Raw genomic sequence first — 105202 nt, forward strand, 5'->3', positions numbered from 1 at the left:
GGGCGTTCGGCGCGGCCGAGACGTTCGACGTCACCTCGGGGTCGGTCGCCGAGTTCATGCGCAAGCGCGTCGCGGGCGCCGACACCGCCATCGAGCTCAGCGGCACCCATCAGGGCCTGCAGGAGGCGATCAGGACCGTGCGCAAGGGCGGCCGGGTCGTGGCCGCGGGCTTCTACCAGGGCGACGGCATGGGCCTGCGCCTGGGCGAGGAGTTCCACCACAACCAGGTGCAGCTCGTCTCCTCCCAGATCGGCGGTGTCGCCTCTTGGCTGGCGCACCGGTGGGACGTCGAACGCCTGCAGCGCACGTTCATGGAGCTCGTGCACCGCGGCGAGGTCGAGGCGCGTGACCTCGTCACGCACGTCGTCCCCGCCGAGCGGGCCGCCGAGGCCTACGACCTGCTCGACAAGCACCCGTCAGAGGTGCTCCAGCTCGTCTTCGACTTTGAGGAGGCACAGTGAAGCTCGCCGTACAGGAGCAGCTTCTTCCCGGCCGCACGCTGCAGGAGAAGTACGCGTTCGCGGTCGACGCCGGGTTCGACGCCATCGAGCTGCGCGGCAAGGGCGACTTCCACTTCGCGGGCCGTCTGACCGAGCTCAAGCGGGCGCTGGCCGACGGCGTGGTCATGCCGACCGTGTGCGTGGACATGCCGCACTTCATCGGCGACTTCGACCCGGCCAAGCGCAAGGACGCCATCCAGCAGCTCAGGTCGCAGCTCACGGTGATCGGCGAGCTGGGCGGCATCGGCGTCATGACCCCCGCCTCCTGGGGCCAGTTCTCGCGCAGGCTGCCGCCCTTCGAGCCGCCGCGCAGCGCCGCCGAGGACCGCGAGGTGCTGACCGAGGCGCTCGGCATCCTCGGCGAGCACGCGCAGCGCAACGGCGTGCTGATCATGCTGGAGCCGCTCAACCGCTACGAGAACCACATGGTCAACACTCTGGCCGAGGCGGTCTCCTACTGCTCGATGGACACGATCAGGATCGTCGGCGACACGTACCACATGAACATCGAGGAGGACGACCCCTGCCGCTCGCTGGCCGAGGCCTCCCCCTACATCGCGCACATGCAGATCAGCGAGTCCAACAGGAACCAGCCCGGCACCGGCCACATCGACTGGGGCGCGCAGCTGGCCTCGCTCGACGCCGTCGGCTACGACGGCTATCTCGCGCTCGAATGCCGGCTGCGCGGCGAGCCCGAGATCGTCCTTCCCCAGACCGCGGCCTTCATCAGGAAATACCTGTGATGCGCGCGGCCGTGCGCGTCCTGGTGAGCAACTGGGACGGCAGCTACACGATCCCCTCCCGCCGCCTCTACCCGCACCAGTGGAGCTGGGACTCCGCCTTCGTCGCCATCGGCAACGCCCGCTGGTCGCCGCGCAGGGCCCGCTCGGAGCTGCTGTCGCTGTTCGGCGCGCAGTGGCGTGACGGCAGGGTGCCGCACATCGTGTTCAACCCCGCGGTGCCCGAGGGCGCCTACTTCCCCGGCCCCGAGTTCTGGGGGGCGCGCGCTCCGTCAGGCTCCGCGACCTCCGGCCTCGTCCAGCCGCCGGTCCACGCGCTGGCGGCGTGGAAGGCGCACCTGGCCGAGCCCGACGTGGCGTTCCTGCGCCGGATCTACCCCCGGCTCGTGGCGCAGCAGGAGTTCCTGCGCGCCGCCAGACGGTCGCCCGAGGGCCTGATCTCGATCGTGCATCCCTGGGAGTCGGGCATGGACAACAGCCCGGCCTGGGACCTGCCGCTCCAGGCGGTCGAGCCGGGCACCGCCGGTTTCGTCCGCAGGGACCTCGACGCCGTCAGCGCCGACGAGCGGCCCACCGACCGCGACTACGAGCGGTACGTCGCGCTGGCCCGCGCCTACCGCGACTCCGGCTACCGCGACCCCGGCGCGTTCCGGGTCGAGGATCCGCTGTTCAACGCCGCGTACGGCGTCGCCGAGTCCACCCTCGCCAAGATCGCCGAGGCGTGCGGGCTCGACCCCGCGCCCCACGAGCGCGAGGCGGCCGACGTCACCGCCGCCATGGTCGAGCACCTCTACGACGACGGCCTCTTCCACGCCCGCGACGTGCGGACGGGCTGCCTGATCCGCTCCAGCAGCGCCGCCGGGCTGACCCCGCTCCTGCTGCCCGGGCTGCCGCGCGAGATCGTCAACGCGCTGATCGGCACCGCACTCGACCGGTTCGCGCTGAAGGACGGGGTGCTGCCCAGCTATTCACCGGCCGCGCCCGAGTTCGACGCCGCCCGCTACTGGCGCGGCCCGAGCTGGATCAACCTGGCCTGGCTCGTCTGGCAGGGCCTCAAGGACCGCCGCCCCGACCTGGCGGCGCCGCTCGCCGAAGGGATGATCGGCGCGGTGTCCAGCGCCGGGTTCCGCGAATACTTCGACCCGTTCACGCTGCGCGGCCACGGCTGCAGCGACTTCAGCTGGTCAGCGGCTCTCATCCTCGACGTCGTGGCGGAGCACGGCCTGGAGGGCCTGCCTGCGGCGGGCGGCGAGGTCGGAGAGCAGCCGGGGAGCCTCGGCGAAGCCGGCGACGTCAGTGATCACGTGGTCCTCTAGCAACCTGCCGCGCTCCCTGAGCAGGAGGATCGTCTCGTGCGAGAGGCGTTCCCTGTCCCAGGCGTGCGCCAGGCCGCGCGGCACCCGGCCGATCTGGGCGCAGCGGAGCGACAGCCCGTTGTGGTGGAACTCCTCGCCGAGCCGCACCTCGTGCGCCCCCTGCGTGTAGAAGGCCAGGTCCACCAGCGTGCCCTGCGGGCGCAGCAGCCTGAGCCCCGCAGCCAGCGCCCGGGGCTGGCCGCGGCACTGGAACACCACGTCGGCGCCGCGGTCGTTCCGGCCGTGCCGCCAGCGGCGTTTCAGCACCACCGCCGGGTCGTCGCCGGCGGACAGCACGTTCGCGCCGAGCGCCTCCGCGACCGCCAGCCGCTCCGGGGTCTCGTCCACGACCACGACCTCGGCCGCGCCGGCGGACAGGGCGAAACTCGCGGTCAGCAGCCCGACCACGCCGGCGCCCACCACCGCGATCCGCCGCCCGCGCACGCCGTCGCCGAGCTCCCTGACGGCCGGGCCGTGCAGGTCGTGGGCCGCGTGCAGAAGGCCGTTGGCGCAGATCGGGCCCATGTGGGCGACGTAGATGCCGAGCAGCGGGTCCAGGTCGTCCGGCACCGGCACGAACCTGTCGGTCATCGGGTCGGCCACGTACGCGGTGCGGTGCCCGTAACACATCGCGACCAGCGTCCCCGGGGTCACCGCCCGGGTGCGCGCCTCGACCACGCGTCCGACCTGCATGTATCCGATGCCGCGCACCGGATAGGCCACCGACGGCACGCCCTCCGTGAACAGCCCGAGCGCCGGGTCCCAGCTGGAGTGCAGGTAGGGGTTGGTGCCCTTGACGTAGGTCAGCTCGGTGCCGGCGGACACGCCGCTGTACACGGTCTCCACGATGAACCCGCCCTCAGGCACGTCGGGCAGCTTCTCCTCGACCAGGCGAACCTCGCCCGGCGCCTCGATGCTGACGAGGGTGCTGCTCATGGCGTCACCTCGAGGATGTCGCTCGGTTCGAGGAACACGGGAGCGCGCTCGGCGGCCGAGCGGGCGAGGGCGAGGGCGAGGCGATGCGTGCGCAGGGCCTCGCGGTACGGCACCCGCACATCCGCCTGCCCGCCCCGGACGGCGTTGACGAACTCCCGGTCGACCCGCGTCTTCGCCTGCCCGTCGTCCTCGATGACGCGCCGGCCGTCGACGAGCAGCCGGGTCTCGCTGACCTCCAGGGCGATGCCCTCGGCGCACACCTCCAGCCCGACCCGGTGCTTGTGGGCGAGCAGGCAGGAGGTGGCCAGCAGCCCGGCCGCGCCGCCGGCGAACCGCATCACCGCCGCGGTGGCCCGGTCGACCTCGCCGTCCTCCGCCGCCCCGTCGCTCTCGGAGGGTACGGCGTGCACCATCGTCACCTCGCCCACCAGGAGGCGGGCCAGGTCGAGCACGTGCACGGCCTGCTCGACGATCTGGCCGCCGGACATGCCGGCCTTCAGCCACCAGCCGACCGGGGGGACCTTGTCCAGCCAGTGGCCGAGCGCGAGGCGTACGGGCCGGCCGGCCAGCAGGTCGCGCGCCTGCTCGACGATGTCGAGGTAACGCCAGTGGTGCCCGACGGCTGACGGCAGGGATCGTCTGTCGATTTCTGAGGAGATGTTCTCCGCGGTGCGGAGATCCAAGGAGAGCGGCTTCTCCACAAAAATTGGGATATTGCACGACAAAACATCGAATTCTGGGTTTCCGTGCGCGAAAGGCGGCACGCAGACGTAGACGGCGTCGAGACCGCCGGCGGCGAGCAGGGCCGCATGGCCGCCATACGCGGGGGCGCCGTGCCGCGCGGCCAAGGCCTCGGCCCGGTCGAGATCGGTGTCGGCGATTCCGGCGATCGTCACGTCGGGGAATCCGGACAGCACGTCTGCGTGGCGAGCGGCGACATTTCCTGCGCCTATGAAGCCGATGCGAGTCATGAGGGACACAATCCCGCATATGCCACATCAGGCAGCCATCAAACAAACATGTTCATAAGCGCTTGTGTCGGGCAGATGCCGTGACCTCATGAGATCGGGGCTGACGGCATGGAGACAGATTTGCGCGCCTTGTCCAAGGTCCAGAAATGGTACGGTCCGCACTCGAGCACCGCGGCCGAGTGGCCGGTCGACGCCTTAATCCCGGCCAAGGGAAACACGACGGTGAGCGTCGTCCTGCCCGCTCGCAACGAGGAGAGCACCGTCGGGGACATCGTCACCGCGATCCGCCGCGACCTGGTCGAGCGGGCGCCGCTCGTCGACGAGATCCTCGTCGTCGACTCCCGATCCACCGACGCGACCGCCGAGCGCGCGCGCCGGGCGGGCGCCCGGGTGGTGGCGCAGGACGAGGTGCTGGCCCACCTGCCGCCGCTGACCGGCAAGGGGGAGGCACTGTGGAAGGGGCTGGCCGCCTCCCGCGGCGACCTCGTCGTGTTCGTGGACGCCGACCTGCGCAGTTTCGGCGCGCACTACGTGACGGGCCTGCTCGGGCCGCTGCTGGCCGACCGCGGCATCCAGTTCGTCAAGGCGGCCTACGAGCGGCCGTACACGGGGGAGGACGGGGTCGTGCGGCGTGGCGCCGGCGGCCGCGTGACCGAGCTGGTGGCCAGACCGCTGCTCAACATGTTCTGGCCGGAACTCGCCGGATTCGCCCAGCCGCTCGGCGGCGAGTACGCCGCGCGGCGCCAGGTGCTCGAACGGGTGCCCTTCGTCACCGAGTACGGCGTGGAGTTCGGGCTCCTCGTCGATCTGCTCCAGCTCGTCGGGCTCGACGCGATGGCCCAGGTGGACCTGGGGCACCGTACGCACACCCACCAGCCGATCGACGCGCTCGGCCGCATGGCCGGGCAGATCCTGCAGACCGCCTGGTCCCGCCTGGAACGGCAGGACCGCGTGCTCGCGCCGGAGCCTCCGGCGCGCACGCTGTTGCAGTTCGGGCTCGAAGGGCGGGCCGATCTGGTGGACGTGGCCGTGGCGGAGCGACCTCCGCTCGCCTCCCTTGTCCTGGAGGAAGATGTGGCATGAAAGTCCTCATGAACGCGGGGCCGTGGCTCTCCATCCCGCCCCCTGGATACGGAGGCATCGAGAACGTCGTCGCCACGCTGGTGCCGGCGCTGCGCGAGCGCGGCGTCAGCGTCGTCCTGGCCGCCGCGGGATCGAGCACGCTCGAGGTGGACGAGCTGGTCCGCGTCTACGACGAGGGCCGGTTCCCGGAGTTGCAGAAGCCGTACAACCAGGTCGTGGGCATCGCCCACGCGCACCAGGCCAGGGTGGTGGCCGAGCTGCGCGCCCGCGACGACATCGACCTCGTCCACGACCACCTGGAGGTGGTGGGGCCCGCGGTGCTGTCCGCGTTCGGCGGGCCGCCCGTCCTGCACACCCTCCACTGGGACCTGCGCAAACATCCGGCCTTCTACGGCTCGTTCCCGCCGTCGATCGCGGTCAACGGCGTGTCCGAGTCGCAGCTCGCCCGCGCCCCCGAGGCCCTGCGCGCGGCCTCGCTCGGCGCGATCCACCTGGCAACGCCGCTCGCCGACGGCGACGTGCGGGCCGAACGCGGCGAGCACCTGATCGTCATGGGCCGCATCTGCGGGCTCAAGGGCCAGCACGTGGCGGCCAGAATCTGCCAGAAGCTCGGGCTGCCGCTGGTGCTGGCCGGCCCGGTGTGCGGCCGTGACTCCGCGGCCGAGCTGGACGTGGTGGCCCAGAACCCGGACCACCCGCTGCACCACCACCCGGACGTGCGCTACCACCTCGACCAGGTGTCCCGCTATCTCGACGAGGAGCTGGTCCGGTGGGTCGGGGCGGTGGGCGGCCAGGCCAGGGACCACCTGTACGCCTCCGCCAGGGCCGCCCTCTTCCCCCTCCAGTGGGACGAACCCGGCGGCACGGCCGTCGTCGAGGCGCTGGCGCTCGGGGTGCCGCCGGTGGGCCTGCGCCGCGGCTGCCTGCCGGAGATCATCGACCACGGCCGTACGGGCTTCCTGGCCGACACCGAGGAGGAACTGGCCGAGTGGGTCCTGCGGGTGGACGAGCTGGACCCGGAGGAGTGCCGCCGCGAGGCCGCCCGCCGCTTCTCTCCGTCCGTCATGGCCGAGCGCTACCTGGAGCTGTACGAGCAGGTCACGCGCCCCTAGGAGAAACCGCGGGGGAGCACGGTGACGGGGCAGGGGGCGGCCCGCAGCACCTTCATGGCCAGCTCGCCGAGGAACACCCGGTGCGGCTGCGCGTCCTCGCCGGCCGCGCAGACCAGCAGCTCGCCGGGCAGCCAGGCGACGCCTTCCATCGCGGCGGCCACGTCGTGGCCCTCGGCGACCTCCGACTCGGCCTCGATGCCCGTGGTCTCCCAGGCCAGCCGGACGGCCAGCGCGAGGTCGTCCCTGAGCTTGCCCTGGTCGTCCGTCCGCAGGTCGAGGGTGATCAGGCGGAGCGGCACCCCGAGCCGCAGCGCCGCCTGGGCCACCCGCTCGACGGCCTCGTCACACTGCGGCCGGTGCACGTAGGCCAGCGTGAGCCGGGCTAGCTCGCCGGCGGGCTCGTGCCCGGCGGGCGCCAGCATGACCGCCTCGGGCGACAGGTGGAGCAGGTGGTTGGAGGTCGCGCCGATCGTGATGCGGCCCTGCCGGCCGCCCGACCCCGAGCCGACCACGATCAGGTCACTTCGGATCCTGCTGGCCACCACCGACAGCCCGCGCCCCGTGCCCCGGCTCTCGAACGTGATGTACTCGGCCTGCGCCTCGCCCAGCTCGTCCGCCGCGTGCGCCAGGTTGGCCTGCGCCTCCACCGCCAGCCCGGGGCTGGCCGGCGGGTAGATCGTGGCGACCGTGAGCTCGCCGCCGGTGAGGTGGGTGATCGCGGCGCCGAGCGCGAGCGCGTCGCGCCCGCCCGCGTCGTTCGTGTATCCGACGATCACGTGCTCACCGATCACGACTGCCTCCCTACCCGCTCCCACCAGGGAGTACGCGGCACTCCCCACACCATGATCCGCCGGCTGCCCGTCCGGACGAAGAATCTCGGTCTTTCGACCGAGGCTTTTCCGGATTTTCCACCTCATGATGGAGGCATCTGATGATCTCTGTTCGTAAGGTCGTGTCCATCGCTCATTCACCGATTGGACGCCTGTGTACGACGAGATTGTCGACTTCGCCATGGCCACGCCCGCGTGGCTGCACGTGCTCGCCGAGGTGGGCACGGACGCCGGGTTATTCGTGTTCGTGGCGCTGTTCGGGGTGGCGGCCTGGCGCGCGTGGCGAGGGCCCGCACGTGACCTGGCGCTCGTGATCGCCGGCCCGGCCGGGGTGGTGCTGGCGTACATCGTCAGCGAGATGGTCAAGCTCATCGTGCGGGAGGACCGGCCGTGCAGGGGCGGGGTCGCGACGATCGCCGCCTGCCCGCCCCTGGACGACTGGTCGTTCCCCAGCAACCACTCCGCGATCGCGGCGGGCGCGGCGGCCACGCTCGTGCTGGTCTGGCGCGCGCTGGCCTGGGTGGTGTTCCCGCTGGCGGCCGTCATGGCGTTCTCGCGGGTGTTCGTCGGCGTGCACTATCCGCACGACGTCGCCGCGGGCTTCGTGCTCGGGATGGTGCTCGCGCCGTTGTTCGCGCTGCTGGCGGTGGGCGCCGTCACCCCCGCGGTCAGGCTCGCGCGAAGCCGTCTGTCGCCGCGATGAGCCGGTCCAGGATGCCCGGCTCGGAGTAGGCGTGCCCCGCGTCGGGCACCACGTGGAACTCGGCCTCGGGCCAGGCCTTGTGCAGGTCCCAGGCGGTGGCCATGGGCGTGCAGGCGTCGTAGCGGCCCTGCACGATCACCGCCGGGATGTGCCGGATCTTGCCGACGTCCCTGATGAGCTGCTCGGGCTCGAACCAGCCGCCGTGGTGGAAGTAGTGGTTCTCGATCCTGGCGAAGGCGACGGCCATCTCCTCCTCGCCGAACTCCGCCACCCGCTCGGGATCCGGCAGCAGCGAGACCGTGGCCCCCTCCCACTGCGCCCACGCCCTGGCCGCCGCCAGCCGCACCTGCGCGTCGTCGCCCTCCAGCCGGGCCCGGAACGCCGCGATCAGGTCACCGCGTTCCTCGGCGGGGATCGGCGCGACGTAGCGCTCCCACAGGTCGGGGAACAGCTGGCCGGCGCCCTCCTGGTAGAACCACCTCAGCTCCTGGGGGCGCAGGGTGAAGATCCCGCGCAGCACCAGCCCGGTCGTCCGCTCAGGATGCGTCTGGGCGTACGCCAGCGCCAGCGCGCTGCCCCACGAGCCGCCGAACACCTGCCAGGCGTCGATGCCCAGGTGCTCGCGCAGCCGCTCCATGTCGGCCACCAGGTGCCACGTCGTGTTGGCGGCGAGGCCGGTGGCGGGGTCGGAGGCGTGCGGCCGGCTGCGGCCGCAGTTGCGCTGGTCGAACAGGACGATCCGGTACAGCTCGGGATTCCACTGCCGCCGGTGCTTCGCACTGCACCCGCCGCCGGGGCCACCGTGCAGCATGACGGCGGGTCTGCCCTCCGGGTTGCCGCAGACCTCCCAGTAGATCTGGTTGCCGTCGCCGACGTCGAGCAGACCGGAGTCGTACGGTTCGATGGGCGGGTACAGAGTTCTCATGCCACCCGATCCTGCCATTTCACGCCCAGGTGTGGCGGGTCAGGAACGACCGGTCGCCGGTGGCGTACTCGTGGAACGCCTGCCGCACCTGCGCCAGGTCCGGCACCGTCGTGCTGACGAGCGTGCCCTCTTTGTACTCCAGCTCGTAGCCGGGGGAGACCTGCAGGAAGTGCCGGCCGAAGTTCACCAGGGCGGCGAACGGGTTCTGCGGGGAGAGCGTGCCCAGCACGTCGTGCACCAACGCCAGGTCGGGGTCGTGGACGACCAGGCCGTCGCCCGAGTGCAGCTGCATGCCCTCGTAGACGCCCAGCGGCGCCACGTTGTGCACGAGGTCGCGCTGGGGGTCGTAGCAGACCAGCCCGTGCGCCCGCGCGACCGTGAACACCTTGGCGGACAGCTCGTCCATCGTGTCGAGGTCCATCGTCACCAGCACGTGCCCCGGATAGGGCGTGACCCGCCCCGGCAGCTCGTCGGCCACGGCCGGCACGTCACCGCCGCCGGGCTCGCTCCGCTTGACCGCCAGGTAGGTGGCGCGCGCCTGGTCCCTGCTGATCGGCTCAGGCTCGTCCCAGACCATCAACTCAACGCTCATCCGTCCATCTTGTCGGACCGCCGCCGCGCCCGCGCATCGGGTGGGCGGGGCGCGGCGCACCCTTTTGACCTGGGTGAACGTTCAGCGGAGTAATGAAGAGGCGTTGGGGGGAAGGTACAAGGTCATCACTGGGGTCCGGGCTTGTCCGGGGGAGCAGGGGAACAGAACATGGGGAGAGACCGCAAGGGAGCCTCGATGATCGAGATCTGGCCGGGAGACCCCTATCCACTCGGGGCGACCTATGACGGCGCGGGCACCAACTTCTCGCTCTACACCGAGGTCGCCGACAAGGTCGAACTGTGCCTGTTCGACGAGGACAACACCGAGTCCAGGGTGCCGCTCACCGAGGTGGACGGGTTCATCTGGCACGGCTACCTGCCGGGGATCGGCCCGGGTCAACGCTACGGCTACCGCGTCCACGGCCCTCACGATCCGGCGCACGGGCTGCGGTGCAACCCGGCCAAGCTGCTGCTCGACCCGTACGCGATGGCCATCGAGGGCGGGGTGCGCTGGCACGAGGCGGTGTACGGCTACCGCTTCGGCCAGCCGGACACCAGGAACGACCTCGACTCGGCCCCCTACGTGCCACGGTCCATCGTGATCAACCCGTTCTTCGGGTGGGGGCACGACCGGCCGCCCGCGAGGCCGTACCACGACACCGTGATCTACGAGGCTCATGTGCGGGGGCTGACGATCTGCCACCCGAAGATCCCCAGGCATCTGCGCGGTACGTACGCGGCCCTGCACCACCCGGAGATCCTCGACCATCTGACGAAGCTGGGCGTGACGGCCCTTGAGCTGATGCCGGTGCACCAGTTCGTCACCGACCACATCCTTGAGCAGCGGGGCCTGTCCAACTACTGGGGTTACAACTCGATCGGGTTCTTCGCGCCGCACAACCGCTACTCCAGCCAGGGGCAGCGCGGCGGGCAGGTGCTGGAGTTCAAGGCGATGGTGCGGGGCCTGCACGAGGCGGGCATCGAGGTCATCCTGGACGTCGTCTACAACCACACCGCCGAGGGCAACCACCTCGGGCCGACGCTGGGGTTCAGGGGCATCGACAACCCCGACTACTACCGGCTGGTCGAGAACGACAAGCGCTACTACGTCGACACCACCGGCACGGGCAACAGCCTGCTCATGCGCTCGCCGCACGTCCTTCAAATGATCATGGATTCGCTGCGCTACTGGGTCATCGAGATGCACGTCGACGGGTTCCGCTTCGACCTGGCCTCGACGCTGGCTCGGGAGCTGCACGAGGTCGACCGGCTGAGCTCGTTCTTCGACCTGGTGCAGCAGGACCCGGTGCTGTCGCAGGTCAAGCTGATCGCCGAGCCGTGGGACGTGGGTCCAGGCGGCTATCAGGTGGGCAACTTCCCGTCGCGGTGGACGGAGTGGAACGGGCGCTACCGCGACACGATCCGCGACCTGTGGCGCGGGCAGCCGGCCACGATGCCGGAGTTCGCCTCCCGCTTCACCGGGTCGAGCGACCTCTACCAGGCCGACAGCCGCCGCCCCGCGGCCTCGATCAACTTCGTCACCTGCCACGACGGCTTCACCCTGCAGGACCTCGTCTCGTACGACGGCAAGCACAACGAGGCCAACAAGGAGGGCAACCGCGACGGCACCGACGACAACCGCTCGTGGAACTGCGGCGCGGAGGGGCCGGCGGACGACGCCGTCGAGACGCTGCGCGAGCAGCAGAAGCGGAACTTCCTCACCACGCTCTTCCTCTCCCAGGGCGTGCCGATGCTCTCGCACGGCGACGAGCTGGGCCGCACGCAGCAGGGCAACAACAACGGCTACTGCCAGGACAACGCGCTGACCTGGGTCGACTGGTCGGACATCAGGGAGAACTGGCTGATGCTGGAGTTCACCCAGAGCCTGGCCGAGCTGCGCAAGAGACATCCCGTCTTCCGGCGCAGGAGGTTCTTCTACGGCAAGCCGGTACGCGGGCTGAGTGACATCGCCTGGCTCACCCCCTCGGGGGAGGAGATGACCGACAGCGACTGGAACGTGGGGTACGCGAAGTCGCTGGCGGTCTTCCTCAACGGCGAGGCCATCACCGAGCCCGACCGGCGCGGCCGTCCGATCAGGGACGACTCGTTCCTGCTGCTGTTCAACGCGCACCACGACACGATCCAGTTCACGATCCCCAAGGACTACGGCGAGATGTGGCACACAGAGATCGACACGGCCATGCCCATCGACGTGGGCGCGCGGATGTGCCGGGCGGGCGAGGCGGTCGCGGTGCCGGGCCGCAGCGTGCAGGTGCTGCGCCGTGTCTAGGCCCACGTCGACCTACCGGTTGCAGCTGACGCCCGACTTCGGGTTCGCCCAGGTGGCGGAGATCGCCGGCTACCTGCGCGACCTCGGCGTGAGCCACGTCTACCTGTCGCCGATCCTGCAGTCGACCCCGCAGTCGCGCCACGGCTACGACGTCACCGACCATTCCAGGATCAGGGACGAGTTCGGCGGGGCGAGCGGGTTCAGGGAGATGGCCCAGCACCTGGCCGCGCACGACCTGGGCGTGGTCGTGGACATCGTGCCCAACCACATGAACACGGTGAACGCGCGGTTCTGGTCGGTGCTGAAGGACGGACCCGCCTCGCCGTACGCGCGGTGGTTCGACATCGACTGGGTCGACGGGACGGTGGCGCTGCCCGTCCTGGGGGACGACGTCGAGCCCGTCGTGGACGGCGACGTGCTGCGCTACCACGAGCACGCCTTCCCCCACCCCGGCCACTACCGGCTGGCCGGCTGGCGCGAGGGCCCCGGCTACCGGCGCTTCTTCGACGTGTCGTCATTAATAGGGCTGCGGGTCGAGGACCCGGCGGTGTTGTTCGCCACGCACGAGGTGATCTTCTGGCTGCTCGACGAGGGGCTGGTTGACGGCCTGCGGGTCGATCACCCCGACGGGCTCGCCGACCCGCGCGGCTATCTCGAACGGCTGCGCAGGCGCGCGGGCAGCGCGTGGACGGTCGTGGAGAAGATCCTCATCGGTCCCGAGCAGCTGCCGGACGACTGGGCCTGCGACGGCACCACCGGCTACGACGTGCTCAACCGCGTCAACGGCCTGTTCGTCGACCCGGCGGGCAAGGAGCCGCTCGTCCGGCTCTTCAGCGAGCGGACCGGGCAGCCGGCGGACTACCGCCCGGTGATGGCGCGGGCCAAGCGCGAGGTGCTCGACCTGTTCTTCGGCTCCGAGGTGGACCGGCTGGCCAGGGCCGCCTCCTGCGACCCCGCCGCCGTGCGCGAGCTGCTCGCCGCGATGCCGGTCTACCGCGCGTACATCGTGCCGGGGGAGGAGCCCCCGCCCGAGTCCGTCGAGATCGTCGAGCTGGCCGCCGAGGCGTGCTCTCCTGCCGTGCGCCCCCTCGTCCGCGAGGTCCTGTACGGCTCCGCCGAGGCGATCATCCGCTTCCAGCAGGCGTGCGGCCCGGTCATGGCCAAGGGCGTCGAGGACACGGCGCTCTACCGGTGGTACCCGCTGGCCTGCCTCAACGAGGTGGGCGGCGAGCCCGACGTGTTCGGCGTCCCGGTGGAGGACTTCCACGAGTTCTGCGCGGGGCTGCGGCCGTACACGATGACCACCCTGTCCACGCACGACACGAAACGGTCGGAGGATGTGCGGGCCCGGCTGTCGGTGGTGTCGGAACTGCCGGACGAGTGGGCCGAGGCCGTGTCGGAGTGGTCGTCGGCGCTGAGCTTCGACCCGTGCCTCGACTACCTGGCCTGGCAGAACCTGATGGCGGCGTGGCCGATCTCGGCCGAGCGGTTCTCGGACTACCTGCTGAAGGCCGCTCGCGAGGCGAAAACCGCTATTTCCTGGAAAAATCCGGATCCGTCTTATGAGCGAAAGTTGCGGGACTTCGCCGAGGCGGCCGTGCGGCTGCCGGTGGGGGAGTTCACCGCGCGCATCGAGCCGTACGCGATGTCCAACTCCCTCGGGGCCAAGCTCGTCCAGCTCATGATGCCCGGCGTGCCTGACGTCTACCAGGGCAACGAGATCACCGACTTCTCGCTGGTCGACCCGGACAACCGGCGTCCGGTGTCCTTCCCGCCCAAGCCCGTGACCGCATGGGACACGGCCAAACAGCTGGTGACCACCCAGGCGCTGCGGCTGCGCCGGCGGCTCGGCGGCGCGGGGGCGTACCTGCCGCTGCCGGCGGAAGGGCAGGCGGCGGAGCACGTGATCGCCTTCGCCAGGGGCGGCGAGGGCTCCGGCGAGCGGCCGGGCGCGGTCGCCGTCGCCACCAGGCTCCCCGTACGCCTGGCCGCGACGGGCTGGGGCGCCACGACGCTGACGCTGCCCGCGGGGGCCTGGCGCGACCTGCTCACCGGCGTCCGGCACACCGGGCGCGTCCCGCTCGCACACCTGCTCGGTCAGTATCCGGTCGCACTCCTGGAGAGACATGATCTTTGAGGTCTGGGCGCCCAAGGCCACGGCAGTCGAGGTGGACGTCATGGACGGGCGCCGGGCGATGACCCCCGGTGAGGGAGGATGGTGGTCGGCCGACGTGGCCGAGGCGGGCCACGGCACGACGTACGCCTTCCTGGTGGACAGCGGCGGGCCCTACCCCGACCCGCGCTCCCGCCGCCAGCCCGAGGGCGTCTTCGGGCCGAGCGCCGTCTACGACCACGACCGCTTCCTCTGGTCCGACCACGACTGGAAGGGCCGCGACCTGCGCGGGGCGGTGATCTACGAGCTGCACGTCGGCACGTTCACGCCTGAGGGCACGTTCGCGGCGGCCGTGGAGAAGCTGGAACACCTGGTCGAGCTCGGCGTCGACTTCGTGGAGATCATGCCGGTCGCTCCCGTGCCGGGCGGGCGCAACTGGGGCTACGACGGAGTCGACCTGTACGCGGTCAACGAGACGTACGGAGGGCCCGACGGGCTCAAGACGTTCGTGGACGCGTGCCACCGGGCGGGGATCGCGGTCATCCTCGACGTCGTCTACAACCACCTCGGGCCGTCGGGGAACTTCCTGCGGCCCTTCGGCCCGTACTTTGCCGGATTTGAGGGGAGCTACTGGGGCGAAGCGGTCAACCTGGACGGGCCCGGCTCCGACGAGGTGCGGCGCTACCTCATCGGCAACGCGGTGCAGTGGCTGCGCGACTTCCACATCGACGGGCTGCGCCTGGACGCCGTGCACGCGCTGCACGACAAGCGCGCCGAACACCTGCTGGCCGAGCTGTCGGAGGAGGTGGACGCGCTGGCGTGCTTCGTCGGCAGGCCGCTGACGCTGATCGCCGAGTCCGACCTCAACGACCCCCGCATGGTGCGCCCACCGGAGGCCGGCGGGCTCGGCATGACGGCGCAGTGGGACGACGACGTCCACCACGCCCTGCACTGCGCGGTGAGCGGCGAGTCCCACGGCTACTACCAGGACTTCGCGCGGCTGCCCGCGCTGGCCAAGGCGCTGACGTCGGGGGTGGTGCACGACGGGTCCCATTCCAGCTTCCGCGGGCGCTCCCACGGGCGCTCCTACGCGGGCGTCCCCGGACACCGGCTGGTCGCCTGCCTGCAGAACCACGACCAGATCGGCAACCGGCCGCAGGGAGACCGGCTGCCGATGCCCGCGCTCAAGCTGGGCGCCGGGCTGCTGCTGACCTCGCCGTTCACCCCGATGTTGTTCATGGGCGAGGAGTGGGGGGCGCGCTCGCCGTTCCTGTTCTTCTCCGACCACGTCGAGCCCCGGCTGCGCGAAACCGAGGCGGCGCGGCGCGAGCGGGAGTTCGAGGGGTTCGGGTACGCGTGGAACGCGCCGGACCCCTCCGAGGAGGAGACGTTCCTGCGCTGCAAACTCGACTGGGGCGAGGTCAAGGAGGAGGCGCACTGGTCGCTGCTGTGCTGGTACCGCGACCTGATCGCGCTGCGCAGGGCCCTGCCCGAGCTGTCGGACCCCCGGCTCGACCGGGTGCGCGTGCAGACGGACCCGCACGGCACCTGGCTGATCATGTGGCGGGGCTCGCTGGCCGTGCTGGTGAACTTCGCCACGGACTCGGTGACGCTGCCCCTGACGCCGGGAACGATCGTCCTGGCCTCGGACGAGCCGGTGGCGGCCGATGAAGAGGGGGTGCGCCTGCCGGGCCAGTCACTGCTGATCTGCCGCCCGCCCGCACCCCCGGAGGCATGAAGGTGCCTGACCCCGGATCTCAGCTCGGGCTTCGACGGCGGAGAAAAACGACACGGTCACACGTTGACGTGGCATGGGCGATTCGGGCGGTGGGCCGGGCCGTGCAGCCGGCAACGAGCGCGCCGGAGTGAGAGCAAAGGCAGCGGCCGGGCTGCTCATCGTCCTGGCGGTCCCGGCCGGGCTCGCGGCGGGGCTCGGCGCGCTGTGGGCCGCCGCCGCGGCGAGCGGCAACCGATACATCGCGCTGGCCGTGGCCGCGCCGGTGCTGGCGGGCGTTGTCTGGTGGTCGTGCCGGTCGGCGCTAGGCCGAGTGGCGGGCTCACAGGTACGGCGCTGGGTGCCGATCGCGGTCGCCGGGGCCGAACTGGCGGCCGTGGCGGTGCCCCTCGCGGGCCTGCTCTTCGGCGGGTCGCCGTACCGGCCGATCGTGGCCGGGCCCGGCACACAGTACTGGGACCTGCCGACCGGCTCGCGCATCGCCTACACGCGCACCCCCGCCCAGGGCGAGCACCAGGACACGCCGGTGATCCTCGTGCACGGTGGGCCGGGCGCGCCGGACGCCGAGCCGTCGCCGCTCGCACCCGCGCTCGCCGCCGCGGGCTTCGACGTGTACGCCTACCACCAGGTGGGTGCGGGCCTGTCCAGCCGCCTGTCCGACGTGCGCGGCTACACGATCGCCCGGCACGTGGCCGACCTGGACGCCGTCAGGTCCGCCATCGGCGCCGACCGCGTCGTGCTGGCCGGTGTCTCCTGGGGCGGTCAGCTCGTCGCCTCCTACCTGGCCGCGCATCCCGACCGGGTGGCCCGCGCGGTCGTGGCCTCGCCGGGAACCATGTGGTCTCCCGCCTTCCCGGACAATCGGCAGATGACGGAGGGCGGGCTGCGCGACCAGAACCGGGTGGTGTGGGAGCACCCGCGCTTACTGCTGGCGCACGTGCTCATGGAGGTCGCGGGGCCACGCACCGCCCACGCCCTCCTGCCGGACGACGCGGCGGACGGCGACTTCGAGTCCCTCGTCGGAGGGCTCGACATGCGGGCGGGATGCCCCGGCCGGCCGCTGCGGGTGCCGCAGCCGGGGTTGGGCTTCTGGGCCAACGCCATGACCTCGCGCGACGCCGGCCGGGTCGCCGACCCCCGGCCCGCGCTGCGCCGGATCAACGTCCCCACGCTGGTGCTGCGCGGCTCATGCGACTACCTGGCGCCCGAGGTCGCCCGCGAGTACGCCGACGTGCTGCCGAACGCCGTCTTCCGCGCGATCGACGGATCCGGCCACGACATCGCCCACGACCGGCCCGGCGAGTACGGGGAACTGGTCACCGCCTTCCTGCGCGGCCAGATCACGCGTTGAGCGGGACGAGCACGGCTTGCCTGTTCGCCCTCGCGGACCGCCATGACCACGTAGTTCTGACCGCGCCGGATGACGGACCCCCGGCAAAAAAGGTCTCGCTGTTCTGCGGACATCTGCTCACCCGCTAAGAGGCCCACATCGGCAGTCTGGCGGCGTACAGGCACGCCTGAGACCCCGCGCCGGAAGATGCCTGCTGGGACACCCTGGTCTGTCCCAAACCGAGGGATTTCTGGCCTCGCATTCTGCCGTAGCGGCTCGCGCCCATCGGTAGGGTCTCTGTCACGTGCCGGTCACATCATTTGCCCGGACGGCACGACTTCAGTGCCGGCATGGCTGAGACAGGGTATGCGGAATTTTGCTGCGCGATTTCCGAACGAAACGCATGGGTGATTCCCCGGCCGGGCGCTGGCATGCGTGCACAACGGAAAGGGGTGTTCATAAAGAAGGTCGTTATCGGATCTTTGCCTGCGGCGGTCGCCGTGGTGGGGGTGCCTGGGATTGCGGCGGTGCACGCCGATTCCCGGTCGTCGTCGGCTGCGGGGGTCCTTCTGCCTTTGAAGGCATGACAATTACGGGGGCGGCGCAGTCTGTTTCAAGACAGGTGACGGTGACCTGAGGAACAATCAATGGCATGGCACCAGTCGGTCGGTCGACAACGGTGCGGGTTCGTTGAAGATCCACACCAGATACTACGTTCATTTGGATGAAGCAGGAGCGATAACCAGTCGGACTATATCGCCAGGCCGTACTCCGAGGACACCGACCTGACGAAGAACTCCGGTCAACAATCCTTCGACGACAAGGCCAGTAAGATCCTCTTCCGCAATTACGGATGAGGAATATCGTTTCAGGTGGGATGGATTGCGTAGCGTTCGTGGAATCGGTACGGCGGGCCGTGTCCGGGCGGTGATCGAGGATGGCCGTCTCGAATCGATCGACCTCCACGCGCGGTCGATGCTGCTGGCTCCGGGGAAACTGGCGGAGCACGTGCTGGCCGCCGTCAACACCGCGCTAGAGGACTTCGCCGCTCGGTCCACCGGCCAGACCCCCGTTCCGATGATCGATCCACTGGCCGTGGCCGGGCAGATGCGGGAACTCCGCGACGAGGTCGGGGAGCGGATGTGGGTCCTCACGAACGCGATGCAGGCGAGCGCTGACCAGCTCCGGCGGGAGGCGGACGTCGCCTCCGACATGCCGGTCATGGACTTTCGGCACACGTTCGACGAGGTGATCGACCTCCTGGAGACCATCGGCGGCGTGCCAGACAGCGAGGCGGACGAACTGCTGGGCGAAGGGACGGGCGGCCGGGGCACGGTCCGGGTGATCAGCGGGCCGGGTCCGAGACTCGTGGCCGTGACCATTGACCAACGGGCGATGCGCACGACACCGGAGCTGAGCGGATACCTGGAGCAGGCGGTCAACCAGGCGATGGACGAGGCGGCGGTGAGGTCTCGCGAGCACCGCGGAGCCGTCGGCGCCGACCCCGATCTGATCGAGGCGCGAATCCATGGTCTGCGGGAATCGGGCATGGCCCACATGCGATCGTACGGGGAAGCGCTGGCCGCGTTCATGTCGAGCATCGCTCGCGGGTGATGACGGAGAGAAGACGCTGCATGGAAGCTGAAGTAGACCTCGACCACGCGCAGTTCGGCCGGTCCACCGAGGGCCTCGTCAATGTCGGCCAGCAGGCGTCAGCCCTGGCTCAGGCATTTGTAGAGGATGTGAAGTCCTACGGGCAGCCGTGGGGGATGAACAATGCCCTCGGCCAGACGATCGGCATGTGCTACGAGACCGCACTGGGATTGATTGAGGAATGTACCCGGAGCAATCTGGATGATTACCACGGCTATCCTCAGGGCCTGCAGTTCATGACCGCTCAATACCAGTCGGCCGAAGCGGAGTCCGCCTCCGCCATCGACAGTGTGAGGGTGTAGTGGGTCTTGGACTTCCCGAAGGACAGCTCGCCGCGATCGAGGCATTCCTCGGCTGTGTCTTTCCTGACGGCGACGAGAACGCCTGCATGGAGTTGGGCAAGGCGCACGATCTGCAGGCCGGTCGGCTCCGCGAGTTGCTGGCCGACGGAGACGGCCATGTGAAGGCCCTTGCGGCCAGCAGCCGGGGGGAGGGCGTCACCGCCTTCACGGAAGACTTCTCCCACCCCGAGGGAGCCAGCAACAATCTCACCGACGCAACGACCGGAGTGCGTGCCGCCGCTCTCGGGCTGCACGCCGGCGCGCTGCTCGTGCTCGCGCATAAAGCCTTCACACTGTACTACTACGCGCTGGCCGCAGCTGCGCTCGTGTCCGGCGGGGGTATGGCGGCGCCCGCCGTCCAGCGGACATTCCGGCTCGCCATCGACCGGATGACCAACACCGCCGCCAACGCCGTCTTGGCCTGACCGCGCCGCTGTTGGTTGCCGGAATCGAAAGAGGTGTGATGATCAGCGAAGCTGGCGCGCGGGCACTTCTGGAGCGCTATCTGAACAGCGTGTACATCGACGGGCCGCCAGGCGATGGGATCGTGGTGAACGCCGCCGCAGTGGAACGTGCGTACGGTTGGGTGTTCACCTATACGACGGCGGCGTTCCGCAGGACAGGAGATTATCGTCACGCTTTGGTGGGGGCAGGCCCCGTACTCGTGCTGCGGGACAGCGGACGCATCATAACGTTCCCCTCGTACCTGTCCCGCAGTCAGGCGATCGCGGAGTACGAGGCTGACCCGCAGAAGTTCGCCACGGGTCAGGAATGAGCCGCATCATCTTTCCTCGCCGGGTGATATGGGTTGAGTAGGTTCGAGGTACGGCTGCCACCCGGCCTCTTCCGACCGGTGGGGTTGTTTCTGCGGCCGGGTAGGGGGACGCCAGACGAGAGATACTACGAGACATACTTCATCCACTCGTCGGGCGTGAACACCGGGGTGGCCCGGCGCCCGGTCCAGGGCGTCGACTATCGCCCGCCCGGCGTGGCGTACCTCAAGGACGCACCGCACACGGCGCAGGATCTGGCGCGCCTGGCGAATGCGCATGCCAAACTGAAGCTGCTGATGACCATGTTCCCGAACGGCGTTCCTCAAAAGGCCAGCGACATGCTCCTCCCGTTTATGTACGTCAACCCGCTGAAGGGGACGAATAACTGCGTCGAGGTATCGTTGGCTGTCAGGTCCCTTCTTCTCGGGGATGCCAGGGTCGCAGGGCGCTCTCCAGGGAATACTTTATATACCTTTCCGATAGCGGGTCCCCAGGCGATCGAGAAAGAGCTGCTGGATGCCGGGCACCGTGCCCAGGGGATGGTGCAAGTGCTATCCGGTGGTAGAGGTCACGCCTTCAACGCGATCAACCTCGATAACAAGGTGTGGTGGATCGATGGTCAGTCCTCGGTGATAGGAGACGCCACCAGTTTGGACGCAGAAGAGTGGTGCTTCACTCTGACCGATCGAGGGCTGCACTAGAAACAGCACCTGCTGGTGTCGACCTCAGCTCCCGTCGAGAGCTTGGACGCTGGATGGGTGAGCATCCGGCCATCCGGGACTTTCAGTTCATCGCCTCAGAACCGGTGACCAACGCGCTGGTCCACGGGGGACGCAGGGCTGTCGTGCGCCCGTTGTGGATAACTCGACGTCATCCACAGAACGTCGCTCCACTTGCTCTCGCTCACCCGCCGTCCCAGATCCTGAGCGCCTCACCGCTTCGAAACGTCCGGAGGCCGCCCATGAAGATCACCCTGCCCCTGCCCCGCACGCTGACGTCCCGGTTCGTCGTGGTTATGGAGCACACGCGGTTCGACGTCGACGCGTTCCTGCCCTGGCGCGTCGCCGGCCCTCACAGGAAGGCCGTGATCGTCGCGATGCGCAGCCGGGCCCTGACCGCGACCTACCATCCGACCCCGTGGAAACCGACCGGCGCCAACCTCGGCGACGAGGAGAGGCGTCGCCTTCGGCGGGCGAAACACCATGTCGTGGTGTCCGCCACGGCGCCCCCGCACCTGCTGCCCGCGAGTGCGCAGGCCGCCAGGGCCGCGGCCAGAGCCCTGGCGCGCGAGTGCGACGGACCGCTGATCGACCCCTTGACCGGTGCGGCCATCCTCACCTGCGGGCAGTGCGCCGGCGAGCCCGCGGCGTTCCACCTCAACGACGACTGGCTGGCCTGGGACGTCCGCACGCACGAGGTCGCCGCCTGCGCGCCCTGGGATCCCGGTGACACCTCCTGCCTCCGGGTGACCTCGCGCGGCCTGCGCCGCTTCGCCCTGCCCGAGATCACCCTCGACGGCGCCGCCTGCGCGCACAACCTGTGCGCCACCAACCTCCTGCGCACGGTGGCCAGCCGCCTGGTCGCCGACCACCTGGCCCACCTCACCGCCCACCCGGGGGCAACCGAGCGCCGGATCGACGACTTCCTCCAGATCCAGTCAGGCGACCAGCCCGACGGTGGTTGCCCCTTCGGCGTCCGGCTGACCCCTTACGAGGCCGACGCCGTGGGCCCCGCGGGGGTCCGGCGGTTGAAGGTCGGTCCCGCGCCCGGCACCGGCCAGATCACCTGCCTCAAGGTCGGGCCGCCCCTGGGCTTCACCGGCTCCACCAACGACTGGCTCTGCGCCACCCAGAGCACCGCCCACGCCTCCCTGACGAGCATGCACCCTCCGTCCTCCACCCTCGCCGCGTGACGACCCCTTGCCGGGTGGCCCAGGTGCTCCTCGCGTGACGGACTCTTCTGGGTCGGCCCGGGTGCTCGTCGTGTGACGGGCCCCTTCGCGGCGGGAGCCAGGTTGCCGCCGCCGACGTGGCCGGTCGCCTCGGGTTCTGTGATGGATCAGCGGCTGAGGATCTGTCTCATGACCCCTTCCAGGGTGGCCGCCGGGTCCTCGACGGGGTCGGGCGAGCGCCAGGCCACATAGCCGTCGGGCCGGACGAGCACGGCGCCGCCCCTGTTGACGCCGTACACCTCCTGGAACCGTCCCGTCACGTCCATGAGCTCGGCGTCGAGGAGCAGCCGCGTGAGCTGCACGCCGAGCCGTTCCTTGACCTGGCGGCCGGCGTCCACCCAGGCCTGGCCACCCTCCTTGGCGGCCAGCAGCACGAAGCCGGAGCCGAACAGGTCGATGGTGGAGATGCGCTGCCCCTCCCAGTCGAGCACCACGTGCGGGGCCCGGCTGCCGGGGCGCCCGTGCGGGACACGGGGGTCCTCCAGGATCGAGCCGTCGTCGCCGGGTTCGTTCAGGATCGCCGTGGAGTGGTAGCGGTGTCCGATCAGCCAGGCCGCGGTGTCCTCGAAGGGCTCCGGATAGCCCTCGCGGGCGCCGGGAGGCATGCGGACGCCCAGGTTGGCGAGCTGGGCGTCGGCGGTCATGGAGCCGATGGGGCGGCGTTCGGCGTCGTACGTGTCGAGGAAGTCCTGACCTGCCTGGCCCGTGACGACGAGCCACAGCCGCCAGGCCAGGTCGCAGCCGTCCTGAAGCGCCGTGCTGCCGCCCTGCCCGCCGGTGGGCGGCATGGTGTGGGCAGCGTCGCCGGCGAGGAACACCCGGCCGGCGCGATAGGTGTCGGCGAGCACGTGCCCCAGGTCGAACGTCGTCCTGTCCAGGATGCGCACGTCGAGATCCGGTCGCCCGGTCGCGATCCGCACCAGCTCGGCGCAGCGCTCGCCGGTGAAGTCGGCCGCGCTCTCGCCTTCGGCGTGGTTGACGCCCAGCACGTGCGCCCCCACTCCGGTGCCGGTGAGGATGGCGCCGGTGAAGACGTCGTTCTGCAGATACCAGAGCGTGACCATACGATCCTCGACGAGCCCGGTCAGGTCGGCATCAAACATGATCGAGCACATGGTGCCCAGCACGCCCTTGCCCGAGGTGGGCACGCCGAGCATCCGGCGTACGGGGCTGCGACAGCCGTCGGCGGCCACCACGTAGTCCGCCCGCACGACGCGCTCCCCGTCCTCGCCGCGGATCAGCGCCGTGACGCCGTCCTCGTCCTGGTCGAGCGAGACCAGCTCGGTGGAGAAGCGCAGGTCGGCGCCGAGTGCTTCGGCCCTGCGCCGCAACACCCGCTCGATCTCGGCCTGGGGTGCGCCGACGTTCGCCACGGGGGTGATGTCGGTCAGGAAGGCCAGCTCCTCGACCTCGTCCTCCATGATCATGTGCGGATCCGGGTCGCGGAGGTCCCTGGCGATGGCGATGCGCAGGTTGTCGCCGATGCCTGCCCAGATGTCGCTCAGTTCCTGCTCGATGCCCGGCACGGGGCGGAGCAGCTCGATCGCCCGCGGTCCTACGCCGAAGGCCTTGGGCTGGATGGAGGTGTCCGGGTGCCGTTCGACCAGGATGACCGGCACGCCTCGCCAGGCCAGGAGCGCCGCCGCGCTCAGCCCCGCATACCCGCCGCCGACCACGAGGATCGGCACCCGCTCTCGCTCCATTGCCCGCCACCTCCGTAACACGTACTATCGCGTTGGTGGGCAACACGATATGTCGCGTCCGTTGGATGGTCAAGATATATCTCGAAATGCGCGCCGTTCCGGTCAGCGCTTGGTGTGGTGGACCTCCGTGCCCTTGTCGGTGAAGACGAGCGCGGCGTAGGCGTTGACACGATCGGGCGCGACCCCCACATCGGTGCTGACGGTTCGTCCGGTACGCGCGTCGATGACGAACGCACCCTCTTCGCCCTTGGCATAGGCCAGGTCCTTGAAATCGGCCTCAGCGGTGGCGTTCCAGTCGTCCGGGCCGTCGCCCGCCGACCGGCGCCACAAGACCTTGCCGGCGTCATCCACCGCCAAGGCCCCGTCCTGCTTCGAGGCGCACAGATCGACGGTGCCGCCCTCGCCGCGATCGCATCGCATGCGCTTGGTCAAGCCGCCCTGCTTGGACAGGACGATGTCGCCGGTCGCAAGCTCGATCAGCTGTCCCTTGTCGCCGTCATCGTCGAGCTTGGCCAAGGGGCCGCCGGTCTCCCTGATCGCCCAGGTGGTGTTGGCCGGCACCTCCTTGTGCCACAGGTCGCGGCCGTCTGGGACGGCGATACCGGCCATCACATAGTTGTCGTCCGCATTTCGGTGAAACCCCAGCAATGCGCCGTCGTATCCCCCGATCATCCAGAAGCCCGCACGCTGCCACAGAAGGCGGGGCTCATCCAGGGAGACCGCGAAGGTGCCCGCCGAGTAGCCGTCCTCCGTCCAGGTGACGGCCGCCGCGCCGTCAACGGCCGACACCAGGAGTGCGCCCAGCTTGCCCGTCGGTTCGCCATAGACGTCCACGGGCAGCCGCCAGATCGGCTTGCCGTCGTCCGCCCGTGCCGCGATCACCTCGAACCCTGCCTGGGCTGAGCCCTCGCCCCGCGGAGCGAGCTTGACCGGCACGACGGTGATCATGGCTGGCGCGCCGCCGATCTGGACCGGCTCCGGCGTCGACACACGGCTTCGTATCATCTCGGCCTGCTTCTGGCTCAGTTCGCGGGGCGCAGGCATGTCATACGTGGGCGTGTTCTCGGTGGTGATGTCGGTGACGGCCTTACCCGAAGCCAGGTCGTACACCGTCACGCCAGAGGCGTGCGAGAACCACGCTGCGCGCCCGTGCAGGGCGACGGTGGGGACGCCCTTGGGGCCGGTCGGCAGGACATGGGCGGCTTCGTCGTCGAACGCCAGGGGGGCCGCGGCGTGTGGGTCGCCACTGAGGTCGAGAGCCTTGTGGGCGGGCGAGACCGGCGGCGAGTCGCTGGCCGCAAGGTCGCCGGGTGCCCCGGTCGGGCTCGCGGTGCACGATGCCACCAGAGTCGCTGCGGTCAAGGCGATGACAACGTCACGAACCGGTCTTCGCATCCGTACCTCCGAGTTGCTGACCTGATCTCCAGCGGTGACCAGGCAGGCATTTCTGGCGACGGCACATTGAATCACCCGTGGGCCGGGACCGGTCCGACGTCGAAAGGGGTAACCGGCCCCGGAAGTAGCGGCCGTACGGTCATTTCCCGCCGAGCAGCCGGAGCAGGCTGACGCGGAGCGCCTCGTCCGCCTCCGCGGCGGTCAGGCGTCCGGCAGTGCGTTCTTCGCTCGCGGCGTGGCCCAGCGTGATGGTGGCCGCGACCAGCCAGTCGACCGGTAGGCGATCGTCGAACTCCCCGGTCCGCACGCCGCGCTCGATGACGAGCTTGAGCCGGTCGGCGACCGCCGTGTGCCGCGCCTGGTCCTCTCCCGGAGGAACGGGCAGCGCGGCGAGCTTCTGCATCAGCACGGGATAGCGCCCGGCCGTCCTGGCGCCGGCGTCGATCAGCCGCAGCAGCGCGTCCGCGGCCGGCCCCGTGCCGAGGTCCGCGGCGTCCATCTCGTCCACGGCCTCCTCGGTGAGCCGGTCGAGCACCGCCGCCAGCAGCCGCTGGCGCGAGGGGAAGTGGGCGTAGACGGTCTGGCGGGTCACGCCCGCGGCGGTGGCGATGGCGTCGACGCTGGCGTCGGGCCGGGCGTTGAGCAACCGGATCGCCGCGTCCAGGATGGCCGCCCTGCTGCGTCGGGCGTCGGCGCGGCGAGTGCGGCCCGGGGATGAACTCATTTCTTACATGTTGCCAAAGATAATCAACTATGTATAGCTTACATGCTGTCAAACTTATCGCGGACAGGAGTCCCCATGCGTCCATGCAGCGACAGCGACCCCGCAGAGTTCATCACCAAGTTCTTCACCTCCTTCTCCGAAGAGCTCCTGCGCGACGACGAGGATCCAGCGGAAATCGTGGACCGCTACCACACCACGGACATCATCGAGATAGCAGACGGCCACCGGATGGACCGGGACAAACTCATCGCGCACACCCGCCCGGTGCGCAAGAACCGGCCCAGCAGCCGTATGGAGGTGCACGAGGCGGTGGCGGACGGCGACCGGATCGCCGCGCGCTACACGTTGCATGTACAGCAGCGCAAGAAGGAGTTCGCTATGGAGGTGTACTTCTTCGGGCAGTTCACCGACGACGGGCGGATGCGCAGGTCGCACATGCTCACCCGCACCGTCCAGGCCGGAGGGAAGGGCGACCAGGCGACGGCGCTCGGCAACCAGGACGCGCCGGCGTGACCACGAGCACCTACACCGTGATCGGCATGGCGTGCGGGCACTGTGCGGACGCCGTCACCGAGGAACTCGAACGTGTCCCCGGCGTCACCGCCGTGAGCGTGGACGTCGAGGCGGACCGGGTCTCGGTGACCAGTGACCGGGAGCTGGAGCTCGCGCATGTGCGCGCCGCCGTCGAGGAGGCGGGCTACGAGCTCACCGCCCCCCGTGTCTGAGCCTGCCGGACCTGCCGGCGTCTCCCGAGCCTGGAGGTCTCGATCGTCGGCAGCTCCGACAGAGCCACGACCTCATCTGACAGTGGCCGCCGCCGACGATGCCGCAGCATGATGATGCGGGGTCCGGGGCGACGAGTTTCCCTGGCGATGGCGATGCGCAGTTTCCTGACGGGGTTCCGAGCGTGTCGATCGTCACTCTTCGCCCGAGCGCACGTCCGGGCCCGGGCCGGGGAGAGCGTCGTCGTTCGTGTCCGTGCTCTGTTCGAGGAGGTGGTGCAGGCGCTGCAGGACGCGTAGCTGTGCCGGGTTGTAGAGCTCCGCTGCCGCAAGTGCCATCGCGTTTCCGGCCAGCTCCGCTCCTCGTGGCGAATCCGCCACCGGGTCGTTCGACCACGGGTGCTCTTCCCGCATCTTGCGGACAGCCGGCAGGATGCGCTCGGCAAGCCGGTCGATCGTGGCATCCCCGGCGTCCGGGGGAAGGGCTTCGAACTCCTCGCCGGTGTCGTCGCGCACGGCGACGATCCGGCGGAATTCCTCCAGGCCCTCCTCGCTGAACACCGTTGAATAGACCATGAACAGGGACCGGTTCGTGTCGGAGAGCTCTTGGGAGAGAGGAGCGAATCCGGGCGGCACATGGAGCGGCGCGCGGTGGCGCAGGATGACGGCCAGCTCCGCGCGCACGCGATTGAGCCGTTCGATCGTCGCCGCCAGCTCGGCGTCCAGCGCCCGGATCGCCTCGTCCGGTTCCTGGTCGGCCCGTCCCATAGCCGCGACCTGCGACAGCGGCACCCCAAGGTCACGCAACCGCTTGATCTGCAACAGCCGGATCAGGTGCGCGACCTTGTACTGCTTGTACCCGTTGGCCGCGCGCTCGGGCACCTCCAGCAGCCCGAGCTCGTGGTAATGCCGGATGGCCTTCACCGTCGAGCCGGCAAGATCGGCTAGTTGCCGGGTGCTCCACGCCATTCTCCGCCTCCCTCTCGTGCACGGCCGGCCACCGCGTCTTAGTCCACACCATGCCCCAGGGGCACACTCAAGCTCGGTGACCGGTCGTGTGGCACCCCTTGACCGTGTCCCAAGGGCACGCTGTTAGGTCGGTGTCAAACAGCACGTTCACGACCTTCGCGGTGCCGCGCACTGGACGTGAGCCTGCTCGGGCATCCGGCCCCATCCCCTGTGGACCGGCACCTTCGACGATGGAGAACGTCCATGTCATATCGCAAGCCACCAGCCGTCGTCATGAGCGTCGCGGCGCTGACGCTGCTGCTCGGCGCCTGCGCAGACCAGGCGGGCGGCCAGGTGGGCGGCAGGTTCGGCCCCTCCGGCACCGGTCAGGCCGGCCGGCAGCCCGCCCTCTCCGCCACCGGCCTGGACCGCTTCTACGCGCAGAAGCCGACGTTCCAGCCGTGCGACGCGCCGAAACCGACGCCGGACGCGCCGGCCGTCAAAGCCGAGTGCGCGCGGCTCAAGGTGCCACTCGACTACCGGAACCCGAAGGGCAAGCAGGCGGAGCTGGCGCTGCTGCGCGTCCCCGCGCGCGGCAAGGACCCGATCGGGTCGCTCCTGGTGAACCCCGGCGGCCCCGGCTTCCCCAGCACGGAGCACGCGGCCCTTACCGCCGCCGCGTGGGCGACATCGCCGATCACCGAGCGCTTCCATATTGTCGGGTTCGACCCGCGCGGCGTCGGCGCCTCGAAGCCGGCGCTCGACTGCTTCACGAATGCCGAGCGCGAGCGCGACGTGAAGCTCTCCTCGATCCCCGCCGGCGTGGACGACTGGACCAGGCAGGAGACCCGCCGGCTCGTTCGGCAGTGCGCCAAGCGCTCCGGCGGCAAGCGGGTGCTCGCGCACGTCGGCACCCGCGACGCCGCGCGGGACATGGACGTGCTGCGCCAGGCCCTGGGCGACGAGAAGCTCTCCTTCGCGGGCTCCAGCTACGGCACCCGGCTCGGCGCCGTGTACGCGGAGATGTTCCCGAAGAAGGTACGCGCGCTGGTGCTCGACGGGGCGATGGATCCGCTGAAGGACACCTACGAGCGACGCGTCCAGCAGGCCACCGGAATGCAGCGCTCCTTCGAGCGCATGGCCGCGTCGTGCGCCACCAAGCCGGACTGCCCGCTCGGCACCGACCCCGGCCGCGCAACCAAGGTCTTCCAGAAGCTCGTCCGGCCGCTGATCGACAAGCCGGCGCGGACGTCCGGCGGGCGCGGGCTGACGTACGGACAGGCGGTCGAGGGAGTGATCTTCGCGATGTACGGCGAGGCGCTCTGGCCCGCCGCGATCGCGGGCATGGCCGAACTGGAGGCCGGCAAGGGCGACACCCTGCTGAAGCTGCGCGACACCTACCACGGGCGGACTGCCGGCGGCGCCTACTCCGACTCGCTCGAAGCCACGATGGCGATCAACTGCCTGGACGAGGATCGCCACACGCCGGAAGAGGAGACCGCGCTGAACCGGGCGTGGTTCAAGGCGGCGCCGTTCTCCGACCCCGGCCGCCCGATCAAGGAGGCACGCGACGGCTGTGAGTACTGGCCGGTCAAGCCGACGCTCGGCTACCCGTACGCCACCGGCATCAAGGGCCTGCCCGACACGCTGACGGTCTCCGTCACGGGCGACGCCGCGACGCCGCACGAGGGCGGCATCAACCTGGCCAGGACGCTCGGCGGCAGCCTGCTCACCGTCGAGGGCGAGCAGCACGGTGCCCTCCTGGCCGGCAACGCCTGTGTCAACAAGACGGTGGCCGCCTACCTCATCGACCTCGAGTCCCCGGCCGAAGGGGCCCGGTGCAAGCTCTGAGCCGCTGACGTCGTCCTTCGGCCGTGATCATTATCGTCCAGACGGCCGGAGCGCCCTCCAGACCGATCCGGCCGCGACGGTGGGCTCAGGAGAGGTGGTGTTCCAGGGACTCCAGTTTCGACGTCATGCCGTCCGTGACACCCTCTCTGAGGTCGGCCTTCAGCACCAGGCTCACGCGGGGTGCGACCTCCGCCACCGCGTCCACCGCGCGCTTGACGACGTCCATCACCTCGTCCCACTCGCCCTCGATCGTGGTGAACATGGCGTCGGTGCGGTTGGGCAGCCCGCTGGAGCGGACCACCTGGACGGCACGGGCGACGGGCTCGGCGACCCCTTCGCCGACGCCGAGCGGGGTGATGGAGAATGCGACGATCACTATGTGCCTCCTGCGGTGAACCCGGGGACCTGGTCAGGAGCCGCTCCTGCTCCTTCACGCTCGGCCTGCCGGGGCCGGCTGAGCCGGCGAGATCCCGATCGTAGCGGCAGCTTCGCGAAGAGCCACGACGCCGTCGAACGCCGTGGCCGCCGCTGACCGTGCCGCCGGACGTCACCCGTGGTCGTGCTCTTCTTCCTCTTCCTCGCTCGGCCCCTCGGACGGCTCCACGCCGAGCACGGCCTCGCGCGGCTCGATCTCGGTGATGTGGTCGACGAGCTGCAGCACGTGGTCGGGCTCGATCAGCCACTGCAGCGCGGAGGCGCCGGAGTCGTCGGAGGAGACGAGCTCGGCCTGCTCGGTGCGCTCCTCCTCGGTGAGATCGGCGTCGGGGTGCCGGACCTCGGCCAGCGCCGCCGCCTGCAACGCGTCCACATCGAGCACCTCGACGGTCAGCTCGACCGTGAGACGCAGGAATTTCGGTTCATCACTCATGGCGATGATGTTAGGGGAGCTTCCACTCCACAGGTGCCGCACCTTGCTGAACCAGCGACTCGTTGGCGCGGCTGAACGGCCGCGAGCCGAAGAAACCGCTGCGGGCCGACAGAGGCGAGGGATGGGCGGACTCGACGCGCGGCGCGTCGCCGAGCATCGGCGCCAGGTTGCGCGCGTCGCGGCCCCACAGGATGGCGACCATCGGCTTGTCGCGCGCGACCAGGGCGCGGATGGCCTGCTCGGTGACCTGCTCCCAGCCCTTGCCCCGGTGGGAGGCGGGCTTGCCGGGCATCACGGTCAGCACCCTGTTGAGCAGCAGCACGCCCTGCTCCGCCCACGGCGTGAGGTCGCCGTTGGCCGGCCGGGGCAGGCCGAGGTCGCTCTCCATCTCCTTGTAGATGTTGACCAGGCTGCCCGGCAGCGGCCGGACGTCGGGGGCGACGGAGAACGACAGCCCGACGGGGTGGCCGGGCGTGGGGTAGGGGTCCTGGCCGACGATCAGCACCTTGACGTCGTCGAAAGGCTGGCTGAAAGCACGTAGCACGTGCGCGCCGGCCGGGAGATACTGCCGGCCCTCCGCGATCTCCTTGCGCAGGAACTCGCCCATCTGGGCGATCTGCGCGGCGACGGGCTCAAGCGCCCGCGCCCATCCGGCATCGACGATTTCATGAAGGGGACGACCAGCCATGGGCGTGAAGCTTAGCCATGTCTGGTACGGCTTGCGGGCAAAACACGGTCGCCCGCCGTACCGGAATGATCACATCGGTACGGCGGGCGCCCGCGAGGTCACTTGACCGAGCCGGCCATCATGCCCTGGACGAAGTACCGCTGGAACGCGAAGAACAGCACCAGCGGGATGATCAGCGACAGGAACGCGCCGGACGAGAGGATGTCGACGTTCGACCCGAACTGCCGCATCTGCGACTGCAGATATTTGGTCATCGGCTGGTTCCCGGTGTCGGCGAAGACCAGCGCGATGAGCATGTCGTTCCACACCCACAGGAACTGGAAGATGCCCAGCGAGGCGATGGCGGGCTTGCCCAGCGGGAAGACCACCGACGCGAAGATCTTCCACTCCGACGCGCCGTCCATCCGCGCCGCCTCCAGCAGCGAGCTGGGGATGCCGACGAAGAAGTTGCGGAGCAGGAAGATCGCGAACGGCAGCCCGAACGCCACGTGGAACAGCACCACGCCGGCGATCGAGCCGAACATGTCGGCGGCGCCGTAGAGGGACGCGACGGGGATCAGCGCGATCTGGATCGGTACGATCAGCAGCCCGACGACGACGAGGAACGCGGTGTCACGGCCGCGGAAGTCCATCCACGCGAACGCGTACGCCGCCATCGCCGCGATGCCGATCACCAGGACCGTGGTCGGCACCGTGATCAGCACGGTGTTCCAGAAGGACGCCGTGAAGCCGCTGCCCAGCAGGTTGGCGTAGTTGTCGACGGTCAGCTCGGCCGGCTTGGTGAAGATCGTCCACCAGCCCTCGGCGTTGTTGACCTCCGAGGTCCGCATGGAGACGACGAGCAGGCCCAGCGTCGGCACCAGCCAGAAGAGCCCGAGCAGCACCATCACGACCTGGACCGCCCCGCCGCCGAGACGGTCCGCGAGCCTGCCGGCGAGGCTCCTGCGCGGCGCTCCCGCGTACGTCTCGGCCGGCGCCGTGACCGTCGCCGTGGTCATGTGCCCCTCCCCGTCGGATCCCGAGGCGTCCGGCGTGCCGGGCCTGTCGATGGGCTCGCTCATGTGTCCTCCCTCCTGAACCTGCGGATGTTCATGATCATGAAGGGGAGGACCAGGATGAGCAGGAAGATGGCCAGCGCGCTGCCCAGGCCCTGGTTGTTGCCGCCGCCGAACGACACGCGCCACATCTCCAGCGCGACCACGTTCGCCTGTGGCTGGACCGAGGCCGGCGCGATGATGAAGACCAGGTCGAACACCTTCAGCGTATTGATGATCATTGTCACGAAGACGACGAGCAGCACCGGCGAGAGCAGCGGCACCGTGATCTTGCGGAACACCTGCCACTCGCTCGCTCCGTCGATGCGGGCCGCCTCCAGCGCGTCGCGCGGGATCGCCGCCAGCCCGGCCGCGATCAGCACCATGGCGAAGCCGGCCCACACCCAGACGAACGCGCCGATGATCGCCGGGGTGATGAGCGTCGGGCCGAGCCAGCTCAGCCCGCCGTAGGCGGCCTCGAAGTTCGACGCGGGCAGCCGTACGACGTAGGAGCCGGCGGGCAGCCCCTCGAAGCGGAAGGAGCCGTCGCCGGCCGTGGTCGCGGTCGCGGCGACCTGGCCGTCGCGCACCGCCTCGACGGTCATGCCGGGCAGGCCCTTCTCGGCGGCGTCGACCGCGTTGTTCGTGCCTCCGCCCCCGGGGGTGAAGTCGAACCACACGGTGCCCGAGAGCCCGTCGCCGGCCGCGGGGGCCCTGGCGGGCTGGGCGTCGCCCGGCACCAGTTCCGGCTTGACGCCGACGATCGGCACCAGCACGGGCTGGCCCGCCTGCGCGGGCTGCTTGGTGACGACCGCGCCGTCCTGCTCGGCGACCGGGGACTCGTCGCCCCCGCGCGGGCGGGCCTCCGGGTAGCCCTGCGAGGAGGAGAACGTGTCGTGCACCGTGGTGAGCACGGCGTTGGCCAGGCCCTTGTCGGGGCTCTCCTCGTAGACGAGCCGGAAGATCACGCCGGCCGCCATCAGCGAGACGGCCATCGGCATGAACACGATCAGCTTGAACGCCGTCGCCCACCTGATCCGCTCGGTCAGCACCGCGAAGATCAGGCCGATCGTGGTGACCACGATGGGCGCGACCACCACCCAGATCAGGTTGTTGCGGATGGTGGTGAGGGTGCCGGCGTCGGTGAAGATCGTGGTGTAGTTGCCCAGCCCCACGAATCCGGTGCCCGTCGAGTCGAACAGGCTCCTGAAGATGGAGTAGGCGATCGGATAGATCACCCAGATGCCCAGCAGCAGCGCCGCCGGGAGGAGGAAGGCGATGGCGACCGCCGGGGAGGGGCCGAGGCGTCGCTTGCGTTGGGGGGTTTCAGCCGGTCCGGTGGAGGGCCCGCCCGCGGCGTTCGCGGGCGGGTCCTGCGGGCCGTCCAACCGTTCGGTCACGGCCTTACCTCTTTACTTCCAGGCCTTCTTGGCCTCGGCTTCGAGCGCCTCCTGGGCGCCCTTGACGTCGGACGGGTCGCGCAGGAAGTCCTGCAGCACCTTCCACTCGCCCTTGCCGTCGGTGCCGCCGAACGCGCTCGGCGCCAGGTCGGACATGTCGTAGCGGACGGTGTCGCCGGCCGAGACGATGGTCTGGCCGAGCTGCTTGGTCAGCTCGTCGGGGTAGTTGTCGGGGGAGACGTTCTTGTTGGGCGACAGGTAGCCGGGCAGCTTGGCCCAGACCTCGCCGCCCTCCTTGGAGGCCAGGAACTGCAGCAGGGCCATGGCGCCGGGGGAGTCCTTCATGGCCACCGCGACGTCGCCGCCGAGCACGACCGGGGCGGTGTCACCGACCTTGGGGAACGGGAAGTATTTCGCCTCCTCGCCGACCTTGGCGCCCGACTGGTCGGCCTCGACGGCCACGAAGTCGGCCTCGATGACCATGGCGGCCTTCTTGGTGCCGTAGACCTTGCTCACGCAGGTGGGGAAGTCGGTCTGCATGGTGCCGGAGACGCCGTCGACCAGGAACTCCTGCTTGCTCACGATCTGCTGGATCTTCTCCAGCGCGGTGGCCACGGTGGGGTCGGTCCACGGGATCTCGTGCTTGGAGAGCTTGTCGTAGTTATCCGGGCCCGCGGTGGAGAGGTAGACGTTCTCGAACAGGTCGGTCAGCGTCCAGCCGGAGGCGCCGCAGAAGGAGAACGGCGGCGTGCCGGAGTCGGCGACGGTCTGCGCGGCCTTGACCAGCTCGTCCCAGTTGGTCGGCGCCTGTACGCCCGCGTCGTCGAACGCCTGCGACCGATACCAGACCAGCGACTTGTGCGCCGCCTTGATCAGCACGCCGTAGACCTTGTCGTCGGCGGAGCCGAGCTCCTTCCAGTAGGGGGTGTAGTTGGTGTCGATCTCCTTGATGACGGCGTCGTTCAGCGGCTTGAGCGCGTCCTGTTCGGCGTACTGCTGGACCAGGCCGGGCTGCGGCAGGATCGCCACGTCGGGCGGGTTGCCGCCCTGGATGCGGGGGCCGAGGTAGGCGCCGGTGTCCTCGCCGGTGGAGGCGTAGGTGACCTTGGCCCCCGTCTTGTCGGTGAAGGCCTTGAGCACCTGCTCGAAGTTCTTCTGCTCGGCCCCGGTCCACTTGGCCGCGACCTCGAGCGTCACGCCTTCGAGCGTCTTGTCGCCGCCGGTGGCCGGTGCCGACCCCGAGGCGGTGGGCTCCGTCGTCGTCGGCGCGTTGCCGCAGGCGGCGACCGCTACCGCGAGCCCGGCCAGGATCGCTGCTGCTCTGCTTCTTCGCATGGCTGCCTCACTGGGTTCTGATGATCTCTTCGAGTTCGGACTTCATGGAGGCCGCGACGTCGTCGGCGGACTCGGTGGCAGGGTTGGTGAGGGCCTTGGCGACCGAACTGGCGATCACCAGGCTCAGCTGGTTGTAGTTGGCGCTGACCGGCCGTGGCTTGGCGGCGAGGATGCTCTCCTTGAGCACCGGCAGGTAGGGGAAGCGCTTGATCAGGGCAGGGTCGTCGTAGAGCTCGGTCCACACGGGCGGGAACGAGCCCTCGGTGAGCACCCGGCGTTCGTTCTCCAGGCTCGTGAAATAGCGGATGAACTCCTGCGCGGTGTGCTGGTGCTTGGAGAAGGCGCTGACGGCCAGGTTGGCGCCGCCCAGCGCGCTCGACCCCGGCCCGTCGAGCCCGGGCAGCCTGGTCACCGCGACCTTGTCGCCCAGCTCGGCCTTCGCGGGGCCGTACGCGTGGGGCCAGTTGCGGGCGAAGGCCAGCCTGCCCTCCTGGAAGGCCAGGCGCGACTCCTCCTCCTTGTAGCTCAGCGACTCTTCGGGGATCCAGCCCTCGCGCAGCCCCTGGAGCAGGAAGCCCAGGGCGGTCCCGCCCTGGGCGGGGTCGAGGGTCACCTCTTTGCCGTCGCGGCTGACGATCTGGCCGCCGGCTGATTGCACGGCCTCGCTGAAGTTGACCGTGAGCCCTTCGTACGCCAGGAACTGCCCCGCATACCCATCTATGTCATGCTTTTTCGTGATCTTTCGTGCTTGATCGCGAAGCTCGGCCCACGTCCTCGGCGGCTTGTCGACCAGGTCGGTCCGGTAGTAGAGCAGCCCCGCGTTGCTCGTGTAGGGGACCGCCCAGAGCTTGCCCTTGTAGACAGCCGTCTCCACGACCGGCGGCAGGAACCTGTCGAGCGGGAACAACCCGCGCTCCAGGGGGATGATCCAGCCGTTCTCCGCGAATTCGGCGGTCCACACCACGTCGAGCCCGAGCACGTCGTATCGGCTGCTCTGGGCCTGGAGGTTGGCCACCATCTGGGCGCGCTGCTCGTCGGCGGCCTCGGGCAGCTCCAGCAGCGTCACCTTCTCGGCCGGATGGGCCTGGTTCCAGCGGTCCAGCAGGGGCTGCAGGTATGTCGTGGTGTCGCGTCCGGTGGCGAACGTGATGGGCCCGGTGCCGCCCGTCCCCGTCGCGCCGCCGCCCTCGTCGCCCGCCGCCGCGCATCCGGCCGCGAGAGCCACGGCCAGCAGGAGCACGAGCGGGCGGAGCACTGTTTCCTCCGGGTGTTCAGAGGGTTTACATACGTGTTAGGTAGATGCATTCATGTTATGCACAGCGGTAATCTGTAGGTCAACGGATATCTTCGTAACGCATGCGTAACACAGCGGGGAGGTGGGGCGGTGCGGCTTCACCTGCTGGCGCTCCTGGCCAAAGAGCCGGCTCACGGCTACGAGCTCAAACAAGCTCTCGAGCAGACCTTCGGCGGCGCCTACCCCTCCCCCAACATCGGCCAGATATACGTGACGCTCGGCAGGCTGGAGAAGGACGGCCTGGTCAGGGCGGTGGATGTCGAGCAGTCCAACCGGCCCAACAAGAAGGTCTACTACCTGACGGCCAAGGGCCGCGAGCACCTCACCACCTGGGTCGACGAGCCCACCGAGGGTCCGAGGGTGCGCGACGAGTTCTTCATGAAGCTCGTCCTCGCCCCGCTGACGGGCATCGCCGACCGCATGGCGCTGATCAACAGGCAGCGCCGCCACTACCTGTCGCTGATGCGTGACCTCAACGACCTCCTCGACCGCACGTCCCCGTCCGACCGGGTGGCGATGCTGCTCATCGAGGGCGCCATGCTCCACCTCCAGGCGGATCTTGACTGGCTCGAACGTTGCCAGGAGGATCTGGCATGAGCGCCGTGCTGAAAACGGTCAATCTGGTCAAAATCTACCAGGATGGTGCCATCCCCGTGCCCGCCGTGCGCGGGGTGGATCTGCAGGTCGAGCCGGGCGAGTTCGTCGCGATCATGGGTCCGTCCGGCTCGGGCAAGTCCACGCTCGTCCACATGCTGGGCGGGCTCGACGCCAGGACCAGCGGCGAGATCTGGCTCGACGGCAAGCGCGTCGACACCCTCTCCGAGAGCGCGTGGGCGCTGTTGCGGCGCAAGAAGGTCGGTTTCGTCTTCCAGTTCTTCAACCTCGTCGCCAACATGACCGTCGGCGACAACGTCGAGCTGCCCGCCCTGCTGGCCGGCGTCTCACCCAAGGTGGCCCGCGAGCGCAGGGAGAGCCTGCTCGGCGCGCTCGATCTGACCGACAGGGCCGACGCCGCGCCGGCCCAGCTCTCCGGCGGCGAGCAGCAGCGGGTGGCGCTGGCCAGGGCGCTGGCCAACCAGCCCACCCTGCTGCTGGCCGACGAGCCCACGGGCAACCTCGACAGCCGCAACACGCGTGACGTGCTCCGCCTGCTCGGCAAGGTGCACAAGGAGGGCCAGAGCATCGTCATGGTCACCCACGACGCCCGCGTGGCCGCCCTGGCCGACCGGGTGGTCTCGCTGTTCGACGGGGAGATCGTCGACGACGGCCGCATCGCCCGCAGGCGCACGGGCACCGCCGGCGAAGTGATCGACCTCCGGTGAGCGACGGGTGAGCGACCGATGAGCACGGAGGAGCGGTGAGCGACCGATGAGCACCGCGCTGGCGGGCAGCCGGTGGATCAAGGCCGACCTGCGGGCCAGGAAGGGCCAGGCGGTGCTGACGGTGCTGGCCGTGGCGGGCATCGTGGCCGCGCTGATCACCGCGGTGGCCCTGCTGGAGGACGGCACCAACCCGTGGCGGAGCCTGTCGGCCCAGACCGACGGCGCCCATGTGTGGTTCTACACCGGTGACAGCCCAGAGGTCGCTCTTGGGGGCATCGACGGCGTGACGCAGATCGCGGGCCCGTACCGCTCGGCGCCCGTGACCGTGGGCCAGGACGGCAGGCGGGAGCCCGCGGCGCTGCGCGCGATGCCGGCCCGGCCGGCGGGGGTGGCGCACCCGCTGGTGGCGGAGGGCGACTGGCTGGACCCCGCCCAGCCGGACGGCGTGGTCGTCGAGCGGTCCTTCGCGTCGTCGCTGCGGCTGGAGGCCGGCGCGCCCTTCACGATCATCGCGCTCAGCGGCGAGCGCCACACCCTGTACGTACGCGGCATCGCCGACACCGCCGAGCACGGCTTCTACCCCGAGTGGACGCCGGGCCTGGCCTACGTGCTGCCCGGGACGCTCGACCGGATCGAGCCCATGATGGGCCGTAGCGAGTGGGTGACCGGGCTGCGCCTGGCCGATCCCGACGCCGCGCAGGTCGTCTCCCAGCGCGTGGTCGTCATGCTGGAGGACCAGCTCCAGCGCGTCTACACCTGGCGCGAGGTCAGGGGCGCCATGGAGCTGGACAACCGGCTGCTCGGCACGCTGCTGGCGTTGTTCGGGGTGGTCGGGCTGGTGGCGGCCGCGCTCGCGCTGGCCAACGCGGCCGGCGGCCGGGTGCTCGGCCAGTTGCGTGACCTGGCCACGCTCAAGTCGATGGGTTTCACCAGAGGCCAGATCACGCTGCTGCTGGTGGCCGAGCACGGCGCGCTCGGCCTGCTCGGGGTCGCGCTCGGCGCGCTGGCGGGCTGGGGGGTGATGGCGGCGGTGCTCGGCCCGACCTCCGTGGCGCCGGTGCCGGTGCTGGCCATCGTCGCGGGCACTGCGCTGGTGGTGCTGGCCGCGGTGGGGTTGCCCGCGTGGCGCGGCGGCCGCACTCCGCCGATCCCCGCGGCGCCCGCCTCGCCGCCGCGCGGCCACCTGTCCAGGCTGGCCAGGCTCGCCCTCCTCGTACGCCTCCCGCCCGCCCTCGTCCTCGGCACCAGGGACGCCTTCACGAGGCGGGTGCCGGCGTTCCTGACGGCGTTCGGGCTGGCCGTGCCGATGATGATGATCACGATCGGCCTCGGCGTGTGGGCCACGCTCGACAACTTCCTCAGCCATCCCGAGCAGGTCGGCCAGCACGCCGGCCTGTACGTCAGGCCGGGCAAGCTGGAGGCGTCGGAGGCGGGGCGCATCGCCGGGCGCGACAAGGACGTGGCCGCGGTCTATCCGGGCACCGACGTGAACGCCCTGGCGCCGGGGGAGGCCCGCTCGGTGCGGGTGCGGGCCGTCGGCAGTTCCACGGACCCCTACCCGTACCCCGTGGTCGAGGGCCGCGGATATGCCCGTCAGGGCGAGGCCGTCGCCGGGCAGGGTCTGCTCGACCTGCTCGGGATCAAGATCGGCGACCGGGTGCGGCTGACGGTGGGCGGCTCGCCGCTGATCGTCAGGATCGTCGGCAGGACCGTCGAGCCCGACCAGGACGGCGTGGTGCTCTCGGTGGGGCTGGACAGCCTGGCCGCGAAAGACTCCGTGCCGCCGGAATACTACGCGCTCGCGCTCAGGCCGGGCGCCGACCGGGCGGAGGTGCGCGGCCGGCTGCTGGCCGAGTCGGCCGAGGGCCTGGACGTGCAGGCCGCGGTCAACCCCGCGGACCGCCTGTCGATCATCAGGGTCGTGATCGTGGCGCTGATCGCCGTGCTGGCCCTGATCGGCCTGGCCAACCTGCTCACCGCGAGCGCGCTCGGCCTGCGTGACCACGCCTTCGACCTGGCCGTGCTGAAGGCCATGGGCCTGACGCCCCGGCAGGTCATGGCCACGCTCGTGACCGGCACCGGGCTGCTGGTCGTGCTCGGCGTCGGCGCGGGCGCAGCCGCCGGCGCCTCCGTCGTCACGGGACTGATCGACCTGCAGGGTCACACCAGTGGCGTGGGCGCCGGCATCGGCCGGCCGCCCTCGCCGCTGACGCTGGCCGTCGCCGTGGTGATCGCCGTGGGCACGGCCCTCGCGGTCGCGCTGATCCCGGCCCGCCGCGCGGCCCGCGCCCAGGTGCCCGTCACCGCGCGCTGACGGGTCCGCTCACCGCGCCCGGCCGCGCGGTCTCCTCCCGCTTCAGCGCGAACCAGTAGAACCCGTGCCCCGGCAGCGTCAGCAGGTAGGGCAGCTCGCCGATCGGCGGGAACCGCACCCCGCCGCGCGCCTCGACGGGGACCATGCCCTCGAAACGGCGCAGGTCGAGCTCGACCGGCTGCGGGAACTTCGACAGGTTGTTGACGCACAACATCGCGTCGTCGCGGTCCTCGCGCACGTAGGTGAGCACCGAGGGGTTCGACGACCACATCTCGGTGTACGCCCCGACGCCGAACACCGGGTGCCTGCGCCGGATCTCCAGCATCTTGCGGGTGAAGTGCAGCAGTGAGCCCTCATGGCGCTGCTGGGCCTCCACGTTGACCGCCTGGAAGCCGTAGATCGGGTCCATGACCGCGGGCAGGTAGAGGCGTCCGGGGTCGGCGTTGGAGAACCCGGCGTTGCGGTCGGGGCTCCACTGCATCGGTGTGCGGACCGAGTCGCGGTCCTCCAGCCAGATGTTGTCGCCCATGCCGATCTCGTCACCGTAGTAGATGACCGGCGAGCCCGGCAGGCTCAGCAGCAGCGCCGTGAACAGCTCGATCCGGTCCCTGTCGTTGTCGAGCAGCGGGGCGAGCCGGCGCCGGATGCCGAGGTAGGCCCGCATGCGCGGGTCCTTGGCATATTCGCTGTGCATGTAGTCGCGTTCTTCCTCGGTCACCGTCTCGAGCGTGAGCTCGTCGTGGTTGCGCAGGAAGATGCCCCACTGGGCCGAATCGGGGAGCTTCGGGGTGCGCGACATGATCTCGGAGATCGGCTCGCGGGTCTCCTTCTTCACCGCCATGTAGATGCGCGGCATCAGCGGGAAGTGGAAGGCCATGTGGCACTCGTCGCCGCCCGTGGTGGGGTCGCCGAAGTATTCCACGACGTCCTCGGGCCAGCCGTTGGCCTCGGCCAGCAGCACCCGGTCGGGGTAGAGCCGGTCGACCTCGGCGCGGATCTTCTTCAGGTAGGCGTGCGTCTCCGGCAGCCCGGCGCAGGCCGTGCCCTCGCGCTCGAACAGGTAGGGGACCGCGTCCAGACGGAACCCGTCGATGCCCAGGTCGAGCCAGAAGCGCAGCACCTCCAGCATCGCCTCCTGCACGGCAGGATTGTCATAGTTCAGGTCCGGCTGGTGGTGGAAGAACCTGTGCCAGTAGTACTGCTTGCGCACCGGGTCGTAGGTCCAGTTGGACTCCTCGGCGCCGATGAAGATGATCGGCGCGTCCGGATAGGCGCCGGGGTGGTCGGACCACACGTAGAAGTCGCCGTACGGCCCTTCGGGGTCGTGCCGGGACGCCTGGAACCAGGGGTGCCGATCGCTGGTGTGGTTCATCACGAGGTCGGTGATGATGCGCAGGCCGCGCTCGTGCGCCCGCTCGATCAGCTGGACGAAATCGCCCAGATCCCCAAAGTCCGGCAGGATCTTCATATAGTCCGAAATATCGTAACCGCCGTCGCGCAGCGGCGACTCGTACAGCGGCAGCAGCCACAGGCAGTCCACACCGAGCCACTCGAGATAGCCCAGCTTCTCGATGAGACCGCGCAGGTCGCCGGTGCCGTCGCCGTTGGAGTCCTTGAACCCCCGGACGAGGATCTCGTAGAACACCGCCCGCTTGTACCAGGCTGGATCTTCCGAGACGAACGCCTCGGAGATCGGCTCCGGTGTTGGGGATGCGTTGATCATATGTCGCTCACAGGAAGAGATGTGGGCAGGACGAAGTCACCGGTTACCCCGGCGTTCTTATCTGGTGACCGCGCCGCCTGGAGTCGTCATCCCTGCGAACCCCATGCCCATGAACGAGACCGGATTTGTGATCTGGTGCCCGTTTGTGCGGCGCTTACGGGCCGAACACTACCAGCCCGTTGGCTTTCCGGAACCCGCTTCTGCTGTGCCGGGTTGATACCCGAGAGATCGGTATGTAATCACCCTGTTACCCAGAGTTCACTAAAAAGGTGGAGCGACGTCCGAGAGGTCGTTCTCGAAGTCGCTCAGCCAGAGCCCGAACAGCACCAAACCGCGCACCCAGAAACGATCGTTCCACCCGTTGAACCTGGTCAGCGCGTCAGGGCCGCCCGCGATCACCTCGTGCAGCTCATCCGACAGCAGGCTCGGGACCCGGCTCACGAGGGTCTCCAGCATCCGGTGCGAATAATTTCGGGCAGGAACGGCCGTCGACCGCAGCGGCACCCGCCGCAGCGGCTGCTTGACGACGTTGGTCGACGGCAGCGCGGCGACCCGCGGGTTGGCGGCGTGCAGCACCTCGCGGTAGAAGCGCCCCTTGTCCTTACGGGCCACGCCGACCGACAGCGCCGCGTCGAAGAAGCCCGGATGGATGAACGGCGCCGCGAACGACGCCTCGGGGCCCACCAGGTTGACCACCGAGCGCGCGATGCCCCGCACGGTCCTGGTGTGCAGCACCGACAGCGGCAGCTCGGCCCGGTGCCCGTGGAGCATGGACGTGGCCGCCAGGAACTGCTCGCGGACGGTCTCCTCCATCCACTCCGCCGCCGCCTTGGACAGGAACGGCTGCGACGGCGCGCCCAGCGACAGCGACCGCAGCACGGCGGCCGAGCGCTCGGCCTGGGTCCTGGCCTCCAGGGCCGCCCCGCTGACCATGAAGTTCTTCAGCAGCGGCCCGCCCGCCAGCCCGTCGATCAGCATGCGGCCGGAGCCGTGCACCTCCTTGGCGAAGGGGGCGTACCAGGCATGGTGGGGCGTCAGGTATTCGAGCCTGCGGGCCACGTCGACCGCGTCGGCGGGATAGTCGGCGGCGTCCTGGATGATCACACGGTGCGGGATGCCCAGCTCCCTGGTGATCGACTGGGCGAACGCGATGTCGGTGTCGGTGCCGTCGTCGGGGCTGGTGGTCCACGACTCGACGTCGGCACCGCGAGCCTTGGCCACGCTCGCCAGCAGGCGCGAGTCGTAGCCGCCGCTGACCGGCACGAGCAGCTTGCGCCCTTCGTAGCCGGCGTACACGTCGTGCAGCAGCTCCACGATCTCGTGCGGGCTGATCCACGCCTCGTAGGGCTCGGTACGCAGCCAGCGCGGCAGCCTGCGCTCGGTCATCGGCCTGTCGTGCTCGAACACCAGCGCGCTCGACCCCGGCAGGCGCTTGACCTCGGTGTACGGGGTCGCCTCGCCCATCGGGAACGTCGCCTGGATGATCGAGGCCCACGCCGCCCAGTCGATCTCGATCGGCACCAGGCTGAGCAGCGGCTGGATCAGCGACGAGAAGTAGACCGCGTCGCCGTGGCGCACGTAGTAGACGTCGACCAGCCCCAGCGCCCCCGTATGGAGGGTCACCCGGCGGCCGTCGCCGATCAGGCCGGGGGTCTCGTACGTCTCCGCGACCGCCATCCAGTCGTCCGGCCCGGCGGGCTTGCGCTCGCCCCAGGAGAACGCGAACCCCCCGCCCGCGCGATGGTAGGGCGGCAGCGGCGTGGAGCTGAACAGTGCGGCCTCGGGCGTCTGGAGCGCCGGCCGGACCTTCGGGCCCGCGGCGGTCAGCTTGCCGAGCATGGCGGTGTCGATCCGGCCGAGAGCGCCGCATACGTAGGGCCGCACGTTGAACTGCACCGGATCTCATCCCTTCGAGACGCTTGCTGCAAAAGAGTATCCTTTGCCGGGCCGAGAGAGCGGAGGGCCGGTTGTCTACTGAGCTGGAAAGCACGCGGAGGGCGTTGCGTGATGCCGTGGCGCAGGCCGAGCGCGCCGCCGAGCTGGCGAGGCTGCTGGACGCCGCCCAGGCCAAGCTGGCGGCGGCGGAGCAGAGCGCCGAGGAGGCCAGGGCGCTGGCCGAGCAGCTGGGCGAGGCCGAGGAACGGCTGGAGATCGAGCGGGCGGCGGCCGACAAGCTCCGCAAGGAGCTGGCCGAGCAGCGCTTCCAGGCCGAGGTGGCCAACTGGAAACTCTCCTCGATCAAGGTCGCGCGATGGAACCGGCTCGGCGACGCCATCAAGAGCGGCAGGAACAACCCCATGCGGCTGGCCAAAGGGCTGAGGGGCGCCGCCAAGCCGGTCAAGCGGCCGTCCGCGCCCAAGCGCAAGCCCGTCGCCGGCGCGGGCAAGGCCAAGGACGAGCGCCCTGGAGCGGCGTTCCAGGCCACCAGCACCACCAGGACGCTCGGCGGCGCCTCGTTCAAGCTCAAGCCGTTCCGGGTGCCGACCGGCCCCAACACGCGACCCCACCTCACGGCGGCGGTGATCGCCGACCCGCACGCCGAGGCGCTGCTGCGCTACGAGTGGCGGCAGACGACCGGCTTCACGCCGCGCGACTTCGCCAGGGTGCTCCCGCTGGAGGTGCCCCACCTGCTCGTGGTCGAGTCCGTCACGCAGGGCCCGTGGGCCGAGGAGATCACCGGCGAGCCCGGAGAGGGCCTCAAGGCGCTGCTGGCCTGGTGCGCCGAGCGCGGCATCCGCACGGTCTTCTGGCACACCGGGGGAGACGTGGCCGCCTACGCCGCGGCGGCCGAGCTGTTCGAGCACCGCTTCACGACCGACCTGACCGTGGCGTGGCCGCGGCTGCAGTTCGGGGTGCAGCCCCGGGTGCACAACCCGCTGCCGCTGGCGGGCGGGCGCATCGACCGGGTGCTCACGCTCGACCAGCTCCTGCCCGGCCACCTGGCCTACCCCGACGTGCTGACCTCCTACCGCTGGCCGGCCGCGGCCGACTGCCCGTCGGGCACGCCCCAGTGGCGGCTGGCCGAGATCGCCGCCTGCGGCACGGCCATCGGCACCGAACCCGACGCGCGGCGGGCGCACGTGGCGCTGCGCAGGGCGTACCAGATGGGCACGATGACCGAGCGGATCGACGAGATGCTCGACGCGATCGGCCTGCCCAGCGCCCGCGCCACGCTCAACACCTCCGTCCTTCTGCCCATCCTCGACCCCTTCCTGATGGAGCACGCGCTGGCGCAGGTCGCCAAGCAGTCGGGCGTCGACCAGCTCATCGTCATCGGCCCGCCGGAGGCCGAGCTGCGGGCCCGCGACGTGCTGCCCGACGTGGACGTGATCTACCGCAGGCCGCAGCCGTCGATGACCGGGGGCGCGATGCTCAACGCCGGCATCGACCTGTGCGAGGCCGACCTGGTGGCGGTCATGGACCCGCGCGACGTCTACGGCGCCCACTACCTGTCCGACCTGCGGCGGGCGTTCCTGTTCAGCACCGCCGACATCGTCGGCAAGGCCGCCTACTACGCCCACCTGCGCAAGCCGCAGGCCACGCTGCTCAAGCAGCCGGACGCCGAATACTCCTACCTTCCCGAGATCGCCGGCGCGACCCTGCTCGCGCGCAGGAACACGCTGCGCGAGCTGCGTTTCGCCGACCTCACCGACGGGTGGGACGAGGTGCTGATGCGGCAGTGCCGCACCGACGGGATCAAGGTGTTCTCGGCCGACCGGTTCGGTTACGTGCGCGTGCGCGACGAGGACCGCTGGCTGCTGGGCGCCGCCCTCCTGGTCGAGTACGGCTCCGCCGAGCCGCACGCCCTCATCTGAGGCCGTCGCCATGACGCCCGGCGAGCTGGCCGAGGTGCTGGGGGAGCCGCCGGCGCCCGAGGGGACGTGGGAGCGGGAGGCCGCGTACGTCTCGGCGGCCGCGCTGCGGCGGCGCGTACCGCCCGCGGCGCTCGCCGCCCGGGTGCGCGAGGTCGGCGGGGTGTCCCGCGTGGACGTGCGCGAGGACGGGTTCCTGCGGATCGTCGTGAGCGTGCCGGGCGAGCTGGTCGAGGCTGTGGAGCCGCTGGACATCCCCGATCCCGGGTGGCCCGACTTCCCGCGCACCTGGGACAACCCCGGTTTCGTGGTGCGCTACGGCCACGCGCGGACCTGCGCCGTCCGGCGGTGGGCCCGCGAGCTGGGGGTGCCGTCCGGCGCCTACCCCGCCGGGCTGCCGGCCGACCCGTACGATCGGAGGGTGCTGCGGGTGCTGGCCGAGCTGCCGGGGCGGCTGGCGAGCAGGGATCCGCGGTGGGAGGCGTACCTCGTGCGGCTGGCGCTGGCCTATCACGACGCGCACGAGCGCGCGCCCGCCGTGCCGGTGGGGGACGCCCCGGCGGAGCCGGTGCACACGGCGCGGGTGCGGCTGGCGGAGGCGGTCGGCAGGGTGCTCGTCGGGCCCGATCGGTTGTGATGGCTCACAAAATATCCGGCCAAACGGCGAAATGGCGTAAAAATATCCCTTCTAGGGCGTGATCGCGTCTCGATCCGTGGTCACGAGTCCTGGGAGGGGTGGCGGTTCCGATAGCCTCGATCGGGTGAGTCGATACGCCCATCCCGCCGGGGACCGCCACGCCGAGATGATGCCCCACGAGCGCCCGCCGCTGGCGCCCGCCGACATCAACCGCATCAATCCCGCGATCTGGTCCCGAACGTCGACGCGCGCCGAGCAGGGCGCGCTCACCGTCGGCGGCGTGGACGTCCGCGACCTGGCCCGCGATCACGGCACCCCGCTGTACGTCCTCGACGAGGACGACGTGCGCTCGCGCATGCGCGACTACGCCACGGCGTTCGCCGACTCCGACGTCCACTACGCCGGCAAGGCGTTCCTGTGCAAGGAGATCGTGCGCTGGCTGCGCGACGAGGGTCTCGGGCTCGACGTCGCCAGCGGCGGCGAGCTGGCCGTCGCGCTGAGCGTCGGGTTCCCCCCGGAGCGCATCACGATGCACGGCAACAACAAGTCCGCCGCCGAGCTGACCAGGGCGCTGGAGGCCGGGGTCGGGCACATCGTGGTCGACTCGTTCGAGGAGATCGCCCGCCTCGGCTACCACGCCGAGCGGCTCGGCAAGCGGCCCAAGGTGATGGTCAGGGTGACCACCGGGGTCGAGGCGCACACCCACGAGTTCATCGCGACGGCCCACGACGACCAGAAGTTCGGGCTGTCGCTCAACTCCGGCGCCGCCGCGGAGGCCGTACGCCGCATCCTCGCGCTGCCGCAGCTCCAGCTCGTCGGGCTGCACTCGCACATCGGCTCCCAGATCGTCGACACCGCCGGTTTCGAGGTGGCCGCGCGCCGGCTGACCACCCTCCTCGTGCAGATCAAGGACGAGCACGGCGTGGTGCTGCCCGAGCTCGACCTGGGCGGCGGCTACGGCATCGCCTACGTCGACGGCGACGAGGCGCCCGACATCAAGGAGCTGGCCGACGGCCTGCGCGAGATCGTCACCAAGGTCTGCGTCGACGCGGGCCTGCCCGTGCCCCGCCTCACGGTCGAGCCCGGCCGCACGATCGTCGGCCCGGGCGGCATCACCCTCTACGAGGTCGGCACCGTCAAGGACGTCGAGGGCCTGCGCACCTACGTGAGCATCGACGGCGGCATGAGCGACAACGTGCGCACGGCACTCTACGGCGCCGAATACACCGCCGTGCTGGCCAGCCGGGAGAGCCAGGCCCAGCCCGTGCTCAGCCGCCTGGTCGGCAAGCACTGCGAGAGCGGCGACATCATCGTGCGCGACTGCCACCTGCCCGCCGACCTCGCCCCCGGCGACCTGATCGCGGTGGCCGCGACCGGCGCCTACTGCCGCTCGCTGGCCAGCAACTACAACTACCTGCCCCGACCCGCCGTGGTGGCGGTGTCGCGCGGCGAGTCCCGTGTGATCGTGCAGGGTGAGACCGAGGACGACCTGTTGAGGGGGCAGCTGTGAAACCGCTGAAAGTGGCGCTGCTGGGCTGCGGCGTCGTCGGCACCCAGGTCATCCGGCTCATGCACGAGCAGGCCGACGACCTGGCCGCCCGCATCGGCGCCCCGCTCGAGCTGGCCGGCGTCGCCGTGCGGCGGCTGGGCCGCAAGCGCGACGTCGAGATCGGCCCCGAGCTGTTCACCACCGACGCCGAGGCGCTGGTGACCCGCGACGACGTCGACATCGTGATCGAGGTCATCGGCGGCATCGAGCCGGCCCGCTCGCTGATCGTCGCCGCCCTGTCGGGCGGCAAGTCGGTGGTGACCGCCAACAAGGCGCTGCTGGCCGAGGACGGCGCGAGCCTGTACGAAGCCGCCCGCCAGGGCAACGGCGACCTCTACTTCGAGGCCAGCGTGGCCGGCGCCATCCCGCTGCTGCGCCCCCTGCGCGAGTCGCTGGCGGGCGACCACGTCAAGCGGGTGCTGGGCATCGTCAACGGCACCACCAACTACATCCTCGACAAGATGGACACCACGGGCGCGTCCTTCACCGACGCCCTGGAGGAGGCGCAGACCCTCGGCTACGCCGAGGCCGACCCGACGGCCGACGTCGAGGGCTTCGACGCCGCCGCCAAGGCCGCCATCCTGGCCGGGCTCGCCTACCACAGCCGCGTCACGGCCGCCGAGGTGCACCGCGAGGGAATCACCGAGATCACCGCCACCGACGTCGCCTCCGCCAAGGACATGGGCTACGTCATCAAGCTGCTGGCCATCTGCGCCCGCTCCGACGACGGCCGCTCCTTCGGGGTGCGGGTGCACCCGGCGATGATCCCGAGGTCGCATCCGCTGGCCGGGGTGCGCGAGGCGTACAACGCGGTCTTCGTAGAAGCCGAGTCGGCGGGGCAGCTCATGTTCTACGGCAAGGGCGCCGGTGGCGCGCCGACGGCCTCCGCCGTGCTCGGCGACCTCGTGGCCGTGGCCCGCAACCGCCTGGCCGGCACCCGCGGGCCCGACGAGTCCACCTACGCCGACCTGGCGGTGCACCCGATGGGGGAGACCGTCACGCGCTGCCACGTGGCGCTCGACGTGGCCGACAAGCCCGGCGTGCTGGCGCGGGTGGCGGAGCTGTTCGCCAAGCACGACGTGTCCATCCAGACGGTGCGCCAGGAGGGCCACGGCGACGACGCCCAGCTCGTCATCGTCACCCATCGCGCCACCGACGCCGCGCTGTCGGCGACCATGGAGGGGCTGCGCGATCTCGACATCGTCCGCGCGGTGGCCAGCGTCATGCGGGTGGAAGGCGACGACTAGCGCACTTCTGTGCCGGATTGTGGCTGGCGGTCAGCGCATCGGGCGTAGGGTAGGCGCCGACCGAGTCCCGAGCGTTCGAGGAGCGCCCTTCATGTCCGCCGCCCCGGCCTCCACCGGGTCATCCATTGGGTCATCCATTGGGTCATCCACCGGGTCATCCATCGGGCCCGCCACCCCCAGCGGCTTCGTGCGCACGCCGGAGCAAGGGCTGGGCCGCCTTCACTGGGCCGACGGGAGCTGGGCGGTCGACGGGCAGCCGCCCGACGTTCCCGCGCTACGCCCGCTGCGCGGCCTGGAGGTCGAGTGGCCCGCCGCCGAGGTGCCGCTCGACGGCCTGCTGAGCCTGGCCGCCGCCGGCGTCCCGCTGACGGCCGGACGCGCGGAGCCATGGGTGCCGGCCGGCCTCGCCGAGCTGCTCACCGACCGCGACTGGCTCGGCCACGCCGCCGACGGCGGCGCGCGCTCCCTGGCCGACCTCCGGCGCGAGGAGCACAGCGTACGCCTGCGCCGGCTGGCGCACCCGCTCGCGATCCATCCGAAGATCAGCATCGTCATGGCGAGCAAACGGGCAGGCCTGATCGGCGCGGCGCTGGCGCAGATGGAACGCCAGCGTGAGGTCGAGGCCGAGGTGCTGCTCGGGTTGCACGGGGTGGGGTTCGACCAGGTGCGCGAGGCGGCCGAGTCCTGCTCGCTGCCGGTGAGGTGGATCGAGGCGGAGGCGTCGGTGCCGTTCGGCGAGGTGCTCAACCGCACGGCCGCGCTGGCGAGCGGCGACCACCTGGCCAAGTGGGACGACGACGACTGGTACGGACCCCGCCACCTGGCCGACCTGTTCATGGCGATGTCGTACACCGGCGCCGACGTGGTGGGCACGACCGCGGAGTTCTTCTACCTGGAGCCGCTCAAGGCGACGATCAGGCGTACGACGTTCGCGAGCGGGGCGCGTTATCCGAGCGAGGTGTGGTCCGATCACGTGGCCGGAGGAACCATCATGGTTTCTCGTTCAAAATTTGAGGAAATAGGGGGATTTCCTGCTGTGCCGCGGGCTGTCGATCTCGAATTTCTGAAAGCCGCGCAAAAGGCCGGCGCGCGAATCTACCGCACCCACGGGCTGGGCTACGTCCTGCGCAGAGGGCTCAGCGCCGACCACACCTGGCAACTGCCTCTCGCCCACTTCCTCAAGGTCGCCGCCAACCAGTGGCGCGGCTTCCGGCCGAGCCTGCTGCTGGAAGCCGCATGACGCCACCCGGGGGCGCCGCCGGCGCGTCCGCCCAGCCCACGCCCCAGCCCACGCCCCGGCACACGGCTGCCGGTCACGTCAGGGTCCGCGGCAACGACTACCGGGTTCTCGGCCCTCCTGAGCACGTCACCCCGGAGCTCACGGTCAGCGTCGTCATCCCCGCCTACGGCGGCCAGGACAAGCTCGACCTGGTGCTGCAGGGCCTGTCGCGGCAGACGTACCCGGCCGCGCTGACGGAGATCATCGTCGTCGACAACGGCACCTCGCCCCCGCTGCGCCTGCCCGGGGGCACGGCCGCCCGGCTGGTCGTCTGCGACAAGCCCGGCCGGGCCACCGCCCGCAACGCCGGGCTCGCCGAGGCCACCGGCGACGTGATCTTCTGGCTCGACTCCGACGTGGTGCTCACGCGGGGAGCGATCGAGGCCCACATGCGCTGGCATCACGCGGCCCCCTACGCCGTCGTGACCGGCTACATCAGGTTCACCGAGGCCCCGCTGCCCGAGGTGCTGCCCGACGACCTGGAGGCGGCGTTCGAGCCGGCCGAGCCGCACGCCTGGATCGTCGACCTGGTCGAGCGCACCGACGGGCTCACCGCCAACCCGCAGCGCCCGTTCAGCCTGCACGTCGGTGGCGCGACCTCCGTCAACGCCCGCCTGATCGCGGCGGCGGGCCCGATGGACGACGACCTGATCCTCGGCCAGGACACCGAGCTGGGCTACCGCCTCGCCCAGGCCGGAGCCGTGTTCGTCCCCGAGCCGCGGGCCCGCGCCTACCACCTCGGGCCCACCATGCGGATGCGCGACAAGCAGCCGATCGACCGGGTGAGTCACGCCTTCGTGGCCGACCGCATCCCGGCCTACCGCTGGTTGCGCGGCCATCCGGCGCGGGGGTGGAAGATCCCGTACGTGACCGTGGTGATGGACGGCACCGTGGGTTACGACACCGTGCGGCCGGCGGTGGACGCCCTGCTCGCCGGCACCGTCCCCGACCTCTCCGTGCTCCTCACCGGCCCCTGGGAGCGGCTCGGCGGCGAGCGCCGCGCGCCGCTGAAGGACCCCGACCTCGAACTCGTGCTGGTCCACGGCCACTACGAGCACGAACACCGGGTGCGCCTGGCGTCCGCGGAAGAGATCGACCCGGCCGTGCCCTTCGTGCTGCGCCTGCCGCCCGGCTGGGCGCCCGGCGAGGACACCCTCGCCCGCCTGCTCGATCTGGCCCGCGACGAGGGCCTCGGCCTGGTGAACGTGCTGCTGCGAGAGTCGGCGGACGGCGTCGTCGCGGCCCGGCTGGAACGCGCGTCGGCCTTCGCCAGGGCCCGCATCGTGGCGGCACCGGACGAGGAGCTCGACGACGCGGTGGACGCGGTGTCGGGGGTCGCCTGGGTCGACGGCGAGACCTACGGGTTCACCGCCGAGCCCGAGCCGCCGGCCGGGCGGCGGGCGGCGTACAAGGCCCGCGTCGAGGCGCAGACGGAGGCGGCCAGGCGGGCCGGCGAGAACGAGCGGCTGCGGGCACAGGTGGCGAAGTGGAAAGAGGAGGCGGGGCGCTGGCGCAAGAGCACTGTCGAGCTGCGCCGCGAGGTCGGCACCCTGCGCCGCCAGATCGCCGCGGCCAACCGCGCCCAGCAGAGCCTGCGCGCGATGGTGTCCACCACTATGAGACGCGCCCTCCGCAAACGCCTGCGTGGTTGACCGCCCCGCGCGGCCGGAGCCGAGCCTGCGCGAACGGTCACCGCTGTGCCGGCGCCCAGCGCGCGGTCAGCTGGGGCGCAGGGCCGACTTCAGGCGTCTGAGCAGGGTCTTCTCGGACGGCTCCGCGGGCGCCGGCACCTGGGCGGGAATGGTGACCGGCTCCGGCGCGGGCGCGGGCGGCGCGGGCCAGTAGCGGTCCGAGGGCTCGTGGCGTACCCCATGGGTGGTGTCGATCACGTCGTCCAGGTCCGCGCCCGCCCAGCCCGTCGAAGGCGACAGGAGCACGGCGCGGCCGAGCGCCGAGGTGCGTTCGAGCCGGGCGGAGCGCCCGTCGGGCAGGTCCACGATCAGGATGCCCGCCAGGTCCTTCTGCACCGATTCGATCATGCGCTCCAGCGTCGCCCGGTGCAGCGGCACGTCCGCCGGCCCTCGATAGCGGAACGGCGCCGGCGTGGGCGTCGGGGCGGCCTCGTCGATGAGGCGCACGCGTTCGTCGTGCGCGAACAGATCACGCATCAGCCGCAGCTCGAAACACGGGTCGGACAGCGTCACGCGCCGCTCGTCGTCCAGCCGCGACCACGGCCCGACCAGCGTCACCACGACGTCCTGCAGCTTGCCGTCCAGCGCCGCCGCCACCGCCCGCCGCACCACGGACTCGGACGTGTCGGTCACGTCGAGCACGATCTCGACGTACGGCACCAGCCACCGCCGCCCGCGGTCCTTCCGCAGATCCCTGCGGAGCGGGATCCGGTGCGCCAGGTACGGCTCGACCGCCCGCACGGCGCGCTCCCTGTCACGGTGTTGCGAGGGCAGCCCCAGGTGCACGGCCTGCGCCTCCATCTCGGGCACGAACACCACGCCGTGCATCGCCAGCCGGTAGGAGAACTCGGTGTCCTCGCCCCGCACCACGTTCGGGTCGAGACCGCCCACGGCGTGGAAGATCTCCCTGGGCAGGGCGAAGGTCGGGCCCGTACACACGTGGTAGGGGTTGCGGCTCTTGCGCAGCCCGTCGGTCTTGGCGATCGTCGCCTCGGTGGAGCTCGGCACGGCCTCGGCCAGGTCGAACACCTCGTCCAGGCGCTGCGCCGCGAAGACCTGGCGTGGCGTGACGGGCGGCGTGTCGACGAACTTCTTCATGCCGATGCTGACCAGATAGTCGGTCACGTGGTGCCAGCGGGCCATGGCCTCGATGTGCTCTCGGCAGGCCACCATGTCGGCGTCGAGGCGCTGGATGATCTCGCCGTCGGCGGCCTTGACGCCCGTGTTGACGGCGTTGGAGATGCCCCAGCCGTCGCGCACGCGGACGACGCGGGTGTTGACCGGCCTGATCTCGGGCAGCCGGATCGGCGGATCGCTGCCGTCGTCGACGACCAGGACTTCCATGAGATGATCCGGGTACGTCTGCGCGGCCAGAGCGGCCAGCGTCAGATCGAGCCCCTGCCCGCCGTGAGCCGGTATCACCACGCTCACGGACAGATCCGGTGACCAGGCGCCTAGCTGCGGAACCGCTACTGGTGAATAGTCGTTCTGCCTCAAAGCAGGACGCGCGTTCATGGTGGTGACCCCCTGGCCGAGACCTTATCGGGAGATGCTGAGAATTTCCTGAATAGTGCCCCTGTCCAACGACTGTCCGGGGCAGGGGTACATGGCCTGCGTCCGTCCTCGTGCCCGTTCCCGTGTCCGGCCCGTGGACGCGGCTCCGCGACGGTCGTCCGCACCCCGTACACTCTGTGCCGAACACCGCAGGTAGGGAGTCCATCATGAGCAGGTCGTGGCGTGGCCTCATCGAGGAATACCGAGAGCGTCTTCCCGTGACCACGAAGACGCCCGTCGTCACGCTGCTCGAAGGCGGCACGCCGCTGGTGCCCGCGCACCGCGTCTCCGCCCTGACGGGGTGCGACGTCTACCTCAAGGTCGAGGGCGCCAACCCGACCGGCAGCTTCAAGGACCGTGGCATGACCATGGCCATCAGCAAGGCGGTCGAAGAGGGCGCCAAGGCGGTCATCTGCGCCTCCACCGGCAACACCTCGGCCTCGGCCGCGGCCTACGCCGTCCGCGCCGGGCTGACCTGCGCCGTGCTGGTGCCACGGGGGAAGATCGCCATGGGCAAGCTGGCCCAGGCGCTCGTGCACGGCGCCACGCTGCTGCAGGTCGAGGGGTCGTTCGACGACTGTCTCGAGATGACCCGCAAGTTGTCGTCCAACTACCCGATCGCGCTGGTCAACTCGGTCAACCCGTACCGGCTGCAGGGGCAGAAGACGGCGGCGTTCGAGATCGTCGACACGCTGGGCGACGCGCCCGACATCCACTGCATCCCGGTGGGCAACGCCGGCAACATCTCGGCCTACTGGATGGGTTATCGCGAATACGCCGACGACGGGGTGGCGACGAAGCGGCCGCGCATGCTCGGCTTCCAGGCCAGCGGGGCCGCGCCCATCGTGGCGGGAGCGCCCGTCGCCCACCCGCACACGATCGCCACCGCGATCCGCATCGGCAACCCGGCCTCCTGGTCGCTGGCCACCTCGGCCCGTGACGAGTCGGGCGGGGCCATCCAGGCGGTGACCGACCGGCAGATCGCGGCGGCGTACAAACTGCTGGCGCAGGAAGAGGGCGTGTTCGTCGAGCTCGCGTCGGCGGCCAGCGTGGCGGGCCTGCTGCAGGCTCACGCGCAGGGCATGGTCGAGCCAGGGCGGCGTGTCGTCTGCACGGTCACGGGCAACGGCCTGAAAGACCCCGACTGGGCCATCTCGGGCGCGCCGGCGCCCGTGGTGATCCCCATCGACGTCCACGCCGCGGCGGCGGCGCTCAACCTCGCCTGACGCCACACCAGGGCGCGGGGGCCACGGGGGAAGTGAGGAATCATGAGGCAAACGTGAGCACTGTTCAGATCCGCGTGCCCGCCACATCGGCCAACCTGGGGCCGGGCTACGACACGCTCGGGTTGGCACTGAGCCTGCACGACGAGGTCGAGGCCGCGCTCACCGGAGAGCCGGGGGCCGCCGTCACCGTCGAGGGAGAGGGCGCGGGTGAGGTCGATCTCGGCGAGGGCCATCTGATCGTCAAAGCCATGCGCACGACGTTCGCCCGCATGGGCGTGCCCCAACCGGCCGGGATCCGCCTGCGGTGCCGTAACAGGATTCCGCACGCCCGCGGGCTCGGGTCGTCGTCGGCGGCCGTGTGCGCGGGCATCCTCGCCGCGCGGGCGCTGGCCGGCCTGACAAATTTCTCCGACGACCAGGTTTTCGCGCTGGCCGCCGAGATGGAGGGCCATCCGGACAACGTCGCCCCCTGCCTGGCCGGCGGGCTGACCGTGGCCTGGTGCGACCACACGGGGGTGCCGCGTATGGTGAAACTGGCTCCCGACGAGCGCATCCGTCCGGTGGTCGTGGTCCCGTCGACCCGGCTGTCCACGGAGGCCGCAAGGGGGTTGCTGCCGAAGGACGTGCCCCACAAGGACGCCTCCTTCAACGCCGGCAGGGCCGCGTTGCTGATCGCCGCGCTGACCCGACGGCCCGAGCGAGAGGTTCTGCTCGCCGCGACAGAAGATCGGCTCCACCAGCCTTACCGCGCGCCTGCGATGCCGGAGAGCGCGGATCTGGTAGAACGTCTGCGTGCGGTGGGTGTGCCCGCGGTCGTTTCGGGAGCGGGTCCCGCGGTTCTTGCGTTCCTTACATCGGATTCGCAGGATTTGATCGCGCCAGAAGTGGGTAATGACTGGCACATCCAGCAAATGGACGTCGACCCGGTTGGTGCGAACGTTCAGTTCCCCGAGACACGCTGATGCCTCTTTAGACCTTCAGGGAATAGCCGTGTGCGCTGGTGATGTTAGGCTGATAGCCGCACCAGATGCCCCCTTGGTGGGTGCGTGCTTGTCAGCCACACATCGCTGCATCATGCTTCACGTCGCGAGGCGTGAGCAGCGCGGCTGTCTCCCCGGAATCCGTTGCCTCCGGTTGGCCCACACCCGGTTGGCTCAACGCGAGGTGGCGACGACGGGGATCTGCGCGTTCGAATCATCTCGACATCTGGTTGGCGACAGCAATCTGGGGGGTGTCAGCCACGCGCCACGGTCCTGTGGCGGCCTGGACGAGCCCCTCCCCAAGAGTGGCGGCCGTCTCCAGCGACAGCCGAAGATCGCAGAGTGCACCCCGACCCGGTCTGTCCCGCCGGATCGCAAGCACCTCCGGGACGCCCGGCAGAACAAAACCGGCGCCCGACCCCTGGGAAGGACCTTTTAGTTGAGCGACACCACCGAACTCCTCTCCGACGCATCAGGCGCTGAGCCCGCGTCCGGCGACACCCCCACCCGCGCCCCGGCCAAGCCGCGTGCGCGTCGCTCCGGCACCGGCCTGTCCGCCAAGGTGCTGCCCGAGCTGCAGAAGATGGCGGCCGAGCTGGGCATCAGCGGGACCGGGCGCATGCGGAAGAGCCAGCTCATCGCGGCCATCCAGGAGAAGCAGGGTGGCGGTTCCGGCGAAGGCGCTTCGGCTCCCGCAGCCGCGTCCGAGGCGTCCGCTTCGGCCCCGGCGGAGGCGACGCCCGCCGCGGAGCGGCCCACCCGGACGCGCAGAGAGCGGTCGCGCAAGACCGCGGAGGAGCCCGCACCGCAGGCCGCCCAGCAGCCCGCCGCCGCCGAGCCCGTGGCCGCGAACTCCGCGAGCCCCGTGACCTCCGCCGCGCCCGAGCCTGTCGCCGCCCCGGCCGAGCCGGTCGTCGAGCAGCAGCAGGCGCAGCCCGCGGAGAATGGCCAGAACGACACCCGCCCCGAGCGTTCCGAGCGCGGCGAGAGCCGCCGCGAGCGCCGCAGCCGCGGCGAGCGGCGCGACAGGGGAGACCGCGGCGACCGGGGAGACCGCTCCGGCGGCGACCGGTCGGAGAGCAGCCGTGACGGCGGTCGTGACGGTCGTGACGGTGGTCGTGACGGCCGCGACGGCCGTGACGGCGGCCGGGGCGACCAGCGCGGCACCGACTCGGGCAACCGCGGCGACCAGCGCAACGACCAGCGCGGCGGCGATGACGACGAGCGTGGCGGGCGCGGGCGCAGGGGCCGCTTCAGGGAGCGCAACCGTGGCCGTGGCCGCGACCGCTTCGACAGCGGCGAGCCGGTCATCGGCGACGACGACGTGCTCATCCCGATCGCCGGCATCCTCGACATCCTCGACAACTACGCGTTCGTCAGGACCAGCGGCTACCTGCCCGGCAGCAACGACGTCTACGTCTCGCTCGCCCAGATCCGCCGCAACGGCCTGCGCAAGGGCGACGTCATCACCGGCGCCGTGCGCCAGCCCCGCGAGGGTGAGCGGCGCGAGAAGTTCAACGCTCTGGTCCGCCTCGACACCGTCAACGGCATGGACCCCGAGCAGGCCCGCAACCGGCCCGACTTCAACAAGCTGACGCCGCTCTACCCGCAGGAGCGCCTGCGCCTCGAGACCGAGCACAACATCCTGACCACGCGGATCATCGACCTCGTGTCGCCGATCGGCAAGGGCCAGCGCGGTCTCATCGTCTCGCCGCCGAAGGCCGGCAAGACGATGGTGCTGCAGTCCATCGCCAACGCGATCACCCGCAACAACCCCGAGTGCCACCTGATGGTCGTGCTCGTGGACGAGCGGCCAGAAGAGGTCACCGACATGCAGCGGTCGGTCAAGGGCGAGGTCATCCACTCGACCTTCGACCGGCCCGCGGAAGACCACACCACGGTCGCCGAGCTCGCCATCGAGCGGGCCAAGCGCCTGGTGGAGCTGGGCCACGACGTGGTCGTCCTGCTCGACTCGATCACCCGCCTCGGCCGCGCCTACAACCTGGCGGCCCCGGCGTCCGGTCGCATCCTGTCGGGCGGTGTCGACTCCACCGCCCTTTACCCGCCCAAGCGCTTCTTCGGCGCCGCCCGCAACATCGAGAACGGCGGCTCGCTGACGATCCTCGCCACGGCCCTGGTCGAGACCGGGTCCAAGATGGACGAGGTCATCTTCGAGGAGTTCAAGGGCACCGGCAACATGGAGCTCAAGCTCAACCGCTCCCTGGCCGACAAGCGCATCTTCCCCGCGGTCGACGTCGACGCGTCCGGCACGCGCAAGGAAGAGATCCTCATGGCCAAGGAAGAGCTCCAGATCGTCTGGAAGCTGCGCAGGGTGCTCCACGCGCTCGACATGCAGCAGGCGCTCGAGCTGCTCCTGGAGAAGATGAAGGAGACCAAGTCCAACGCGGAGTTCCTCCTGCAGGTCCAGAAGACCACGGTGAGCAACGACCGCGACTGACGGCCTTCTGCCGGCGGTGCGTCACGCGAGAGGCGGACGGGGTGTCCCCGCCGCCTCTCGCGGCGTTCACGAGGAGGGCCGTACGAGCGAGGGCCCGGCCTGACGGTCACCGGCCGCGCCCGCCGAGCTTGATCGGGAATCCCTGATGGCCTGGGATGGTTGCACGATCTGGCACACTGGTAGCTGACCATTTTGCGGTTCCGGTTCACGCCCTGCGATCAGGGCGACCCGGCGGCCGCAGCCCGAAAGGACAGCGATGAAGCGCGACATCCACCCCGAATACCACGTGACGCAGGTGACCTGCTCCTGCGGCAACACGTTCACCACGCGGAGCACCGCGAAGAACGGCGTGATCCACGCCGACGTGTGCTCGGCCTGCCACCCGTTCTACACGGGCAAGCAGAAGATCCTCGACACCGGCGGCCGAGTGGCTCGCTTCGAGAAGCGCTTCGGCAAGAAGCCCGCGGGCAAATAGCTCCACCGACGCCGGCCCGGACGCACCCCGGTGCGCCGGGTCGGCGTTGTCGGTTGCGACGCCCCAACCCACGACGAAGGACGCACGGTGAATCTCGACGAGTTGCTCAAGGAGTATTCCGAGCTGGAGCTGCAGCTCGGAGATCCCGCCGTGCACGCCGACCAGCACAAGGCCCGCACCCTCGGCAGGCGCTACGCCCAGCTCACGCCGATCATCGGCACCTACCGCGAGCTCGAGTCGGTCCGCGAAGACCTGGCCGCCGCCAAAGAGCTGGCCGGTGAGGACGAGACGTTCGCCTCCGAAGCGGCCGAGCTCGAGGAGCGCGTCCCCCAGCTGGAGGAGCGGCTCAGGCACCTGCTCATCCCGCGCGATCCCAACGATGACAAGGACATCATCATGGAGATCAAGGCGGGCGAGGGCGGCGAGGAGTCCGCGCTGTTCGCGGGCGACCTGCTGCGCATGTATCTGCGCTACGCCGAGCGGCTCGGCTGGAAGACCGAGATCATCGACAACCAGCCCTCCGACCTCGGGGGCTACAAAGACGTGACCGTCGGCATCAGGGCCAAGGGCGACGAGGGGGTGTGGTCGAGGCTCAAATACGAGGGCGGCGTGCACCGCGTGCAGCGGGTGCCCGTCACCGAGTCCCAGGGCCGCATCCACACCAGCGCCGCGGGCGTGCTCGTCTACCCCGAGGCGGAGGAGGTCGACGTCCAGATCGACGCCAACGACCTGCGCGTCGACGTCTATCGCTCCAGCGGCCCGGGCGGCCAGAGCGTCAACACCACCGACTCCGCGGTCCGCATCACCCACCTGCCCACCGGCGTCGTCGTCTCGTGCCAGAACGAGAAGAGCCAGCTCCAGAACAAGGAGTCGGCCCTGCGCATCCTGCGCGCGCGGCTGCTGGCCATCGCGCAGGAGGAGGCCGACGCCGCCGCTCAGGCCGAGCGCAAGTCGCAGGTCCGCACCGTCGACCGCTCCGAGCGCGTACGCACCTACAACTTCCCGGAAAACCGCATCTCCGACCACCGGGTCGGCTTCAAGGCGTATAACCTCGACCAGGTTCTCGACGGCGAGCTCACCGCCGTCACCCAAGCCCTTATTGACGCCGAAATGGCGGAGAAGCTCGCACAACACTCATGACATTTCTGCTGGACGAGATCGCCCTGGCCACTGCCCGGCTGGCCGAGGCAGGTGTCCCCTCACCGCGCACCGACGCTGAGGAGATCGCGGCGTTCGTCCACGGCGTGCGCAGAAGCGAGCTCCACACGGTCAGGGACGCTGACTTCGACGCGCTGTTCTGGGAGGGCGTGGCGAGGCGCGAGGCCCGCGAGCCGCTGCAGCACATCACCGGCCACGCCTACTTCCGCTACCTCGAGCTGGCGGTCGGGCCCGGCGTGTTCGTGCCGCGGCCGGAGACCGAGGTGATGGCCGGCTGGGCCATCGAGACGCTGCGCGCGATGGACGTCACCGCCCCCCTGGTGGTCGACCTCGGCACCGGCTCGGGCGCGATCGCGCTCTCCATCGCCCAGGAGGTGGCGCTGGCCGAGGTCCACGCCGTGGAGGTCGACCCCGGCGCGTACACCTGGGCCAAGCGCAACATCTCCGAGCACGGCCAGGGCCGCACCCACCTGCACCCGGAAGACCTCGCGGAGGCGCTGCCCGAGCTCAACGGCAAGGTCGACCTGGTCATCTCCAACCCTCCCTACATCCCGCCCGGCGCGATCCCGCGCGACCCCGAGGTGCGCGACTACGACCCCACCCGGGCTCTCTTCGGCTCCGGCGACGACGGGCTGGGAGAGGTGCGCGCGGTGGAGCGCACGGCCCGCCGCCTGTTGCGCCCAGGCGGCTGGGTGGCCGTCGAGCACGCCGACGAGCAGGGCAGGGCCGTCTACCTGACGTTCCCCGAGGACAACGGCTGGCGTGACGTACGCCTGCGCCAGGATCTCACCAGACGGGACCGCTTCGTCACGGCCCGCCTGGGCCAGGACTAAGATGCACGCCAGCGGCCCGGCCTTCTCCCGCGCGACGAGAGAGAGCGAAGCCACCGAACGAGTTGAGGGGAGGAGGCCTCGAGAGCGCCGCTCGTAGCCGAGCGGAGCGAGGCAACGAAACCGTGGGAAGACGCTTTGACTGCTCCGACCTCGAGCAGCGGACCGAAGGCCTGACGGAGGCGGCGGCCGCCGTACGCCGTGGCGAGCTCGTGGTGCTGCCGACCGACACCGTCTACGGCCTCGGCGCCGACGCATTCACCCCGGCGGCGGTCACCGCACTGCTCGACGCCAAGGGCCGGGGCCGTGACATGCCGCCGCCGGTGCTGGTGGGCACCGTCAGGGCCGCCACAGCGCTCATAGACGACCTGGGGCCCTATGGGCAGGACCTGATAGACGCGTTCTGGCCGGGGCCGCTCACGCTCGTCTGCAAGGCCAACAGGGCCCTTTCCTGGGACCTGGGCGACACCAAGGGCACGGTGGCCGTCCGCATGCCGCTCCACCCCGTCGCGCTCGACCTGCTCAAGGAGACCGGGCCGATGGCCGTCTCCAGCGCCAACCGCTCCGGCGCGCCCGCCGCCACCACGGCAGAGGAGGCGGAGGAGCAGCTCGGAGAGTCGGTCGCCGTCTATCTCGACGCAGGCAAGACCACCGACCAGACGCCCTCCACCATCCTCGACCTCACCACGGCCGTGCCCAGGATGTTGCGGCGAGGGGCGATCCCGGTGGAGAAACTGCGCGGCATCATCGGCTACGTCGCCACCGACGACTGACGTATACCGGCTGCTTATTCCGGCTGCGGTCGCGCTCGCGCCAAATTACGGTGAGGCGCGGAGCGGCTGCCATCGAGAAACCTGCTCGCCCGACTGCCGCCCCGCTGTCGTCCCCGGCCACCGCCGTCGCGGCAGTCCACGTGGCGGGTTTCTCATCGGACGTCGGGAGTGGCCCATGGGCAAGTTCGACGGCATGGATCCCAAGCTGGTCCGTGACCTGCTGGCCGAGGCGAAACACGCGGCCGCGGAGATGCGCAAGGTCGAGGACCAGGTCCGGCTCACCATGAACCGGGCCGGGCTCTCCACCCAGACCACCCACCGTCCCGCCCAGATCGCCGACGCGGTCGACACCATGATCAAAGACGTCAACGTCCGGCTCGGGGTGCTGGAGAAGCGCGCCGATCCGCCCGGGACGGGGGCGGGGGCCGCCGACGAATCCAAGGGTGTCCGCGGGGATCGGGAGCGGTACGAGAATCCGCGCGCCGGTGACAAGACCGACGAGACCCCTCCGAAGAGGGCCGACGATCCGCCGAAGACCGGTGATGCTCCTCCGAAGTCCGCCGACGATCCGCCCAGGAGCGGTGATACTCCGCCGAAGACGGGTGATGCTCCTCCGAAGTCCGACGATCCGCCAAGGAGCGGTGACGCTCCTCCTGAGACGGGTGACGCCCCGAAGACCGACCAGGACAGGGGGGTCGGTAAGGGCGACACCGACGTTCCGAAGGGCGGGGATGCCCCGAAGAGCGACGACGTTCCCAAGGGTGATGACGGAAAGACCTGCGAGGAGCCCCGCACAGGCGACCAGCCCGGGACAGGCGGCAGCGCGAGAGCCGGTGACGAACCCGGGACGGGTGACCAGCCGGGGACCGGTGATGACTCCCGGACGGATGACCAGCCCAGAGGGGACGGCCGGTCCGGGTCCGACCCCGGCGGGAACGGCTGCGACGACGACAAAGGCACGGGCACAGGTCAGGACACCGGCGCAGGGCAGGACACCGGCACGGATCGGGACGCCGGGACCGATCAGGACGCCCGGAGCGGTGATCAGCCTGTCGGCATGCCCAAGGACGACGAGCTGGACAGCAGACGTGACCGCGGTGCCGAGGCCGAGACCGGCACGAGGGACGACCCGTCCGACACTCCGGCCCAGAACGGGCAGGGCGTGAATCAACCGCAGGTCGTGGTGGTCGACGGGGTCAAGGTGTTGCAGGTGCCGCTCGACCCGCCCACCGCCGAGCAACTCGAAGACCTGCTGGAGAACACCGACAAGGTGGTCCCTGCCGAGATGCCCCGGGTGCCGGCCGACAACACCACCGCCGCCTCCGACGTCAGCGCCTGGGCGAACGACGGCGGCGACGTGGTCTCCGCCGGCACGACCCCGCCCGGCCAGGACGCGCTCAACACCGTGGTCGAGCGGCACCGCGACATCCGGCCGCTGGACATGCCGCGGGTCGAGGTTCCGGCGGGCGAATACGGCAAGGGTGAGTGGGCCGAACGCGACATCCGCCCTGACGGCCCCGCAGGCTCCGTCGACCCCGGCCGTCCGAGCACCGGCGACGCGACCCCCCCGCCGTCGGGTGACTCCGCAGGGGGCAAGGACGGCACCTGCGCCCCCGGCACCGGCGAGCAGCCGGATGGCACGGGCAGGACACCAGGCGCCGCGGCTCCTGGCGACGGTGGGACGACGCCCAGCAGACCAGCGGGGGACGAACCAGGCCAAGGCACGCGTGACGGTCAGGACACGGGTGGTCGTGAGGCCGGAAACCAGGGCGACCGTGGAGCCGGCGACCCCGGTGAGCGTGAGGGTGGCGACCGAGGAACCGGTGACCAGGAGACGGGAGGCCAGGGAACCGGCAGGGGTGAGCAGGGCGAACCCGTCAGGATCCCGCCGACGAACCCCTCGGCCGACCCGCCCACCGGCACCCCGGCCGTCGCCGACTCCGACCCCGGCCGCGCAACGGGACGGGGTGACGGGGCGGCGACCGGGTACGCCGCGGAACCACGTCAAGCGGGTGCTACGGGCCCGGCCTACACGGTGCAGATCGCCTACGGCACCGAGCCCGCCTGGAGCGACCCCGCCGACGGGTCCGGACGGCGGGACGGCGGCGACGGCGGCGCTGTGGTCTCCGTGAACGTCACCCCGCCCGACCTGGACGCGCTCAGGACGGTCATCGAGCACCACAGGGACATCCAGCCAGCCGACATGCCCTCCGTCGCGGTCCCGCCGGGTGAGTACGGCGAGGGCCGGTGGGCGCCCGAGGACATCAGGCCGGACGGCCCGAGCGGGTCGGTCGATCCCGGGACTCCGGAGAGGAGCGCGTGATGTACGTGGACCCGCCCGCCCCCAAGGCCAGGCAGCGCGACGAGACCCCGCCCATCAGCTCCACGGGCCCCCTGGACAACCCGCAGCGGGCCTGGGAGTTCAATCCCGACTACCAGCGCCTGGTCGTCGCATGGAACACCGTCCTGCCCCAGCTGGAGGCGCTCAGAACGGTTCTGGACAAGGCGTACGCCCTGGCCAAGAGCCCGCAGACGTGGGACGCCCCGGTGGGCGAGCGCTACGTCAAGGACATCCGTGAGTGGCGCACCAGGCTGTCGGTCTACCGGCATGCCGTGCTGACGGCGATCAGCGACGAGGCCGCCGACACGCCGAGGTGGATCCAGACGACGGCCAGCGCCCCGCACGCGTTCCAGTGACGGGGTGCGCGTCCGGTCGTTCGTCTGCCGCGGCACGCGGCCGGCGCGGACGAGCGGGCGCGCAGGACGGCTCGCTGCCCGGATCGGAGGGGCCCTCCACGCGTGGCGGGCGCATCCCTGAAAGAACGGATTCCGGGCATCACCTCTCTATGGGAGAGACGGACACCAGGTCGTACAGTGGGGAAATGGGTGCGGAACCCTACTACGGTCCCGACTTCGGGCTGCTGCGCCGGCAGGATCCCGAGCTCGCGCAGGTTCTGCTCGACGAGCTCGAACGTGTGCGCGGCGGGATCCAGCTGATCGCGAGCGAGAACTTCACCTCGCCCGCCGTCCTGGCCGCGCTGGGCTCCACGCTGACGAACAAGTACGCCGAGGGCTACCCGGGCAGGCGCTATTACGGCGGTTGCGAGGTCGTCGACCGGGCCGAGCGGCTGGCGATCGAGCGGGCGTGCCGGTTGTTCGGGGCGGAGCACGCCAATGTCCAGCCCCACTCGGGCGCCTCGGCGAACCTGGCCGCCTACGCGGCGCTCCTCCAGCCGGGTGACACCATGCTGGCCATGGCCCTGCCGCACGGCGGCCATCTCACGCATGGTTCCAAGGTGAACTTCTCGGGAAAATGGTTCGACGTCGTGTCGTACGGGGTGCGTCGTGACAGCGAACTCATCGACTACGACGAGGTGCGGGATCTGGCGCTGCGGCACCAACCGAAGCTCATCGTGTGCGGCGCGACGGCGTACCCGAGGTTGATCGACTTCGCGGCGTTCCGCGGTATCGCTGACGAGGTGGGGGCGTGGTTGCTGGCGGACGTGGCGCATCCGATCGGGTTGATGGCGGGCGGTGCGATCCCGTCGGCGGTGCCGTACGCGGACGTCGTGACCTTCACCACGCACAAGGCGCTGCGCGGGCCGCGTGGCGGCGCCATCCTGTGCACGGGGGAGCTGGCCGCCAGGATCGACCGGGCGGTGTTCCCGTTCGTCCAGGGCGGGCCGCTCATGCACGTGGTGGCGGCCAAGGCGGTGGCGTTCGGTGAGGCGATGCGGCCGGAGTTCGCCGGCTACGCCAGAAAGGTGATCGCGAACGCGCGGGCGCTGGCGGCGTCGCTGGACGCGGAGGGCATGCGGGCCGTGTCCGGAGGCACCGACACGCACCTGGCGCTGATCGACCTGCGCGGGGCGGGGGTGTCGGGTGTCGAGGCGGAGCGGAGGTGCGCGGCCGCGGGCATCACACTTAACCGCAACGTGATCCCGTACGATCCCGAGCCGGCGGCCGTGACCTCGGGGATCCGCGTCGGTACGCCGTGCGTGACGACGCAGGGCATGGAGCCGGAAGATCTGAAGGAGCTGGGGTCCCTGGTCGCCAGGGCAGTGCGCGATCCGGGCGGCGCGGAGGAGGTCAGGGCAAGGGTGACGGCCCTTCTCGCCATCCATCAGCCATATCTCAGCGAATTTTGAGCCGGTCTGTGTCGTTTTCCGGTCACAGCGGGCCGGAGCATCCGGGAAACTAGGTTCGTGCGCGAATACCTCTTCATGGCGCTCATCTCGGCAGCGGTGACCTACCTGCTGGTGCCTCTGGTGCGCCGCTTCGCCATCGCCATCGGCGCCATGCCCGAGGTTCGCGAGCGCGACGTGCACACCACGCCCACGCCCAGGCTTGGCGGCCTGGCGATGTACGGCGGCTTGGTCGTGGGGCTGCTGGTGGCCAGCAGGCTCACCCACACGGGCGCGGCCCTGGCGGAGTCCGACGGCGACGCCGTCATCGCGCTGATCGTCGCGGGCGGGCTCATCACGGTCACGGGCTTCCTCGACGACTGGTGGGGCATGGACGCCTTCGTCAAGCTCGCCGGGCAGATCGCGGCGGCCGGTGTGCTGGTCTTCTTCGACCTGCGGCTCCTCTACATCCCGCTGCCGCAGGACTGGGGCGGCTCCACCAGCCTCGACTACACGCTCAGCACCGTCATCACGATCATGGTCGTGGTCGTGACGATCAACGCGGTCAACTTCGTCGACGGGCTCGACGGCCTGGCGGCGGGGGTCGTGTGCATCGCGGGCATGGCCACCTGGGCCTACTCGATCTTCCTGGCCGAGGAGATCAGCGGGGGGCGCATCACGACGACGGCCGCCATCGCCGCCGTGCTCATCGGCGCGTGCCTGGGCTTCCTGCCGCACAACTTCCATCCGGCGAAGATCTTCATGGGCGACACAGGGGCCATGCTCATCGGCCTCGTGCTCGCCTCGTCGATCGTCACCGTGACGCCGCTCGACCCGGCGATCATCGAGGGCATGAACAAGGTGCCGGTGCTGCTGCCGCTGCTCCTGCCGGCCGCGGTGCTGGTGCTGCCGCTGGTCGACCTGATCACCGCGGTGGTGCGGCGCACCTCGCGCGGCCTGTCGCCGTTCGCGCCCGACCGCGGCCACCTGCACCACCGGCTGATGGACATCGGCCACTCGCACCGCAGGTCCGTGCTGATCATGTACGCGTGGGCGTTCCTGTTCGCCTTCGGCATCGTGGGCATGTCCACGATCGGCGTGCCGGTCCTGCTGTTCCCCGTGGTCATCGTGCTGGCGCTGGCCGTGCTGGTGCTGATGGCCCTGCCGCGCTGGCGGGGCAGGGGCGGGGCGCACTCGGTGTCGCGCGACGACCCCGACGACGACGGTCCGCCCACGGGGCCGATGCCGCCGATCCCGCCGGAGCCCGAGGTCAGGCGGCGGATGCCGCCGCCGGGAGGCGGCTCGCCGCAGGGCCGCTCGACGGCCGAGGGCAATCCGGTCATTCCTGCCCATCCAGGGCGTTCGTGATCGCGAACTAGAAACGGCAGGTAAAAGCGGTCTTCCGTGAGCTTGTGATATCTTTCACGAGCAGGGACTCCAGACGCACCGGTTCTGGAGGTAGCAAACGCTCGCTTGACAACAGGCTGATGGAGCACCGATGCAGGCCAATGACGTGCGCGTCCTCAAAAGCGCCGCGATTCCGACCTTCGTGGTTGGGGTGGTCGCCGTGCTGGTCGCCTTCCTGGCGGCGGGCGGCAAGGGCGCGCTCGGCGCGGCCATGGGCGCCCTGCTCGTCGGGATCTTCTTCAGCGTCAGCGTCGTCGTGGTGTCCTACGCCGCCCGGGTCTCCCCGCAGATGATGGCGATCGCCGCGATGGTGAGCTATCTCGTCAAGGTCCTGGCCATCATGGCCGTGCTGTCGGCCTTCCGCGACACCACGGCGTGGAACACCCAGGCATTCGCGTGGTCCGTGGTGGTCTGCACCCTCGTGTGGACGGGCTTCGAGGTCCGCGCCTTCATGAAGACCAAGATGCTTTACGTCGACCCCGAGGCTGGAGTTCCGGGAAAGGGCGACGCATGACGCTCTTGCCTGGACGGGGTCCGATATGACTAGTCCGCTGTTCGCCTGCTATCGTCGGGCCCGCGATGAGCGCACAGGAACGCCGACCCGAAGAAGACGGTCGCGACTTCGCCGACGCCATGTGGTCAGTCCCCAGTTCTCTACTCGCCGGGATGGCCATCTACGGTGGCCTCGGATGGTTGCTGGACCGGTGGTTGGACATGTCCGCGTTCTTCCCCATAGGCGTTGTCCTGGGGGTTGTGCTCGGCGGCTACCTGGTCTACCGGAAGTTCGGTCGCTAGCCCGGAGCAGCAACCGCTTCGCTGAGGAAACTCTTGTGATCCACTACGACGTTGAAGGGAACGCCGCGTGAATGCGCTGACGGTCCTCGCTCCCGCTGGCGATCAATTCGGGGCGCCGACGCCAGACGAGTTGTTCAACCTGCCTCCCATCATCCCCGGGGTCTACTGGTTCACCAAGCCGGTGCTGCTGGCCGCCATCAGCGCCATCCTCGTGGTCGGCGTGTGCTGGGCGGCCTTCGCCAAGCCCAAGCTCGTGCCGAGGGGCGTCCAGAACGCTGTCGAGCTCGGCTACATGTTCGTCCGCGACCAGGTCGCCCGGCCCTTCCTGGGCAAGGACGCAGACCGGTGGATGGGCCTGCTGGTCAGCGTGTTCTTCCTGGTGCTGGTCTGGAACCTCATGGGCGTCGTCCCGGTGCTCCAGTTCCCCGTCGCCTCGCACATCGCGTTCCCGGCCGTGCTGGCCCTCCTGATCTACGGCCTCAAGGTCTACCTGGGCATCAAGCACCAGGGCGGCATCGGTTACTTCAAGAACATGATGTTCCCGCCCGGCCTGCCGAAGCCGATCTACTTCCTGCTGGCCCCGATCGAGTTCCTGTCGAACATGATCATCGCGCCCTTCACGCACGCGGTGCGACTGTTCGCGAACATGTTCGCGGGCCACATGCTGCTGGCCTTCTTCAGCATGGTGGGCTTCTGGTTCCTGTTCGAGAATCTGACCCCGCTCGGCGCGCCCGTCGGCGTCGTGGGTGTGGTGATGACCATCCTGCTCACGGGCCTGGAGATCTTCATCCAGTATCTGCAGGCGTTCCTCTTCGCGATGCTGGCCGCGATGTACATCGGCGGCTCCCTGCACCCCGATCACTGAGAACCACAGACCGGATTTGTCCAGACCGGTGAGACTCCGCTTCACCGGCCGTCCAGTAAAGGAAAACAGCAATGAGCGTTCTCGCTGAGGTCTCCGGCAACGTCACCGCCATCGGTTACGGTCTCGCCGCCATCGGCCCCGGCATCGGCGTCGGCATCATCTTCGGTCAGGGCGTGCAGGCCATCGCGCGCCAGCCCGAGGCCTACGGCCTGATCCGCCAGAACATGCTCCTCGGCTTCGTCCTCACCGAGGCCCTCGCCCTGATCGGCCTGGTCGCACCGTTCATCTTCCAGGCCATCTGACGGTCCCCACCTGACGAAAGGCTGCATCCATGACTATGGCAGCTACGCTCCTCGCGCAGGAGGAGGGCGCCAACCCCCTCATCCCGCACACGTACGAGCTCGTCGTCGGCATCTTCTCCTTCCTCGTCGTCCTCTTCGTCGTCGGCCGGATCCTCGTCCCGCGCATCCAGAAGACGCTGGCCGAGCGCACGGACGCGATCGAGGGCGGCATCAAGAGGGCGGAAGAAGCGCAGGCCCAGGCGCAGGTCCTGCAGCAGGAATACCGCGACCAGCTGGCCGAGGCCAGGCAGGAGGCGGCCAGGCTGCGCGAGGAGGCTCGCGAGCAGGCCGCGCAGATCAAGGCGGAGCTCCGCGAGGAGGCCCAGGCCGAGGCCCGGCGTCTCGTCGAGGCCGCGCACGCGCAGATCGAGGCGGACCGCCAGGCGGCCTTCGCCCAGCTCCGCGCTGAGATCGGCCGCCTGTCGACCGACCTGGCCGGCCGCATCGTCGGCGAGTCCCTCGAGGACGAAGCCCGGCAGAGCCGCATCGTCGACCGGTTCCTCGACGAGCTGGAAAGCTCCAACGCGCAGGCGGTGCGTTAATGAGGGGCCTGAGCAGGGCGTCGCTGGCCGAGGTCGAGGAGCGGTTCAACGCGGTCGCCGGCAGTGCCGACCTCGGCACGCTCTCCGACGAGTTGTTCGCGGTCGCGGATCTGCTCGACCGCGAGCACGGCCTGCGGCGTGCCCTGTCCGACCCGTCCAGGCCGGGCGAGCAGAAGGCGGCCACGATCCGCTCGCTGCTCGACGGCAAGATCAGCGAGGCGGCGCTCGCCACCGCCGAGACCGCGGTCTCGGCACGGTGGTCGCGCGCCGGCGACCTGGCCGACGTGCTCGAACGGCTCGGCGTCGCCGCCGCGGCCGCGGAGGCGGAGGGCCAGTCACGGCTCGACGAGGTGGAGGACGAGCTCTTCCGCTTCGGCCGCATCGTCGCCGCCAACCCGGAGCTGCGCCGGGCACTCACCGACGCGGGAGCGCCGGAGGCCGGCAAGCAGGAGCTGCTGAGCCGGCTGCTCGACGGCAAGGTCGCCCCCACGAGCCTGCGCCTGATCAGCCAGCTGGTGCTGCACCCGCGTGGGCGTAGCCTGGAGTCGGGCCTGGAAGAGGTCGGTCACCTCGTGGCTGAGCAGCGCCGGCGCCTCGTGGCGGTGGTGCGCACGGCGGTCGAGCTGACCGACGCGCAGCGCGAGCGCCTCATGGCGTGGCTGCGCACCTCCTACGGCCGTGACGTGCACCTGAACGTCGAGGTGGACAAGCGAGTGCTCGGTGGGTTCTCGGTCCGCATCGGCGACGAGATCATCGACACCACCATTGTGGGACGAATCGAAGAAGTCCGCCGCCGGTTGGCCGGCTAAGGCGAATAGGGAGACAGAGTAGAGATGGCGGAGCTTACGATCCGGCCGGACGAGATCCGGGACGCGCTTGAGCGCTTCGTCCAGGCGTACGAACCGGAAGGCGCCGCGCGCGAGGAGATCGGGACCGTCGTCGACGCCGGCGACGGCATTGCCCATGTCTCCGGCCTTCCCTCGGCGATGGCGAACGAGCTGCTCGAGTTCGAGGGTGGCACGCGCGGTCTGGCACTTAACCTCGACACCCGCGAGATCGGTGCCGTTATTCTGGGCGACTTCAGCGGCATCGAGGAGGGCCAGACAGTCCGCAGGACGGGCGAGGTCCTGTCCGTGCCCGTCGGCGACGACTTCCTCGGCCGCGTGGTCGACCCCCTGGGCAACCCGCTCGACGGCAAGGGCGCCATCCAGGCCGAGGGCACCCGTGCCCTCGAGCTGCAGGCCCCCTCGGTCGTCCAGCGGCAGCCGGTGAAGCAGCCGCTGCAGACCGGCATCAAGGCGATCGACGCCATGACGCCGATCGGCCGCGGCCAGCGCCAGCTGATCATCGGTGACCGCGGCACCGGCAAGACGGCGATCGCGGTCGACACGATCCTCAACCAGCGCGAGGCCTGGGCGTCCGGCGACCCTGAGAAGCAGGTGCGCTGCGTCTACGTCGCGGTCGGCCAGAAGGGCTCGACGATCGCGCAGGTCAAGGCCCGCCTGGAGGAGGCCGGCGCGCTCGAGTACACCACGATCGTGGCCGCCCCCGCCTCCGACCCGGCCGGCTACAAATACCTTGCCCCGTACACCGGCTCGGCCATCGGCCAGCACTGGATGTACCAGGGCAAGCACGTTCTGATCGTCTTCGACGACCTGACCAAGCAGGCCGACGCCTACCGCGCCGTGTCCCTGCTGCTGCGTCGTCCCCCGGGCCGCGAGGCCTTCCCCGGCGACGTCTTCTACCTGCACTCCAGGCTCCTGGAGCGCTGCGCCAAGCTCTCCGACGACATGGGCGGCGGCTCGATGACGGGTCTGCCGGTCATCGAGACCAAGGGCAACGACGTGTCGGCGTTCATCCCGACCAACGTCATCTCCATCACCGACGGCCAGTGCTTCCTCGAGACGGACCTGTTCAACGCGGGTGTGCGCCCGGCCATCAACGTCGGCATCTCGGTGTCCCGAGTCGGTGGTTCCGCGCAGGTCAAGGCCATGCGCAAGGTCGCGGGCACGCTGAAGCTGTCGCTGTCGCAGTATCGCGACCTGGAGGCCTTCGCGGCGTTCGCGTCCGACCTCGACGCGGCCTCCAAGGCCCAGCTCGAACGCGGCCAGCGCCTGGTGGAGCTGCTCAAGCAGCCCCAGTACGAACCGTTCCCCGTCGAGCGGCAGGTCGTGTCGGTGTGGGCCGGCACCACGGGCGAGCTCGACGAGGTGCCGGTCGACGACGTGCGGCGTTTCGAGACGGAGTTCCTCGACTTCCTGCAGTCCTCGCACAAGGGCATCCTCGACACCATCCGCGAGACCAACGAGCTCACCGACGACACGGTGACCTCGCTCAAGGACGCCATCACGGAGTTCAAGAAGGGCTTCACCACCTCCTCGGGCGAGCTGCTGGTCAAGGACGAGCCGGTGGCGCCGCTGGAGGCCGAAGAGGTCGGCCAGGAGAAGATCAAGAAGGTCGTCCGTCGGGCGGAGAAGTAGGTCATGGGTGCCCAGCTAAGGCTGCTGCGGCGGCGGATCAACTCGGTCAAGTCGACCGCGAAGATCACGCGTGCCCAGGAGCTCATCGCCTCTTCACGGATCGTGAGGGCGCAGCAGCGGATGCAGGCGGCGCTGCCGTACGAGCGTGAGATCACTCGCGCCGTCACCGGCGTCGTCAGCAACGCGGCCAGCGTCGACCATCCGCTGACCGTGGCGAAGGACAACCCCGAGAGGGCGGGTGTCCTCATCGTCACCAGCGACAGCGGGTTCTGCGGCGGCTTCAACGCCAACGTCCTGCGCGAGGCCGAGGCCCTGCGCGGGTTGCTGGAGGGCCGCGGCCTCGACGTCGTGCCGTTCGTCACCGGGCGCAAGGGTGTCACCTGGCACACCTTCCGCCAGCGCGAGATGGGCGGCCAGTGGGTCGGCTTCTCCAGGAAGCCGGCCTACGCCGACGCCAAGGAGATCGCGCAGACGCTGATCGACTCGTTCAAGGACGACAACGGGATCGACGAGATCCACATCGTCTCGACCGAGTTCGTCTCCATGCTGACCCAGAACGTCGTGGTCAAGCGGATCCTGCCGCTCGAGGTCGAGGAGACCGAGGCGACCGAGTCCACCGCGATCCCGCCCTACTTCGAGTTCGAGCCGACCGCGGGTGACGTTCTCGAGACGCTGCTGCCGCGTTACGTCGAGTCCCGGATCTTCACGGCGCTGCTGCAGTCGGCGGCCTCCGAGGAGGCAGCGCGGCGGCGCGCGATGAAGTCCGCGACCGACAACGCCAACGAGCTGATGCGGCTGCTCACCCAGGAGATGAACCAGGCTCGCCAGGCGGAGATCACCCAGGAAATCAGCGAGATCGTCGGTGGCGCCAACGCGCTCGCTGACGCCGCAGCGGGGAAAGAGTGAAATGACTGCAGAGGCTGTTGAAACTGTGGAAGCCGCGGCGGCCGGCACAGGCCGCGTGGCACGTGTCACCGGCGCGGTCGTCGACGTGGAGTTCCCCGTCGACGCGATGCCCGAGATCTACAACGCGCTCAAGGTCGAGGTGACCCTCGGCGGCGAGACCAGGACCCTGACCCTCGAGGTGGCCCAGCACCTGGGCGACAACCTCGTGCGCGCCATCTCCATGCAGCCCACCGACGGCATGGTCCGCGGCCAGGCGGTGCAGGACACCGGCGGCCCGATCTCGGTGCCGGTCGGCGACGTCGTCAAGGGCCACGTGTGGAACGCGCTGGGCGAGACGCTCGACGTGCCCACCGCGTCGCTCAAGGTCGAGGAGCGGTGGGGCATCCACCGTCCCTCCCCGGCGTTCGACCAGCTCGAGTCCCGCACCGAGCTGCTCGTCACCGGCATCAAGGTCATCGACCTGCTCACCCCCTACGTGCAGGGTGGGAAGATCGGCCTGTTCGGCGGCGCCGGCGTGGGCAAGACGGTGCTCATCCAGGAGATGATCCGCCGCGTCGCCCGTAACTTCGGCGGCACCTCGTGCTTCGCCGGTGTCGGCGAGCGCACCCGTGAGGGCAACGACCTCTGGCTGGAGATGGAGGAGGCGGACGTCCTCAAGGACACCGCGCTCGTCTTCGGCCAGATGGACGAGCCGCCGGGCACCCGTCTGCGCGTGGCTCTGTCGGCGCTGACCATGGCCGAATACTTCCGTGACGTGCAGAAGCAGGACGTGTTGCTCTTCATCGACAACATCTTCCGCTTCACGCAGGCCGGTTCGGAGGTCTCGACCCTGCTCGGCCGTATGCCGTCCGCCGTGGGTTACCAGCCCACGCTGGCCGACGAGATGGGTGTGCTCCAGGAGCGCATCACCTCGACGCGCGGTCACTCGATCACCTCCATGCAGGCGATCTACGTGCCCGCCGACGACATCACCGACCCTGCCCCGCACAACGCGTTCGCGCACCTCGACGCGCAGACCGTGCTCTCCCGGCCGATCTCGGAGAAGGGCATCTACCCCGCGGTGGACCCGCTCGACTCCTCCTCCCGGATCCTCGACCCGCAGATCCTGGGCGAGGAGCACTACCGGGTCGCCCAGGAGACCAAGCGGATCCTGCAGAAGTACCGCGAGCTCCAGGACATCATCGCGATCCTCGGTATCGACGAGCTGTCCGAGGAGGACAAGGTCACCGTGCAGCGGGCCCGCCGCATCGAGCGGTTCCTGTCGCACCCGATGTACGCCGCCGAGGCGTTCACCGGCCAGCCGGGCGAGACCGTCCCGCTGGACGAGACCATCGCCTCCTTCAAGGGCCTGTGCGCGGGTGAGTACGACCACCTCCCCGAGCAGGCGTTCTTCATGGTCGGTGGCATCGAGCAGGCCGTGGCCAAGGCCAAGGAACTCGAGCGCCGCTAAATCGCCCCAGTCGAAGGGCTTCGAGCCCGGACCTACCTAAAGGGCGAGTTCTGCGAGCCCGGACCTACGGTGGTGGTACGGCCGCCCGCCGTGCCACCACCTGATCGGAAAGGAACCTACACAAGTGGCGAAGCTACGCGTAGGGGTTGTCTCACCCGAGCGTGAGATCTGGTCGGGCGAGGCCGACATGGTGATTGCCAAGACCGTGGACGGCGAGATCGGTATTATGCCGCAACACGCACCTGTGCTCGGCGTCCTCGTCGAGGGCGGCGTGCTGCGCATCAAACGGGAAGGCGAGGGCGATCTCGCGGCGGCCGTGCACGGAGGCTTCATCTCCGTGGCCGACGACGAGGTGTCCGTGCTCGCCGAGGTGGCCGAGCTCGGTTCCGAGGTCGACGTCGCGGCTGCCCGTGACGCTCTCGACCGGGCCCAGGCCTCGATCGAGGCCAACCAGGAAGACGCCGACGCGGCGATCGAGGCCAAGCGCGCCAGGGCTCGGCTCCGCGCGGCGGGCGAAGAGGTTTAATATTCCCAACGGGGCGCAGGGGGCGGCATGATGGCGACGGTTGTGATTGTCCTGGTGCTGTTCGCCGCCCTCGTGGTCCTGCGCTGGGTCATGCTGACCCGCTCGCGCGGGAGCGTGCCCTGTCGTCTGCGGGTGGGGGAGCGGGCCTGGCAGAGCGGCGTAGCCCGCTACGCCGACGGGGAGCTCCACTGGATCCCGCTTCTGGGTGTGCGACTGAGGCCGCGCCACGCTATCGCGAGGCGCGGCCTCGTCGTTTCTCCCCGCCGCGAGATCGAGGGCGGGATGTTCGCGGTGGATCTCAGCGGGAGCACGCGCGGCGTGTCCATCGCGATGAGCGCCGACGCGCTGACGGGCTTCCTCGCCTGGCTGGAGTCGGCGCCGCCGAGCGCCTACCTCGACGTCGCCTGACCTCGGCTCGGCGCCCCAGCGCCTCTTCAACGCCGCGGCGGCCGACGGTCGCGTTCAGCGGGTGCCGCCGGGTTTCCAGAGGATCTCGTTGCCGGCGTGGGCGACCCGGCAGGCGATGAAGAGCAGGTCGGACAGCCGGTTGAGGTATTTCGCCGTCAGCACGTTCATGTCGTCGTGCGCCTGGAGCGCGGCCCAGGCCGTGCGCTCGGCTCTGCGCACCGTGACCCTGGCGACGTGCAGGGCCGCCGTGGCGGGATCGCCGCCGGGCAGGATGAAGCTGCGCAGCGGCTTGAGTCCGGCGTTGAAGCGGTCGCACTGCGTCTCCAGCCAGTCGATGTACGACTGCTCCACCCGCAGCGGCGGGAAGTCGGGTTTCGCCACGACCGGCGTGGCCAGGTCGGCCCCCAGGTCGAAGAGTTCGTTCTGGACGCGTACGAGCACCTCCACCAGGTCGGCGGTCAGGGTGCCGTGCGAGAGCGCGACCCCGAGGTGGGCGTTGGCCTCCTCCACGTCGGCGTAGGCCGCGAGCCGCAGGTCGGTCTTAGGGGCGGGGCTCATGTCGCTCAGCGTGGTGGTGCCGTCGTCGCCCGTGCGGGTGTAGATGCGGGAGAGGACGACCGGCTTGTCCTTGTCGGCGCGCGTCATGCCCCCAGCGTACTCGTGACAAATGTCATCGGAATGGGCCGCGAAGTCCATATGGCGCCTGTGATTTCGGCGACTGGCTCGATGAAACGGGTGAAAGCCATGATTGACCCATGATGAAGGAGATGACCTGATGCTCGAGATCAACGAGCTGCGCAAACGTTTCGCGGGCGGCCCCGGCTCCCCAGCGACCAAGATCGCCTTGGACGGGATCAGCTTCACCGTACGGCCGGGCGAGATGTTCGGGTTCGTCGGTGCGAACGGCGCGGGCAAGACCACGACGATGCGCATCGTGATGGGCGTGCTCCAGGCGGACTCCGGCTCGGTGGCCCTGAGGGGCGCGCCGCTCTCGCCAGACGACCGCCGGCGCTTCGGCTACATGCCGGAGGAGCGCGGTCTGTACCAGAAGATGCGGGTCGCCGAACAGATCGAGTACTTCGGCCGCCTGCACGGGATGAGCACGACGGTCGCCACGAAGGCCACCGACGACCTGCTGGAGCAGCTCGGGCTGACCGAGCGCAGGAACGACGCGGTGCAGGCCCTGTCATTGGGCAACCAGCAGCGGGTGCAACTCGCCGTGGCCCTGGTGCACGACCCCGAGCTGCTCATCCTGGACGAGCCGTTCTCCGGGCTCGACCCGATCGCGGTCGACGCGCTGGCCACGGTGCTGCAGGAGCGGTGCAGGGGAGGCGTGCCGGTGATCTTCTCCAGCCACCAGCTGGAGCTGGTGGAGCGGCTGTGCGACTCCGTGGGCATCGTCTCGGCCGGGCGGATGGTCGCCGCGGGCGCCGTGGCCGACCTGCGGGCGGCGGAGCGGAACGAGCTGCGCGTGGTCGTCAGGAACCCCGCGCCGGGCTGGGCGGACGGCCTGCCGGGCACGGTCACCGTCGACGGCGACCGGCACACCCTGCGCACCTCCGGCGGCGACGACCAGGAGATCCTGCGTCGCGCCGTGAAGGCGGGGCGGGTCGAACACTTCGGGGCCGAGCAGCCGAGCCTCACCGAGATCTTCAAGGAGGCCGTGGCGTGAACGGACTGATGCTGGTCGCCCGCAGGGAGGTCGCGACGCAGGTGCGGACGAAGGGGTTCATCATCGGCCTGCTCATCACGGCGGTGCTGGTGGCGGCGGCCTCGTTCGCTCCCAAGGTGCTGGGCGGTGAGGACTCCTACACGCTGGGCACTGTCAACTCCCAGCAGCTCCCGCTGCAGGCCGCCGCGCCCGACACGAAGTTCGAGTGGCGGGCGTTCCCCGACGAGGGCGCGGCGAGGCAGGCGGTGCTCGACGGCGATGTGGACGCGGTGCTGGTCAACGGGTCGAAGGTGCTGACGGACGGGGAGATCGACGGGCAGCTCGGCGTGCTGCTGCAGAGCGTGAACCGCGAGGTCAAGCTCGGCGCCGCAGGCGTGTCCATCCCGCCGCTGCAGATGCAGTCGGTGGGCGCCGACACGCGCTACGAAGGCGCGCGCACCGGCATCGCCGTGGTGCTCGTCCTCGTGCTCTTCACCCTCGTCATAGGCCAGGTCATGATGGTCGCCATGGGCGTGGTGGAGGAGAAGGGCAGCAGGATCGTGGAGATCCTGCTCTCCGCCGTACGGCCGTGGCAGCTGCTCGGCGGCAAGATCGTGGGGCTGGGCGTGCTCGGCCTGATCAACCTGGTCACCATCCTGGTCGTCGGGCTCGGCGCGGCGATGGCCTCGGGCATCGCCACCGACTTCCCGCCCGGCATCCCCGGCCTGGTGGCCGGCGTGCTGGTCTGGTTCGTGCTCGGCTACGCCTTCTTCGCGGCGCTGGCGGCGGCCTTCGGGTCGCTGGTCTCGCGGCAGGAGGAGGTGGGCTCGGTCCTGACGCCGCTGACCATGCTCATCATGATCACGTACTTCGTCGCCTTCTACGCCACCAACGACGCGACGGGCACGCTGGCCACGGTCGTGTCGTACATCCCGCCGTTCTCGTCCATGGTCATGCCGGTGCGGATGGCCGCGACCGAGGTGCCGCTGTGGCAGGTGGGCGCGTCCACGGCGGCGATGATCCTGGCCGTGCTCGCGGTGCTGGCCTTCGGGGCCAAGATCTACGAGCGCGCGGTGCTCCGGACGGGTGCCCGGCTCAAACTCGGCGACGTGCTGCGCACGAAGTAGATGGATCCGATCAGGCGGGCGCGGCGCCTCACCTGGGTGATGATCACCTCGGGCCTGCTGACGATGTGGGTCCTCGTCGTCGCCTCGTCCGTGGCCGCGCACGTGGAGGGTACGTTCTCGTGGTGGCGGGCCGTTCCGGCGCTGATCGCCGCCGGCGGCCTCACCTGGCTCTACCCGCGCATGGCCGACGCGATCCTGGACCGCCGCTACCCCACCAGGCAGGTGGTGGTGGCGGCGGTTCTCGCGTTGGTCGCGGCGGGAGCGGGCGGGGCGGACCCGGCCGGATGGGGCTTCGTACTCGTGGCCTGGCTGGGGATCGCCATGCTCGGCGTCTCCATCCGCACGCTCGTCCTGCAGATGCTCGGGACCTGGGCCGCAGGCGTCACGCTGGGTCTTGCGCCGGGAGCCATGGCCCTCGACGTGCCCACCGATCGGGAATTCTTCTATTGCGCCCTGCTCTACGGCCTCTGGTGCGTCGTCCTGCCGCCGTCCGGCCGGGTCTGGCTGCTGATCTGGAGGCTGGCCGTGGAGGCCCACGAGGGCCGTGACGCGCACACGCGGCTGGTTGTGGCCGAGGAGCGCCTGCGCTTCTCCAGGGACCTGCACGACCTCGTGGGGCACCAGCTGTCCGCCATCGCGGTCAAGACCGAACTGGCCGTACGGCTCTCGGACAAGGACGCCGGCGCAGCGAAGGCCGAGATGGCGGAGGTCAACACGCTGACCAGGAAGGCGCTCAAGGAGCTGCGCCAGGCGGTGCGCGGCTACCGCGAGCTCGATCTGGCCGCCGAGCTGAACAGCGTCGAAGGCGTGCTCGAAGCGGCGGGGGTCCGCTCCGAGACGCGCCTGCCCTACCGCGAGCTGCCGGAAGGGGTGGCGCCGGTGTTCGCCTACGCGGTCCGCGAGGCGGTGACCAACGTGCTCAAGCACAGCGCCGCGACATTCTGCCGCATCACGATCCGCTTCACCGATGAGGAGGCGGAGCTGGAGGTGCGCAACGACGGGGCGGTCGAGCGCCAGAGCGAGGACCTGGGGAGCGGCCTGGCGGGCCTGAGGGAGCGGCTGGCCGCCGCAGGTGGGAAGGTGAGCGCCCAGCCGACAGGTGATGGCGAGTTCGTGCTGAACGCAGTCGTGTCACTTCCGATACGTGGGTAGGAGAGTTTTGCGGGGAGTTTCATCCGGCGAGGTTCGCGATGGCCGGTGACCTGCCTGCAGGCGTGACTGAGGAGGTGACATGCGCGTCCGGGGGAATCCGAGAGCCCAGGTGGTGCGGATAGGGACCCGGCTTGACGCCGGGACGTCGGCCGGGGTGCGCGAGCGCCTGCACAAAGCTCTCGACACCGGCGAAGGCGACCTGATCCTCGATCTCTCCAAGCTGGAGATGATCGACGCGACCGGTCTCGGGGTGCTCGTGGGAGCGCATCGGCGCGCGTTGAGCGTGCAACGTCGCCTCGTTCTTCGGGGGGTGCCCCCGCGGATCATGCGGATACTCGCGGTGACCCGGCTGAATCGGGTGCTGCACGTGGAGGTTCCCGCCGCCGCGGTGGCCTGAGGTGACATATCGGAGCGGGCGACGATCAGCCGTCGCCCGCTCTTTCTTGGCTTAGACAAAAAGCCGATTACGGCTGTCCGTGATACCGCTCCGAATCCTCGTTGAAAAGCGATGGTTATGCGGAGTCAGCCGGAGCCGAGGCTGCGGTAGAAGATGTGCACGGCGACGGCGACGAGTTCGTCGATCTCCGGTTGATCCTCGGAGAGCAGCCATTCGATGAGCAACTCTTGGAGCGCGCCAATGACACCCAGCGCCACCAAGCGCCGATTGGACGGGGCGGCCTGCGGGAAATCGGCGGACGCCTCCTCCACGAGCCGGGCGAACGACTCGATCGCGCGCTGGCGCGACATGGCCAGCACATCCCCTGACCTGCGCACCTCGACGTGCATGATGCGGGCCCGGCGCCAGTCGGCGGTGGCGAACTCGACATACGCGCGGATCCCCGCCTCCACCCGGCCAGCCAGCGTGCCGGGCGCCTCCTGTAACGCCTTGGCCACGATGGCCAGAGTTTCCTCCACGCAGCGTTCGTGCAACGCCTGAAGGAGCTCTTCGCGGCCGCCGAAACATTCGTAGAAGGCCCGGTTGGAGATCCTCGCCTCCGAGCACAACCTTTCGATGGTCGTGGCCGCGAAACCCGGTTTCGCGTATAGCGTGTACGCGGCCGTCATCAGCCGCTCTCGTCTGTCCGCCAGCCTTTGCTCAGCCGACATTCCCCGGTAAGACCGGTTCACATTCCACCCGTCCAACATGATCGTGGCCCCCAGAGCACACAATTATGGACGGATGATCGGTTCTGGGAAAGAGCGCGGCGATTATCTCTTACGTCGCCCGTGCAAGAACGTGACAAGCCTGATCAGCCGCTCAAGTTCCGCGGGCCCCCGGGAGAACGACGTCAGGTTCATCCCGGGCATCGCGAAGCGCTGCCGGGAGATCGCCTTGGGCCTGGCGAACTCGCGCAGGCCGTCGGCTCCGTGGATCCGGCCGAACCCCGAATCGCCCATCCCGCCGAACGGCAGCGCCGGAACCCCGGCGAACGAGATCACCGAGTTGATGGCGGTCATCCCTGTGCGCATCCTCCTGGCCAGGTCCGTCGCCCGCCGCGCGTTCCTGGAGAACACCGTGCCGCCCAGCCCGTAGGCCGAGGCGTTGGCCAGTTCCAGCGCCTCGTGCGCGTCACGGGTGCGCCGCACGGTGATGGTCGGCCCGAACGTCTCCTCCCGCACCGCGGGGGAGTCCTCCGGCACGTCCTCCACGATCACCGGATCGACGTACGGCGCCCGCACCGAGCCGGTGCCGCCGGCCACCACGCGCCCCGCCTTGGCGGCGTCGTCGATGTGCCGCTTGATGATGTCCACCTGACCGGGCATCGTGATCGGGCCGTAGTGCTCGCCCGCCCGCACCCCGGCCACCCGCTCGGACAACTCGCGCATGAAGCCGTCATAAACGGCGTCGACGACGTAGACACGTTCGACGCCCACGCACGTCTGGCCCGCGTTGGACATCGCGCCCCACAGGCAGGCGTCCGCCGCCGCCCGCAGGTCGGCGTCGGCGTCCACGATGAACGCGTCCTTGCCGCCGCACTCGGCCACGATCGGCGTGAGGTTCTCGGCGCAGGCCGCCATGACGCGCTTCGCCGTGGCGGTCGAGCCGGTGAACGCCACCTTCTTCACCCTCGGGTCAGCGGCCAGCGCCGCCCCCGTCTCGCCCAGCCCCGTCACGGTCTGCAGCACCGGGTGCTCAGGAACGGACTCCTCGAACAGCTCCGCCAGCCGCACGCCGATGCCGGGAGTGAGCTCGCTCGGCTTGAACACGACCGCGTTGCCGGCGGCGAGCGCGTAGGCGATGGAACCCATCGGGGTGAAGACCGGGTAGTTCCACGGGCCGATCACGCCGACCACGCCCAGCGGCAGGTATTCGAGGGTGGCGGTCAGGTTGAGGCCGATCATGCCGGTGGCGACCCGGCGGCGGCCCAGCACCTTCGCCGCGTTGCGGGCGGCCCAGTCGAGGTGCGTGACGGCGAGGACGAGCTCCAGCGTGGCATCGCCGACCGGCTTGCCCGTCTCCTCGTGGACCAGCTTGGCGAGAGCCCTGAGCTCCCGGGTCACGACCGCCTTGTAGTCGAGCAGCCGCCGCCTCCGCTCGGCCGCCCCGATCGCGGCCCACCACCGCGCGGCCTCCTCCGCCCGCCCCACCGCCTGGTGCACGGCCTCGGGGGCCTGGTTGGGGTGACTGCCGACGATCTCGCCGGTCGCCGGATTGAGTGAGTCGAACGTCAGCGTCGCCATGGCGTCACCATAAACCGCCCACCCTCCGCCTACCACAGCCCTCACCCACGCCGGAATGCTCTTGAGGGGAATGCCGGTGAGAAGATCACCACTTACCGGGCCCACAGGGCGCGCCGTAGCGGCGGGCCACCACTGAAGGGTCAGAAGCCGTTCCCCTGGAAGGGCGTCAGCCGGAGTGTGGCGGGTGGCTGGCCTCCGCGGAGCCGTAAAGGATCAAAAAAGGGTCGGATTCTCGGGTTGGATGCCGCGCAGGGCGTCGTAGTCGAGGGTGACGCAGGCGATGCCGCGGTCGGAGGCGAGGACGCGGGCCTGGGGTTTGATCTCCTGGGCGGCGAAGACCCCGCGCACGGGCGACAGCAGCGGGTCGCGGTTGAGCAGCTCGAGGTAGCGGGTGAGCTGCTCGACGCCGTCGATCTCCCCCCGGCGCTTGATCTCGACGGCCACCGTCGCTCCGTGCCCGTCGCGGCACAGGATGTCGACGGGGCCGATCGCCGTCATGTATTCGCGCCGGATCAGCGAATAGCCGTCGCCCAGCGTGGTGATGTGCTCGGCGAGCAGCTCCTGCAGGTGGGCCTCAACGCCGTCTTTGATCAGCCCGGGGTCGACGCCCAGCTCGTGGCTGGAGTCGTGGAGGATCTCCGCCATGGTGAGGACGAGCTTCTCGCCGGTCTTGCCGTGCGTGACCGTCCAGGTCTCGCCGTCCTCTTTGAGTTTGCACGGCGGGTTCATCCAGTTGAGCGGCTTGAACGCGCGGTCGTCGGCGTGAATGCTCACGCTGCCGTCCGCTTTGATCAGCACAAGTCTCGGCGCCATCGGCAGGTGCGCCGTGAGCCGTCCGACATAATCCACGCTGCACCGCGCGATGACCAACCGCATGACGCCCCACCTTAGCGGCTCTGGAAAACTGGTCGCATGGCGTTCGAACGGGTGGGAGCGGCGCGGATGGCGGATGTGGGTGTGATGGGTCTCCGGAGCCGATGAGCCCGCGTCGCGCCCGCCGCAGGGAGTCCTCCCGCCCCTTCGGCTTCCCGACCGGCCTGGACAAGGTGGAGGAGTGGCCTGACGGCTCGTGGAAAGTACGCATGCTGACCGGCTCGTCGTCCACGAAGAACTACCGGTGCCCGGGTTGCGACCAGGAGATCCGCGTCGGGCTGCCGCACATCGTGGCCTGGCCCGCCTGGCCGGGCGGCGACGAGGAGCGCCGTCACTGGCACCAGGCCTGCTGGCGTAAGAGACTCGACCGCGGCCCAGGCCGCAGCCGTTACTGAGAGGACCCATGGTGGAGATTCGCGCGGCCACGGTGCTGCCCGCCCGGCGAGAGCCCATCGAGCTGCACACCGGCGACGGCCTGACCCTGGTCGGCGAGCTGGCCCTGCCCTTAGACCGGCCTCCCGTGGCCACGCTGGTCACGCTGCACCCGCTGCCCACCCATGGCGGCTTCATGGACAGCCACGTCTACAAGAAGGCCGCCAACCGCCTGCCCGCCCTCGCCGACCTGGCCGTGCTGCGCTTCAACACGCGCGGCACCTCGTCGGAGCGCGGCACCTCGGAGGGCACGTTCGACGGTGGCCAGGGTGAGCGGTTCGACGTGGCCGCGGCCCTCGAGTACGCCGACTTCCACGATCTGCCGCACGTGTGGGTGGTCGGCTGGTCGTTCGGCACCGAGCTGACGCTGAAATGGGCGCACGATCCGCTCGTGGAGGGCGCGATCCTGCTCTCGCCCCCGCTCCACCGGGCCACCGACGACGACCTGGACGCCTGGGCGCGGTTCGGGCGGCCGCTGGTCGCGCTGGTGCCCGAGTTCGACGACTATCTGCGGCCCGAGGAGGCCCGCGAGCGGTTCGCCCGGGTGCCGCAGGCCGAGGTCGTCGGGGTCGACGGCGCCAAGCACCTGTGGGTGGGGGAGCCGTACGTGCGCGTCGCGCTGGACGAGATCGTCAAGCGGGTGAATCCGGAGGCGTGGCCTCTCCCTACGGAGGTCTGAGCCCGCCTTGGCGAATAGTTCCATGTGCCCAAGATCACTGAAAGTTTTTTTGAGCAGAATGAGCAGAACTCTGGACCAAGTGAATTAACCGGGGTGAGAATCCGATCGTCAAGCGAAGATCGTGGAGACGCCGGGTGCTTGAGCCCCGCGCGTAACCCCTGCTCAGCGTGGGCGAGGAACGTATGCGGGCGATGCGTGGAGTGGCTGCGGCGGCGTTATCGGCGACGATCCTAGTGGTTCCGCAGCCGGTGTCCGCACAGGAACGATCGCAGCGGGTGGCCGGGCCGCCCGCGCACGTCCCGGCGGAGACCGAAGGGGCGGCGCTGGCGATGGCCCGGCGCGCGGGCAGGCCGGTCGAGGTCGGGTCGATGCGCAGCGAGACCCGCCAGGTGTTCGCCCAGCCCGACGGCAGGCTCACCATGGAGATGCACGTGCGGCCCGTACGCGTGCGCAAGGGGGATCGCTGGGTCCCCGTCGACACCACGCTCCGCCTGCGCCCCGACGGCGCGGTCGAGCCGGTCGCCACCGCGGTCGGCCTGACGTTCTCCGGCGGCGGCAACGGTCCGCTGGCCGCCATGTCGCGCGGGGGCAAGTCGATGCGGCTGGGGTGGACGGGCGCCTTGCCCAGGCCGGAGCTGAAGGGCGACACCGCCACCTACCCCGAGGTCATGCCGGGCGTGGACCTCCAGGTCACCGCGGACGTGGACGGCTTCTCGCACCTCCTGGTGGTCAAGTCGCGGGCCGCCGCGGCCGGGCTGACCGAGCTGGCGTTCCCGCTGTCCGTCTCCGGCCTGTCGGTGAAGGCGGACGGCGCGGGCAACCTGGAGGCCGTCGACGACAACGACGGCACGATCTTCGTCGCGCCCACCCCGAAGATGTGGGACTCCGAGGGCATGACGAGCCCGCAGGCGCTCAAGGAGGGCCGCTCGCCGGAGGCCAGGGAGACCACCATGGGCGTGCGGCTGGCGGACGGCCGGCTGCGGCTCAGGCCCGACAGGAAGATGCTGACGGACCCGGGGACCCGCTTCCCCGTCTACCTCGACCCGTACTTCTCGGCCGCCCGCAACGCCTGGACCGCCGTCTGGAGCAACTGGCCCAACTCGAACTACCTCAACTCCAGCGACGTCGCCAGGGTGGGCCACGTCAACTCGCAGAAGAACCGCTCGTTCTTCCAGATGAACACCGGCTCGGCCATCCACGGCAAGCAGATCGTCAAGGCCACGCTGCGCACGTACGAGACGTGGTCGTACTCGTGCGGCGCCCGCAAGGTGGAGGCCTGGGCGACCAACACCATCAGCAAGAGCACCACCTGGAACAAGCAGCCCGCATGGGTCACCAAGCTGGACACGAAGAACGTCGCCAAGGGCTGGGGACCGAGCTGCCTGCCCGGCGGGGTCGAGTTCGACGTCACCCCGCAGGTGGTCAACGCCGCCGCCAACCAGTGGTCCAACGTCACCATCGGCCTCCGCGCGACCAGCGAGACCGACCAGTACGCCTGGAAGAAGTTCAGGAACAACCCGAGCCTGGTCATCGAGTACAACTCGGTGCCCGCCGACCCCGTGGCCGCGGACCTGTGGTCGGACCCGGGCGGCGCCTGCGTCTCCGGCGACGGCAGGCCGGTCATCGGCACCGACACGCCCAAGCTGTGGGCCAAGCTGGCGGACGCCGACAACTCGGTCAGGGGCCGGTTCGAGTGGTACGACGCCGGCGGGGTCAAGTCGGGCGAGTACGTCACCCCGCTGGGTTCGTCGGGCGGCGCGTTCTCCGCGACCATCCCGAACAGCCTGTTCGCCGACGGCGCGATGATCCGCTGGCGGGTGCGCGCCGAGGACGGCACGGCCACCGGCGCGTGGAGCCCGTGGTGCGAGGCCACCGTGGACGCGACGGCCCCGGGCAGGGAACCGCAGGTCTCCTCGCCCGACTACACGGAGAACGGCTGGAGCGACGGCGTCGGCCTGCCCGGCACGTTCGCGTTCGCCCCCAACGGCGTCCCTGACGTCGCCGCCTACCTCTGGGGCCTCGACACGACACCCAAGGCGGAGGCCGTGCCCGGCGCGGACGGCACGGCCTCCATCGTGCTCACCCCGCGCCACAGCGGCCCCAACGTGCTGGCGGTGCGCAGCAGGGACCGCGCCGGCCACCTCGGTCCGATCCGCACCTACGTCTTCAACGTCAACACCGGCAAGCCGCCGAGCGGGCACTGGACGATGGACGACGGCGAGGGGAGCGTGGCGGCCGACGCCACCGGCGCTCACCCGGCGACGCTGCACGGGGCCACCTGGACGGCCGGCAGGACCGGGTCCGCGCTGGGGCTGGCCGGCGCGTACGCCCAGACGTCCGGCCCTGTCGTCGACACCAGCCGTGCCTTCACCGTCAGCGCCTGGGTCCGCCTGACCGGCACGGCCGCCTCCGCGACGGCCGTCACCCAGGAGGGCGGCAGGACGGGCGCGTTCGCGCTGCAGTACGCCAAGGCCGACGACCGCTGGGCGCTGAGCCTGCCGGGCGCGGACGCGGACGGCGCGCCGGTGGCCCGGGCCCTGTCGCAGGCGGCGCCCAGGATCGGCGAATGGACCCACCTGACCGGCGTCTACGACTCGGCGGCCGGCCAGATCTCGCTCTACGTGAACGGCCGGCTGGAGTCCACGGTCGCCGTCACACCACCATGGAACGCCACAGGCCCCCTGACGATCGGCCGCGGAAGGGTCGGCGGGGCGGCTTCGGACCACTGGCAAGGGGACGTCGACGAGGTGCGGGTGTACGCCCGCGCCATGTTCGCCGACGAGGTCGCCGATCTGGTCAACAGCGCTGCCACGCTGGTCGGCCACTGGAGGCTGGACGAGGAGTCCGGCTCGTCGGCTGCCGATTCCTCGGGCCGCGCGACCGCCGCGTCGTTGTCCGGAGCCGCCTCGTGGACGGGCGGGTGGCTGGACGGCGCGCTCGCGCTGGACGGCGTCGACGGGCACGCGCAGACGAGCGCGCCGGCCGTCAACACGAGGACGGGTTTCACCGTCGCCGCCTGGACCCAGCTCGACTACCTCCCCACCGGCGCCACCGCGGCCGTGGCCCAGACCGGCAGCCGCGCCGCCGGTTTCCAGCTCGGCTTCGACCAGGGGCGGTGGGCTCTCGGCATGGCCGCCGCCGACACCGACGCCGCCGCCCTCGTCAGCACCCGCTCCGACGCCGTTCCCGTCCCCCTGGAGTGGACGCACGTGGCCGGCGTCTACGACCCCCTGGCCGGAGAGCTGCGCATCTACGTCAACGGCCGCCTGTCCACGACCACCGTGACCGACCACATCAGCGCCTGGAACGCCACCGGCCCGTTGCACCTGGGCCGGACCAGGACCGCAGGCGTCCTCACCGGCTACTGGCCGGGTGCCCTCGACGACGTCCGCACGTACGACGGTGTGCTCAGCGCCGAGCAGATCGCTCAGTTGGCTGCCCAATAGTCCCCGACCCAGTAAGTCCCCCTAGCAGCACCTCACTGGGAGAGATCCATGGACCCGCAGAGCGAGTTAGACCTGCCCGAATCCCGCTGGAATCGTTTTCAGCCATCCCGGGAACCGGGCCACCCAGACATCGCAGACCCCTCCTGGAACAGGCTCGTCGAGCCCAAGCCGGAGCCCCGCTGGCCACGCCGGCTGGCCACAGTCCTCTCGATCGTGCTCGTCGTGCCCATGGCGTACGCCATGCCCGCCCACGCCGCGCCCCGCCAGGCCCCGTCCGTGCAGAAGGAGACGCCGGTCAAGGGCGAGAAGGTCCCGGTGATCCCGCCGATGGCGGACCCGGCGGACAAGCAGGCGTGGCAGGCGCCACCGGGCGTCTCCTGGCCCGAGCCGCGGACGGCCGAGCTCGGAGGCGCCGGAGCGAAGACCCGGGCGGCCGGATTCCCGGTACGGCTGGCCGCGCGGAAAGGCGTGACCGCGGCGGCCCCGGTGAAGGTCGAGATCCTCGAAGCCGAGGCCACCGGCAGGCTGGGCCTCGCACTGCGCGTCTCCCCCGGCGGAGGGGCCACGGCGAAGGCGGCCGAGGGCAAGACCCGCCTGGAGATCGACTACTCCGGCTTCCGCCACGCGTACGGCGGCGACTACGGCGCCCGGCTGCGGGTCGTCGAGCTGGCGGAGTGCGCCCTCGACGTCAAGGCCACCGGCTGTGCCCAGCCGCAGCCCGTCAAGAGCGTGAACGACGCCGAGGCGGGCACGCTGACCGCCGAGGTGGCGACGACCGGCCTGTACGCCGTGACCGCCGCCCCGTCGGGCCAGTCGGGCGACCACTCCGCCACCGGCCTGGCCCCCTCTGCCGACTGGAGCGTCGGCACCCAGTCGGGCGACTTCAGCTGGACGTACGAGCTGCGCACGCCTCCGGCGCTGGGCGGCGAGGAGCCGGAGGTGTCGCTCGTCTACTCCTCCCAGAGCGTGGACGGCCGCACCGCCTCCACCAACAACCAGCCGTCCTGGGCCGGTGAGGGCTTCGAGCTGAACCCCGCCGGCTACGTCGAGCGCCGTTTCAAGTCCTGCATGGTCGACGGCAAGAAGACCGGTGACCTGTGCTGGGACCAGGACAACGCCACCCTGTCGCTCGGCAACTCCTCCATGGAACTGGTCAAGGACGCCACGACGAAGCAGTGGCGGCCCAAGCGCGACGACGGCACCAGGATCGAGCAGCTCACGGGCGCGACCAACGGCGACAACGACGGCGAGTACTGGCGCGTCACCACCGCCGACGGCACGCAGTACACGTTCGGGCTGAACCGCCTGCCCGGCTGGGCCTCAGGCAAGCCGGAGACGAAGTCGGTGCAGACGGTGCCGGTGTTCGGCAACAACAAGGGTGAGCCCTGCTACTCCAGCACCCCGGCCAACGCCTGGTGCCGGCAGGCGTACCGGTGGAACCTGGACTCGGCGGTGGACCCCCACGGCAACGCCACCACCTACTGGTACGCCCAGGAGAGCAACTACTACGGCCGCAACATGAAGCCCGAACAGGGCACCCAGTACGTGCGCGGCGCCTACCTGACCCGCATCGACTACGGCTACCTGAAGGGCGAGCTGTTCACCAGGGCGCCCGCCGCCCGCGTGGTCTTCGACGTGGCCGAGCGCTGCCTGCCCGGCGGCACCGTCACCTGTGCCCCCGACCAGCTCAAGAAGGACACCGCCAAGCACTGGCCGGACGTGCCGTTCGACCAGATCTGCGACTCGGGGCAGAAGTGCACCGACCGCCTGGCGCCGACGTTCTTCAGCCGCAAGCGGTTGGCCAAGGTCACCACGCAGGTCCTCGACGGCGAAGGACAGTACGCGGCGGTGGACTCCTGGGCGCTGGACCACCAGTTCCCCGCCACCGGCGACGGCATGAGCCCGTCGTTGTGGCTGGCCTCGATCCAGCAGACCGGCCACGTGGGCGGCACGATCACCCTGCCGAAGACGACGTTCACCGGCGTTCAGCTGCCCAACCGGGTCGACGCGGACGAGGGCCGCGCCCCGCTGGTCAAGTGGCGCGTGCAGGCCGTCGACAACGAGTCCGGCGGCGAGCTGCGCGTCCACTACTCGGCCGCCGAGTGCGAGCCAGGCAAGCTGCCCGCCGCCGACAAGAACGACAAACGCTGCTACCCGCAGCGCTGGGCCCCGCCGGACGAGGCCCAGGTCACCGACTGGTTCCACAAGTACGTGGTGACGCAGACGGTCGAGGTGGACCGCGTCGCGGGCTCGCCGAGCGTGGTCACCGACTACGAGTATCTCGGCGGCGCCGGCTGGCGCTACGCCGACAACATCCTCGTCAAGCCCGAGCACCGCACGTGGGCGGACTACCGGGGGTTCGGCCGGGTGCGCGTGCGCCAGGGCGACGGCCAGGACACCGAGCGCACGCTCACGGAGTTCCGCTACTTCCGCGGGCTGCACGGTGACAAGCAGGCCGACGGCTCCAAGCGCAGCGCGCAGGTCGAGGACACCGAGGGCGTCAAGCTCGACGACCTCGACCAGCTGGCCGGTTTCGAGCGGGAGGAGATCCTGTACGACGGCGACGGCGGGCCCATCGTGACCTCGACCGTCGAGAAGCCGTGGTCGCTCAAGACCGCGGAGTCCACGCACGACGGCGTCACCAAGGCCGCGTACGTGGTCGAGCCGGAGTCCATGGTCACCCGCACCGCCCTGGGCGGCGGCACGTGGCGGCGGACCGGCGAGGAGCGCACGTACGACGCCAAGGGCCTGCTCACGCAGGTGGAGGAGAAGGGCGACCTGGCCGCCGCGGACGACGACCAGTGCACCCGCTACACCTACGCCCGCAACGACGCGGCCTGGATGCTCGACTACACCAGCAGGATCCAGAAGGTCGCGGCGAGCTGCGACACCGCCGTGTCCACGCTCTCCGCCGGAGAGGTGATCTCCGACGAGCGGGTGCAGTACGACGGCAAGGCCTTCGGCCAGGCCCCGAGCAAGGGCGACGTGACCCAGGTCCAGCAGCTCGTGTCCGGGGACGGCGCGACGATCACCGACCGCGTCCACACCTACGACGCCTACGGCCGCGAGACCAGCGAGACCGACGCGGCCGGCACCAGGTCCGTCACCACCTACGTCCCGGCCGCGGGCGCCCCGGCGACCGAGGTCAGGCAGGCCAACCAGCTCGGCCACGTCGAGCGCACCCTGCTCGAACCGGCGTGGGGCGAGCCCGTCGCCGAGATCGACGCCAACAACCGCCGCGTCGACATGGAGCACGACGCGCTCGGCCGCCTGGTCAAGGTCTGGCAGCCCGACCGCAGCAAGGCCGCCGGGCAGTCGCCCAGCACGGAGTACTCCTACCTGATGCGCAACGACGGCCCCAGCGTCGTCACCACGAAGACGTTGCGCGCCGACGGCGGCTACACCGCCAGCCACGAGCTGTACGACGGCCTGCTGCGCGAGCGGCAGACGCAGGAGCCCGCCCCCCGCGACGACCAGACGGACGACCCCGCGCTGCGCGAGGGGCGCACGATCACCGACACCTTCCACAACTCGCTCGGCGAGCAGTACAAGTCGAACACCGGCTACTTCGCCACCGGGACGCCCTCCACGGAGCTGCTGGCGGTGGCGGACGCCGACGTGCCGGCGCAGATCGTGTCGTCCTTCGACGGCTCGGGCGACGTGACCGCCCAGGTGCTGAAGGCGAAGGGCGTGGAGAAGCAGCGGGTGAGCGCCGAGCAGGAGGGCGACAGAATCCACGTGACCCCGCCGCCGGGCGGCACGGCGACCACCCGCATCGGCGACGCCGAGGACCGCCTGATCGAGCTGCGCCAGTACAAGGGCGCGACCCCGAAGGGCGACTACGAGTCCACCAGGTACACCTACGACCACGCGGGCCGGCTGGCCACGGTGACCGATCCCGCGGGCAACGTGTGGCGTCACCACTACGACATGCGCGGACGGGAGATCAGGACCGAGGACCCCGACAAGGGCGTCACCACGATGACGTACAACGACGCCGACGAGGTCGTCAGCACCACCGACGCCCGCGGCAGGACGCTCTGGTACGTCTACGACGAGCTGGGCCGCAAGAAGGAACTGCGCGACGGCTCGGCGACCGGCCCGCTGCTGGCCGAGTGGAAGTACGACGGCCTGGCCAAGGGCCACATGAACGCCACCATCCGCTACGCGGGCGGGCAGGCGTACAAGGCGGAGATCAACGCCATCGACGCCGACTACCGCACGCTGCGCCAGACGGTCACCATCCCCGAACGCGAGGGCAAGCTGGCCGGCGCGTACGTGCTCAACACCCGCTACACGCTCGACGACCAGGTGCAGTCGATCAGCTTCCCGTCCGCCGGCGGCCTGGCGGAGGAGTCGGTCGTCTACAGCTACGACGAGCTCGGACAGCCGGTCAGGCTCGCCGGCGCGTCGACGTACGTGAACACGACCCGCTACTCCAAGCTGGGCGAGACCCTGCAGTACGAGCTGGGCTCGGGAAGCAAGAAGACCTGGCTCACCTACACCCACGACGAGTCCACCCGCAGGCTGACGAGCATGCGGCTGGACCGGGAGGGCACTGCCGACACCGATCTCGACCTGCACTACTCCTACGACGCCGTCGGCAACATCACCAAGATCGCCGAGCGGGCGGGCGGCCAGGACACGCAGTGCTTCACCTACGACCACCTGCGCCGCATGACGTCGGCGTGGACGGCCACCGACGACTGCGCCTCCGGCTCCCCGCGGTCCGGCACGATCGGCGGCGCGGCCCCGTACGCGGTCAGTTACGCCTACGACGTCACCGGCAACCGCGTCAAGGAGACCAGGCACGCCTGGGGCGGCGCGCCCGAGACCGTGCGCACCTCCACCTACCCGAAGCCGGGCGAGCAGCGGCCGCACGCGCTGCTGAGCGCCGGATCCGACCTCTTCGAGTACGACGCGACAGGCAACACCACCAGGCGCAAGGTCGGAGCCTCCGACCAGACCCTCGTCTGGGACGCCGAGGGCAACCTGGAGTCGGTGACGGAGGCCGGCAGGACGACGTCGTTCGTCTACGACGCGGACGGCGAGCGGCTGATCCGCAGGACGCCGGCCGACGCCACGCTCTACGTCGACGACATGGAGCTGCGCTTCGACTTCGCCAAGGACGCCGTCGAGCAGACCCGCTACTACACCGTCAACGACCAGCCCATCGCGGTGCGCACGCCGGACGACCAGGTCTATTTCCTGGCCAACGACCATCAGGGCACCGCGCAGGCGGCCGTGAACGCCGGCAACGGCGAGCTGGCGATCCGCAGGCAGACGCCGTTCGGCGAGGACCGGGGCTCGCCACCGCCATGGTGGCCGGGCCAGCGCGCCTTCGTCGGCGGCACCAAGGATCCGACGACCGGGCTCATCCACCTCGGAGCCCGCGAGTACGACGCGCGCAACGGCCGCTTCCTGTCGGTCGACCCGGTCATCGACGATCTCGACCCGCAGCAGCTCAACGCCTACGCCTACGCCAACAACAGCCCGGTCACCATGAGCGACCCCGACGGCCAGCTGTTCTGGTTCGCGGCCGGCATCGCGGCCCGGATCGCGATCCGGTGGGCGGCCAGGCGGGCCGCCCAGGCGGCGGCCAGGCGGGCGGCGCTGGCCGCGGCCAGGCGGGCGGCGGCCAGGCGCGCGGCGATCGCGGCGGCCCGGCGCCGTGCCGCGGCGCTCGCCAGGAAGAAGGCCGCCGAGGCGGCCAGGAGGAGAGCGGCAGCCGCGGCGCGCAAGCGGGCGCTGGCGGCGGCCAGGAAACGAGCGGCCGCCAAGGCCAGGAAGGCACGGGAGGCGGCGGCGCGGCGCAGGGCCGCGGCTGCGGCACGGAGGAAGGCGAGGAAGGAGGCTCGCGAGGCGGCGGCCAGGCGGCGCGCCGCGGCGGCGGCCAGGGCGCGCAACCGGCGGGCAGGCAGGGTGCCGCGCGGCATCCAGCGGGCGCGGTCGCGCCCGGCGAGCCGGCCGACCAGCCACAGGTCGACGCAGCGGCAGTCGCCGCCGAAGGTGAACCGGCAGCCGGCCCAGCCACGGCCGAGCCACATCTGGCGCAACGACGGCACGAGGCAGCCGACCCAGTCCTACACCATCTACGGCAACGGCCGCATGTACCCCCAGGGCCGGCCGCCGTCGAACCTGGGCCGGGGCAGCGGCAGCGGCCAGGGTGAGAAGCAGCTGTTCAAGCCGGAGCGGATCGAGCCGGAGAGCACGCGGGCCGGCACCATCGCCGAGACCGGCGGACGGTTCACCCGCTGGATCGACAAGGGCGGCCTGGGAGACGCCCTGGACATCCTCTTCGGCGGCTTCTGACGGGTGGTCCGGTGCGAGGGCGCGTCCCCTGCTCAGGGGGCGGGCCCTCGCTTCTGCCGCGGTGCGGGTCGACCCGCGCGCTGCCTGACCGCGACGCGCGGGGCCTCCGGCCGCGACCTGCAGCCGGGAGGAGTTCAGGACATGGAGTGATTGTCGCCGTGAACCGGGTTACCGTGGGGCCTGTGCAGCTCTATAAGAGATCGGCCGGGACGGGGATCCCGGTTGTGCTGCTCCACGCGTTCCCCCTGTCGTCGGCCATGTGGCTGGCGCAGCGGGAGGGGCTGGCCACAGCCTGCCGGGTCATCACACCTGACCTGCGGGGCTTCGGCGGTTCGCGGCTGGGCGACGACGAGCCGTCACTCGACCTGATGGCCGACGACGTCGCCAGGCTGCTCGACGATGAGGGCATCGACAGGGCGGTGGTCGGCGGGTTGTCCATGGGCGGCTACGTGACCATGGCCTTCTGCCGCCGGCATCCCGACCGGGTGCTCGGCGTGATCCTGGCCGACACGAAGGCGGGCGAGGACCCGCCCGCGGCCAGGGACAACAGGGAGCGCATCGCCAGGGCCGTCCTGTCGGAAGGCAGCGAGGTGCTGGTCAGCGAGGTGCTTCCGGCGCTCATCGGGCCGACCACGAAGGAGCGGCGGGCCATGGTGTTCGGACGGGTCAAGGGGCTGGTGCAGTCGGCTCCGCCGGGCGCCGTCGCCTGGGCGCAGCGGGCGATGGCCGCGCGGGCCGGCTCGTTCGAGACGCTGCGGGCGCTGAAGGTGCCGCTGCTCGTCGTGGTGGGGGAGGAGGACGAGCTGTCACCGCCCGCCGACGCCGAGGAGATGGTACGCGCCGTGCCCGAAGGGCGGCTGGAGGTCATCCCGAAGGCCGGCCACCTGAGCGCGGTCGAGCAGCCTGAGGCGTTCAACGCCGCGGTGACCGAGTTCCTCAGGTCGGAGCTCGGCGGGGTGGGAGCCCGGGGCTCAGGCCCTGGCCTGGCGGGGTAGCACGACCTCACGGATGATCAGCGAGATCGCCGCCGCGACCGGGATGGCCAGCAGCGCGCCGACGATGCCGAGCAGCGCGCCCCCGAACAGCGCGGCGATCACCGTCACGGCCGGCGTCACGTCCACCGAGCGTTTCATCACCTTGGGATAGATGAAGTAGTTCTCGACCTGCTGGTAGAGCACGAAGAAGATCGCGCAGGCGATCCCCGCGGGCAGCGACTGCAGCAGCGCGACAAGGCTCACGAACACCGCGCCGATCGTGGCGCCCACCAGCGGCACGAGGTCCAGCAACGCCACGACCAGAGCGAGCGCGAGCGCGTAGCGCACGTCCACGATCGACAGGAAGATCCAGGCCACCACGCCCGCGATGACCGAGATCAGCACGTTGCCCGCCACGTAACCGCCGATGCCGGTGAGGATCTCCTCGCTGATCGCGCTCGTGCGCTCCCTGCGCGAGGCGGGCACCAGCTTGAGCAGGTAGTCCTTGATCGTGTGCAGCGAGCCGAGGAAGTAGAGCATGAGCACCAGCAGCGTCACCGTGGTGAACACGCCGTTCAGCACCACCAGGCCCGCCCCCATGATCCCGGTGGCCAGCGACGGCCCCAGCGTGCTCGTCACGAACGTGCGCAGCTGCGGCAGGACCTGATAGTCGGCGTCGATCTGGCGCAGCGTCGGATGGTTGCTCAGCTCCGTGATGTAGCCCGGCACCGCCTCGATGAACTCCGACAGCTGCTTGCTCACCGGCGGCACCACGGCCAGGCCGAACAGCACGAACGCCACGATCACCCCGGTGAAGACGATCGAGATCGCCGCGCGCCTGGCCAGCCCCCAGCGCTGCAGGGCCTCCACGGCCGGGTTGAGCCCGACGGCCAGGAACATCGCCACCACGACCAGGATGATCGTGCTCAGCGAGTTGACGACCATCTGGGCGATCGCGATCGCCGTCAGCACCCCCAGCCCGCCGACCAGCCCGAACAGGAACGGCCCCCGGGCCAGCGGCTTGCCGGGCAGCCCGTACGGCTGGGCGCCCGCCTCGCCGCCCCCACCCGCGGCCCGCTCCCCGGTCGCGGCCTCTAGTCCGCCGTTCTCAGGTCGTTCTCCGGCCGGGGCCACGGTGCTGCCGCCCTCAGGCCGTTCCTCGGGTGCGGCCACGAGCCCGGCGGCGGGCTCGGCGTTGGCGGGCTCGGCATCTGTGGACATGGGAACTCCATGGGGGATCGTCGACGTGCCACGCCGAGCCCGCACGGGAGCATGTCGGCCCGGCAACAAAGAGAGAGCCTAGCGACGATCAGGTCGCCAGGCTCTCTCAGCCGTCACTCAGCCCCCGTGCGAACTTCGGCTATTCCTGCCACCACTCCGCGTCGTCCTCCGCCTTGGCCTGAGCCTTGGCGGCGGGCGCCGGCTCCGCGGGCGAGGCCTCGACCACGGGCGCGGCGATCGCCGGCTTGGCCGGGGCGGCCGCGACCGCGACCTCCGGCGACTCCTGACCCGGCAGAGCGGCGCCGCCGAGCAGCTGGCGCAGCTGGGCCAGGTGGCTGGTGATGCTGTCACGCTGGCGGGTCAGCTCGTCGACCTGGCGCTGCATCGCCGTGCGGGTGCGCTCGGCTTCGTTCTTCGCCTCGGTGACGATCGTCTCGGCGCTCGACTTGGCGTCGGAAACGATGGTCTCGGCGCTCTTGCGGGCGTTGGCGACGAGCTGCTTGGCGTGCAGGTCGGCCTCGCGGCGGGTCTGGTCGGCCTGCTGGGTCGCCTTCGTGGCCCTCGACTCGGCCGTGGCGGCGCGCTGTTCGGCCTCGGCGACCAGCTTCTGCGTGGCGGCCTGGGCGGAGGCGTGGCGCTCGGCCTCCTGGCGCTCGGCGTCCTCGCGGCGGGCGGCGAGCTGGATCTCGAACTCGGCCTCGTCCTGGGCGCGCTTGGCCTCCGACTCCTCCAGCACCCGCTGGGCCTGCGCGCGCATCTCGTCGGCCTGCCGCTTGGCGGTGGTCAGCACCTCGTCGCGCTCGCGCTTGGTCGAGGCCCGCAGCTGGGCGACCTCGCGCTCGGTGGTGGTGCGGAGCTTGGCGATCTCGCGCTCGGCGTCGGCCCGCTTCTCCGCCACCTCGTGGTCGGCCGTGGCACGCAGCTTGGCGGCCTCGCGCTCGGTGGTGTTGGTCAGCTCGTCGGCCTCGCGGCGCGCCGTCGAGCGGATCTCCTCGGCATCCCGCTCAGCGGAGGTGCGCATCTCGTCGGACTCGCGCGTGGCCTGGGCCCGCTTCTCGGCCGCCTCGGCCTCCGCGGCGGCCCGCAGGTCGGCGGCCTCGACCTTGGCGGCGGCCTTGATCTCGTTGGCCTCGGACCTGGCGGCCTGCACGAGCTCGGTGGCCTGCTCCTCGGCCAGGCGGAGCAACTGCTCGATGCGGGCGCCGAGTCCGGAGTAGGTGGGGCGCTCCTGCTCCTGCAGCTGGCGCTGGGAGTCGGACAGATCGCGCTGCAGGCCGGCGACCTGCTCACGCGCCTGGCGTAGCTCTCCGTCGAGCTGCTTCAAGTGATCATGGACCTGATGCCGGTCGTAACCACGGAGCACCACGTCGAACTCGCGCGCTGGGGCGTCCTCGAAAAAGTTGTTGAGCTGGGCGTCGATGTCGGACTGCATGGAGGCTCGATCCTGGGTTGTCGAGACGGCTACACGGGCCGGACGGGGGGTTCGGGGCATCCGATCCAAGGAGCCTGTGCCTCGCGGCAGGCTCCATGTCCGGTGGAAGGTCAAGCGTACTCCGCTGGTGCCACCTGCGAAGCCCCGTCCAACTTTCTGCGTGACTAGTTACATATGCGCGTTATATGGCTTTTTCTAGCGTCTGGCCGCCTGGACCAACTCGGTCAGCATTCCCCCCACGTCTTTGGGATGCAGGAACGCGATCTGTGAGTCCATCGACCCGTGTCTGGGACGCTCGTCCAGGAGCCTCACTCCTCTCTCGTTGATCTTACCCATGGCGTCCGCCACATCTCGTACGCCGAATGCCACGTGATGGACGCCCTCGCCACGCTTGGTGAGGAATTTTCCCACAGGGGAGTCCTCGGAGAGAGGCTCCAGGAGCTGAATGTAGGAGCCCCCGCCTTCGCCGTCGGAGATGTGCAACATGGCCTCCTTGACACCTTGCTCCTCGTTGACCTCCCGGGCAACTACTGTCAGGTCGAACGTGTCAGAAAAGAGACGAATCTTCTCTTCGAGGTCCCGGCACGCGATACCGATGTGGTCGATCCGCAGGAACATATGTGGCCCACCTCCATAGCGAACGGTCACCTACTCGTGGGTATGGTGTCAAAGAACCAGATGGCGAGCACAGGAGGCCCGTGTCCATGTCCAGTTCCGTCATCGTCGCCGGAGCTCGCACCCCGATCGGCAAGCTGCTCGGCGCCCTGTCCGGACTGACCGCCGTCGACCTGGGAGGCATCGCCATCAAGGCGGCCCTCGAGCGGGCCGGCGTGGCGCCCGAATCCGTCGAGTACGTCATCATGGGCCAGGTCCTCCAGGCCGGCGCGGGCCAGATCCCCTCCCGCCAGGCCGCCGTCAAGGCAGGCATCCCGATGACCGTCCCCTCGGTCACCGTCAACAAGGTCTGCCTGTCGGGCCTCGACGCCATCGCCCTGGCCGACCAGCTCATCCGGGCAGGCGAGTTCGACATCGTGGTGGCCGGCGGCATGGAGTCGATGACCAACGCCCCCCACCTGCTGCCCGGCCTGCGCAAGGGCGTCAAGTACGGCGGGGCCGACGTGGTCGACTCGATGGCCCACGACGGCCTGTTCTGCGCGTTCGACCAGTGCGCGATGGGCGAGTCCACCGAGCGCCACAACACCAGGCTGGGCATCGGCCGCGAGGAGCAGGACGCCCTGTCGGCCCGCTCCCACCAGCTGGCCGCCGCCGCCATCAAGAACGGCGTCTTCGAGGACGAGATCGTCCCGGTGCCGATCCCGCAGCGGCGCGGCGAGCCGGTCGTCGTCAAGGAGGACGAGGGCGTACGCGGCGACACGACGGTGGAGACGCTGGCCAAGCTGCGCCCGTCCTTCGCCGCCGACGGCACCATCACCGCCGGCTCCGCCTCCCAGATCTCCGACGGCGCCTGCGCCGTGGTGGTCATGTCGAAGTCCAAAGCCGAGGAGCTGGGCCTGCCGTGGCTGGCCGAGATCGGCAGGCACGGCAACGTGGCGGGCCCCGACGCCTCGCTCCAGTCCCAGCCCGCCAACGCCATCAAGCACGCCATGGCCAAGCAGGGCGTGTCGGCGGGCGACCTGGACCTGGTGGAGATCAACGAGGCCTTCGCCAGCGTGGTGCTCCAGTCGGCGCAGGAGCTGGGCGTCCCGCTGGACAAGGTGAACGTCAACGGCGGCGGCATCGCCCTGGGCCATCCGATCGGGGCGTCGGGCGCCCGGATCGTGCTCACGCTGGCGTACGAGCTGAAGCGGCGGGGCGGCGGCCTGGGAGCGGCGGGCCTGTGCGGCGGTGGCGGCCAGGGCGACGCGCTGCTCATCCGCGTCCCCTGAGCCCGCGTCACGCCGGACCCGCGGACGCCGGGCGTAGCCTCGAACCATGTCGAAGGTGCTGATCACCGGGATGTCGGGCACGGGCAAGTCGTCCGCGCTGCAGGCGCTGGCATCGCGCGGGCACCGGACCGTCGACACCGATACGGACGAGTGGAGCCGGTGGGTGAGGCTGCCCGACGGCTCGCGCGACTGGGTGTGGCGCGAGGATGCCATCGGCCACCTGCTCGCGGGTCATGGCGAGGGCGCTCTGTTCGTGGCCGGCTGCCGCAGCAACCAGGGCCGGTTCTACCCGCGCCCCGATCTCGGCGCCGATCGGGGCCGGTTCGACCAGGTCGTGCTGCTGAGCGCTCCCGCCGAGGTGATGCTCGCCCGGATCCGGGCGCGGACCGGCAATCCCTACGGCAAGCGCCCGGAGGAGTGGGCCGCGATCATGAACGACCTGGAGACCGTCGAGCCGCTGCTCAGGGCGACCGCGACCGCCGAGATCGACGCCACCGCACCGCTCGGCCAGGTCGTACGGCGGCTGGAGGAGCTCCTCACACCCCCGTAGGAGGCCGGCGCGCCAGCCCGGGTCAGCACGCACCCGCCGGGCGTCAAATGACGTGGACGGGACAGCGGACCCCCGCGGCGACGGCCAATCGGCGGTCTCCCGTGACAAGCACGCACTCCGCGGCCTCCGCCACGGCGACGAACGCGGCGTCGTAAGCCGTAAGATTGGCGCGCAGCTGCCACATCCGTGGCAGGTGCGGACGCACATCGACCAGGTCGAGCTCGGCGTCACCCAGCGCGGACAACGCCTTTTCCGCGCGTTCCTGGCTGATCTTGCCACCAAGAAGCAGACCGCGAATGCCGGAGACGACTTCCGTGACCATGTGGTGAGGCGCGGCCCAATGAGGGTCGTTCATCATGAGCTTACGTGCGGCGCGTCCCTTGTCGTCGTCGCGTGTCAGCGCATCGATAACGACGGAAGCGTCGAGGACGATCATTGCGCGCTGCTGCCGTCGGAGAGGCGGACTTCGCGCTCGGCGCGCATTTCGCGGACCATGTCCGCGGTGTCCTCGTCGCCGCTGTAGCCATCCGCGCGGTTCTCGAACGCATTGATCAGATCAACGTTCCTGGTGCGACGAGCATCCTCCTCGACCAGCTTGAGGAGGTAAGACTGGAGACTCTTGCCCTGGGCGCGTGCCCGCGCAGCCAGGGCATCCCGCACCGGCTCGGGGACGTCACGGATCTGGAGTGCGACACTCATGCATGCATTATACATGCATTGCTGTCCGGCCGGCCCCGGACAGCGCGATGCCCCGGTCCGACCAGGAATTGGACCGGGGCCCCGTAACGCACTGCTCAGGCCCTCACCAGGAATTCAGGGCCCGAGCGCCCCTCAAGGGGGCTGTTCAGCCCGGCCGCGAGGGAGGTTGCGGCCGGGCTGCTTGTGGGCGGTCATGAGGCCAGGAACCTGGCGACGAGCGAGCGGTGGCGGCTCTCACCGCGCGAGCCCCTGCGCGCCTCCATGACCCGCCGCTGCTCGGCGGCGGCGCGGCGCAGCTCCGACGCGCGGTGCTGCATCACGGTGTATTCGAGTTCGGCGTTCATCCGAGTGCTCCTCTGCTCTGTTGCCTGCACTCTCAAGACTCGTCCTAAGGCCCTCCCCGCCACATCGGGCGGATGCCTTATCTCTGGACGCGGGCAGGTACTTAAGCGGGGGCACGGGCGGCTAAGGCCGCTGAGGCGCGGCTAGGGCTCGCCGGTGAACTCGACCGTCACCTTCGTGAACCCGAGCGACTTGAGCATGCCCGACAACATCGCCCTGGTGTTGGCGTCGGCCCTGGCGCGCAGGTCACTGGCCACCGCCGCTTCCGTGATCTTCTTCTCGGCCAGCAGGTACAGCTCCCGCTGGTCACCCGGCGAGCCCGACAGGAAGTCCTGCACCCGGTCGAACAGCCCCCGCTGGTGCGCGAACACGTAAGAGCGGCTGTTGTCCAGGTTGGGCTTCTCGAGCTGGGCGTGCGGCAGGCGGATGGTCGCCTCCGTGCGGTCCGGCGAGACGGTGACCGCGTTGGTGCCCATGGCGGAGAAGTCGACGTACGCGTCCACGCCGCCCGCCCCGACGAACAACGTCCGCGTGCCCTTGACGGCGTCGGGCAGGAAGTTGGCGTCCTTCTCCAGGTCGACGACCACCTGGAAGGTGCCGGTCGCCGCCTCGAAGCGGCTCATGTCCTTGATCGACTGCAGCAGCGCCGGCTGGCTGCGGTCGATGGTCCGCCCGCCGAACGGGTCGAGCCAGGACCAGGCCAGGCGGCCGCCCACCACGAGCAGGACCGCCAGGACCAGGAACGCCGCGAGATATCGCCACCTGCGGCGCCGCCCTGGCGTCACCTCGGGCGGCGTCGTACGGGAAGTCGTCATGGGAGCATGACTACCCTCCTGGCGATCATCATCGCCAGCCGAGCGGTGACATCTCCGGTCCCTTCGCGGCAGCGGACCTGTCCGCGGCCGCGACCGCCGGCGCCGCCGTGCCCCCGCCGACCGGCGAGGACGTCCCCGGCCCACGTCCGAACGGCGGCGAGCTCGTACCGGGGGCCGAGGTCGACGCCGGGGTGCCGCCGGTGTCGGGGTAGACGGGATAGACGTGGCTCGACGAGGGCGTGGGGCGTACGGGTGAGGGCGCCACCTGGGCGTGGGCGGGCCCGCCGCCGAAGTGGGTGCCGGCCAGCCGGCAGCTCTGGAAGTCGCTGTAGAACATCCGCAACCACTCCCTGCGCTGGTGCTCGCTCAGCCCCGAGAACCACGACGCGGCGTACTGGTGCTCGGGCAGCGGCCCTCCGGGCAGCGGCTCGCCGCGCAGCCAGGCCATCACGATCTCCCGGTAGCCGTCGGCGACCGTGCCGGGGCAGCGGGCGGCCAGCGACTCGATGTACTCGTACGCCGCCTCCTCCGCGAACCCGGCGGAAAGGTCGGGCACGTGGATCGGCGCGAGCCCGTTCGACGGTTTCAGCTCGTCGTCGAGCGGCCGCTGCTCCACCCGCGTGAACGCGGCCGGCGTGCCCGCCAGCCTGGAGGCGATCTGCGTGAACGACGCCCCCAGCTCGGTCAGCCCCGCCTGCATGCCCGGATGCACGCACACCGTGATCGGCCACTCCTGGCAGCTGTAGGCGATCTCCTCGGCGGCGGCCGGCTTGGAGTGGGTCAGGACGCGGGACACGCCCATGCCCGCGGCCAGCACGGCCAGCAGCGCGCACGCCAGCACCAGCGCCTGCCTGGTCACCAGCGCCGCCCAGCCGAGCAGCAGCGCCGCCGTCAGGCCGAGCAGCCAGATCGTCTGGTCGAAGAACGCCGCCCCGCTCAGCCCCTGGAACAGGTCGTACGGCTCACCGGTGCCCGGCGCCAGCTTGTCGGCCCACCCGCGGTCGTCGGCCAGCCATGAGAACACCCCGTAGCAGGCCAGCCCGGCGACCGGCGGCGTGAACGGGTGCGGCAGCACCCAGCCGGCCACCCACCCGATCACCGAGTAGAGGGCCAGGCCCGCCATGCCCATGCCCAGGCCCGCCAGGCTCAGCCGGCCCGCCTGGTCGGTCAGCACCGTCTTGACTGCCAGGACCAGCACCGTCGCCCCGAACGACCCCAGCACCACCACCACGATCGCCAGCGGGGCCTTGAGCGCCCGCCACGTCGTGAGCGAGCGCCCGCGCAGCGCCTTGCGCTTGCGCAGCGCCACCCACGCGGCGAAGGCCGCGGCGACCGGCCCGGTCAACCGCAGCGAGCCGATGACCGCTGCCACGATGTTCTCCCAGGCGTCGACGCCGGGTATCAGGACGTTCCACGCCGCGACCAGGCCGACAGCGAGCAGCACGGCCACAGTGACGGCCGCGCTCTGCTTCAGCTCCTCCCGTGAAACGCCCCCGTGCTCACGCACCCGTTTTCCCGTTGAAGTTCATCAAGCACCCCCCGTGCCCCTCGGCAAGGCGGAAGCGATCAGTCCGGCCGGTCCCCACAGGCTGATGGACTTGGCTTCCGCGTCACCATTCGTAGGAGAACCATAACTGAGCGTGATGATTGATGTCCGGACTCTTGGCCAAGCGGAGAGGCCTGTCGCTGTGAGTAGCCAGACGAACCGGGACGACCAGCGCGCTACCGTATCGCTGTGACGCAGCCGAAGCCGCTCAACCTGCCGTTCGACCCGATCGACCGCGCCGCGGAGAGCTGGCGCGCGCACTTCGGCCCGTCCGCGGCCATGGCCGCGGTGACGTCGATCATGCGAGCGCACCAGATCCTGCTGTCGCAGCTCGACGCGCTGCTCAAGCCCTACGGCCTGACCTTCGCGCGGTATGAGGCGCTGGTGTTGCTGACGTTCAGCAGGGCGGGAGCGCTGCCCTTGTCAAAGATCGGGGAAAGGTTGATGGTCCACCCCACCAGCGTCACGAACACGGTGGACAGGCTGGAGAAGTCCGGGTTCGTCCGGCGGTTGCCCAATCCACGCGACGGGCGCGGCGTGCTCGCCGAGATCACCGAGTCCGGGCGCGACGTCGTACGCCGTGCCACGGGTGACCTGATGGCCGCCGAGTTCGGCCTGTCGATGTACGCCGAGGACGAACTCCAGGAGATGTTCGACCAGTTGCGCACCCTCCGGGTGGCGGCTGGTGACTTCGCGGGGTCGTCGATGCGGCAAGATGAAGAGCATGGCGGACTTCTCTAAACCCGGGTCGCTCTACGGAGCTGTGGACCTGGGCGCGCGCAAGCAGGCACTGGAGGCGCAGGCCCGGCGGGAGGCCGCAGGTCCCCAGGCGGCCACTGCCTCGGTCGTCGACGTGACCGAGGAGACGTTCACGAGCGACGTCATCGACAAGTCCATGACGGTGCCCGTCGTGCTCGACCTCTGGTCGCCGAGGGCGCCGGGCAGCGCCCAGCTCAGCCCGGTGCTGGAGAAGGTGGTCGGCGACCTCGGCGGCAAGGCCGTGCTGGCCAAGGTCAACGTCGACGCCAGCCCGCAGATCGCGCAGGCGCTGCGGGTCCAGGCCGTGCCGACCGTGCTGGCGATCTTCCAGGGCCAGGCGGTGACCGGTTTCCAGCAGGTGCTGCCCGAGCAGGAGGTGCGCCGCTGGCTCGACGAGTTGATGGGCGCGGTCGAGCAGTTCTACCAGGCCAACCCCGGTGCCAGGCCCCCGGAGGCCGGCGAGGCCGGCCAGCCCGGTGAGCAGGAGGCGCCGTCGGGGCCGCCCGCCGATCCCGACATGATGGCGGCCGAGCAGGCGATCGACCGTGGTGACTTCGACGCGGCCATGCAGGCCTACCAGCGGCTGCTGGCCCGCGAGCCGGGCAACGAGGACGCGAAGATGGGGCTGGCCGGGGTGGGCCTGCTCAAGCGCACGTCCGAGGCCGACCCCGCCGACGTCCAGCGCCGCGCGCAGGACCCCGCCGACCTGGACGCGCAGCTGCTCGCGGCCGACCTCGAGATGATGTCGGGCGCGGTCGACCAGGCGTTCGAGCGCATCATCGCCGTGGTCAAGCGCACCTCGGGCGACGAGCGCGACAAGGCCAGGCGGCACCTGCTCGGGTTGTTCGAGGCTTTGCCCGCCGAAGACCCATCCTTGGCCAAGGCCCGTAGAGCGTTGGCGAGCGCCCTGTTTTAACCTGAATTCATGCGGGTCGTCACCATATCGGCGACATACGGCACGGCCGGCAGCCAGATCGGCCCGGCCGTGGCCGAGCGCCTCGGCGTGCCCTTCGTCGACCGCGCGATCCCCAGTGCCGTCGCCGAGGAGCTGGGCTGCACGCTGGAGGAGGCGCTGGCCCACGACGACCGGGCCGAGCACGGCATCGGCCGGCTCTTCTCCGGGGCGATGCGGCTGCCCACGGTGACGTTCGGCGGCGTCGACATGTACGTCCCCGGCGCGATGCCGCTCGCGCCCGAGGAGTTCGTCAACCGCACCGAGCGCATGCTGAAAGACACCGCGCGCCTCCAGGGCGGCGTGTTCCTCGGCAGGGCGGGGGCGCTGGTGCTGGCCGACCATCCCGGCGCGCTGCACGTCCGGCTCGACGCCCCCGTCGCCCGGCGGGTGCGGCAGACCGCCACGCTGGGGCAGCTGGGCGAGCGCGAGGCCCGGCAGATCATCGAGGACAACGACCGGGCGCGCAGCGCCTACGTGCGCCACTTCTACCGCACCGACCCGGCCGACGCCTGCCTCTATCACCTGGTGATCGACAGCACCACGATCCCCGTGCCCACCTGTGCCGACCTGATCGTCATGGCCGCCGAGGCGCGGGATTGACCGAATGACCTCTAACATGGATGCATTCTTGGTCAGTCCCGAAGGAGCGATTGACGTGGCGACCGTCCCCAGTGTGTCGTACTCCATCACCGTGCGCCTCGAGGTGCCCGCAGGCGGCAAGGCCGTGAGCCTGCTCACGCACGCCGTAGAGTCGGCAGGGGGTGTCGTGACCGCCCTCGACGTCACCAACGCGGGGCACGAGAAGCTGCGCATCGACGTGACCTGCGCCGCCAGGGACACCGACCACGCCCAGGCCATCGTCGACCAGCTCGAGGCGGTCGAGGGCGTCGTCATCCACAAGGT

The 105202-nt window shown here is 70.3% G+C and carries 95 protein-coding genes and 1 pseudogene (1 of these 96 running past the window's edge); 65 read left to right on the top strand and 31 right to left on the bottom strand.

Features of this window, described 5'->3' with window-relative positions; all coding sequences use genetic code 11:
- The 3 genes and pseudogenes from ACZ6SA_RS32315 to ACZ6SA_RS32325 all read left to right on the top strand — a co-directional run.
- Positions 1–461: the final stretch of a zinc-dependent alcohol dehydrogenase gene (locus ACZ6SA_RS32315; protein WP_465832464.1), read on the top strand. 496 nt of this gene lie to the left of the window's left edge; 461 of the gene's 957 nt are visible here — the last part of the coding sequence; its start codon lies beyond the left edge, outside the window; it ends in the stop codon at positions 459–461.
- Positions 458–1243, top strand: a complete 786-nt coding sequence (locus ACZ6SA_RS32320; RefSeq protein WP_347643744.1) for a sugar phosphate isomerase/epimerase family protein — start codon at positions 458–460, stop codon at positions 1241–1243. The genes ACZ6SA_RS32315 and ACZ6SA_RS32320 overlap by 4 nt, the downstream gene beginning before the upstream one ends.
- Positions 1243–2415, top strand: a pseudogene (locus ACZ6SA_RS32325) (MGH1-like glycoside hydrolase domain-containing protein); the annotation flags it as partial. The gene ACZ6SA_RS32320 and the pseudogene ACZ6SA_RS32325, both read left to right, overlap by 1 nt.
- Positions 2416–2424: 9 nt before the next feature.
- Here the strand turns inward: ACZ6SA_RS32325 and ACZ6SA_RS32330 are convergent.
- Both ACZ6SA_RS32330 and ACZ6SA_RS32335 read right to left on the bottom strand, forming a co-directional pair.
- The gene (locus ACZ6SA_RS32330) at positions 2425–3531 is read right to left on the bottom strand and encodes a zinc-dependent alcohol dehydrogenase (RefSeq protein ID WP_465832466.1); all 1107 of its coding nucleotides are present in this window, start codon (positions 3529–3531) and stop codon (positions 2425–2427) included.
- Complete coding sequence (locus tag ACZ6SA_RS32335) at positions 3528–4502, bottom strand: Gfo/Idh/MocA family protein (protein ID WP_465832468.1); 975 nt, start codon at positions 4500–4502, stop codon at positions 3528–3530. Before ACZ6SA_RS32335 ends, ACZ6SA_RS32330 begins: the two co-directional genes overlap by 4 nt.
- A gap of 108 nt (positions 4503–4610) precedes the next feature.
- On the opposite strand from ACZ6SA_RS32335, the gene ACZ6SA_RS32340 reads away from it, so the two are divergent.
- Both ACZ6SA_RS32340 and ACZ6SA_RS32345 read left to right on the top strand, forming a co-directional pair.
- Positions 4611–5585 (top strand): glucosyl-3-phosphoglycerate synthase, encoded by a 975-nt coding sequence (locus ACZ6SA_RS32340; RefSeq protein ID WP_347643747.1) that lies wholly within the window; start codon positions 4611–4613, stop codon positions 5583–5585.
- A complete protein-coding gene (locus tag ACZ6SA_RS32345) occupies positions 5582–6697 on the top strand; it encodes a glycosyltransferase (protein WP_347643748.1) in 1116 nt (371 codons plus the stop codon). The genes ACZ6SA_RS32340 and ACZ6SA_RS32345 overlap by 4 nt, the downstream gene beginning before the upstream one ends.
- Here the strand turns inward: ACZ6SA_RS32345 and ACZ6SA_RS32350 are convergent.
- On the bottom strand, positions 6694–7488 hold the full coding sequence (locus tag ACZ6SA_RS32350) for a universal stress protein (RefSeq protein WP_347643749.1): 795 nt from the start codon (positions 7486–7488) through the stop codon (positions 6694–6696). The two genes, ACZ6SA_RS32345 and ACZ6SA_RS32350, sit on opposite strands and share 4 nt — an antisense overlap.
- Before the next feature lie 193 nt (positions 7489–7681).
- On the opposite strand from ACZ6SA_RS32350, the gene ACZ6SA_RS32355 reads away from it, so the two are divergent.
- Positions 7682–8230, top strand: coding sequence for a phosphatase PAP2 family protein (locus ACZ6SA_RS32355; RefSeq protein ID WP_347643750.1), 549 nt, complete (start codon positions 7682–7684; stop codon positions 8228–8230).
- On the opposite strand, the gene pip is transcribed toward ACZ6SA_RS32355, so the two are convergent.
- Both pip and ACZ6SA_RS32365 read right to left on the bottom strand, forming a co-directional pair.
- Positions 8196–9155: a prolyl aminopeptidase gene (gene pip, locus ACZ6SA_RS32360; protein WP_465832472.1), complete on the bottom strand. Its 960-nt coding sequence runs from the start codon at positions 9153–9155 to the stop codon at positions 8196–8198. The genes ACZ6SA_RS32355 and pip overlap by 35 nt on opposite strands.
- A gap of 19 nt (positions 9156–9174) precedes the next feature.
- Positions 9175–9747: a hypothetical protein gene (locus ACZ6SA_RS32365; protein WP_443153776.1), complete on the bottom strand. Its 573-nt coding sequence runs from the start codon at positions 9745–9747 to the stop codon at positions 9175–9177.
- A 195-nt stretch (positions 9748–9942) separates the two neighbouring features.
- Here ACZ6SA_RS32365 and glgX point away from each other — a divergent pair, with 195 nt between their 5' ends.
- From glgX to ACZ6SA_RS32415, 10 genes are all read left to right on the top strand, one after another.
- Positions 9943–12036 carry a glycogen debranching protein GlgX gene (glgX, locus tag ACZ6SA_RS32370; protein WP_347643753.1) on the top strand — a complete coding sequence of 698 codons (2094 nt, stop codon included), beginning with the start codon at positions 9943–9945 and terminating at the stop codon, positions 12034–12036.
- Complete coding sequence (treY, locus tag ACZ6SA_RS32375; protein ID WP_465832474.1) at positions 12029–14173, top strand: malto-oligosyltrehalose synthase; 2145 nt, start codon at positions 12029–12031, stop codon at positions 14171–14173. Before glgX ends, treY begins: the two co-directional genes overlap by 8 nt.
- Positions 14163–15887 carry a malto-oligosyltrehalose trehalohydrolase gene (treZ, locus tag ACZ6SA_RS32380; RefSeq protein ID WP_465832476.1) on the top strand — a complete coding sequence of 575 codons (1725 nt, stop codon included), beginning with the start codon at positions 14163–14165 and terminating at the stop codon, positions 15885–15887. Before treY ends, treZ begins: the two co-directional genes overlap by 11 nt.
- Before the next feature lie 127 nt (positions 15888–16014).
- Complete coding sequence (locus ACZ6SA_RS32385; protein WP_465832478.1) at positions 16015–17235, top strand: alpha/beta fold hydrolase; 1221 nt, start codon at positions 16015–16017, stop codon at positions 17233–17235.
- Between the two features lie 906 nt (positions 17236–18141).
- The gene (locus ACZ6SA_RS32390; protein WP_465832480.1) at positions 18142–18828 is read left to right on the top strand and encodes a hypothetical protein; all 687 of its coding nucleotides are present in this window, start codon (positions 18142–18144) and stop codon (positions 18826–18828) included.
- Between the two features lie 20 nt (positions 18829–18848).
- Positions 18849–19169, top strand: a complete 321-nt coding sequence (locus ACZ6SA_RS32395) for a hypothetical protein (protein ID WP_465832482.1) — start codon at positions 18849–18851, stop codon at positions 19167–19169.
- A complete protein-coding gene (locus tag ACZ6SA_RS32400) occupies positions 19169–19633 on the top strand; it encodes a hypothetical protein (RefSeq protein WP_465832484.1) in 465 nt (154 codons plus the stop codon). The genes ACZ6SA_RS32395 and ACZ6SA_RS32400 overlap by 1 nt, the downstream gene beginning before the upstream one ends.
- A gap of 38 nt (positions 19634–19671) precedes the next feature.
- Positions 19672–19983 (top strand): YrhB domain-containing protein, encoded by a 312-nt coding sequence (locus ACZ6SA_RS32405; protein ID WP_347643760.1) that lies wholly within the window; start codon positions 19672–19674, stop codon positions 19981–19983.
- 156 nt (positions 19984–20139) lie between these two features.
- On the top strand, positions 20140–20682 hold the full coding sequence (locus tag ACZ6SA_RS32410) for a toxin glutamine deamidase domain-containing protein (protein WP_465832486.1): 543 nt from the start codon (positions 20140–20142) through the stop codon (positions 20680–20682).
- Positions 20683–20942: 260 nt separating this feature from the next.
- Positions 20943–21893, top strand: a complete 951-nt coding sequence (locus tag ACZ6SA_RS32415) for a hypothetical protein (RefSeq protein ID WP_465832488.1) — start codon at positions 20943–20945, stop codon at positions 21891–21893.
- 146 nt (positions 21894–22039) lie between these two features.
- On the opposite strand, the gene ACZ6SA_RS32420 is transcribed toward ACZ6SA_RS32415, so the two are convergent.
- The 3 genes from ACZ6SA_RS32420 to ACZ6SA_RS32430 form a co-directional block, all read right to left on the bottom strand.
- Positions 22040–23635: an FAD-dependent monooxygenase gene (locus tag ACZ6SA_RS32420; RefSeq protein WP_465832490.1), complete on the bottom strand. Its 1596-nt coding sequence runs from the start codon at positions 23633–23635 to the stop codon at positions 22040–22042.
- A gap of 102 nt (positions 23636–23737) precedes the next feature.
- Entirely contained in the window at positions 23738–25030 is a 1293-nt protein-coding gene (locus ACZ6SA_RS32425) for a hypothetical protein (RefSeq protein ID WP_465832492.1), read from the bottom strand.
- Between the two features lie 139 nt (positions 25031–25169).
- Complete coding sequence (locus tag ACZ6SA_RS32430; RefSeq protein ID WP_465832494.1) at positions 25170–25754, bottom strand: TetR/AcrR family transcriptional regulator; 585 nt, start codon at positions 25752–25754, stop codon at positions 25170–25172.
- Positions 25755–25829: 75 nt separating this feature from the next.
- On the opposite strand from ACZ6SA_RS32430, the gene ACZ6SA_RS32435 reads away from it, so the two are divergent.
- Positions 25830–26267 carry a nuclear transport factor 2 family protein gene (locus ACZ6SA_RS32435; protein ID WP_465832496.1) on the top strand — a complete coding sequence of 146 codons (438 nt, stop codon included), beginning with the start codon at positions 25830–25832 and terminating at the stop codon, positions 26265–26267.
- Positions 26264–26479: a heavy-metal-associated domain-containing protein gene (locus ACZ6SA_RS32440; protein WP_347643767.1), complete on the top strand. Its 216-nt coding sequence runs from the start codon at positions 26264–26266 to the stop codon at positions 26477–26479. Before ACZ6SA_RS32435 ends, ACZ6SA_RS32440 begins: the two co-directional genes overlap by 4 nt.
- Positions 26480–26671: 192 nt before the next feature.
- Here ACZ6SA_RS32440 and ACZ6SA_RS32445 read toward each other — a convergent pair whose 3' ends face one another.
- Complete coding sequence (locus ACZ6SA_RS32445) at positions 26672–27445, bottom strand: helix-turn-helix domain-containing protein (protein WP_347643768.1); 774 nt, start codon at positions 27443–27445, stop codon at positions 26672–26674.
- A 243-nt stretch (positions 27446–27688) separates the two neighbouring features.
- Here ACZ6SA_RS32445 and ACZ6SA_RS32450 point away from each other — a divergent pair, with 243 nt between their 5' ends.
- The gene (locus tag ACZ6SA_RS32450; RefSeq protein ID WP_465832499.1) at positions 27689–29275 is read left to right on the top strand and encodes an alpha/beta hydrolase; all 1587 of its coding nucleotides are present in this window, start codon (positions 27689–27691) and stop codon (positions 29273–29275) included.
- Positions 29276–29360: 85 nt separating this feature from the next.
- Here ACZ6SA_RS32450 and ACZ6SA_RS32455 read toward each other — a convergent pair whose 3' ends face one another.
- The 7 genes from ACZ6SA_RS32455 to ACZ6SA_RS32485 form a co-directional block, all read right to left on the bottom strand.
- Positions 29361–29651: an MTH1187 family thiamine-binding protein gene (locus ACZ6SA_RS32455; RefSeq protein ID WP_347643770.1), complete on the bottom strand. Its 291-nt coding sequence runs from the start codon at positions 29649–29651 to the stop codon at positions 29361–29363.
- 171 nt (positions 29652–29822) lie between these two features.
- On the bottom strand, positions 29823–30143 hold the full coding sequence (locus ACZ6SA_RS32460) for a hypothetical protein (RefSeq protein WP_347621743.1): 321 nt from the start codon (positions 30141–30143) through the stop codon (positions 29823–29825).
- Between the two features lie 10 nt (positions 30144–30153).
- Positions 30154–30831 (bottom strand): uracil-DNA glycosylase, encoded by a 678-nt coding sequence (locus tag ACZ6SA_RS32465; RefSeq protein WP_465832502.1) that lies wholly within the window; start codon positions 30829–30831, stop codon positions 30154–30156.
- Between the two features lie 98 nt (positions 30832–30929).
- Positions 30930–31829: a carbohydrate ABC transporter permease gene (locus ACZ6SA_RS32470; RefSeq protein ID WP_443153949.1), complete on the bottom strand. Its 900-nt coding sequence runs from the start codon at positions 31827–31829 to the stop codon at positions 30930–30932.
- A gap of 59 nt (positions 31830–31888) precedes the next feature.
- Positions 31889–33265, bottom strand: coding sequence for an ABC transporter permease subunit (locus tag ACZ6SA_RS32475; RefSeq protein WP_347643772.1), 1377 nt, complete (start codon positions 33263–33265; stop codon positions 31889–31891).
- A gap of 12 nt (positions 33266–33277) precedes the next feature.
- Complete coding sequence (locus tag ACZ6SA_RS32480) at positions 33278–34600, bottom strand: ABC transporter substrate-binding protein (protein WP_465832504.1); 1323 nt, start codon at positions 34598–34600, stop codon at positions 33278–33280.
- Between the two features lie 7 nt (positions 34601–34607).
- On the bottom strand, positions 34608–35855 hold the full coding sequence (locus ACZ6SA_RS32485) for an ABC transporter substrate-binding protein (protein ID WP_347643774.1): 1248 nt from the start codon (positions 35853–35855) through the stop codon (positions 34608–34610).
- Between the two features lie 129 nt (positions 35856–35984).
- On the opposite strand from ACZ6SA_RS32485, the gene ACZ6SA_RS32490 reads away from it, so the two are divergent.
- The 3 genes from ACZ6SA_RS32490 to ACZ6SA_RS32500 are packed head-to-tail and all read left to right on the top strand — an operon-like array spanning position 35985 to position 39530.
- Positions 35985–36491 carry a PadR family transcriptional regulator gene (locus ACZ6SA_RS32490; protein ID WP_347643775.1) on the top strand — a complete coding sequence of 169 codons (507 nt, stop codon included), beginning with the start codon at positions 35985–35987 and terminating at the stop codon, positions 36489–36491.
- Positions 36488–37216, top strand: coding sequence for an ABC transporter ATP-binding protein (locus ACZ6SA_RS32495; protein WP_347643776.1), 729 nt, complete (start codon positions 36488–36490; stop codon positions 37214–37216). Before ACZ6SA_RS32490 ends, ACZ6SA_RS32495 begins: the two co-directional genes overlap by 4 nt.
- Positions 37217–37262: 46 nt before the next feature.
- Positions 37263–39530, top strand: a complete 2268-nt coding sequence (locus ACZ6SA_RS32500) for an ABC transporter permease (protein ID WP_465832507.1) — start codon at positions 37263–37265, stop codon at positions 39528–39530.
- Here ACZ6SA_RS32500 and treS read toward each other — a convergent pair.
- Together treS and ACZ6SA_RS32510 are read right to left on the bottom strand one after the other, a co-directional pair.
- A complete protein-coding gene (treS, locus tag ACZ6SA_RS32505) occupies positions 39517–41253 on the bottom strand; it encodes a maltose alpha-D-glucosyltransferase (RefSeq protein WP_347643778.1) in 1737 nt (578 codons plus the stop codon). The genes ACZ6SA_RS32500 and treS overlap by 14 nt on opposite strands.
- A 261-nt stretch (positions 41254–41514) precedes the next feature.
- Positions 41515–43149 (bottom strand): asparagine synthetase B family protein, encoded by a 1635-nt coding sequence (locus tag ACZ6SA_RS32510; RefSeq protein ID WP_347643779.1) that lies wholly within the window; start codon positions 43147–43149, stop codon positions 41515–41517.
- A gap of 104 nt (positions 43150–43253) precedes the next feature.
- Here ACZ6SA_RS32510 and ACZ6SA_RS32515 point away from each other — a divergent pair, with 104 nt between their 5' ends.
- The 6 genes from ACZ6SA_RS32515 to ACZ6SA_RS32540 all read left to right on the top strand — a co-directional run bounded on the left by ACZ6SA_RS32515 (position 43254) and on the right by ACZ6SA_RS32540 (position 51429).
- Complete coding sequence (locus tag ACZ6SA_RS32515; protein WP_347643780.1) at positions 43254–45068, top strand: hypothetical protein; 1815 nt, start codon at positions 43254–43256, stop codon at positions 45066–45068.
- Between the two features lie 10 nt (positions 45069–45078).
- On the top strand, positions 45079–45702 hold the full coding sequence (locus ACZ6SA_RS32520; RefSeq protein ID WP_465832510.1) for an anticodon-binding protein: 624 nt from the start codon (positions 45079–45081) through the stop codon (positions 45700–45702).
- Between the two features lie 124 nt (positions 45703–45826).
- Positions 45827–47212, top strand: coding sequence for a diaminopimelate decarboxylase (gene lysA / locus ACZ6SA_RS32525; protein WP_347643782.1), 1386 nt, complete (start codon positions 45827–45829; stop codon positions 47210–47212).
- On the top strand, positions 47209–48498 hold the full coding sequence (locus tag ACZ6SA_RS32530; protein WP_347643783.1) for a homoserine dehydrogenase: 1290 nt from the start codon (positions 47209–47211) through the stop codon (positions 48496–48498). The genes lysA and ACZ6SA_RS32530 overlap by 4 nt, the downstream gene beginning before the upstream one ends.
- A gap of 187 nt (positions 48499–48685) precedes the next feature.
- Positions 48686–49738 carry a glycosyltransferase family 2 protein gene (locus tag ACZ6SA_RS32535; RefSeq protein WP_465832513.1) on the top strand — a complete coding sequence of 351 codons (1053 nt, stop codon included), beginning with the start codon at positions 48686–48688 and terminating at the stop codon, positions 49736–49738.
- Positions 49735–51429 (top strand): glycosyltransferase family 2 protein, encoded by a 1695-nt coding sequence (locus ACZ6SA_RS32540; protein ID WP_465832515.1) that lies wholly within the window; start codon positions 49735–49737, stop codon positions 51427–51429. Before ACZ6SA_RS32535 ends, ACZ6SA_RS32540 begins: the two co-directional genes overlap by 4 nt.
- Before the next feature lie 66 nt (positions 51430–51495).
- On the opposite strand, the gene ACZ6SA_RS32545 is transcribed toward ACZ6SA_RS32540, so the two are convergent.
- On the bottom strand, positions 51496–52899 hold the full coding sequence (locus ACZ6SA_RS32545; protein WP_465832517.1) for a glycosyltransferase family 2 protein: 1404 nt from the start codon (positions 52897–52899) through the stop codon (positions 51496–51498).
- A gap of 290 nt (positions 52900–53189) precedes the next feature.
- Between ACZ6SA_RS32545 and thrC the strand changes: the two genes are divergently transcribed.
- The 22 genes from thrC (at position 53190) to ACZ6SA_RS32655 (ending at position 74766) form a co-directional block, all read left to right on the top strand.
- Positions 53190–54248 carry a threonine synthase gene (gene thrC, locus ACZ6SA_RS32550; protein ID WP_347643787.1) on the top strand — a complete coding sequence of 353 codons (1059 nt, stop codon included), beginning with the start codon at positions 53190–53192 and terminating at the stop codon, positions 54246–54248.
- A 74-nt stretch (positions 54249–54322) separates the two neighbouring features.
- Positions 54323–55210: a homoserine kinase gene (gene thrB / locus ACZ6SA_RS32555; protein WP_347643788.1), complete on the top strand. Its 888-nt coding sequence runs from the start codon at positions 54323–54325 to the stop codon at positions 55208–55210.
- A 457-nt stretch (positions 55211–55667) separates the two neighbouring features.
- Positions 55668–57686, top strand: a complete 2019-nt coding sequence (rho, locus tag ACZ6SA_RS32560; protein WP_347643789.1) for a transcription termination factor Rho — start codon at positions 55668–55670, stop codon at positions 57684–57686.
- A gap of 256 nt (positions 57687–57942) precedes the next feature.
- Positions 57943–58161, top strand: a complete 219-nt coding sequence (gene rpmE / locus ACZ6SA_RS32565) for a 50S ribosomal protein L31 (RefSeq protein ID WP_132518486.1) — start codon at positions 57943–57945, stop codon at positions 58159–58161.
- Positions 58162–58248: 87 nt separating this feature from the next.
- Entirely contained in the window at positions 58249–59301 is a 1053-nt protein-coding gene (prfA, locus tag ACZ6SA_RS32570) for a peptide chain release factor 1 (protein WP_465832521.1), read from the top strand.
- Positions 59298–60152 carry a peptide chain release factor N(5)-glutamine methyltransferase gene (gene prmC / locus ACZ6SA_RS32575; RefSeq protein WP_132595529.1) on the top strand — a complete coding sequence of 285 codons (855 nt, stop codon included), beginning with the start codon at positions 59298–59300 and terminating at the stop codon, positions 60150–60152. Before prfA ends, prmC begins: the two co-directional genes overlap by 4 nt.
- Before the next feature lie 122 nt (positions 60153–60274).
- Positions 60275–60922 (top strand): L-threonylcarbamoyladenylate synthase, encoded by a 648-nt coding sequence (locus ACZ6SA_RS32580; protein ID WP_347621765.1) that lies wholly within the window; start codon positions 60275–60277, stop codon positions 60920–60922.
- A 175-nt stretch (positions 60923–61097) separates the two neighbouring features.
- The gene (locus tag ACZ6SA_RS32585; protein ID WP_465832524.1) at positions 61098–63245 is read left to right on the top strand and encodes a hypothetical protein; all 2148 of its coding nucleotides are present in this window, start codon (positions 61098–61100) and stop codon (positions 63243–63245) included.
- The gene (locus tag ACZ6SA_RS32590; RefSeq protein ID WP_347643792.1) at positions 63245–63619 is read left to right on the top strand and encodes a hypothetical protein; all 375 of its coding nucleotides are present in this window, start codon (positions 63245–63247) and stop codon (positions 63617–63619) included. The genes ACZ6SA_RS32585 and ACZ6SA_RS32590 overlap by 1 nt, the downstream gene beginning before the upstream one ends.
- A gap of 185 nt (positions 63620–63804) precedes the next feature.
- On the top strand, positions 63805–65070 hold the full coding sequence (locus ACZ6SA_RS32595) for a serine hydroxymethyltransferase (protein ID WP_465832526.1): 1266 nt from the start codon (positions 63805–63807) through the stop codon (positions 65068–65070).
- A 57-nt stretch (positions 65071–65127) separates the two neighbouring features.
- Entirely contained in the window at positions 65128–66414 is a 1287-nt protein-coding gene (locus tag ACZ6SA_RS32600; protein ID WP_347643794.1) for a glycosyltransferase family 4 protein, read from the top strand.
- A gap of 130 nt (positions 66415–66544) precedes the next feature.
- A complete protein-coding gene (locus ACZ6SA_RS32605) occupies positions 66545–66967 on the top strand; it encodes a hypothetical protein (RefSeq protein ID WP_347643795.1) in 423 nt (140 codons plus the stop codon).
- A 119-nt stretch (positions 66968–67086) separates the two neighbouring features.
- Positions 67087–67248 carry an AtpZ/AtpI family protein gene (locus tag ACZ6SA_RS32610; RefSeq protein WP_347621982.1) on the top strand — a complete coding sequence of 54 codons (162 nt, stop codon included), beginning with the start codon at positions 67087–67089 and terminating at the stop codon, positions 67246–67248.
- Positions 67249–67315: 67 nt separating this feature from the next.
- The gene (atpB, locus tag ACZ6SA_RS32615; protein ID WP_347643796.1) at positions 67316–68113 is read left to right on the top strand and encodes a F0F1 ATP synthase subunit A; all 798 of its coding nucleotides are present in this window, start codon (positions 67316–67318) and stop codon (positions 68111–68113) included.
- A 71-nt stretch (positions 68114–68184) separates the two neighbouring features.
- Positions 68185–68415, top strand: a complete 231-nt coding sequence (atpE, locus tag ACZ6SA_RS32620; RefSeq protein WP_132595523.1) for an ATP synthase F0 subunit C — start codon at positions 68185–68187, stop codon at positions 68413–68415.
- A 29-nt stretch (positions 68416–68444) separates the two neighbouring features.
- Positions 68445–68996 (top strand): F0F1 ATP synthase subunit B, encoded by a 552-nt coding sequence (locus ACZ6SA_RS32625; protein ID WP_132331965.1) that lies wholly within the window; start codon positions 68445–68447, stop codon positions 68994–68996.
- The gene (locus ACZ6SA_RS32630; RefSeq protein WP_347643797.1) at positions 68996–69805 is read left to right on the top strand and encodes a F0F1 ATP synthase subunit delta; all 810 of its coding nucleotides are present in this window, start codon (positions 68996–68998) and stop codon (positions 69803–69805) included. Before ACZ6SA_RS32625 ends, ACZ6SA_RS32630 begins: the two co-directional genes overlap by 1 nt.
- 24 nt (positions 69806–69829) lie before the next feature.
- Positions 69830–71476 carry a F0F1 ATP synthase subunit alpha gene (atpA, locus tag ACZ6SA_RS32635; protein WP_347621773.1) on the top strand — a complete coding sequence of 549 codons (1647 nt, stop codon included), beginning with the start codon at positions 69830–69832 and terminating at the stop codon, positions 71474–71476.
- 3 nt (positions 71477–71479) lie between these two features.
- Positions 71480–72382: a F0F1 ATP synthase subunit gamma gene (locus tag ACZ6SA_RS32640; protein ID WP_347643798.1), complete on the top strand. Its 903-nt coding sequence runs from the start codon at positions 71480–71482 to the stop codon at positions 72380–72382.
- Position 72383: 1 nt separating this feature from the next.
- Positions 72384–73832, top strand: a complete 1449-nt coding sequence (gene atpD, locus ACZ6SA_RS32645; protein WP_132509766.1) for a F0F1 ATP synthase subunit beta — start codon at positions 72384–72386, stop codon at positions 73830–73832.
- A gap of 124 nt (positions 73833–73956) precedes the next feature.
- On the top strand, positions 73957–74358 hold the full coding sequence (locus tag ACZ6SA_RS32650; protein ID WP_132331956.1) for a F0F1 ATP synthase subunit epsilon: 402 nt from the start codon (positions 73957–73959) through the stop codon (positions 74356–74358).
- A gap of 27 nt (positions 74359–74385) precedes the next feature.
- Entirely contained in the window at positions 74386–74766 is a 381-nt protein-coding gene (locus ACZ6SA_RS32655; RefSeq protein ID WP_443153742.1) for a DUF2550 domain-containing protein, read from the top strand.
- A gap of 54 nt (positions 74767–74820) precedes the next feature.
- On the opposite strand, the gene ACZ6SA_RS32660 is transcribed toward ACZ6SA_RS32655, so the two are convergent.
- Positions 74821–75411: a cob(I)yrinic acid a,c-diamide adenosyltransferase gene (locus tag ACZ6SA_RS32660; protein ID WP_347643801.1), complete on the bottom strand. Its 591-nt coding sequence runs from the start codon at positions 75409–75411 to the stop codon at positions 74821–74823.
- A gap of 130 nt (positions 75412–75541) precedes the next feature.
- On the opposite strand from ACZ6SA_RS32660, the gene ACZ6SA_RS32665 reads away from it, so the two are divergent.
- The 4 genes from ACZ6SA_RS32665 (at position 75542) to ACZ6SA_RS32680 (ending at position 79093) form a co-directional block, all read left to right on the top strand.
- On the top strand, positions 75542–76438 hold the full coding sequence (locus ACZ6SA_RS32665; RefSeq protein WP_347643802.1) for an ABC transporter ATP-binding protein: 897 nt from the start codon (positions 75542–75544) through the stop codon (positions 76436–76438).
- Positions 76435–77544: an ABC transporter permease gene (locus ACZ6SA_RS32670; RefSeq protein WP_347643803.1), complete on the top strand. Its 1110-nt coding sequence runs from the start codon at positions 76435–76437 to the stop codon at positions 77542–77544. The genes ACZ6SA_RS32665 and ACZ6SA_RS32670 overlap by 4 nt, the downstream gene beginning before the upstream one ends.
- Positions 77545–78696, top strand: a complete 1152-nt coding sequence (locus tag ACZ6SA_RS32675) for a sensor histidine kinase (protein ID WP_465832533.1) — start codon at positions 77545–77547, stop codon at positions 78694–78696.
- 79 nt (positions 78697–78775) lie between these two features.
- Complete coding sequence (locus tag ACZ6SA_RS32680; RefSeq protein ID WP_347643805.1) at positions 78776–79093, top strand: STAS domain-containing protein; 318 nt, start codon at positions 78776–78778, stop codon at positions 79091–79093.
- 125 nt (positions 79094–79218) lie between these two features.
- Here ACZ6SA_RS32680 and ACZ6SA_RS32685 read toward each other — a convergent pair whose 3' ends face one another.
- The 3 genes from ACZ6SA_RS32685 to nucS form a co-directional block, all read right to left on the bottom strand.
- Positions 79219–79761 (bottom strand): TetR/AcrR family transcriptional regulator, encoded by a 543-nt coding sequence (locus tag ACZ6SA_RS32685; RefSeq protein WP_347643806.1) that lies wholly within the window; start codon positions 79759–79761, stop codon positions 79219–79221.
- A 144-nt stretch (positions 79762–79905) separates the two neighbouring features.
- Entirely contained in the window at positions 79906–81378 is a 1473-nt protein-coding gene (locus tag ACZ6SA_RS32690) for an aldehyde dehydrogenase family protein (protein WP_443153739.1), read from the bottom strand.
- A 213-nt stretch (positions 81379–81591) separates the two neighbouring features.
- On the bottom strand, positions 81592–82254 hold the full coding sequence (gene nucS, locus ACZ6SA_RS32695; protein ID WP_132595512.1) for an endonuclease NucS: 663 nt from the start codon (positions 82252–82254) through the stop codon (positions 81592–81594).
- 101 nt (positions 82255–82355) lie between these two features.
- Between nucS and ACZ6SA_RS32700 the strand changes: the two genes are divergently transcribed.
- From ACZ6SA_RS32700 to ACZ6SA_RS32720, 5 genes are all read left to right on the top strand, one after another.
- A complete protein-coding gene (locus ACZ6SA_RS32700; protein WP_443153738.1) occupies positions 82356–82646 on the top strand; it encodes an ATP/GTP-binding protein in 291 nt (96 codons plus the stop codon).
- Positions 82647–82657: 11 nt separating this feature from the next.
- Complete coding sequence (locus ACZ6SA_RS32705) at positions 82658–83362, top strand: alpha/beta hydrolase (protein WP_347643836.1); 705 nt, start codon at positions 82658–82660, stop codon at positions 83360–83362.
- A 248-nt stretch (positions 83363–83610) separates the two neighbouring features.
- A complete protein-coding gene (locus tag ACZ6SA_RS32710) occupies positions 83611–86808 on the top strand; it encodes a LamG-like jellyroll fold domain-containing protein (protein WP_465832537.1) in 3198 nt (1065 codons plus the stop codon).
- A gap of 213 nt (positions 86809–87021) precedes the next feature.
- Positions 87022–93120 carry an RHS repeat-associated core domain-containing protein gene (locus tag ACZ6SA_RS32715; protein WP_465832539.1) on the top strand — a complete coding sequence of 2033 codons (6099 nt, stop codon included), beginning with the start codon at positions 87022–87024 and terminating at the stop codon, positions 93118–93120.
- A 182-nt stretch (positions 93121–93302) separates the two neighbouring features.
- Complete coding sequence (locus ACZ6SA_RS32720) at positions 93303–94115, top strand: alpha/beta fold hydrolase (protein ID WP_347643811.1); 813 nt, start codon at positions 93303–93305, stop codon at positions 94113–94115.
- On the opposite strand, the gene ACZ6SA_RS32725 is transcribed toward ACZ6SA_RS32720, so the two are convergent.
- The 3 genes from ACZ6SA_RS32725 to mce form a co-directional block, all read right to left on the bottom strand.
- Complete coding sequence (locus ACZ6SA_RS32725; protein WP_465832542.1) at positions 94092–95315, bottom strand: AI-2E family transporter; 1224 nt, start codon at positions 95313–95315, stop codon at positions 94092–94094. The genes ACZ6SA_RS32720 and ACZ6SA_RS32725 overlap by 24 nt on opposite strands.
- 139 nt (positions 95316–95454) lie before the next feature.
- Positions 95455–96747: a DivIVA domain-containing protein gene (locus ACZ6SA_RS32730; RefSeq protein WP_347643813.1), complete on the bottom strand. Its 1293-nt coding sequence runs from the start codon at positions 96745–96747 to the stop codon at positions 95455–95457.
- A gap of 195 nt (positions 96748–96942) precedes the next feature.
- Positions 96943–97365, bottom strand: coding sequence for a methylmalonyl-CoA epimerase (gene mce, locus ACZ6SA_RS32735; protein ID WP_347643814.1), 423 nt, complete (start codon positions 97363–97365; stop codon positions 96943–96945).
- Between the two features lie 86 nt (positions 97366–97451).
- Between mce and ACZ6SA_RS32740 the strand changes: the two genes are divergently transcribed.
- Positions 97452–98633, top strand: a complete 1182-nt coding sequence (locus ACZ6SA_RS32740; RefSeq protein WP_465832545.1) for an acetyl-CoA C-acetyltransferase — start codon at positions 97452–97454, stop codon at positions 98631–98633.
- A 46-nt stretch (positions 98634–98679) separates the two neighbouring features.
- Positions 98680–99183, top strand: coding sequence for an AAA family ATPase (locus ACZ6SA_RS32745; protein WP_465832547.1), 504 nt, complete (start codon positions 98680–98682; stop codon positions 99181–99183).
- 43 nt (positions 99184–99226) lie between these two features.
- Here ACZ6SA_RS32745 and ACZ6SA_RS32750 read toward each other — a convergent pair whose 3' ends face one another.
- The 5 genes from ACZ6SA_RS32750 to ACZ6SA_RS32770 form a co-directional block, all read right to left on the bottom strand.
- Positions 99227–99619 (bottom strand): type II toxin-antitoxin system VapC family toxin, encoded by a 393-nt coding sequence (locus ACZ6SA_RS32750; RefSeq protein WP_347643817.1) that lies wholly within the window; start codon positions 99617–99619, stop codon positions 99227–99229.
- Complete coding sequence (locus ACZ6SA_RS32755) at positions 99616–99882, bottom strand: FitA-like ribbon-helix-helix domain-containing protein (protein ID WP_347643818.1); 267 nt, start codon at positions 99880–99882, stop codon at positions 99616–99618. Before ACZ6SA_RS32755 ends, ACZ6SA_RS32750 begins: the two co-directional genes overlap by 4 nt.
- Positions 99883–100073: 191 nt before the next feature.
- Positions 100074–100226, bottom strand: a complete 153-nt coding sequence (locus ACZ6SA_RS32760; RefSeq protein WP_465832549.1) for a hypothetical protein — start codon at positions 100224–100226, stop codon at positions 100074–100076.
- 141 nt (positions 100227–100367) lie between these two features.
- Positions 100368–101039, bottom strand: coding sequence for a DUF4230 domain-containing protein (locus tag ACZ6SA_RS32765; RefSeq protein WP_347643820.1), 672 nt, complete (start codon positions 101037–101039; stop codon positions 100368–100370).
- A gap of 28 nt (positions 101040–101067) precedes the next feature.
- On the bottom strand, positions 101068–102546 hold the full coding sequence (locus ACZ6SA_RS32770) for a hypothetical protein (protein ID WP_443153730.1): 1479 nt from the start codon (positions 102544–102546) through the stop codon (positions 101068–101070).
- Positions 102547–102774: 228 nt separating this feature from the next.
- On the opposite strand from ACZ6SA_RS32770, the gene ACZ6SA_RS32775 reads away from it, so the two are divergent.
- The 4 genes from ACZ6SA_RS32775 to ACZ6SA_RS32790 all read left to right on the top strand — a co-directional run.
- Entirely contained in the window at positions 102775–103326 is a 552-nt protein-coding gene (locus tag ACZ6SA_RS32775) for a MarR family winged helix-turn-helix transcriptional regulator (protein ID WP_347621794.1), read from the top strand.
- Positions 103310–104260, top strand: a complete 951-nt coding sequence (locus ACZ6SA_RS32780) for a tetratricopeptide repeat protein (RefSeq protein ID WP_465832552.1) — start codon at positions 103310–103312, stop codon at positions 104258–104260. Before ACZ6SA_RS32775 ends, ACZ6SA_RS32780 begins: the two co-directional genes overlap by 17 nt.
- 9 nt (positions 104261–104269) lie before the next feature.
- On the top strand, positions 104270–104899 hold the full coding sequence (locus ACZ6SA_RS32785; protein ID WP_347643824.1) for a cytidylate kinase-like family protein: 630 nt from the start codon (positions 104270–104272) through the stop codon (positions 104897–104899).
- 55 nt (positions 104900–104954) lie between these two features.
- Positions 104955–105202 (top strand): ACT domain-containing protein (locus ACZ6SA_RS32790; protein ID WP_465832554.1); only part of this gene is annotated, 248 nt, incomplete at its 3' end.

This window comes from Nonomuraea sp. NPDC049378, assembly GCF_055586745.1.

Coding starts and splice junctions, on each gene's coding strand:
- ACZ6SA_RS32450 (WP_465832499.1), top strand. CDS start 27,689: ATGTCATATCGCAAGCCACCAGCCGTCGTCATGAGCGTCGCGGCGCTG.
- ACZ6SA_RS32330 (WP_465832466.1), bottom strand. CDS start 3,531: ATGAGCAGCACCCTCGTCAGCATCGAGGCGCCGGGCGAGGTTCGCCTG.
- ACZ6SA_RS32660 (WP_347643801.1), bottom strand. CDS start 75,411: ATGACGCGCGCCGACAAGGACAAGCCGGTCGTCCTCTCCCGCATCTAC.
- atpD (WP_132509766.1), top strand. CDS start 72,384: ATGACTGCAGAGGCTGTTGAAACTGTGGAAGCCGCGGCGGCCGGCACA.
- ACZ6SA_RS32460 (WP_347621743.1), bottom strand. CDS start 30,143: ATGAGTGATGAACCGAAATTCCTGCGTCTCACGGTCGAGCTGACCGTC.
- ACZ6SA_RS32495 (WP_347643776.1), top strand. CDS start 36,488: ATGAGCGCCGTGCTGAAAACGGTCAATCTGGTCAAAATCTACCAGGAT.
- ACZ6SA_RS32595 (WP_465832526.1), top strand. CDS start 63,805: ATGGGTGCGGAACCCTACTACGGTCCCGACTTCGGGCTGCTGCGCCGG.
- ACZ6SA_RS32430 (WP_465832494.1), bottom strand. CDS start 25,754: ATGAGTTCATCCCCGGGCCGCACTCGCCGCGCCGACGCCCGACGCAGC.
- ACZ6SA_RS32605 (WP_347643795.1), top strand. CDS start 66,545: ATGCAGGCCAATGACGTGCGCGTCCTCAAAAGCGCCGCGATTCCGACC.
- ACZ6SA_RS32425 (WP_465832492.1), bottom strand. CDS start 25,030: ATGCGAAGACCGGTTCGTGACGTTGTCATCGCCTTGACCGCAGCGACT.
- ACZ6SA_RS32540 (WP_465832515.1), top strand. CDS start 49,735: ATGACGCCACCCGGGGGCGCCGCCGGCGCGTCCGCCCAGCCCACGCCC.
- ACZ6SA_RS32625 (WP_132331965.1), top strand. CDS start 68,445: ATGACTATGGCAGCTACGCTCCTCGCGCAGGAGGAGGGCGCCAACCCC.
- ACZ6SA_RS32415 (WP_465832488.1), top strand. CDS start 20,943: ATGAAGATCACCCTGCCCCTGCCCCGCACGCTGACGTCCCGGTTCGTC.
- atpA (WP_347621773.1), top strand. CDS start 69,830: ATGGCGGAGCTTACGATCCGGCCGGACGAGATCCGGGACGCGCTTGAG.
- treZ (WP_465832476.1), top strand. CDS start 14,163: ATGATCTTTGAGGTCTGGGCGCCCAAGGCCACGGCAGTCGAGGTGGAC.
- ACZ6SA_RS32500 (WP_465832507.1), top strand. CDS start 37,263: ATGAGCACCGCGCTGGCGGGCAGCCGGTGGATCAAGGCCGACCTGCGG.
- ACZ6SA_RS32640 (WP_347643798.1), top strand. CDS start 71,480: ATGGGTGCCCAGCTAAGGCTGCTGCGGCGGCGGATCAACTCGGTCAAG.
- ACZ6SA_RS32590 (WP_347643792.1), top strand. CDS start 63,245: ATGTACGTGGACCCGCCCGCCCCCAAGGCCAGGCAGCGCGACGAGACC.
- ACZ6SA_RS32480 (WP_465832504.1), bottom strand. CDS start 34,600: ATGCGAAGAAGCAGAGCAGCAGCGATCCTGGCCGGGCTCGCGGTAGCG.
- rpmE (WP_132518486.1), top strand. CDS start 57,943: ATGAAGCGCGACATCCACCCCGAATACCACGTGACGCAGGTGACCTGC.
- ACZ6SA_RS32755 (WP_347643818.1), bottom strand. CDS start 99,882: ATGAGTGTCGCACTCCAGATCCGTGACGTCCCCGAGCCGGTGCGGGAT.
- ACZ6SA_RS32445 (WP_347643768.1), bottom strand. CDS start 27,445: ATGGCGTGGAGCACCCGGCAACTAGCCGATCTTGCCGGCTCGACGGTG.
- ACZ6SA_RS32435 (WP_465832496.1), top strand. CDS start 25,830: ATGCGTCCATGCAGCGACAGCGACCCCGCAGAGTTCATCACCAAGTTC.
- ACZ6SA_RS32760 (WP_465832549.1), bottom strand. CDS start 100,226: ATGAACGCCGAACTCGAATACACCGTGATGCAGCACCGCGCGTCGGAG.
- pip (WP_465832472.1), bottom strand. CDS start 9,155: ATGAGAACTCTGTACCCGCCCATCGAACCGTACGACTCCGGTCTGCTC.
- ACZ6SA_RS32750 (WP_347643817.1), bottom strand. CDS start 99,619: ATGATCGTCCTCGACGCTTCCGTCGTTATCGATGCGCTGACACGCGAC.
- ACZ6SA_RS32730 (WP_347643813.1), bottom strand. CDS start 96,747: ATGCAGTCCGACATCGACGCCCAGCTCAACAACTTTTTCGAGGACGCC.
- nucS (WP_132595512.1), bottom strand. CDS start 82,254: ATGCGGTTGGTCATCGCGCGGTGCAGCGTGGATTATGTCGGACGGCTC.
- ACZ6SA_RS32690 (WP_443153739.1), bottom strand. CDS start 81,378: ATGGCGACGCTGACGTTCGACTCACTCAATCCGGCGACCGGCGAGATC.
- ACZ6SA_RS32745 (WP_465832547.1), top strand. CDS start 98,680: ATGTCGAAGGTGCTGATCACCGGGATGTCGGGCACGGGCAAGTCGTCC.
- ACZ6SA_RS32520 (WP_465832510.1), top strand. CDS start 45,079: ATGACGCCCGGCGAGCTGGCCGAGGTGCTGGGGGAGCCGCCGGCGCCC.
- ACZ6SA_RS32335 (WP_465832468.1), bottom strand. CDS start 4,502: ATGACTCGCATCGGCTTCATAGGCGCAGGAAATGTCGCCGCTCGCCAC.
- ACZ6SA_RS32585 (WP_465832524.1), top strand. CDS start 61,098: ATGGGCAAGTTCGACGGCATGGATCCCAAGCTGGTCCGTGACCTGCTG.
- ACZ6SA_RS32395 (WP_465832482.1), top strand. CDS start 18,849: ATGGAAGCTGAAGTAGACCTCGACCACGCGCAGTTCGGCCGGTCCACC.
- ACZ6SA_RS32465 (WP_465832502.1), bottom strand. CDS start 30,831: ATGGCTGGTCGTCCCCTTCATGAAATCGTCGATGCCGGATGGGCGCGG.
- ACZ6SA_RS32655 (WP_443153742.1), top strand. CDS start 74,386: ATGATGGCGACGGTTGTGATTGTCCTGGTGCTGTTCGCCGCCCTCGTG.
- ACZ6SA_RS32780 (WP_465832552.1), top strand. CDS start 103,310: ATGGCGGACTTCTCTAAACCCGGGTCGCTCTACGGAGCTGTGGACCTG.
- ACZ6SA_RS32340 (WP_347643747.1), top strand. CDS start 4,611: ATGGAGACAGATTTGCGCGCCTTGTCCAAGGTCCAGAAATGGTACGGT.
- ACZ6SA_RS32680 (WP_347643805.1), top strand. CDS start 78,776: ATGCGCGTCCGGGGGAATCCGAGAGCCCAGGTGGTGCGGATAGGGACC.
- prmC (WP_132595529.1), top strand. CDS start 59,298: ATGACATTTCTGCTGGACGAGATCGCCCTGGCCACTGCCCGGCTGGCC.
- ACZ6SA_RS32470 (WP_443153949.1), bottom strand. CDS start 31,829: ATGACCACGGCGACGGTCACGGCGCCGGCCGAGACGTACGCGGGAGCG.
- ACZ6SA_RS32785 (WP_347643824.1), top strand. CDS start 104,270: ATGCGGGTCGTCACCATATCGGCGACATACGGCACGGCCGGCAGCCAG.
- atpE (WP_132595523.1), top strand. CDS start 68,185: ATGAGCGTTCTCGCTGAGGTCTCCGGCAACGTCACCGCCATCGGTTAC.
- ACZ6SA_RS32675 (WP_465832533.1), top strand. CDS start 77,545: ATGGATCCGATCAGGCGGGCGCGGCGCCTCACCTGGGTGATGATCACC.
- glgX (WP_347643753.1), top strand. CDS start 9,943: ATGATCGAGATCTGGCCGGGAGACCCCTATCCACTCGGGGCGACCTAT.
- ACZ6SA_RS32405 (WP_347643760.1), top strand. CDS start 19,672: ATGATCAGCGAAGCTGGCGCGCGGGCACTTCTGGAGCGCTATCTGAAC.
- ACZ6SA_RS32740 (WP_465832545.1), top strand. CDS start 97,452: ATGTCCAGTTCCGTCATCGTCGCCGGAGCTCGCACCCCGATCGGCAAG.
- ACZ6SA_RS32665 (WP_347643802.1), top strand. CDS start 75,542: ATGCTCGAGATCAACGAGCTGCGCAAACGTTTCGCGGGCGGCCCCGGC.
- ACZ6SA_RS32725 (WP_465832542.1), bottom strand. CDS start 95,315: ATGTCCACAGATGCCGAGCCCGCCAACGCCGAGCCCGCCGCCGGGCTC.
- ACZ6SA_RS32420 (WP_465832490.1), bottom strand. CDS start 23,635: ATGGAGCGAGAGCGGGTGCCGATCCTCGTGGTCGGCGGCGGGTATGCG.
- ACZ6SA_RS32365 (WP_443153776.1), bottom strand. CDS start 9,747: ATGAGCGTTGAGTTGATGGTCTGGGACGAGCCTGAGCCGATCAGCAGG.
- ACZ6SA_RS32630 (WP_347643797.1), top strand. CDS start 68,996: ATGAGGGGCCTGAGCAGGGCGTCGCTGGCCGAGGTCGAGGAGCGGTTC.
- ACZ6SA_RS32610 (WP_347621982.1), top strand. CDS start 67,087: ATGTGGTCAGTCCCCAGTTCTCTACTCGCCGGGATGGCCATCTACGGT.
- mce (WP_347643814.1), bottom strand. CDS start 97,365: ATGTTCCTGCGGATCGACCACATCGGTATCGCGTGCCGGGACCTCGAA.
- ACZ6SA_RS32700 (WP_443153738.1), top strand. CDS start 82,356: ATGAGCCCGCGTCGCGCCCGCCGCAGGGAGTCCTCCCGCCCCTTCGGC.
- ACZ6SA_RS32345 (WP_347643748.1), top strand. CDS start 5,582: ATGAAAGTCCTCATGAACGCGGGGCCGTGGCTCTCCATCCCGCCCCCT.
- ACZ6SA_RS32685 (WP_347643806.1), bottom strand. CDS start 79,761: ATGACGGCCGCGTACACGCTATACGCGAAACCGGGTTTCGCGGCCACG.
- thrC (WP_347643787.1), top strand. CDS start 53,190: ATGAGCAGGTCGTGGCGTGGCCTCATCGAGGAATACCGAGAGCGTCTT.
- treS (WP_347643778.1), bottom strand. CDS start 41,253: ATGATCAACGCATCCCCAACACCGGAGCCGATCTCCGAGGCGTTCGTC.
- ACZ6SA_RS32765 (WP_347643820.1), bottom strand. CDS start 101,039: ATGACGACTTCCCGTACGACGCCGCCCGAGGTGACGCCAGGGCGGCGC.